The organism is Streptomyces sp. NPDC050546 (genome assembly GCF_044457425.1).
Lineage (GTDB): Bacteria > Actinomycetota > Actinomycetes > Streptomycetales > Streptomycetaceae > Streptomyces.
The window spans coordinates 112,073-227,415 of the sequence record NZ_JBITGX010000008.1 but is presented as its reverse complement, the minus strand read 5'-3'; the positions used below and the strand labels follow the sequence as shown (position 1 = coordinate 227,415).

Annotated in this window: 95 protein-coding genes (2 of these 95 running past the window's edge); 45 read left to right on the top strand and 50 right to left on the bottom strand. The window is 70.7% G+C overall.

Annotated features, from left to right (window positions below; all coding sequences use genetic code 11):
• The 3 genes from murC to ACIBK5_RS21490 form a co-directional block, all read right to left on the bottom strand.
• Positions 1-728, bottom strand: partial view of a UDP-N-acetylmuramate--L-alanine ligase gene (gene murC / locus ACIBK5_RS21500; protein WP_399021479.1) — the 5' portion only. The gene continues 664 nt to the left of window position 1, outside the view; only the first 728 of its 1,392 coding nucleotides appear in the window; the start codon lies at positions 726-728; its stop codon lies off the left edge, out of view.
• Between the two features lie 139 nt (positions 729-867).
• The gene (locus ACIBK5_RS21495) at positions 868-1,341 is read right to left on the bottom strand and encodes an indole-3-glycerol phosphate synthase (protein WP_399021478.1); all 474 of its coding nucleotides are present in this window, start codon (positions 1,339-1,341) and stop codon (positions 868-870) included.
• Positions 1,342-1,525: 184 nt separating this feature from the next.
• The gene (locus ACIBK5_RS21490; protein WP_399021477.1) at positions 1,526-2,332 is read right to left on the bottom strand and encodes a pyrimidine reductase family protein; all 807 of its coding nucleotides are present in this window, start codon (positions 2,330-2,332) and stop codon (positions 1,526-1,528) included.
• 37 nt (positions 2,333-2,369) lie between these two features.
• On the opposite strand from ACIBK5_RS21490, the gene zapE reads away from it, so the two are divergent.
• The 7 genes from zapE to ACIBK5_RS21455 all read left to right on the top strand — a co-directional run bounded on the left by zapE (position 2,370) and on the right by ACIBK5_RS21455 (position 9,842).
• Positions 2,370-3,470 (top strand): cell division protein ZapE, encoded by a 1,101-nt coding sequence (gene zapE / locus ACIBK5_RS21485; RefSeq protein WP_399021476.1) that lies wholly within the window; start codon positions 2,370-2,372, stop codon positions 3,468-3,470.
• Positions 3,471-3,669: 199 nt separating this feature from the next.
• Complete coding sequence (locus ACIBK5_RS21480; RefSeq protein WP_399021475.1) at positions 3,670-4,098, top strand: hypothetical protein; 429 nt, start codon at positions 3,670-3,672, stop codon at positions 4,096-4,098.
• An 82-nt stretch (positions 4,099-4,180) separates the two neighbouring features.
• On the top strand, positions 4,181-4,762 hold the full coding sequence (locus tag ACIBK5_RS21475; RefSeq protein WP_399021474.1) for a carbonic anhydrase: 582 nt from the start codon (positions 4,181-4,183) through the stop codon (positions 4,760-4,762).
• An 8-nt stretch (positions 4,763-4,770) separates the two neighbouring features.
• Positions 4,771-6,270: a SulP family inorganic anion transporter gene (locus ACIBK5_RS21470; RefSeq protein WP_399021473.1), complete on the top strand. Its 1,500-nt coding sequence runs from the start codon at positions 4,771-4,773 to the stop codon at positions 6,268-6,270.
• Positions 6,271-6,432: 162 nt separating this feature from the next.
• Positions 6,433-7,365, top strand: coding sequence for a slipin family protein (locus tag ACIBK5_RS21465; protein WP_399021472.1), 933 nt, complete (start codon positions 6,433-6,435; stop codon positions 7,363-7,365).
• Between the two features lie 90 nt (positions 7,366-7,455).
• Positions 7,456-8,841 carry a PhoX family protein gene (locus tag ACIBK5_RS21460; protein WP_399021471.1) on the top strand — a complete coding sequence of 462 codons (1,386 nt, stop codon included), beginning with the start codon at positions 7,456-7,458 and terminating at the stop codon, positions 8,839-8,841.
• Between the two features lie 125 nt (positions 8,842-8,966).
• The gene (locus ACIBK5_RS21455) at positions 8,967-9,842 is read left to right on the top strand and encodes a PPK2 family polyphosphate kinase (protein ID WP_399021742.1); all 876 of its coding nucleotides are present in this window, start codon (positions 8,967-8,969) and stop codon (positions 9,840-9,842) included.
• A 12-nt stretch (positions 9,843-9,854) separates the two neighbouring features.
• On the opposite strand, the gene ACIBK5_RS21450 is transcribed toward ACIBK5_RS21455, so the two are convergent.
• Both ACIBK5_RS21450 and ACIBK5_RS21445 read right to left on the bottom strand, forming a co-directional pair.
• Entirely contained in the window at positions 9,855-10,340 is a 486-nt protein-coding gene (locus tag ACIBK5_RS21450) for an SRPBCC domain-containing protein (protein WP_399021470.1), read from the bottom strand.
• Entirely contained in the window at positions 10,337-10,711 is a 375-nt protein-coding gene (locus ACIBK5_RS21445; protein WP_399021469.1) for an ArsR/SmtB family transcription factor, read from the bottom strand. The genes ACIBK5_RS21450 and ACIBK5_RS21445 overlap by 4 nt, the downstream gene beginning before the upstream one ends.
• Positions 10,712-10,797: 86 nt before the next feature.
• Between ACIBK5_RS21445 and ACIBK5_RS21440 the strand changes: the two genes are divergently transcribed.
• The 3 genes from ACIBK5_RS21440 to ACIBK5_RS21430 all read left to right on the top strand — a co-directional run bounded on the left by ACIBK5_RS21440 (position 10,798) and on the right by ACIBK5_RS21430 (position 13,409).
• Positions 10,798-12,315 (top strand): FAD-dependent oxidoreductase, encoded by a 1,518-nt coding sequence (locus ACIBK5_RS21440; RefSeq protein WP_399021468.1) that lies wholly within the window; start codon positions 10,798-10,800, stop codon positions 12,313-12,315.
• Between the two features lie 62 nt (positions 12,316-12,377).
• A complete protein-coding gene (locus ACIBK5_RS21435; RefSeq protein ID WP_399021467.1) occupies positions 12,378-13,211 on the top strand; it encodes a polysaccharide deacetylase family protein in 834 nt (277 codons plus the stop codon).
• An 18-nt stretch (positions 13,212-13,229) separates the two neighbouring features.
• Positions 13,230-13,409 (top strand): hypothetical protein, encoded by a 180-nt coding sequence (locus ACIBK5_RS21430; protein WP_399021466.1) that lies wholly within the window; start codon positions 13,230-13,232, stop codon positions 13,407-13,409.
• Here ACIBK5_RS21430 and ACIBK5_RS21425 read toward each other — a convergent pair.
• The gene (locus ACIBK5_RS21425) at positions 13,401-14,072 is read right to left on the bottom strand and encodes an ABC transporter (protein WP_399021465.1); all 672 of its coding nucleotides are present in this window, start codon (positions 14,070-14,072) and stop codon (positions 13,401-13,403) included. The two genes, ACIBK5_RS21430 and ACIBK5_RS21425, sit on opposite strands and share 9 nt — an antisense overlap.
• A complete protein-coding gene (locus ACIBK5_RS21420; RefSeq protein ID WP_399021464.1) occupies positions 14,069-14,935 on the bottom strand; it encodes an ATP-binding cassette domain-containing protein in 867 nt (288 codons plus the stop codon). The genes ACIBK5_RS21425 and ACIBK5_RS21420 overlap by 4 nt, the downstream gene beginning before the upstream one ends.
• Before the next feature lie 42 nt (positions 14,936-14,977).
• Between ACIBK5_RS21420 and ACIBK5_RS21415 the strand changes: the two genes are divergently transcribed.
• The gene (locus ACIBK5_RS21415) at positions 14,978-15,718 is read left to right on the top strand and encodes a peptidyl-tRNA hydrolase (RefSeq protein WP_399021463.1); all 741 of its coding nucleotides are present in this window, start codon (positions 14,978-14,980) and stop codon (positions 15,716-15,718) included.
• Between the two features lie 9 nt (positions 15,719-15,727).
• Here the strand turns inward: ACIBK5_RS21415 and ACIBK5_RS21410 are convergent, their stop codons facing one another.
• Positions 15,728-16,093, bottom strand: a complete 366-nt coding sequence (locus tag ACIBK5_RS21410; RefSeq protein ID WP_399021462.1) for a darcynin family protein — start codon at positions 16,091-16,093, stop codon at positions 15,728-15,730.
• Positions 16,094-16,124: 31 nt separating this feature from the next.
• Positions 16,125-17,018 (bottom strand): NAD(P)H-binding protein, encoded by an 894-nt coding sequence (locus ACIBK5_RS21405; protein ID WP_399021461.1) that lies wholly within the window; start codon positions 17,016-17,018, stop codon positions 16,125-16,127.
• A 105-nt stretch (positions 17,019-17,123) separates the two neighbouring features.
• Here ACIBK5_RS21405 and ACIBK5_RS21400 point away from each other — a divergent pair, with 105 nt between their 5' ends.
• Positions 17,124-18,071, top strand: coding sequence for a LysR family transcriptional regulator (locus tag ACIBK5_RS21400; protein WP_399021740.1), 948 nt, complete (start codon positions 17,124-17,126; stop codon positions 18,069-18,071).
• 105 nt (positions 18,072-18,176) lie between these two features.
• Complete coding sequence (locus ACIBK5_RS21395) at positions 18,177-18,620, top strand: hypothetical protein (protein WP_399021460.1); 444 nt, start codon at positions 18,177-18,179, stop codon at positions 18,618-18,620.
• Positions 18,621-18,632: 12 nt separating this feature from the next.
• On the opposite strand, the gene ACIBK5_RS21390 is transcribed toward ACIBK5_RS21395, so the two are convergent.
• Complete coding sequence (locus tag ACIBK5_RS21390) at positions 18,633-19,127, bottom strand: potassium channel family protein (RefSeq protein ID WP_399021738.1); 495 nt, start codon at positions 19,125-19,127, stop codon at positions 18,633-18,635.
• 240 nt (positions 19,128-19,367) lie between these two features.
• On the opposite strand from ACIBK5_RS21390, the gene ACIBK5_RS21385 reads away from it, so the two are divergent.
• Positions 19,368-20,870, top strand: a complete 1,503-nt coding sequence (locus ACIBK5_RS21385) for a DUF692 domain-containing protein (protein ID WP_399021459.1) — start codon at positions 19,368-19,370, stop codon at positions 20,868-20,870.
• A 27-nt stretch (positions 20,871-20,897) separates the two neighbouring features.
• Here the strand turns inward: ACIBK5_RS21385 and ACIBK5_RS21380 are convergent, their stop codons facing one another.
• From ACIBK5_RS21380 to ACIBK5_RS21370, 3 genes are all read right to left on the bottom strand, one after another.
• Positions 20,898-22,367, bottom strand: a complete 1,470-nt coding sequence (locus tag ACIBK5_RS21380; RefSeq protein ID WP_399021458.1) for an APC family permease — start codon at positions 22,365-22,367, stop codon at positions 20,898-20,900.
• Positions 22,364-23,935 (bottom strand): GMC family oxidoreductase, encoded by a 1,572-nt coding sequence (locus tag ACIBK5_RS21375; protein ID WP_399021457.1) that lies wholly within the window; start codon positions 23,933-23,935, stop codon positions 22,364-22,366. Before ACIBK5_RS21375 ends, ACIBK5_RS21380 begins: the two co-directional genes overlap by 4 nt.
• 93 nt (positions 23,936-24,028) lie before the next feature.
• Positions 24,029-25,495 (bottom strand): aldehyde dehydrogenase family protein, encoded by a 1,467-nt coding sequence (locus ACIBK5_RS21370; RefSeq protein ID WP_399021456.1) that lies wholly within the window; start codon positions 25,493-25,495, stop codon positions 24,029-24,031.
• 384 nt (positions 25,496-25,879) lie between these two features.
• Here ACIBK5_RS21370 and ACIBK5_RS21365 point away from each other — a divergent pair, with 384 nt between their 5' ends.
• The 3 genes from ACIBK5_RS21365 to ACIBK5_RS21355 all read left to right on the top strand — a co-directional run bounded on the left by ACIBK5_RS21365 (position 25,880) and on the right by ACIBK5_RS21355 (position 29,196).
• Complete coding sequence (locus ACIBK5_RS21365; protein ID WP_399021455.1) at positions 25,880-26,611, top strand: DUF4142 domain-containing protein; 732 nt, start codon at positions 25,880-25,882, stop codon at positions 26,609-26,611.
• A gap of 86 nt (positions 26,612-26,697) precedes the next feature.
• Positions 26,698-27,495 (top strand): TIGR04222 domain-containing membrane protein, encoded by a 798-nt coding sequence (locus ACIBK5_RS21360; protein ID WP_399021454.1) that lies wholly within the window; start codon positions 26,698-26,700, stop codon positions 27,493-27,495.
• A gap of 87 nt (positions 27,496-27,582) precedes the next feature.
• Positions 27,583-29,196, top strand: coding sequence for an alpha/beta hydrolase (locus tag ACIBK5_RS21355; protein ID WP_399021453.1), 1,614 nt, complete (start codon positions 27,583-27,585; stop codon positions 29,194-29,196).
• Here the strand turns inward: ACIBK5_RS21355 and hemQ are convergent, their stop codons facing one another.
• Together hemQ and hemG are read right to left on the bottom strand one after the other, a co-directional pair.
• Complete coding sequence (hemQ, locus tag ACIBK5_RS21350; RefSeq protein ID WP_399021452.1) at positions 29,197-29,928, bottom strand: hydrogen peroxide-dependent heme synthase; 732 nt, start codon at positions 29,926-29,928, stop codon at positions 29,197-29,199.
• A gap of 4 nt (positions 29,929-29,932) precedes the next feature.
• Positions 29,933-31,396, bottom strand: a complete 1,464-nt coding sequence (gene hemG, locus ACIBK5_RS21345; RefSeq protein ID WP_399021451.1) for a protoporphyrinogen oxidase — start codon at positions 31,394-31,396, stop codon at positions 29,933-29,935.
• A 158-nt stretch (positions 31,397-31,554) separates the two neighbouring features.
• Between hemG and ACIBK5_RS21340 the strand changes: the two genes are divergently transcribed.
• Both ACIBK5_RS21340 and ACIBK5_RS21335 read left to right on the top strand, forming a co-directional pair.
• On the top strand, positions 31,555-32,562 hold the full coding sequence (locus tag ACIBK5_RS21340; protein ID WP_399021450.1) for a DUF4349 domain-containing protein: 1,008 nt from the start codon (positions 31,555-31,557) through the stop codon (positions 32,560-32,562).
• A 27-nt stretch (positions 32,563-32,589) separates the two neighbouring features.
• Entirely contained in the window at positions 32,590-33,987 is a 1,398-nt protein-coding gene (locus ACIBK5_RS21335; protein ID WP_399021449.1) for an FAD-dependent oxidoreductase, read from the top strand.
• 111 nt (positions 33,988-34,098) lie between these two features.
• Here ACIBK5_RS21335 and ACIBK5_RS21330 read toward each other — a convergent pair whose 3' ends face one another.
• Both ACIBK5_RS21330 and ACIBK5_RS21325 read right to left on the bottom strand, forming a co-directional pair.
• Entirely contained in the window at positions 34,099-34,428 is a 330-nt protein-coding gene (locus ACIBK5_RS21330) for a hypothetical protein (RefSeq protein ID WP_184589326.1), read from the bottom strand.
• Between the two features lie 127 nt (positions 34,429-34,555).
• On the bottom strand, positions 34,556-35,332 hold the full coding sequence (locus ACIBK5_RS21325) for a helix-turn-helix domain-containing protein (RefSeq protein WP_399021448.1): 777 nt from the start codon (positions 35,330-35,332) through the stop codon (positions 34,556-34,558).
• A gap of 283 nt (positions 35,333-35,615) precedes the next feature.
• On the opposite strand from ACIBK5_RS21325, the gene ACIBK5_RS21320 reads away from it, so the two are divergent.
• The 4 genes from ACIBK5_RS21320 to ACIBK5_RS21305 all read left to right on the top strand — a co-directional run bounded on the left by ACIBK5_RS21320 (position 35,616) and on the right by ACIBK5_RS21305 (position 40,265).
• Entirely contained in the window at positions 35,616-36,983 is a 1,368-nt protein-coding gene (locus tag ACIBK5_RS21320) for a DegT/DnrJ/EryC1/StrS family aminotransferase (RefSeq protein WP_399021447.1), read from the top strand.
• Complete coding sequence (locus tag ACIBK5_RS21315) at positions 36,980-37,864, top strand: HAD-IIB family hydrolase (RefSeq protein ID WP_399021446.1); 885 nt, start codon at positions 36,980-36,982, stop codon at positions 37,862-37,864. The genes ACIBK5_RS21320 and ACIBK5_RS21315 overlap by 4 nt, the downstream gene beginning before the upstream one ends.
• Positions 37,865-37,921: 57 nt before the next feature.
• Positions 37,922-38,995 carry a Gfo/Idh/MocA family protein gene (locus ACIBK5_RS21310; RefSeq protein ID WP_399021445.1) on the top strand — a complete coding sequence of 358 codons (1,074 nt, stop codon included), beginning with the start codon at positions 37,922-37,924 and terminating at the stop codon, positions 38,993-38,995.
• Between the two features lie 67 nt (positions 38,996-39,062).
• Positions 39,063-40,265, top strand: coding sequence for an MFS transporter (locus tag ACIBK5_RS21305; RefSeq protein WP_399021444.1), 1,203 nt, complete (start codon positions 39,063-39,065; stop codon positions 40,263-40,265).
• An 81-nt stretch (positions 40,266-40,346) separates the two neighbouring features.
• Here ACIBK5_RS21305 and hemE read toward each other — a convergent pair whose 3' ends face one another.
• Complete coding sequence (hemE, locus tag ACIBK5_RS21300) at positions 40,347-41,414, bottom strand: uroporphyrinogen decarboxylase (protein WP_399021443.1); 1,068 nt, start codon at positions 41,412-41,414, stop codon at positions 40,347-40,349.
• Positions 41,415-41,516: 102 nt separating this feature from the next.
• Between hemE and ACIBK5_RS21295 the strand changes: the two genes are divergently transcribed.
• The 3 genes from ACIBK5_RS21295 (at position 41,517) to ACIBK5_RS21285 (ending at position 44,699) form a co-directional block, all read left to right on the top strand.
• On the top strand, positions 41,517-42,191 hold the full coding sequence (locus ACIBK5_RS21295) for a DUF3000 domain-containing protein (RefSeq protein WP_399021442.1): 675 nt from the start codon (positions 41,517-41,519) through the stop codon (positions 42,189-42,191).
• A 369-nt stretch (positions 42,192-42,560) separates the two neighbouring features.
• A complete protein-coding gene (locus ACIBK5_RS21290) occupies positions 42,561-43,223 on the top strand; it encodes a response regulator transcription factor (RefSeq protein ID WP_184589340.1) in 663 nt (220 codons plus the stop codon).
• 186 nt (positions 43,224-43,409) lie between these two features.
• A complete protein-coding gene (locus tag ACIBK5_RS21285; protein ID WP_399021441.1) occupies positions 43,410-44,699 on the top strand; it encodes a ribonuclease D in 1,290 nt (429 codons plus the stop codon).
• Positions 44,700-44,784: 85 nt separating this feature from the next.
• Here ACIBK5_RS21285 and ACIBK5_RS21280 read toward each other — a convergent pair whose 3' ends face one another.
• The 3 genes from ACIBK5_RS21280 to ACIBK5_RS21270 are packed head-to-tail and all read right to left on the bottom strand — an operon-like array spanning position 44,785 to position 47,803.
• Positions 44,785-45,615: a carbohydrate ABC transporter permease gene (locus ACIBK5_RS21280; RefSeq protein ID WP_399021440.1), complete on the bottom strand. Its 831-nt coding sequence runs from the start codon at positions 45,613-45,615 to the stop codon at positions 44,785-44,787.
• Positions 45,612-46,490 carry a carbohydrate ABC transporter permease gene (locus tag ACIBK5_RS21275; protein ID WP_399021439.1) on the bottom strand — a complete coding sequence of 293 codons (879 nt, stop codon included), beginning with the start codon at positions 46,488-46,490 and terminating at the stop codon, positions 45,612-45,614. The genes ACIBK5_RS21280 and ACIBK5_RS21275 overlap by 4 nt, the downstream gene beginning before the upstream one ends.
• Positions 46,490-47,803, bottom strand: coding sequence for an ABC transporter substrate-binding protein (locus ACIBK5_RS21270; RefSeq protein ID WP_399021438.1), 1,314 nt, complete (start codon positions 47,801-47,803; stop codon positions 46,490-46,492). Before ACIBK5_RS21270 ends, ACIBK5_RS21275 begins: the two co-directional genes overlap by 1 nt.
• Before the next feature lie 164 nt (positions 47,804-47,967).
• Here ACIBK5_RS21270 and ACIBK5_RS21265 point away from each other — a divergent pair, with 164 nt between their 5' ends.
• The 6 genes from ACIBK5_RS21265 to ACIBK5_RS21240 all read left to right on the top strand — a co-directional run bounded on the left by ACIBK5_RS21265 (position 47,968) and on the right by ACIBK5_RS21240 (position 58,054).
• The gene (locus ACIBK5_RS21265) at positions 47,968-50,373 is read left to right on the top strand and encodes a glycoside hydrolase family 2 protein (RefSeq protein WP_399021437.1); all 2,406 of its coding nucleotides are present in this window, start codon (positions 47,968-47,970) and stop codon (positions 50,371-50,373) included.
• Positions 50,370-51,404, top strand: coding sequence for a LacI family DNA-binding transcriptional regulator (locus ACIBK5_RS21260; RefSeq protein ID WP_399021436.1), 1,035 nt, complete (start codon positions 50,370-50,372; stop codon positions 51,402-51,404). Before ACIBK5_RS21265 ends, ACIBK5_RS21260 begins: the two co-directional genes overlap by 4 nt.
• A 209-nt stretch (positions 51,405-51,613) precedes the next feature.
• Positions 51,614-52,831 carry a thiolase family protein gene (locus tag ACIBK5_RS21255; protein WP_399021435.1) on the top strand — a complete coding sequence of 406 codons (1,218 nt, stop codon included), beginning with the start codon at positions 51,614-51,616 and terminating at the stop codon, positions 52,829-52,831.
• Positions 52,828-54,957: a 3-hydroxyacyl-CoA dehydrogenase NAD-binding domain-containing protein gene (locus ACIBK5_RS21250; protein ID WP_399021434.1), complete on the top strand. Its 2,130-nt coding sequence runs from the start codon at positions 52,828-52,830 to the stop codon at positions 54,955-54,957. The genes ACIBK5_RS21255 and ACIBK5_RS21250 overlap by 4 nt, the downstream gene beginning before the upstream one ends.
• Before the next feature lie 161 nt (positions 54,958-55,118).
• The gene (locus tag ACIBK5_RS21245) at positions 55,119-56,570 is read left to right on the top strand and encodes a cellulose binding domain-containing protein (RefSeq protein ID WP_399021433.1); all 1,452 of its coding nucleotides are present in this window, start codon (positions 55,119-55,121) and stop codon (positions 56,568-56,570) included.
• 59 nt (positions 56,571-56,629) lie between these two features.
• The gene (locus tag ACIBK5_RS21240) at positions 56,630-58,054 is read left to right on the top strand and encodes a polysaccharide deacetylase family protein (protein ID WP_399021432.1); all 1,425 of its coding nucleotides are present in this window, start codon (positions 56,630-56,632) and stop codon (positions 58,052-58,054) included.
• A gap of 62 nt (positions 58,055-58,116) precedes the next feature.
• Here ACIBK5_RS21240 and ACIBK5_RS21235 read toward each other — a convergent pair whose 3' ends face one another.
• The 3 genes from ACIBK5_RS21235 to ACIBK5_RS21225 all read right to left on the bottom strand — a co-directional run bounded on the left by ACIBK5_RS21235 (position 58,117) and on the right by ACIBK5_RS21225 (position 62,396).
• Positions 58,117-59,892, bottom strand: coding sequence for a glycosyltransferase (locus ACIBK5_RS21235; RefSeq protein ID WP_399021431.1), 1,776 nt, complete (start codon positions 59,890-59,892; stop codon positions 58,117-58,119).
• The gene (locus ACIBK5_RS21230) at positions 59,889-61,160 is read right to left on the bottom strand and encodes a nucleotide sugar dehydrogenase (RefSeq protein ID WP_399021430.1); all 1,272 of its coding nucleotides are present in this window, start codon (positions 61,158-61,160) and stop codon (positions 59,889-59,891) included. Before ACIBK5_RS21230 ends, ACIBK5_RS21235 begins: the two co-directional genes overlap by 4 nt.
• Before the next feature lie 219 nt (positions 61,161-61,379).
• The gene (locus ACIBK5_RS21225; protein ID WP_399021429.1) at positions 61,380-62,396 is read right to left on the bottom strand and encodes a hypothetical protein; all 1,017 of its coding nucleotides are present in this window, start codon (positions 62,394-62,396) and stop codon (positions 61,380-61,382) included.
• A gap of 82 nt (positions 62,397-62,478) precedes the next feature.
• On the opposite strand from ACIBK5_RS21225, the gene ACIBK5_RS21220 reads away from it, so the two are divergent.
• On the top strand, positions 62,479-62,853 hold the full coding sequence (locus ACIBK5_RS21220; protein ID WP_399021428.1) for an NTP pyrophosphohydrolase: 375 nt from the start codon (positions 62,479-62,481) through the stop codon (positions 62,851-62,853).
• Positions 62,854-63,007: 154 nt separating this feature from the next.
• On the opposite strand, the gene ACIBK5_RS21215 is transcribed toward ACIBK5_RS21220, so the two are convergent.
• The 10 genes from ACIBK5_RS21215 to ACIBK5_RS21170 all read right to left on the bottom strand — a co-directional run bounded on the left by ACIBK5_RS21215 (position 63,008) and on the right by ACIBK5_RS21170 (position 75,374).
• A complete protein-coding gene (locus tag ACIBK5_RS21215; RefSeq protein WP_399021427.1) occupies positions 63,008-64,507 on the bottom strand; it encodes an amino acid permease in 1,500 nt (499 codons plus the stop codon).
• Positions 64,508-64,668: 161 nt separating this feature from the next.
• Entirely contained in the window at positions 64,669-66,594 is a 1,926-nt protein-coding gene (gene dxs / locus ACIBK5_RS21210) for a 1-deoxy-D-xylulose-5-phosphate synthase (RefSeq protein WP_399021426.1), read from the bottom strand.
• Positions 66,595-66,850: 256 nt separating this feature from the next.
• Entirely contained in the window at positions 66,851-68,152 is a 1,302-nt protein-coding gene (locus ACIBK5_RS21205; protein WP_399021425.1) for a sugar ABC transporter permease, read from the bottom strand.
• A complete protein-coding gene (locus tag ACIBK5_RS21200) occupies positions 68,149-68,940 on the bottom strand; it encodes an ATP-binding cassette domain-containing protein (protein ID WP_399021424.1) in 792 nt (263 codons plus the stop codon). The genes ACIBK5_RS21205 and ACIBK5_RS21200 overlap by 4 nt, the downstream gene beginning before the upstream one ends.
• Positions 68,941-69,056: 116 nt before the next feature.
• Positions 69,057-70,163, bottom strand: a complete 1,107-nt coding sequence (locus ACIBK5_RS21195; RefSeq protein WP_399021736.1) for a sugar ABC transporter substrate-binding protein — start codon at positions 70,161-70,163, stop codon at positions 69,057-69,059.
• 133 nt (positions 70,164-70,296) lie between these two features.
• A complete protein-coding gene (locus ACIBK5_RS21190; RefSeq protein WP_399021423.1) occupies positions 70,297-71,508 on the bottom strand; it encodes an ROK family protein in 1,212 nt (403 codons plus the stop codon).
• Between the two features lie 227 nt (positions 71,509-71,735).
• Complete coding sequence (locus ACIBK5_RS21185; protein ID WP_399021422.1) at positions 71,736-72,659, bottom strand: carbohydrate ABC transporter permease; 924 nt, start codon at positions 72,657-72,659, stop codon at positions 71,736-71,738.
• A gap of 3 nt (positions 72,660-72,662) precedes the next feature.
• Positions 72,663-73,589 (bottom strand): carbohydrate ABC transporter permease, encoded by a 927-nt coding sequence (locus ACIBK5_RS21180; protein ID WP_193476557.1) that lies wholly within the window; start codon positions 73,587-73,589, stop codon positions 72,663-72,665.
• A 42-nt stretch (positions 73,590-73,631) separates the two neighbouring features.
• Positions 73,632-75,086: an N-acetylglucosamine/diacetylchitobiose ABC transporter substrate-binding protein gene (gene ngcE, locus ACIBK5_RS21175; protein WP_399021421.1), complete on the bottom strand. Its 1,455-nt coding sequence runs from the start codon at positions 75,084-75,086 to the stop codon at positions 73,632-73,634.
• 66 nt (positions 75,087-75,152) lie between these two features.
• Complete coding sequence (locus ACIBK5_RS21170) at positions 75,153-75,374, bottom strand: hypothetical protein (RefSeq protein ID WP_399021420.1); 222 nt, start codon at positions 75,372-75,374, stop codon at positions 75,153-75,155.
• A gap of 98 nt (positions 75,375-75,472) precedes the next feature.
• Here ACIBK5_RS21170 and ACIBK5_RS21165 point away from each other — a divergent pair, with 98 nt between their 5' ends.
• Both ACIBK5_RS21165 and ACIBK5_RS21160 read left to right on the top strand, forming a co-directional pair.
• Positions 75,473-79,276 (top strand): GH92 family glycosyl hydrolase, encoded by a 3,804-nt coding sequence (locus ACIBK5_RS21165; protein ID WP_399021419.1) that lies wholly within the window; start codon positions 75,473-75,475, stop codon positions 79,274-79,276.
• A gap of 20 nt (positions 79,277-79,296) precedes the next feature.
• Positions 79,297-81,273, top strand: coding sequence for an alpha-glucuronidase (locus ACIBK5_RS21160; protein WP_399021418.1), 1,977 nt, complete (start codon positions 79,297-79,299; stop codon positions 81,271-81,273).
• Positions 81,274-81,282: 9 nt separating this feature from the next.
• Here the strand turns inward: ACIBK5_RS21160 and ACIBK5_RS21155 are convergent, their stop codons facing one another.
• The 5 genes from ACIBK5_RS21155 to ACIBK5_RS21135 all read right to left on the bottom strand — a co-directional run bounded on the left by ACIBK5_RS21155 (position 81,283) and on the right by ACIBK5_RS21135 (position 87,635).
• Positions 81,283-83,289, bottom strand: a complete 2,007-nt coding sequence (locus ACIBK5_RS21155; RefSeq protein WP_399021417.1) for a beta-galactosidase — start codon at positions 83,287-83,289, stop codon at positions 81,283-81,285.
• The gene (locus ACIBK5_RS21150) at positions 83,286-83,969 is read right to left on the bottom strand and encodes a hypothetical protein (protein WP_399021416.1); all 684 of its coding nucleotides are present in this window, start codon (positions 83,967-83,969) and stop codon (positions 83,286-83,288) included. The genes ACIBK5_RS21155 and ACIBK5_RS21150 overlap by 4 nt, the downstream gene beginning before the upstream one ends.
• A 106-nt stretch (positions 83,970-84,075) precedes the next feature.
• Positions 84,076-85,731, bottom strand: a complete 1,656-nt coding sequence (locus ACIBK5_RS21145; RefSeq protein WP_399021415.1) for an extracellular solute-binding protein — start codon at positions 85,729-85,731, stop codon at positions 84,076-84,078.
• Positions 85,732-85,776: 45 nt separating this feature from the next.
• A complete protein-coding gene (locus tag ACIBK5_RS21140) occupies positions 85,777-86,649 on the bottom strand; it encodes a carbohydrate ABC transporter permease (protein WP_399021414.1) in 873 nt (290 codons plus the stop codon).
• Positions 86,643-87,635, bottom strand: coding sequence for an ABC transporter permease (locus ACIBK5_RS21135; protein ID WP_399021413.1), 993 nt, complete (start codon positions 87,633-87,635; stop codon positions 86,643-86,645). Before ACIBK5_RS21135 ends, ACIBK5_RS21140 begins: the two co-directional genes overlap by 7 nt.
• 232 nt (positions 87,636-87,867) lie before the next feature.
• Here ACIBK5_RS21135 and ACIBK5_RS21130 point away from each other — a divergent pair, with 232 nt between their 5' ends.
• Positions 87,868-88,866: an acetylxylan esterase gene (locus tag ACIBK5_RS21130; protein WP_399021412.1), complete on the top strand. Its 999-nt coding sequence runs from the start codon at positions 87,868-87,870 to the stop codon at positions 88,864-88,866.
• Between the two features lie 134 nt (positions 88,867-89,000).
• Here the strand turns inward: ACIBK5_RS21130 and infA are convergent, their stop codons facing one another.
• Both infA and ACIBK5_RS21120 read right to left on the bottom strand, forming a co-directional pair.
• The gene (gene infA / locus ACIBK5_RS21125; protein ID WP_031047878.1) at positions 89,001-89,225 is read right to left on the bottom strand and encodes a translation initiation factor IF-1; all 225 of its coding nucleotides are present in this window, start codon (positions 89,223-89,225) and stop codon (positions 89,001-89,003) included.
• Positions 89,222-90,013: a GNAT family N-acetyltransferase gene (locus ACIBK5_RS21120; protein ID WP_399021411.1), complete on the bottom strand. Its 792-nt coding sequence runs from the start codon at positions 90,011-90,013 to the stop codon at positions 89,222-89,224. The genes infA and ACIBK5_RS21120 overlap by 4 nt, the downstream gene beginning before the upstream one ends.
• Positions 90,014-90,316: 303 nt before the next feature.
• On the opposite strand from ACIBK5_RS21120, the gene ACIBK5_RS21115 reads away from it, so the two are divergent.
• A complete protein-coding gene (locus tag ACIBK5_RS21115; protein WP_399021410.1) occupies positions 90,317-91,237 on the top strand; it encodes a LysR family transcriptional regulator in 921 nt (306 codons plus the stop codon).
• A gap of 192 nt (positions 91,238-91,429) precedes the next feature.
• Complete coding sequence (locus tag ACIBK5_RS21110; RefSeq protein ID WP_399021409.1) at positions 91,430-92,521, top strand: lytic polysaccharide monooxygenase; 1,092 nt, start codon at positions 91,430-91,432, stop codon at positions 92,519-92,521.
• A gap of 118 nt (positions 92,522-92,639) precedes the next feature.
• Here ACIBK5_RS21110 and ACIBK5_RS21105 read toward each other — a convergent pair whose 3' ends face one another.
• Positions 92,640-93,560 (bottom strand): aminoglycoside phosphotransferase family protein, encoded by a 921-nt coding sequence (locus ACIBK5_RS21105; protein ID WP_399021408.1) that lies wholly within the window; start codon positions 93,558-93,560, stop codon positions 92,640-92,642.
• Positions 93,561-94,304: 744 nt separating this feature from the next.
• Between ACIBK5_RS21105 and ACIBK5_RS21100 the strand changes: the two genes are divergently transcribed.
• From ACIBK5_RS21100 to ACIBK5_RS21080, 5 genes are read left to right on the top strand one after another with little or no spacing between them, the layout of a single operon-like run.
• The gene (locus ACIBK5_RS21100; RefSeq protein WP_399021734.1) at positions 94,305-96,824 is read left to right on the top strand and encodes a SpoIIE family protein phosphatase; all 2,520 of its coding nucleotides are present in this window, start codon (positions 94,305-94,307) and stop codon (positions 96,822-96,824) included.
• The gene (locus ACIBK5_RS21095) at positions 96,821-97,903 is read left to right on the top strand and encodes a substrate-binding domain-containing protein (RefSeq protein ID WP_399021407.1); all 1,083 of its coding nucleotides are present in this window, start codon (positions 96,821-96,823) and stop codon (positions 97,901-97,903) included. The genes ACIBK5_RS21100 and ACIBK5_RS21095 overlap by 4 nt, the downstream gene beginning before the upstream one ends.
• 15 nt (positions 97,904-97,918) lie before the next feature.
• A complete protein-coding gene (locus ACIBK5_RS21090) occupies positions 97,919-98,698 on the top strand; it encodes an ATP-binding cassette domain-containing protein (RefSeq protein WP_399021406.1) in 780 nt (259 codons plus the stop codon).
• A complete protein-coding gene (locus ACIBK5_RS21085) occupies positions 98,689-99,981 on the top strand; it encodes a sugar ABC transporter permease (protein WP_399021405.1) in 1,293 nt (430 codons plus the stop codon). Before ACIBK5_RS21090 ends, ACIBK5_RS21085 begins: the two co-directional genes overlap by 10 nt.
• Positions 99,982-100,041: 60 nt before the next feature.
• On the top strand, positions 100,042-101,394 hold the full coding sequence (locus ACIBK5_RS21080; protein ID WP_399021404.1) for an ABC transporter substrate-binding protein: 1,353 nt from the start codon (positions 100,042-100,044) through the stop codon (positions 101,392-101,394).
• Positions 101,395-101,521: 127 nt separating this feature from the next.
• On the opposite strand, the gene ACIBK5_RS21075 is transcribed toward ACIBK5_RS21080, so the two are convergent.
• Positions 101,522-103,027 (bottom strand): sensor histidine kinase, encoded by a 1,506-nt coding sequence (locus ACIBK5_RS21075; protein WP_399021403.1) that lies wholly within the window; start codon positions 103,025-103,027, stop codon positions 101,522-101,524.
• Positions 103,028-103,171: 144 nt separating this feature from the next.
• Positions 103,172-105,889, bottom strand: a complete 2,718-nt coding sequence (gene acnA / locus ACIBK5_RS21070; RefSeq protein ID WP_399021402.1) for an aconitate hydratase AcnA — start codon at positions 105,887-105,889, stop codon at positions 103,172-103,174.
• 276 nt (positions 105,890-106,165) lie between these two features.
• On the opposite strand from acnA, the gene ACIBK5_RS21065 reads away from it, so the two are divergent.
• Together ACIBK5_RS21065 and ACIBK5_RS21060 are read left to right on the top strand one after the other, a co-directional pair.
• Positions 106,166-106,366 carry a DUF4236 domain-containing protein gene (locus tag ACIBK5_RS21065; RefSeq protein WP_033308449.1) on the top strand — a complete coding sequence of 67 codons (201 nt, stop codon included), beginning with the start codon at positions 106,166-106,168 and terminating at the stop codon, positions 106,364-106,366.
• Between the two features lie 96 nt (positions 106,367-106,462).
• The gene (locus tag ACIBK5_RS21060; RefSeq protein WP_399021401.1) at positions 106,463-107,992 is read left to right on the top strand and encodes a helix-turn-helix domain-containing protein; all 1,530 of its coding nucleotides are present in this window, start codon (positions 106,463-106,465) and stop codon (positions 107,990-107,992) included.
• A 54-nt stretch (positions 107,993-108,046) separates the two neighbouring features.
• On the opposite strand, the gene ACIBK5_RS21055 is transcribed toward ACIBK5_RS21060, so the two are convergent.
• The 6 genes from ACIBK5_RS21055 to ACIBK5_RS21030 all read right to left on the bottom strand — a co-directional run.
• Entirely contained in the window at positions 108,047-111,166 is a 3,120-nt protein-coding gene (locus tag ACIBK5_RS21055) for an SUMF1/EgtB/PvdO family nonheme iron enzyme (protein WP_399021400.1), read from the bottom strand.
• Entirely contained in the window at positions 111,157-112,353 is a 1,197-nt protein-coding gene (locus tag ACIBK5_RS21050; RefSeq protein ID WP_399021399.1) for a hypothetical protein, read from the bottom strand. Before ACIBK5_RS21050 ends, ACIBK5_RS21055 begins: the two co-directional genes overlap by 10 nt.
• A gap of 47 nt (positions 112,354-112,400) precedes the next feature.
• The gene (locus ACIBK5_RS21045; protein ID WP_399021398.1) at positions 112,401-113,555 is read right to left on the bottom strand and encodes a hypothetical protein; all 1,155 of its coding nucleotides are present in this window, start codon (positions 113,553-113,555) and stop codon (positions 112,401-112,403) included.
• A 6-nt stretch (positions 113,556-113,561) separates the two neighbouring features.
• Entirely contained in the window at positions 113,562-114,518 is a 957-nt protein-coding gene (locus ACIBK5_RS21040; protein WP_399021732.1) for a radical SAM protein, read from the bottom strand.
• 52 nt (positions 114,519-114,570) lie between these two features.
• The gene (locus tag ACIBK5_RS21035; RefSeq protein ID WP_399021397.1) at positions 114,571-114,984 is read right to left on the bottom strand and encodes an NUDIX domain-containing protein; all 414 of its coding nucleotides are present in this window, start codon (positions 114,982-114,984) and stop codon (positions 114,571-114,573) included.
• Between the two features lie 250 nt (positions 114,985-115,234).
• Positions 115,235-115,343, bottom strand: the 3' portion of a protein-coding gene (locus ACIBK5_RS21030) for a hypothetical protein (RefSeq protein WP_399021396.1). Its footprint extends 527 nt past the window's final position; only the last 109 of its 636 coding nucleotides appear in the window; its start codon lies off the right edge, out of view; its stop codon occupies positions 115,235-115,237.

Sequence of the window (115,343 nt, the reverse complement as noted above, 5' to 3'; positions counted from 1 at the left end):
TACGTCACCACCCGCACGCCACGCCCCGCGACCCGCCGGGTCAGCTCCCGGGAGCCCTCCTGGTCGGCCGCGACCACCAGCGTGCCGCCCTCGGTGATCCGGTCCACGAACGTCTCGAACGACGCGTAGATCTCGTCCATCGAGGCGTAGTTGGCGTGGTGGTCCAGCTCGACGTTGAGGACGATCGCGACCTCGGGCGCGTACTTGTGGAAGCTGCGGTCCGACTCGTCCGCCTCGGCGACGAAGATCTCGCCGTCGCCGTGCAGCGCGTTGGAGCCGGGCGCGTCCAGGTCCCCGCCGATCGCGTACGACGGCGTCAGGCCCAGCTCGCTCAGCGACACCGCGAGCATCGAGGTCGTGGTCGTCTTGCCGTGCGTACCGGCGACCGCGATCGGCCGCAGGCCCTCCATCAGGGCGGCGAGCGCGTCGGAGCGGTGCACGACGGGAATGCCGAGCGCGGCCGCGCGGGCCAGCTCCGGGTTGTCCTGCCGGATCGCCGACGACACGACCACACAGCTCGCGTCGTCGGCCAGGTGCTCCGCGGCATGCCCGATGTGCACCGTGACACCCAGCGCCCGCAGCGCCTCGGCCGTCGCCGACTCCTTCGCGTCACTGCCCGCCACGACGGCCCCGCGCTGGGCGAGGATCTTCGCGATACCCGACATCCCGGCCCCACCGATCCCGATGAAGTGCGGTCGGTCCATGGCGGTGGGAAGGCCGGGTGCCATGCGTGTCTCCAAGTTCGAGTGACGAGGGCTAGCGGCCCCAGCCTATTGCGTGCCCAGGGCTGCCACGCCCATCAGGGGCGCGGGGAACTGCGCGAGCAACCCCACACCACCCGCACCCGACAGGCGTCAGAAAGCCGCCCTACGCATCACTGTGCGAGAACAGCTTCAGCACCGGCACCCCCACCTTGTGCCGCGCCCGCGACGCCCAGTCCCGGTGGAAGAACTCCTCCACATAGTGGGGATCGGTCAGCACGATGACCTCGTCCGCGCCGACCTCCTCCACCAGGGACTTCAGCGCGTCCAGCGGATGATCCTCGATCAGCCGCCCCTCCGCCTCGCTCCCGGACGTCCGCAGCGCCGCGAGGGACACCTCCAGCGCCCGCTGCCCGACGCTCAGCGCCTCCGCGCCCTCCGGCGTCTCGCCCTCGCGGACGGCGTCGTCGAGTTCGCCGAGTGCGACGTCGTCGATGGCCCGCAGCAGCCGGTCCGCCTGCTCGCCGCGCGGCTGGAGCAGCACCTGGAAGGAGACGCCCTCCTCCCCGTGCAAGGTCGTGACGAACTCCACGTCAGCGGACGTCAGGGCCTTCTCGATCATCAATACGCTTGTGAACACCAGGCGCCCCTTCTGAACCTTGCGGAAACCATCCTGCCCCGTGTTCGCACGGGAACCGCCGCATCCAGTGTGCCCTCCGGAATCCAAACAGAACGGCATATTCCGAACGTACCGACCGGTCCGGCTCCCTGATCGCCGGCGTCTGTACCCCGTGCCGCTACCCCGTGCCGGGCGGTTCAGTACGTCAGGACCGCCCGTACCTCGTGAACAGGAAGCCGTCCTCCTCCAGCATCGACAGCAGCGAGAAGCGCCGCGGGACCGTGACGGCGGGCCCGCCGGCGATGCGCTGCGCGTCGCCGGACGTGAGCATCGGGGAGACGGTCAGACAGAGCTCGTCGAGCACACCGGCCGCCACCAGCTGCCCCAGCAGCCGCGGGCCGCCCTCGGTCAGCAACCGGGTGTGGCCGAGACCGGCGAGGGCCTGGACGGCACGGGCGGGGTCCACGCCGATGCCGTCCCCGGCGGTCACCACCCGCGCGCCCGCCTTCTCGGCGGTGGCGACGCGGTCCGGGGCGGCCGCGGCTCCCGTGAGGACCAGAGTGGGCACCAGGGGCGAGGTGAACAGCGGGAGCGAGAAGTCCAGGTCGAGGCTGGCGGTGACCACCGCGATCGCGGGGGCTGGGGCCTGCCCGGCCGCCTCCCGCGCCGCCGCGAACTCGGCACGCGCGCGGGCCGGCCGGTAGCCCTCCTGGCGCACCGTTTCCGCACCCACCACGACCACGTCCGCCAGCGCCCGCAGCGTGCCGAAGATCCGCATGTCGGTCGCGCTGGAGATGGGCTGCGAACGGCCGTCGTGCTGGGCGGCGCCGTCCAGCGTGGACACCATGTTGGCGCGCAGCCAGGGCAGCGGCCCTCCGGCTCCCGGCTCGGGATAGGCGTAGGCGGCCGCCAGCTCGGCCAGGCCCCACTCCCGCCCGGCCCCCTCCTCACCGGACCCGCCACCGGGGGCCGGAGCTGCTGTTTCATCGGTCACAGGGAACAGACGTCGCATGCCGTGCAGTGTTCCACGCGCCGTAGCATGGTGAACCGTGTCCTCCTCCCCCGCTCCCTCCGGTACCGGCCCGATAGCCGACGCGGCTCCGCTGTCCCTGTGCGCCCGTGAGCCGCATGTCCCCGCGGATCGGCTGGTCGCCGAGATGGTGCCGCCGCCGCGGTTCGACTCGGTGCGCTTCAGCACGTACATCCCTGACCCGAACCAGCCAAGCCAGACCGAGGCCGTCCAGGTCCTGGAGGGCTTCGCGGCAGGCCTCGGACAGGAAGCGGGCGGTTCCGGCAAGCGGCGGCTGTTCGGTTTCGGCAAGGCGCCGAAGAAGGCCCCGGCCGGCCCGCGCGGTGTCTACCTCGACGGTGGCTACGGCGTGGGCAAGACCCACCTGCTGGCCTCCCTGTGGCACGCCACCCCGGCCGAGCCCGAGCTCAAGGCGTTCGGCACCTTCGTGGAGCTGACCAACCTGGTCGGCGCCCTCGGGTTCCAGAAGACCGTCCAGACCCTGTCCGGCCACCGCCTGCTGTGCATCGACGAGTTCGAGCTGGACGACCCGGGTGACACCGTGCTGGTCTCCACCCTGCTCGGCAAGCTCGTCGACGCGGGCGTGGCGCTCGCCGCCACCTCCAACACGCTGCCCGGCAAGCTCGGTGAGGGCCGGTTCGCCTCGGCCGACTTCCTGCGGGAGATCCAGGGCCTGTCGGCCCACTTCCGCGCCCTGCGCATCGACGGCGAGGACTACCGCCACCGCGGTCTGCCCGAGGCGCCGCCGCCGTACTCCGACGAAGAGGTGACCCGGACGGCGCACGCCACCGAGGGCGCCTCCCTCGACGCGTTCTCGCCCCTCCTGGAGCACCTCGCCCGGGTCCATCCCAGCCGGTACGGCGCTCTGACCGACGGAATCGGGGCCGTGTGCCTCACCGGTGTGCGGCCGGTTCCCGACCAGTCGACGGCCCTCAGGCTCGTCGTCCTGGCGGACCGGCTGTACGACCGCGAGGTGCCCGTGATGGCCTCGGGTCTGCCCTTCGACCAGCTCTTCAGCGAGGAGATGCTGAACGGCGGCTACCGCAAGAAGTACTTCCGGGCCATCTCCCGGCTCACCGCCCTGGCCCGCGACGCGGGCAAGCTGGCGAACTCCCGGTAACCACAACCCCAATACCGCACCAACTGCCGTGAGGCCAAGGGGTTGTTCAAGCCAACCCACCCACGGTTTTCAGGCTCTCTTCAGCTTGAAACGTTAAGTTAACCCTGCAAATGACTTTGCAGGGTTAACGTGTTTCTTGACCAGCCATTGACCAAGTGTTGGTCAGCGCTAGACGTGTGAATCACCTGAAGGGGGGCGCATGTACCGAGGTACGACGGCACGGACCGTGGTTTCGATCCTCGCCGCCGTCCTGCTCGCCCTTCAGTTCTTCGCACCGACGGCGTCCTTCGCATCCGCGCACACACCCCGTAAAGCAGAGGCCAAGGCTCAGCCCGGAACTCAACCCTCCGGCCATGCCTCGCGCCCCGGAATCAAGTTCTCCGGGAAGGCACTGCGCGACGAGATCGCCACCTGCCGCGCCGGACACCACGGGGACCCGACCGGTCCCCTGCGGACCCGCGACCGGTTCCACCACGCCGACTCCGCGCCCTGCGCGCCGGAGCGGCCCCTGCTGCGGCACATCCAGCCGACAGCACCGGACCAGGTCAGAGCCGGCGCCGCACATCATCGCGCGTCGAGATCCTCGACGTCGCACACACCGGCAGCGCTTCAGGTCTTCCGCTGCTGAGGAACAGAGTCGTTCCGCCCCCCACCTCTGTCATGCCCGTCCGACGCGTCCCCATTGCGCGCCAGGAGGAGTCACCACGCTCATGCAACCCCTCATCGACAACGCCCGCACGCACGGACAGCGCCCTGAGGAGTTCGCCCGCCTCGCCGAGGGCCAGTCCCCCGACGTCCTGTTCATCACCTGCTCCGACTCCAGGGTCGTACCGGCCCTGATCACCGGCGCCCGGCCCGGCGAGCTCTTCGAGCTGCGCACCGCGGGCAACGTAGTTCCCCCCTACACCTTCGAGCACCCCACCTCGGAGGCGGCCACGATCGAGTACGCCGTGGAAGTCCTGGGCGTCAAGGAGATCGTGGTCTGCGGCCACTCGCACTGCGGCGCCGTCGGCGCGGTGGTGCGGGGCGACGACCTCACCGGCGTTCCCGCCGTGCGGGACTGGCTCGCGCACGCCTGCGACGAGCCCAAGTGCGCGGACCCGACCGACAAGACGGTCACCGAAGCCGTGCAGAACCACGTCCTGACCCAGGTGGAGCGGCTGCGCTCCTACCCGTGCGTGGAGAGCCGTCTGACGGACGGCCGGCTCCGGCTGCACGCCTGGTTCTACGAAGTGCACACCGGGACCGTGCGGGACCACCGCGCGGACACCGACTCCTTCGAGAAGCTGTGAGGGACTCCATGACCAAGTTCCCTTACCTGAGGCAGGACTTCACCGCCTCGCTCGTCGTGTTCCTGGTCGCGCTCCCGCTGTGCGTGGGCGTGGCCGTCGCCTCCGGCGTCCCGGCCGAACTCGGCCTGATCACCGGCATCGTGGGCGGCCTCGTCACCGGATTCCTGCCGGGCAGCAGCCTCCAGGTGTCCGGACCGGCCGCCGGTCTGACCGTGCTGGTCTACGAGGCGGTCGACACCTACGGGCTGCCCGCGCTCGGTGTGATCGTGCTGGCCGCCGGTCTGCTCCAGCTCATCATGGGCGCGCTGAAGCTCGGCCGCTGGTTCCGCGCGATATCCGTCTCGGTCGTCGAGGGCATGCTGGCCGGAATCGGTCTGGTGCTCATCGCCGGCCAGTTGTATGCGACGGCCGGACTGAAGGCGCCCGCCTCCGGCATCGACAAGATCCTGGGCCTGCCCGGTGCCGCGGCCGACGCGCTCGGCAGCACCAAGGCGCTCACCTCCCTCGCACTCGGCGCGGCCACCATCGCGGTGATGGTGCTGTGGAAGAAGCTCCCGAAGCAGGCGCAGGCCGTTCCGGGCGCGCTCGCCGCGGTGATCCTGGCGATCGTGGCCACCGCCGCGTTCAACCTGCCGGTCGCCACCGTCGAGGTGAAGGGGCTGCTGGACTCCATCCAGCCGCCCGGCCTCGACGCCTTCGGCAGCGTGGGAGTCGGCATCATCGGCACGATCATCGCCTTCACCCTGATCGCCTCCGCCGAGAGCCTCTTCAGCGCCGCCGCGGTGGACCGGCTGCACGACGGACCGCGCACCCAGTACGACAAGGAGCTCATGGCGCAGGGCGCGGGCAACACGCTCTGCGGCGTGCTCGGCGCGCTGCCGATGACCGCGGTCATCGTCCGCAGCTCGGCCAACGTCAGCGCGGGCGCCAAGACCAAGGCCTCCCGGGTGATGCACGGCGTGTGGCTGCTCCTCTTCGCGGCGCTCCTGCCGGCCACGCTGGCCCTGATCCCGCTGCCCGCGCTCGCCGGCATCCTGGTCCACGCGGGCTTCAAGCTCATCCCGTTCCGCAAGATCGTGCCGCTGTGGCGTGAGCACCGGGGTGAGGCGGTCATCCTGGCCGTCACCGCCGTGTCGATCGTCGCCGTGAACATGTTCGAGGGTGTCCTGATCGGTCTGGCCCTGTCGGTCGTCAAGACCGCCTGGGAGGCCTCGCACATCAAGCTCGAGGTCATCGACAAGGGCGCGGGTCCCATCCAGGCGTACCTGTCGGGCAACGCGACGTTCCTGCGGCTGCCGAAGATCCTGGACAACCTGGAGAGCCTGCCGCAGGACCGCCCGGTCGAGCTGGACCTCTCGGGTCTGCACCACCTCGACCACGCCTGCCGCACTGCCCTGGAGAACTGGGCCGAGCGCCACAGCGCGACGGGCACGGAGCCGGTGAAGGTCACGGAACCCGAGCTGGAGTCCGAGCAGTCGAAAGAGGGAGAGAAGGTGACGGTGGCCTAGCGGCCCACCGCGACACCGAATCCCCCGGCCCGGGACGCGCCCCCACGCGCGTCCCGGGCCTTCGTATGTCCGTCGTGGGCCAGTGGGCATGGCCCCGAACCCCGGTCCCGGCATATCGTTACAGAAGCATACGAAATCGGACCTCTGGACGGGGAGGTCGGCATGGTCGAAGAGCTGATGGGGGCGGTGGCGGCGGTCTGCGCCGGTGGCCTCGTGTATCTGGCCGCGGCGGCGCGGATCGTCAAGCAGTACGAGCGCGGGCTCGTCTTCCGGCTCGGGCGCGTGCACGGGGACGTGCGGCGGCCCGGGTTCACCATGATCATTCCCGCGGTGGACCGGATGCGGAAGGTCAATCTGCAGATCGTGACGATGCCCATCCCCGCCCAGGAGGGCATCTCCCGGGACAACGTCACCGTGCGGGTCGACGCGGTGGTGTACTTCAAGGTCGTGGACCCGGCGGCCGCGATCGTCAACGTCGAGGACTACCGCTTCGCCGTCTCCCAGATGGCACAGACCTCCCTGCGCTCGATCATCGGCAAGAGCGAGCTGGACGACCTGCTGTCCAACCGGGAGAAGCTCAACCAGGGTCTGGAGCTGATGATCGACAGCCCGGCCGTGGAGTGGGGCGTGACCATCGACCGGGTGGAGATCAAGGACGTGTCCCTGCCGGACACGATGAAGCGCTCCATGGCCCGCCAGGCCGAGGCCGACCGGGAGCGGCGGGCCCGTCTGATCAACGCGGACGCCGAGTACCAGGCCTCGAAGAAGCTGGCCCAGGCCGCGCACCAGATGGCCGACACGCCGTCCGCGCTCCAGCTCCGGCTGCTCCAGACCGTGATGGCCGTGGCGGCGGAGAAGAACTCCACGCTGGTGCTTCCCATCCCGGTGGAACTGCTGCGGTTCCTGGAACGAGGCCACGAAGAGGGCCGGCAGACCCAGCCCCAGGCGGAGGCAACGGCAGAGGCAGAGGCAGAGGCACCCGAACAGACACAAGCTTCCCTCGACCAGACACAGGCCTCCCTCGACGCGGCGGAACACCCTCTCGACAAGACAGAACAGGCCATGGAAGAGCTGCGACGGGCGGTGGAGCAGTGACCCGCGCTACGCGCGTGGTTCACGCCGTCCGCACCAGGTGATAGACACAGCGGGATCACAGTTCCTGTCCGCCAGCAGGAAGGTTCCGCCATGACCAATACCGGTCGTTTCACCACCACGCGTCGTCAGGTGCTCGCCGGAACGGGTGCCCTGGGCATCGGGATCGGATTCTCCGGTGCCCTGTCCGAACTCTTCACCGGCACCGCCGCCGCACAGGGCCTCGGCCATCACGGCTACGGCCCGCTCGTCCCCGATCCGAAAGGCCTGCTCGACCTCCCGGAAGGCTTCCGCTACCGGGTCCTCTCCCGCGAGGGAGACCGGCTCCGTTCGGGTGAGGGCAAGGTCCCCTCCAACCACGACGGCATGTCGGCCTTCGCCGGCAAGGGCGGCCGGGTCCATCTGGTCCGCAATCACGAGAACCGCGCCGACGGCAAGCTCCCGGTCCCCACGGTCCAGGGCCTCACCTACGACCCGGCGGGCAAGGGCGGCTGTACGGCCCTGACGCTGGACTCCCGCAACCACGTCCTGTCGGAGCGCGTCGCGATCGCCGGCACCGCCGTGAACTGCGCGGGCGGCCCCACCCCCTGGGGCACCTGGCTGACCTGCGAGGAGACCGAGGACAAGGCCGGTACCAACGGCTACACCAAGGACCACGGCTTCATCTTCGAGGTCGACCCGGTCGACCCGCGCCGCACCGGAGCCGTACCGCTGACCGCGATGGGCCGCTTCCAGCACGAGGCGATCGCCGTCGACCCCCGGCGGGGTGTGGTCTACGAGACCGAGGACGCCTTCGAGAAGCCCTTCGGCCTCTTCTACCGCTTTCTGCCGGAGAAGCCGCTGGGCGGCCGGGGTTCGCTGCGCGCGGGCGGCCGGCTCCAGGCCATGCGGGTGCCCGGCGTGCCCGACCTGTCCACGATCCAGGACATCGGCGCCGAGTTCGACGGCATCGAGTGGGTGGACGTACCGGACCCGCTGGCCGGGCAGACCGCGATCCGGTTCCAGGACTTCGGCCGCGGGGGCATCACGCACGCGCAGAAGCTGGAGGGCTGCTACTGGGGCGGCCGTTCGGTGTACTTCGTGTCGTCCTTCGCCCGCCGCTCGGACGGTTCGACGGCCGACCACTACGGGCAGATCTGGCGCTACGACCCCGAGCGCCGCCGGCTGACCCTGGTGATCGTCTTCGGCCCGGACACCGACATCCAGCTGCCGGGAGAGTCGCCGGACAACATCTGCCTGGCCCCCAGCGGCGGCCTCATGGTCTGCGAGGACGGCAACGGCGCCCAGCACGTCTACGGCGTGACCCGGCGCGGCGAGGTGTACGCGATGGCCCGCGGCAGGCAGAACATCGGAACCCCCGAGGAGCCCGAGTGGGGTGAGTTCGCCGGCGTGACCTTCTCCCCCGACGGCGACACGATGTACGTCAACTGCTACACCCCCGGCACCACGTTCGCGGTGACGGGCCCCTGGCGCCGGTAGCCGCGGCCGCGCTGCCGACCCGGGCGCCGGGTGCGGAACCCGGCGCCCGGGCGGACGATCGGGACACAGGACCGAAAGCCGAAGGGGGCCCGGTGGCGAAAAAGGACAGGGAGAAGGACTGGCAGATGGACAGGGCGAGGAAGGGCGAGAAGCCGGGCAGCGGAGCCTCGCTGCGGGAGCGGCTGCGCGTCCCCGGCGGCGAGCCGCTCGACCTGTCCCGTCACGACGCCGCCGCCACCCCCGGCGGCCCGGACGGCAAGGCGGCGGGCAAGGCCGCCACGGCCCGGATCGGTGAGCGCCTCACCGTCCTCCAGGAGCGGCTGTGGGCGGCGAGCACCGCGGGCGACCGGCGCCGCGTCCTGCTGGTCCTCCAGGGCATGGACACCAGCGGCAAGGGCGGCACGGTCAAGCATGTGATCGGGCTGCTCAACCCGTCCGGCTGCCGCATCACGCCGTTCAAGGCACCCACGGCCGAGGAGCGCTCCCACCCCTTCCTGTGGCGCGTGGAGAAGGCTCTCCCGCTCCCCGGCGAACTGGGCATCTTCGACCGCAGTCACTACGAGGACGTCCTGATCGCCCGCGTCCGGGACCTGGCGTCCGCCCCCGAGATCAACCGGCGCTACGAGCAGATCAACCGCTTCGAGAAGTCCCTCGCCGACACCGGCACGACTCTGATCAAGTGCTTCCTGCACCTCTCCTACGAGGAGCAGCGCCGCCGGCTGCTCAAGCGTCTCGACGAGCCGGAGAAGCGCTGGAAGTTCGCCGCCTCCGACATCCACGACCGCGCCCTGTGGCCCGCGTACCAGGATGCCTACGAGATCGCCATGGAGCGCTGCGGTACCTCGTACGCGCCCTGGTACCTGGTACCGGCCGACCGCAAGTGGTACCGCAACTGGGCGGTCAGCACCCTGCTCCTGGAACATCTGGAGGAGCTGGATCCGCGGTATCCGGAGGCGGACTTCGACGTGGCGGAGCTCCGGAAGCTGCTGCGGCGGTCCTGATCCGGCAGCGTGTCAGGCGGCCAGCAGGACGTCGATCTGGCCGACGGCCTCCTTCAGTCCTTCCTCCATGCCCATGGTGACCAGCTGCTCCATCTGCTCACGGGAGTCGAAGAGGGAGCGCATCTCCATCCGGGTGCCGCCGCCGCGCTCGGCGAGGGTGACCCGCACGGAGATGGTCGGCATGTCGTCCTTGGGCTTTCCGTCGTCGTCGGCGAAGCCGTCGGTGAACTCCAGGGCCGTCGGCGCGGTGACGGACGTGATCCGCCACCAGCCGCGGTGCCGGTCGCCCTCCGGGCCGGTCATGAAGTACGTGACCTCCCCGCCGGGGGTCAGATCGTGCTGCTCGACGGTCGCCGGGTAGGTCGGCGGCCCCCACCAGCGCTCCAGCTGCCGGGGGTCGGCCCACAGCCGCCACACCCGCTCGACGGGGGCGGCGAAGTCGGCGACCAGGGTGAGGGTGAGCTGGTCGAGGTCCTTGTCGACACTGGTGACACTCATCTCTCGGGTCCTTCCGTAGCGTCGTTCTCTTCGGTTCCGGGGTCCTCGGCGAGCAGCCGGGCCATCCGGTCCACGCGCCCGCGCCATGCCGACTCGAGCTCGTCGAGGGCCTGCCGTGCGCGGCCCACCGCTTCGGGGTCCGTGCACACGAGCTGCTCCCGTCCGCTGCGCTGCTTGGTGACGAGACCCGCGCGCTCCAGCACGGCGACGTGCTTCTGCACGGCCGCGAAGCTCATCGGGTAGGACTCGGCCAGCCGCGACACCGACAGCTCGCCGCGCAGGCAGCGGCGCAGTATGTCCCGGCGCGTGGTGTCGGCCAGGGCGTGGAACAGCCGGTCCACCGTCTCGTCGCCCAACTCATCTACAACCATTTGGTTGTACGTTAGCTCCGCCGGCCCCTCCTGTAAAGCGACACGCCCGCCCGCTGAAGCGGGCCCTCGGGGGTACTCGGCGACCCATGAGCGAGAAGGAGCAGGTCAGCGGCTCGTACTGGCTTCAGACGGCCCCGGACGGACGCCACCCGGCCCTGGCCGAGGACGTGGACGTCGACGTGGCGGTGATCGGCGCCGGGATCGCCGGGCTGTGCACGGCATGGGAGCTGACGCGGGCCGGAAGGAGCGTGGCGGTGCTGGAGGCCGGGCGGGTCGCGGCCGGCGTCACCGGGCACACCACCGCCAAGGTCACCGCCCTGCACACGCTGGTCTACGACAAACTACGGCGCACCCGCGGCCCCGAAGGCGCGCGGCTGTACGCCCGCTCCCAGTCCGAGGCGATCGAGCGCGCGGCCGGGATCGTGGAGGAACTCGGCATCGACTGCGAGTGGGAGAGCCGGAGCGCCTACACCTACGCGTGCGACGCGGGCCGGGTGGACGAACTGCGCGCCGAGGCACGGGCGGCCGCCGAGGCCGGGCTGCCCGCCTCGTTCGTGACGGAGACCGGGCTGCCCTTCCCGGTGGCGGGCGCGGTCCGGGTCACCGGGCAGGCCCAGTTCCACCCCCGCAAGTACCTGCTGGCCCTCGCCTCCGACCTGGCCGAACGCGGCGGGCACCTCTACGAGGACACCGCCGTCCTCGGCCTGGACGAGGGCGAGCCGTGCCGGCTGTCGACCACGACCGGGGCGACGGTCAGGGCCCGGGACGTCGTCGTCGCGACGCACTACCCGATCTTCGACCGGGCGCTGCTGTTCGCCCGGCTGTCGCCGCGCCGCGAGCTGGTCGTGGCCGGGACGATCCCCGCGGACCGGGACCCGGACGGCATGTTCATCACTCCCGACGAGGGCATCCGCTCGGTGCGCACGGCACCGCACGAGGGCGGTGGGCGGCTGCTCGTGGTCACCGGCGAGCACTTCACACCGGGCACCGGCGACCCGCGGGCCCGCTTCGAACACCTCACCGCCTGGGCCAGGGACCACTTCCCGGACCTGGACGTCACCCACCGCTGGGCCACTCAGGACATCGACCCCACCGACACCGTGCCGATGGTCGGCCCGCTGCACCCGGGCGCCCGGCACGCGTACGTGGCCACCGGCTTCGGCGGCTGGGGCATGAGCGGCGGCATGATGGCGGGCCGCCTCCTCACCGCGCGGATCACGGGCGAGGAGTGCGAGTGGGCCGGGCTGTACGACCCACGCCGACTGAGGCCCGCCGTGCGTGAGGCGCCGTCGTTCCTCAAGACGCAGGCCAAGGTCGCCGGGCACTTCGTGGGGGACCGGCTGCGGCCCGTGCCGCCCGTGGAGGCACTGCCGCCCGGCGAGGGCGCCGTGGTCCGCGCCGACGGCCACCGCCTCGCGGTCTACCGGGACGACGACGGCAGCCTGCACGCCGTCTCCGCCCGCTGCACCCACCTGGGCTGTCTGGTCGCCTTCAACGGCGCCGAGCGTGCCTGGGAGTGCCCCTGCCACGGCTCCCGCTTCGACACCGACGGCAAGGTGATCCAGGGCCCGGCGACCAAGCCGCTGGAGCAGCGGGACATCTGACGGCCGGGTGACACCCCTGACTGTCACGCATAAGGGAACGATTCCGCTCATATCTTCATACGGTGATCACCCTTCTCCGCCGTGTCACCGCCGCATGCGCCCTGAGCGCAGCCCTCACCGCCTGCGGCACCACCCACCCCCCGCAGGCGGACCCACCACCGGTGCCCGCACCACCGCCGAGGCCCCCGACCCTCGCCCCCGGTCCGGCCGGTCTCACCCCCGTCTTCGAGCACGGTCCCCGCACCCGCGGGCGGACCGTCGCGCTGACCTTCGACGCCGACATGACCGCCGGGCAGGGGGCGCGGGCGGCGGCGGGCGAGCGGTTCGACCATCCGCGGCTGATCTCGACGCTGCGCGCGCTGAAGGTGCGGGCCACCGTGTTCATGACCGGGCGGTGGGCCCTGGAGTACCCGGACCAGGCCCGCTCCATCGGCCGGGACCCGCTCTTCGAGGTCGCCAACCACTCCTACAGCCACTACGCCTACACACCGGACTGCTACGGCCTGCCGACCGTGCCCGAGGAGCGGAGACGGTCGGACGTGGAGCGGGCGTACGCCGCGCTCCGGAAGGCCGGCGTACGGGATCCGCTGCCGTACTTCCGCTTCCCCGGCGGCTGTTACGACCGCCGGGCCCTGAAGGCCCTGGCCCCGACCGGGGTGACCGCCGTGCAGTGGGACGTGGTCGGCGGTGACGCGTTCGAAACGGACCCGGACGTGGTCGCCCGGCAGGTGCTGGACGGGGTGCGGCCCGGCTCGGTGGTCGTCCTGCACTGCACCCGCAGCGCCGCCCCGGCGACCGAACGGGCCGTGCGGACGATCGTGCCGGAGCTGCGCCGCAGGGGCTTCCGGTTCGTGAAGGTCTCCGACCTGCTCGCGACCGTGGGCAGCCGCCCCTGACCGCCCTACGCTGGACGTATGAGCGAGGACGACTACTGCCTGATCGCCCCGGCCAGGCCACCCCGGGCGGAGGGCCCGCCGTACGCCGAGTGCGTCCTGTGCCGGAAGCCCACGGAGTACCCGGAGTCGTACAAGGGCATCACCCTCTGCCCGGTCTGCGAGTGGCAGGAGGCCCAGCGCACGGCCTGCTCAGGGTGATCTGCGGGAGGCGAGCGCACCGGCCAGGGCCAGTGCCGCGGCCGTGACCAGGGCTGCCGCTGCCAGGGGCAGCAGCGGGAGCGGGACCGTGCCCGACCGGGAGCCGGTGACCAGGCCCTGCACCGCGGCTTGGGCCGGGGAGCCGGTGGCGACCAGGGACAGCAGCGCCGCGAGCAGCAGGGCCAGGACGGCACGGCCACGCGAGCGCAGCAGCGGACGGCTCGTGAGCGCGCCGACGGCCGTGCCGAGCAGGGCGCAGGCCAGGGCGGCCAGCAGCCCGGCACCGCAGGCGGGGGCGAGTGGCACCCGGGTGCGGTGGTCCGAGGCGACCGGATCGCTGAGCAGCGTCACGAGAAGGGTCGTGACCGAGCCGAGCGCCGCCGCGCCGGCCAGCGCCACCAGCAGGGAGGCCACATGAGCCCGCCCGGGCCCGACGGCCGCCGCCACGCAGCCGCGAGCGGCCTCCGGCTCGCCCGTGACGCAGATCCGCGCCAGCCAGGCCGCGACGGGCAGCAGTGCGGCGGCGGAGTAGCCCAGCGAGTCGAGCACCGGCTGGCCGGCCTGGACGCTGACGGCGAGGAACGCGGCGTACAGCAGGAACGGCGGCAGCCAGCGCTGCGAGCGCAGCAGCAGGGCGGCGTGGTAGCGCAGGAGGGCGGTCATCGGCCGCTCCCGGGGGCGGCCGTCGGCGGAGCCACGCTCACCACGTGCCAGGGCGGGCGGGCCGTGAGCAGGGCGCGGAGCAGGACGTCGGACTGCGGGGCGGGGACGGTCAGGCGGTGGCAGCCCGGCCCTGTCTCCTCGGCGGAGGTGACGGTCCGCCGCACGTCGTCGGAAAGCCGCCCGTCCGGCGGGCCCTGCACCTCGACCGTCACCTGCGGTCCGGACGGAAACGGTCCCGCAGCCTCGCACGGGGCAAGGCTCCCGTCGCGCACGGCGTAGGTCGCGTCCGGCAGGCCCGCGAGGCGGCGCGGGTCGTGGTCGACGAACACCACGGAGCCACCGGCCCCCATGCGCTCGGCGACCGCCCGCTCCAACTCGGCCCGGGCATCGGTGTCCAGGCCGGTCCACGCCTCGTCGAGCACCAGCAACTCCGGCTCGGCCAGCAGGGCCTGGGCGACCGCGACCTTCTGGCTGCTGCCCTTCGACAGCCGCGCCATCGGCGTATCGGCGTAGGCGGCGGCCCCAAGGCGCTCCAGCCACTCGCCGGCGGTACGGGCGGCGGCCGTGCGGGGCAGGCCGTGCACGGCGGCGAGACGGGTGAGGTAACCGACGGCGGTGAAGGGCAGGGCCGGCGGGAACCGCTCGGGGACGTACGCCGTGCGCGGCCGGCCGGTGATCCTGCCTTCGCTCGGGGCGTCGATGCCGGCGAGCAGCCGCAGCAGGGTGGACTTGCCGGTGCCGTTGGCGCCCTCGACGCGGACGAGCCGGCCCGGGGGCACCGTCAGGTCGACACCACGCAACACCCAGGGGCCGCGCAGGCCATAGCGGCGGCCCGCGTTCTCCAGGCACAGGTCAGGTCGCATGGGCCCATCCTGCACGATCTTGCGGCTGGCACACTGGGCTTCGTGAGCGAAAACCCGACTCCCGTGAGCGACAGTCCCTTCCGGTCCGATCCCTCGGTGCGCGACGCGGCGCCGCAGTTCGTGCTGCCGCTGGTCGTGCGGATCGAGCGGACGGAGCCGCCGGTGCGTACGGACGCGCTGGAGACGGCCGCGCGGTCCGTGCTGACGATCCTGGGCGACGAGCGGTCGGCTGGTGACGGCGAGTGGGCACAGGCCATGCGGGACTGGCAGGACGCCCGGATCCGCAAGGTGGTGCGGCGGGCGCGCGGCGCCGAGTGGCGGCGGGCCGAGGCGCTGCCGGGTATCACGGTCACCGGCGATTCGGCCCAGGTGCGGGTCTTCCCGCCGGTCCCGCTGGACGGCTGGCCCAAGGACCTGGCCCGGCTCCAGGTCTCCGGTACCGAGCTGGACGACCCGGAGCCGCCGGTGGGCCCGGACCCGGCCGCCCCCGTGCTGTGGGTGAAGCCGAACCTCGGCATGACGGCCGGCAAGGCGATGGCCCAGGCCGGTCACGCCGCCCAACTGGCCTGGTGGGAGCTGACCGGCGAGGAGCGGGCCGCCTGGCGCGACGCGGGCTTCCCGCTCGCCGTACGGACGGCCGCCCCGGCCCGCTGGCCGGAACTGACGAACAGCGGGCTGCCGGTGGTCCGGGACGCGGGGTTCACGGAGATCGCCCCCGGCGAGACCTTCGCGGTGGAGGGGGTCGACCGTATCCGTGCCCTCGTGTGCGGGGAACGGCCGTAGGACGGCGTGTCAGGTCGTGATGGTGGTGACGGCGTCGACGCCGTAGGTGCGCGCGTAGCCGTTCTCGGTGCCGACGAGGAGGTCGACGACCTCGAACCAGCGGTCCCAGAAGGGGGTTTCCCGCAGGGCGTCGACGAGGAGCTGGTAGGCGTGATGGTCGTCCGCCTCCCAGACCCAGACGTCGGTGACGCGGGCGGAGTAGAACTCCGTGTCGTAGAAGCGTGACCGGACGCCTGTGGTCCTGGCCTTGACCACGGGGACGACCTCGGTGGCGAGGGCGTTCACTCGCTCCCCGGGGGTCATGGCGAGCCATTCGGGTGTGGTCTTGACGAGCATGAACGCCGTCACCGGCACGTCGGTCTCCTGGGTGGACATGGTGGCTCCTTCGGTTCGGGGTGGGGTGGGGTCAGTTCTGGACGACGGGCTTGAGCGTCTCGGCGCACCACTGCGCGAACGTGGTGGGGGTGGCGGTGTCCGGGGTGCGGGCGGCACCGGCGTCGAGGCCGTCGTCCTTGGCGCGCTTCATGTCGGTGACTCCCCGGACGAACGCCTCGTCGAGACCGTGGCCGGCGAGGGTGGCGCGCAGATCGTCGAGAGACTGGCGTTCGTAGCGGACGGGACGGCCGAGCTGCTCGCTCATGATGCGGGCGAGATCGTCGGGAGAGACGTCCTCGGGGCCGAGGACCGGGACGCTGTCGGTGCCGGTCCAGGAGCGGTCCAGCAGCAGACGGGCGGCGACGGCGGCGATGTCGGCGACCGCGACCAGGGGGGCCTTGCGGTCGGCGGCGACGGTGTCGGTGAAGACGCCCCTCTCGCGGATCGAGCCGGCTTCCTCCAGGAGGTTCTCGAAGAACGACGGGCAGGCGAGGGCCCGGTAGGCGACGCCGCTGCCCGCGATGAGGTCGTCCATGGCGAGGGACGCCGTGACGAGTCCGGCGCGGCCGGCGAGCGGGGTGCCGCGGCCGAGCGCGGAGACGCCGACGACATGGCCGACGCGGTGGCCGGCGAGTGCCTCCGCGGCGGGGAGGGTGAAGCCGGAGTAGGCGTCGTGCGGGGGCAGGGAGGAGTCCGGGGGCACGAGCCAGAAGACGGCGTCCGCGCCGTCGAAGGCCCGGCCGACGACCTCGGCGTCGCCGTGCGAGCCGGTGATCACCTCGACGCGGTCGCGCACGGTGCCGGGGAGCCGGGCGGGGTCGCGCACGACCACGCGCAGTTCCTCGCCCAGGGCTGGGGCGGAGTCCAGGAGCAGGGGCAGCAGGTGGCCGCCTATGTTCCCGGTCGGAGCAGTGATGACGATCATGGAGAGCCTCACGGATCGGGTGCCGGATCGGTGGTCCTCATCCTCCGGAGACCAACACCGTTGCCACAATGGGAACTTCAGCAAGGGATCATTGCCCGAAATGGAATTACTCTGGTGAACAGCCCGGATCCGGACCCCGTGATCGACGCGAATCTCGCCGTGGCGCTGCACGCCCTGCTCGCCGAGCAGAGCGTCACCCGCGCCGCCGCACGCCTGCACACCTCCCCCGCGGCCATGAGCCGCACCCTCGCCCGCCTCCGCCGTCTCCTCCAGGACCCCCTGCTGGTCCGGGCGGGGCAGGCCATGGTCCCCACCCCCCGTGCCCAGGCGCTGCGCGACGAGGCCGCCGCGGTGGTGCACCGCCTCGGGGCACTGCTAGGCCCCGGCTCCGAGGCCGACCCCGCCACTCTGCACGGCACCTTCGCCCTCCAGGCCGCCGACCTGGTCGCCGCGGCACTGGCCCCCGGGCTGCTGCGCCTGGCCCGGGAAGAGGCACCGGGCATCTCGTTGCGGCTGCGGGCCGAGGAGCTGGAGGCCGGGCCGGCCCTCCGCGACGGCCGGATCGACCTGGAGATCGGATCGATCGACCACGTCGATCCCGAGACCCAGGTCGAGGAACTGGTCACGCTGCGGATGGTGGCGGCGGTCCGGAACGGTCATCCCCTCACCCGGGAGACCCTGACCCCGGACCGGTTCGCCGCCGCCGAACACGTCGCGGTCAGCCGCCGCGGCCGGTTCACCGGGCCCCTCGACACCGCACTGGCCGAGCGGAACCTCCACCGGCGGGTCACCGCCGTCCTCCCCAGCCACCTGGCCGCACTGCACCTCGCCGCCCGCAGCGACGTCGTCTGCCTCGTCCCCGCCGCGCTGCCCGGCGCCCCGCCGTCGCCCCTGACCGAGGCCGCCACCGCACTCGGTCTCGGCCTGCTCGATGTCCCCGTGGCGCTGCCGCCCCTGGTCATCGGCATCGCCTGGCACCCCCGCCACGCCGCCGACGCAGCGCACCGCTGGCTCCGGGACGCGGTCCGCAGGACCCTCCGCCCGGGTCCCTGACGCAGCCGTGGCGTCGCGTCCACCCATTCGGCGCAGCCGTGGGCGCGCCGGTCGCGGCCGGGTGCTCCAGTGGGGTTACCAGTCGACCCGACCCAGGAGGCAGCCATGACCAGTGCAGCGCACCCTCCCCCCACTCCGCCCGCCCCCGAACGGACGCCCGGCAGCAGCGGCGATTCCTGGGCGGCCGGGGGTCTCACCCTCGGCGGCACGCTGATGGTCGTCTACGGCCTCTTCGCGGTGCTCCAGGGCATCGCCGCGATCGCGAACGACGAGGTGTACACGAGCTTCGGCGAGTACGTCTTCGCGTTCGACCTGACCGCGTGGGGCTGGATCCACCTGGTCGTCGGGGTGCTCGTGGTGCTGGCCGGGCTCGGCCTGTTCACCGGGGCCACCTGGGCGCGGGTCGCCGGCGCGTGCGTGGTCGGGCTGGCGCTGATCGCGAACTTCATCTGGCTGCCGTACCAGCCGTTCTGGTCGATCATCATGATCGTGACCGGTCTGTTCGTGCTGTGGTCGGTGTTCAACTACCGCGCCTCCAGCACGGCGTAGGCACCGGCCGGGTCAGTACGGCGGCGGACGCCGGTCCCGGTCGGCGACCACCGTGTGCAGCCGGCGGGTCAGCGCGGTGGCCGCCGCGGTGAGGAAGACGAACGTGTACAGGATCTGCAGGACGGTCACCATGCGGGCCTCCTGTCCGCTCGGCGTGATGTCGCCGTAGCCGACCGTCGCGAGCGTGACGACGGTGAAGTAGAGCGCGTCGACGCGGGTGCGCAGACCGACGAACTGGCCCGGCTGCTGGGCGAGGGCGTAGTAGCCGGACGAGAAGACCAGCACGGCCAGGCACATCAGCAGCGAGATCATGAGGCCCGACCGGGCCTGCGGCTTCTCCAGCACCACGTCGCGCACATGACGCAGCAGCAGCGAGGCCACGAGCGTCAGGCACAGCACGAACAGCGGCCAGCCCAGCCAGGGGCGGTCGGCGCCGAGCCCTTCGAGCGGCAACAGGAAATAGGCCGTGCCGCCCGCCACGAGCACGGCTCCGGCCCCGATCCGCAGCCGGCGGACACCGGCCGCCCCGGACCCCGGCTCCCGTTCACGCGCGGGGCGCTGCGGCTGCTCGCTGCCTTCGGGCACAGTTCCGGTCTACGACGTATCAGGGGGTGGCGCGAGCCCGGTGCCTCCGTCGGTGAACCTCAAATGTTCCTCTGAAGGCGTCCGTGGCAGGGTTCGGGGCCGGGCGGCTGGGCGATACCCCCCTCACGTTCGAGGATCGGGCCGTGCGGAGGAGGGGGACGAATGGAGCGACTGGGGACGGGCATCGGGTGGCGACCGGAGATCGCGGACGCCGTGGAGCGCATGCCGGGGATCGACTGGGTCGAGGCCGTGGCCGAGAACGTCTGCCCCGGGCATCTGCCCGAGTCGCTGGAGCGGCTGCGCGAGCGCGGCATCACGGTGGTGCCGCACGGCGTCTCGCTGGGCCTCGGGGGCGCGGACCGGCCCGACGAAGGCCGGCTGGCCGCGCTGGCCGAGCGGGTGGAGGCGCTCGGCTCGCCGCTGGTCACCGAGCACATCGCGTTCGTACGGGCGGGCGGTGCGCTGACGGCGTCCCCGCGCCTGGAGGCGGGCCATCTGCTGCCCGTTCCCCGGACCCGGGACGCCCTCGACGTCCTCTGCGAGAACGTCCGCATCGCGCAGGAGTCACTGCCGGTGCCGCTGGCCGTCGAGAACATCGCCGCGCTGATCTCCTGGCCGGGCGAGGAGATGACGGAGGGCCAGTTCCTGTACGAGCTGGCCGACCGTACGGGGGTCGGTCTCCTCATCGACGTGGCCAACCTGCACACCAACCATGTCAACCGCGGCGAGGACCCGGCCAAGGCCCTCGCCGAGCTGCCGTTGGAGGCCATCGCCTACGTCCATGTCGCGGGCGGCTTCGAACGCGACGGCGTCTGGCACGACAGCCACGCCCACCCCGTCCCCCGGCCGGTCCTCGACATCCTCACCGACCTCGCCTCCCGCGTCTGTCCCCCGGGCGTCCTCCTGGAACGCGACGAGAACTTCCCGGAACCGGCGGAACTGGAGCGGGAGCTGGGAGCGATCCGCCACGCACTGGAGACCGGCGCGGTCGAACGCGTGAAGACACAGCTCCTGGAGGCGGGCAGCGCGGCCACGCGCCGGGCGGAGGCAGCGGCGGTCGGGACCGGCGCCGGGCAGCGGGGCGAAGAGCCCCCGGAGGCCGGGGGCCGGACACTCGTGGCAGCCGGTGCCGGGCAGCCGGCCCACGAGGCCCAGGCGGCCCAAGGCCGGCTGCTCGCCGGCGCCGGGGAGCAGGGCGAAGAGACCGGGGCGGTCGGGGCGACACGGGGCGCCTTCGACCTGCCCCACCCCGGTGCGCGTGAGCGGGTGGGGCTCGCGCAGGCCGCGTTGCTGTCCGCGCTGGTAGCCGGAACGCCCGTGCCCGAGGGGTTCGACCGGGTACGGGTCGTCGTACAGGCGCGGGCGCTCGCGGCGAAGCGGGCGGATGTCGTGGGGAAGGTCGCGCCCGAGCTGCCGGTGATCCTCGGAGAGGACTACCGCCCCGCCTTCCTCGGCTACGCCCAGACCCACCCGATGACCGACGGCTACCGCCGCGACGCCCTCACCTTCGCCGAGCACCTGCTGTCCGCCGGGCGACCCGGGGACACGCAGGCGCGGCGGGAACTACGGGAGTGGTGGCTGGAGCGGTCGGGCCCGGCGCCGCGCTCCCGGCGCCCGGCCCAGCGGCTCGCTCGCGCCACACGCAGGGTCCTGCTGCGGCGTTGAGGGGAGCCCCACTCCGAAAAGGAACCCCTAAAGCTGCTTCTGCGGTACCGCGTCGCCCGCCGGCGCCTCACCCCGGCCGTAGTGGTGCGTCGTGAACATGTAGAGCAGGCCCGTCCCCAGCACCACGCCGCCGCACAGCAGGACGATCCAGTTCTCCCACCAGGACTTCTCCGGGCTGCGGGCCCAGCAGATGTTGATGATGGCGAGGATGCCGTAGACCAGCGCGGCGATGTTCACCGTGAGGCCCCAGCGGCCCAGGGTGAACTCCCCCGCCGGTCTCCAGCCCTTGAGCCGGGCGCGCAGTGCGGCCAGGACCACCATCTGGAACGAGCCGTAGATGCCGAGGATCGCGAACGAGACGATGTTGGTGAGGGCGTCCTCGGAGAGCAGTGAGGCGAAGGCGATGATCAGCGGCACCGCCGCGGACACGAACAGCGCCCAGCTCGGCACCGCACGGGCGTGGACGAACCGCCGCAGCAGCCGGTGCCCGACGATCATCTCGTCACGGGCGTAGGAGTAGATGAGCCGCCCGGCCGCGGCCTGGAGGCTGATCGTGCAGGACAGGAAGGAGATCAGCACCACGGCCATCACCATCCTGGCGCCGGTCTCGCCCATGGCGTCGAACAGCACGTCCACCACCGGGTCCGCCTGCTCGCCCGAGATGATCGCGTTGAAGTCCGAGACCGACAGCAGCAGCGACATACAGGTGAACGTGGCCGCCGCGCCGCCGATGTAGATGGTGCGGCGCATCGCGCGGGGGATGACCCGGCCCGGGTGGGCGACCTCCTCGGCGGTGTCTCCGCACGCCTCGAAGCCGTAGTACTGGTAGAGGCCGATGATGCCGGCTGCCAGGAACGCCGGCAGGTAGGAGCCGTCTCCCTCGACGCCGTAGGTGTCGAAGATGACGCCGAGGTTCTGGTGGCGGTGGGTGGACAGCAGGTAGACGCCGACGACGAGGGCGCCGATGAGCTCGCCGGCGAAACCGATGAGCGCCGCCGTCGACAGTGCCTTGGTGCCCATGTAGTTGATGAGGATGGCGACGACGATGAGCACGGCGGTGCACAGCACGGTGGTGTGCACGGTCGCTCTGAAGCCGAAGAGGATGGCGATGTAGGGGCCGGCGCCGTAGGCGACGGAGGTGATGGTCACCAGCAGCGCCCACATGTACACCCAGCCGGTCATCCACGCCCAGCGCTTGCCCCACAGCCGCCGGGCCCAGGGGTAGACGCCGCCCGCGATCGGGTACTGGGCGACGACCTCCCCGAAGATCAGCGCGACGAGGAACTGGCCGCAGCCGGCGACCAGGAACGCCCAGACCATCGGCGGTCCGCCGTCGGCGATCGCGATACCGAAGAGGGTGTAGGTGCCCACCACCGGGGAGAGGTAGGTGAAGCCGAGGGCGAAGTTGGCCCAGGGGCTCATGTCCTTGCGGAACTCCGAGCCGGGCTCCCCTCCCGGGGTGCCGGCGGCCGGTGCGGGAGGCTGTGCGGCGGTCACTGTCCCGCCCTCCGTTCCGCGGCCGGCGTGCGGCCGCCGATCAGGTCTGCGGCGCGTTCGGCGGTGAGCAGGACGGTCACCATGGGGTTGATCGTGGGCATGGTCGGGAAGATCGACGCGTCGACGATCCGCACGCCCTCGAAGCCGCGCAGTCTCAACTCGGGGTCGCAGACGGCCAGCGGATCGTCCGGGGCGCCCATGCGGCAGGTGCCCGCGGGGTGGTAGACGGTGTGTGCCACGCGGCGGCCGTACTCCGACAGGTCGGCGTCGGAGACGACGTCCGGGCCGGGCGCGACCTCGCGGACGAGCCAGTCGCGCAGCGGGGCGGTGGCGGCGACCTCGCGGGCGATCTTCAGACCGTCCACGATGGTGCGCTCGTCGTGCCCCTCCGGGTCGGTGAAGTACCGGAAGTCCAGGGCGGGATGCTCGGCGGGGTCGGCGCTGCGCAGCCACATGCGGCCGGTGGAGCGGGCACGCGGCACGTTCGGCGTCATGCACACCCCGTGCTGCGGCACGGGGTAGCCCAGGCGTTCGGTGTTGACGGTGAACGGCACCTGGTAGAAGTGGAACATCAGGTCGGGGCGCGGCCCGCTCTTGTCGCGGCGCAGGAACAGTCCGGCGTCGGAGTCCATCGCGGAGTTGGGCGGCAGCGGGCCGTCGGTCTCCCAGACGATCACGGACTCGGGGTGGTCCAGCAGGTTCTCGCCGACGCCGGGCAGGTCGGCCCGTACGTCGATGCCCAGCTTGCGCAGGTCGTCGGCCGGGCCGATGCCGGAGAGCATCAGCAGACGCGGAGTGTCGACGGCTCCGGCGCACAGCAGGAGTTCGCGTTCGGCGCGCACGGTGGCGGGTTCCCCGTCGGCGCCGCGGACGGCGACCCGGGTCAGCCGTCCCGACTCGTCGGGGAGCAGCCGGTGTGCCCAGGTCTCCAGGAGGAGCGTGAGGTTGGGCCGGTCCATGACCGGGTGCACGTAGGCGACGGAGGCGGAGGAGCGCAGATTGCCCTCCGGCTCGTAGGCCAGCGAGAAGAAGCCGGCGCCGTCGGCGAAGGGTTCGGCGTTGAAGTCGTCGACGACGGGGACGCCGAGGGCGCGGGTGGCCGCGGTGACGAAGTCCTTGGCGATGGGATTGCGGTCGGCCTCGGCCACCGGGACGATCTGGGTGCGCAGCCGGTCCCGGTAGGGGAGGATCGTCGCCGGGTCCCAGCCGGGGCAGCCCCGGGCCACCCAGTCGTCGAGGTCCTGCGGCAGCGGCAGGAAGCTGATCAGCGTGTTGTGGGAGGAGCAGCCGCCGAGCACGCGGGCCCGTGAGTGCAGGATGTGGGAGTTGCCGCGCGGCTGCTCGACGGTCTTGTAGCCGTAGTCGTACTCGGAGTCGAGCAGGTTGATCCAGTTGCGCAGGCGCAGGACGCGCTCGTCGCCGACATCGCTGGGGCCGCCCTCGATGACGCAGACCCGGCAGTCGGGGTCCTCGCTCAGCCGGGCGGCGAGCACGCAGCCGGCGGTGCCGCCGCCGACGATGACGTAGTCGTAGGCGGACTCGGCGCCGTGCGCGGTGGTGGGGGCCATGCGGTGCCTTTCTTCCTGGGCCGCCCCGCCACGGGCGTGCGGCCGGTCTTCGGTGGTCGTCGCGCCACGGGCGGGCGCCGTGCTGCCGGAAGGTCAGCCCTTGAACCAGCCGGAGGGGGCGGGGGCGAGGTTCTGGTAGATGTGCTTGGCCTCCTGGTACTCGCGCAGCCCGGTGGGGCCCAGCTCGCGGCCGACGCCGGAGCGGCCGAAGCCGCCCCACTCGGCCTGCGGCACATAGGGGTGGAAGTCGTTGATCCACACGGTGCCGTGCCGCAGCCGCTGCGCGACGCGCTGGGCGCGGCTCGCGTCGGAGGTCCACACGCCGCCTGCCAGGCCGTAGCGGGTGTCGTTGGCGAGTTCCACCGCCTCGTCCTCGGTGCGGAAGCGCTCGACGGTGACGACCGGGCCGAAGACCTCCTCCTGGACGATGCGCATGGACCGGTCGCAGTCGGCGAAGATCGTCGGCAGCAGGAAGAAGCCGTGGCTCAGGGCGGGGTCGTCGGGGCGGGTGCCGCCGGTGACGAGCCGGGCGCCCTCCTCCTTGCCGATGGCGATGTAGCCCTCGACCTTCTCGCGGTGCTCGGCGGAGCTGAGCGGGCCGCTCTCGGTGCCCTCCTCCAGGCCGTTGCCGAGCCGGATCGCCCGGGCGCGGTCGGCGTAGGCCTCGACGAACCTGTCGTGCAGGGAGTCCTGGACGAGCAGGCGCGAACCGGCCGAGCAGACCTGCCCGGAGTGCAGGAAGGCGGCGTCCAGCGCGTAGTCGACCGCGGCGTCGAAGTCGGCGTCCGCGAAGACGATGTTGGGGTTCTTGCCGCCCAGTTCCAGGGCGATGTTCCGCGGCCCCTCGGCGGCGCTGGCCATGATGGACCGTCCGGTGTTGAGGCCGCCGGTGAAGGACACCAGGTCCACGTCGGGGTGGCTGGTCAGGGCCGCGCCGACGGTCGCCCCGGAGCCCAGCACCAGGTTGGCGACGCCGGGCGGCGCGCCGGCCTCCTCGATGAGACGGACCATGGCGATCGTGGTGAGCGGTGTGGTCTCGCTGGGCTTGAGGACGAAGGTGTTGCCGGCGGCCAGGGCCGGGGCCACCTTCCAGGAGGCCTGGAGCAGCGGGTAGTTCCAGGGGGCGATGAGCGCGCACACGCCGATCGGCTGGTAGACGACGCGGCTGAGGACGTCCGGGCCGACGTCCACGACCCGGCCGCCGTCCTTGCCCGCGAGTTCGGCGAAGTAGCGGAAGGCGCCCGCCACGTCCTCCACGTCGATACGAGCCTCGGTCAGTGTCTTCCCGGTGTCGAGCGTCTCGGTGCGGGCGATGTCCTCCTGGTCGCGCAGCAGCAGGTCGTGGACGCGCATCAGCAGGTCGGCGCGGCGGCGGGAGGGGGCGTTCGCCCAGTCCTCCTCGGCGAAGGCGCGCCGGGCGGCGCGCACGGCGCGGTCCACGTCCGCGGCGTCGGCCTCGTCGACGGTGGTGACGACCGAGGCGTCGTAGGGGTTGACCACCTCCCGCCGTCCACCGGCCGTGGCCTGTGTCCACTCGCCGTCGATGTACAGCTCACCCACCGCGGGGCCTCCTTCGCATCCGGCCGGTGCCGATCGGCTCGACGGTCAGCAACATGGTCCATCGGGAGGTCGGCGGCCACGGGGCACACCGCCGCGACGGCGTCCGGGCGGCCCAGAGGACCCGGGTGGGCTAGTCGCCCGGCCCCACGCCTGCGCGCCCGAGTGTGCCGGGACTAACACCGGGGTCGTGTCCGCCGGGACCCAAGGGCAGGTATGCGCTCATTTGTACTGATAGGCCTCCCGACGCGGCTCATCCAATCGCCCCGTCCTGCCCCCGATGCAACCATTCGCCCGTGTACGGCAGTTGGCGTAGACCTCGCCGTATCATGGCGATTCCGCACCCGAGGCGCACTAGCGTGCGGTGCCGTACCTGGAGGCACCACCATGCGACCCCGACCCCCCGTCAAGGGCCGAGGCATCGTCAGCGGCACAGGGCTCATCGTCATGTGTCTCGCGGCGACGCTCGCCGCGCTCGTCTTCTCGCTCTGGCCGTACAGCGACCGGCCGGAGACGGCGCCGGGAGCGCCGGGGGCACTGAGCGCGCAGACGTTGCGGACGAGCTATGGCCCGCTGTCCGCCCTCGACCAGGAGTTCCTCGTCAAGGTCCGGCTGGCCGGGCTGTGGGAGCCGTCCGCGGGGCGGCAGGCGCGGACGAAGGGGACCACCCCGGCCGTGCGGGCGGCCGGCCGGCGCCTCGTCGAGGGGCACCGGTTCCTGGACGAGCGGGTCCGCGGCGCCGCCGCCCAGCTGAACGTCACCCTGCCGGACACGCCCGACGACCAGCAGAAGCGGTGGCTGACCACGCTGGACGAGGCGCGGGGCGCCGAGTACGACCGGCGGTTCGCCACCGTCCTGCGGCTGGCGCAGGGTCAGCTGTTCCCGGTCGCCGCCCAGGTCCGCGCGAGCACCCGCAACTCACTGGTGCGCGACCTCGCCGACGACGCCACCACGACCGTCCTCGACCACATCAAGGCCCTGGAAGCGACGGGCGACGTCGACTACGACGCCGTGGCCCGCGACCTGGCCACCGGCAGCACTCCCCCGGCCTCCGCCCCACCCCCGGCCCCCTCCCAGACGCTGCCGCCGCCCGCCTTCCGCCCACCACCGGGGCAGTGAAACGGAACGTCACATACCGACAACACTCCGTTCGAATTGTGTATGAGGCATGGTGTTCTCGGGACCGTGTCACATACAAACAACATATGCTCTGGGTTCTTTTCCTGCTGGCGGCCTGGGCCGTGGCGGGCACGGCGTGCACACGGCTGTGCCTGGCCGCCGTGCGCGCAGCGGCCGGCGGCACGGACACCGGCCAGGTCCATGAACTCACCCTGTACGAGGCCGCGTTCCTCTCCGGCGGACCCCGGCGGGTCGCCGACGTGACCCTCGTCGCCATGGCGCGTCAGCGGCGCCTGCTGCTGGCCCGCACCGGCTGGGCGACCGTCGTCGATCCGCGCGGCCGGGACGCGATGGAGCGGTCGGTGATAGGGGCCATCGGCCCCGAGGGCCAGTCCCGGATCGCCCCGGTGCGGGCCACCGCCGCCACGGCGGAGGCGGTGCGCGGGATCGCCGACGGGCTGGTGCGCGCGGGCCTCGCGGTGCCCGACAGCGCCCGGACGACGGTCGCGGCGGGGGTCCGGCAGGTGCGCGCGGCGGCGGTCGCCGTACTCGGGCTCGGTGTCGCCGCGCTACTGGCGCCCGCCCCGCCGGACCTGCCGCGCCATCTGATCGCCCTGTGGTTCGCACTGCCGCTCGCCCTGACCCTGAGCTGCCTCGCCGTCGCGCGCGTCGAGATCCACCCGTACTCGCGCTGGGCCTCCCCGGCGGGTCAGCGGCTGCTCGGCGCGCTGGCCCGGAACGCGGACGACTCCGCCGACGACCGTACGTACCTCACCTCCGTGGCCGTACGCGGGGTCAGCGCGATCGGCGAACCGGATCTGCGCGCCGCCTTCGCGCACCGCGAGGCACACGGCGGACGGCCCGGGGGCGCACGGGAGCATTGACGCCGACACCGGCGGACGGTGCTTGCCTTCCACAATCTCCGCACGAAACATCCCTTTTGTCGCCACCGTGCATCGAAGGGATATCCGATGAGAGCCGCCGCCCTCCTCTACTCGGCAGCGGGATCCTTGCTGTTGAGCGCCCTGACCGGGGCGCCGGACATCGAGGGCCGGCCCGCCGCGCCCGAGCTGTACGGCACCGCGGTGGCCGCCGCGCGCGCGAAGGCGGCCGGTGTCCGGTTCGGCCCGTGCGCCGACGCGCAGGACCTGCCGGGCGGCATGCGGTGCGGCACCGTGACCGTCCCGCTGGACTACGCCCGGCCGAACGGCCGGCAGATCCGGCTCGCCGTCAGCCGGACCCGGGCCACGCAGAAGGACCCGAACAACAGCAAGCGCAAGGTCCGCCGGCAGGGTGCCCTGGTCTACAACCCCGGCGGGCCCGGCGCCACCGGCCTGTACTTCCCGGTCGTCGGGCTGCTCCCCGAGTGGAAGCGGCTCGCGGCCGCCTACGACCTCGTCGGCTACGCCCCGCGCGGCGTCGGCACTTCCGCGCCGCTGTCCTGCCAGGACCCCGAGCGGTTCTTCAAGGCGCCCACCCAGGCGCAGACGTACCCCTCGGCGGCGTTCAAGAAGGAGCGCGTCGCCCAGGCGAAGGCGTACGCGCGCGGCTGCGCCGAGCGGGCCGGCAGCGCGCTGCGGCACTACCACTCGCTGAACAACGCACGCGACCTGGACGTACTGCGCGCCGCGCTCGGCGAGCCGCGGCTGACGTTCCTGGGCTCGTCGTACGGCACCTACCTCGGGGCCCTGTACGCGACGCTGTTCCCCGCGCACGTACGGCGGATGGTGTTCGACTCGGTGGTCGACCCCGACCCGGCGGAGATCTGGTACCGCAACAACCTCGCCCAGTCGGCGGCGTTCGAGGGCCGCTGGCGGGACTTCCGGAGGTGGGTCGCCCGGCACGACGGCGTGTACGGGCTGGGCAGGACCGCGCGCGAGGTACAGCGCCGCTACGAGCGGGCGAACGCGCGGCTGGCCGCCGAGCCGGCCGGCGGGACGGTCGGGCCGGGGCAGTTGCAGGAGGCGTTCCTTCAAGCCGGGTACTACGACGACCAGTGGCCGCTCCTCGCGCACGCCCTCTCGGCGTACCTCAAGGGCGATCCCAAGCCGCTGGTCGAGCAGGCGAGCCGGTACCCGGAGGCGGCCGCCGAGGCGGAGAACACCCGCGCGGTGTACCTGGCCGTCGAGTGCAACGACGCCCCCTGGCCGACGGACTGGAAGGTGTGGGACCGCGACAACACCCGGCTCGCCCGGACGGCGCCGTTCGAGACCTGGGACAACGTGTGGACGAACCTGCCCTGCGCCTACTGGCCGGGACCGCGGCAACGGCCGCTCGACGTCGGCACCGCGCCGGGCGGACTCCCGCCGACGCTGATCCTGGCCGCCGAGCGGGACGCCGCAACGCCCTACGACGGGGCCCTGGAACTCCGCCGCCGCCTCGCGGGCTCGGTCCTGGTGACGGAGCGCGACGCGGGCGCGCACGGCCTGGCGGGCGGTCCGAACGCCTGCGTCAACGGCCACCTGGAGGCGTATCTGCTGGAGGGCCGGCTGCCGGGACGGCGCGCGCAGTGCGCACCGCACGCCGAGCCCGAGCCGCGATCGACGGCCCCGGAGCAGCCCGGGGCCGAGCGACGGCTGCGCTGATCAGGCCAGACCGGCGACCAGTTCGGCGACGTCCTTGCGGCGGCCCGTGAAGAACGGGACCTCCTCGCGGACGTGCATACGGGCCTCCGAGGCACGCAGGTGACGCATGAGGTCGACGATGCGGTACAGCTCGTCGGCCTCGAAGGCCAGGAGCCACTCGTAGTCGCCGAGCGAGAACGACGCGACGGTGTTGGCGCGCACGTCCGGGTAGCCGCGGGCCATCTTGCCGTGGTCGGCGAGCATGCGGCGGCGGTCCTCGTCGGGCAGCAGGTACCAGTCGTAGGAGCGCACGAAGGGGTAGACGCTCACGTAGTTCCGGGGCGTCTCGTCGGCGAGGAACGCCGGGATGTGCGAGCGGTTGAACTCGGCGGGGCGGTGCAGCGCCATGTTCGACCACACCGGCGTGAGCGCCCGGCCCAGCTTTGTGCGGCGGAAGAGGTTGTACGCCTCCTGCAACGCGTCGCTGGTCTCCGCGTGCCACCAGATCATGACGTCGGCGTCGGCGCGCAGGCCCGAGACGTCGTACGTGCCGCGGATCGTCACGTCCTTCGCGGCGAGCTGGTCGAACAGCTCCTGGACCTCGTCGGCGTACCCGGCGCGGTCCTCGGGGAGCACGTCCTTCAGCTTGAAGACGGACCAGAGCGTGTAGCGGATGACCTCGTTGAGGTCCTTGGCCAGCTTGCCCTTGTTCGGGATCCTGCCGGTCTCGGGGGTGGAGTCGTCGTTGCTCATGTCCTCATTCTCCTGCTCCGCCGTGCAGGCTCTGCACCGGGTGGGCGGTGAGCTCCTCCACACCCCGCAGGTCACCCTGGATCTGGTCGACGGCTGCATGGGCGCTCGCGATGCAGGCCGGGATGCCGACGCCGTCGTACGGGGCGCCGCACACGGCGAGCCCGGGCAGTCCGGCGAGGTGCTCGCGGACGCGGGCCACGCGCGCGTGGTGGCCGACCGGGTACTGGGGCAGACCGTCGTCCCAGCGGGTGACGCGGGTGGCGACGGGTGTGGCGTCCAGGCCGGTCGCCGCCTTCAGGTCGCGCCGGGAGACGGCCACGAGGTCGGTGTCGTCGCGGTCGAGGATCTCCGTCTCGCCGTACCGCCCGACAGAGGTGCGCAGGACGAGCAGGTCGGGGTTCTCGTCGGCGATCCAGCCCCATTTCCGTGAGGCGAAGGTGGAGGCCTTGATGGTGCGTCCGTCGACCGGCGGCACCAGGAAGCCGCTGCCGTCGGGCAGGTCCGCCTCGGCACGGCGGTAGGCGAGGGTGATCAGGGCCATGGAGGCGTACTCGACGGCTCCGAGCTCGGCGGCGGCCTCGGGGCTGTCGGTACGCAGAAGGGCGGCGGCGGCCGGGGCAGGGACGGCGACGACCACCGCGTCCGCGTGCCACACGTGCACACCGGAGACGACCCGCCACCCGCCGTCCGTCGGGGTGCGGCGCAGCTCCGTCACCGGCGTCCCGGTCAGGATCTCGCCCCCGCGGGCCCGGACCGACTCCGCCACCGCGAGGGGCAGGGTGCCCACACCGCCCTCGAGGCCCATGAACACCGGGCCGGTCTGCTGGGCCGCGGCCGCCTTCGCCTGGATCTCGCGGACCCCCTCCGTCAGGGAGGCATGGCCGCGGGCGGCCTCGAAGAGCTGGGGTACGGCCGAGCGCATCGAGATGCGGTACGCGTCGCCCGCGTACACGCCGCCCAGCAGGGGCTCCACCAGGCGGTCCACGACCTCGCGGCCCAGACGCTCCGCCACGTACTCCCCGACCGCCACGTCGTCCCCGACCTCGGTGCGGGGCAGCTCGGCGTCGAGCTCGATGCGGGCGAGGCCCTCGTCGGACAGCAGCCCGGACAGGGCGGCGGCGGTGCCGGGGACGCCCATCACATGCCCCTTGGGCATCGGGCGCAGTGCGCCCCGGGTCCAGATCGAGGCCGTGGCGGTGGCCGGGGGCTGGAGGCGGTCGGCGAGGCCCACCTCACGCGCGAGCGCCACCGCCTCGGGGCGGCGGGCCAGCATCGACTCGGCGCCGAGGTCCACGCGCGCACCCGCGATCTCCCCGGGCAGCAGCTTGCCGCCGACCCGGTCGGAGGCCTCCAGCACGGTCACCCGCGCCCCGCGCTCCAGCAGCCGGTGTGCCGCGGCCAGGCCCGCGATGCCGGCCCCGATGACGATGACGTGTCCCGTGCCCGCACGGGCTTGACCTTCGCGCATGTGTCCAGCCTCTCAGACCCCACTGACAGCGCCGCCGGGCCCCGGTGTCCCGGACGAGTCCCGACCGTGACCGCATCGGAACCGGCCAGGACCAAACGTCCGGCGCCGCCCGGGCGTCGAAGGAGCGTCAGCGGAATCGAACCCCGGGGGAAGCCCTCATGCGCACACGACGACCCGCACGCCATCCCGCACCGACTCTGGCCGCCGTCCTGCTGGCCGCGGCCCTCGCGCTCACCGGATGCAGCGGCGCGGGCGAGGACTCCGCCGGCAGCTCCGCCGACCACGGAGTCGCCGCGCCGCAGGCCGACGAGAAGGCGGGCGACACGTCCGGCGTGCAGGAGGCCGCGCCCGGCGCCGCCGGAAGCGGAGCCCGGGCGACCGCGCCGCCGAAGCTCACCGCGAACCACATCATCCGCACCGCCTCGCTGACCGTGCGGGTCAAGGACGTCCCCAAGGCCCTGGACGAGGCCCGTACCGGCACCGAGAACGCGGGCGGCTACGTCGGCAACGAGACCACCACCCGGGACGAGGACGGCCACGAGCGGACCCGGGTCGTGCTGCGCGTGCCCGTCGAGAAGTACGACGAGGTCCTCGCGGAGCTGGAGGGCGCCGGAAAGCTCCTCGACCGCAGCGCCAAGGCCGAGGACGTCACCGACCAGGTCGTGGACGTGGAGAGCCGGATCAAGTCGCAGCGCGCGAGCGTGGCCCGGATCCGCGAGCTGATGGACCAGGCCACCAAGCTCAGTGACGTGGTGACCCTGGAGGGCGAGCTGAGCACCCGCCAGGCCGACCTGGAGGCGCTGCTCGCCCGCCAGACGTCCCTGAAGGACCGCACGAGCCTGGCCACCATCACCCTCTCGCTGTCCGAGACCCCGGCGAAGAAGAAGGAGGCGAAGGACGACGACCCGGGCTTCGTGGACGCGCTCGCGGGCGGCTGGAACGCGTTCGTGACGATGCTGCGCTGGCTCGCGGTGGCCCTCGGCGCGGTCCTGCCGTTCGCCGCGGTGGCGGCCCTGATCACGCTGCTGTGGCTGCGTGTCGTGCGCCCCCGCCTCCCGCGCCGCCCGCGGCCCGCGTCGCCCGCGATGAGCGCGCTGGGCCCGCTGCCGACGGCCCGCCCGGCCCCGGAGTCCGGGCAGCCGCGCACGCCCGGCGAGCAGGACTGAAATGCCCGGCTCCCGTAGCGTGTTCGCATGAGCATGAACCGTACGCGCGGTACACGGGAGCGACTGGTCGTGATCGGCGGCGACGCCGCGGGGATGTCCGCGGCGTCGCAGGCACGACGTCTGAACAAGCCCGACGAGCTGGAGATCGTGGCGTTCGAGCGCGGCAACTTCACGTCGTACTCGGCCTGCGGCATCCCCTACTGGGTGGGCGGCGACGTCCCCGACCGGGACCGGCTCATCGCCCGCACCCCCGAGGAACACCGCGCGCGGGACATCGATCTGCGGCTGCGCACCGAGGTCACCGAACTCGACCCCGACGGACAGCGGGTACGCGCGCGTGACGTCGGCTCCGGCGCCGAGGCCTGGACGTCGTACGACAAACTCGTGATCGCGACCGGCGCCCGGCCGATCCGGCCCGACCTGCCCGGGGTCGACGCGCCCGGGGTGCACGGGGTGCAGACGCTGGACGACGGCCAGGCTCTGCTCGACACGCTGGCACGCACGCGTGGCCGCCGGGCGGTGGTCGTGGGGGCCGGCTACATCGGCGTGGAGATGGCCGAGGCGCTCATCAACCGCGGCTACGAGGTGACGGTCGTCAACCGCGGCAGCGAGCCCATGTCGACCCTGGACCCCGACATGGGCCGCCTGGTGCACGAGGCCATGGAGGGCCTGGGCATCAGGATGGTGAACGACTCCGAGGTCACGGAGATCCTGACGGGGGAGGACGGCCGGGTACGCGCGGTGGCCACGAAGGACCGCGACTTCCCGGCGGACGTCGTCGTGCTCGGCATCGGGGTACGCCCCGAGACGACGCTCGCGAAGGCGGCCGGCCTCCCGCTCGGCACGCACCACGGTCTGCTCACCGACCGATCGATGCGGGTGCGCGGGTACGAGAACATCTGGGCCGGCGGCGACTGCGTCGAGGTCCTCGACCTGGTCTCCGGCCAGCAACGGCACATCCCGCTCGGCACCCACGCCAACAAGCACGGCCAGGTCATCGGCACCAACGCCGGCGGCGGCTACGCCACGTTCCCGGGCGTGGTCGGCACGGCGGTCAGCAAGGTCTGCGACCTGGAGATCGCGCGCACGGGACTGCGCGAGAAGGACGCCCAGCGCGTGGGCCTGCGCTTCGAGACGGTCACCATCGAGTCGACGAGCCGTGCCGGCTACTACCCGAACTCCTCCCCCATGACGGTCAAGATGCTCGCCGAACACCGCACGGGCCGCCTCCTCGGCGTCCAGATCGTGGGCAGGGAGGGCGCGGGCAAGCGCGTCGACATCGCGGCCGTCGCGCTCACGGCGGGCATGACGGCAGAACAGATGACGACCCTGGACCTCGGCTACGCCCCACCCTTCTCCCCCGTCTGGGACCCGGTCCTGGTAGCGGCCCGCAAGGCGGCGGCAAGGGTCCGCGAGACTTCATAGTCTTTTCAGGGGCGCGGGGAACTGCGCAAGTTTTTAGGGGCGCGGGGAACTGCGCGAGCAACCACAGCGCGCCCGCACCCGGCGACGCACCCGCACCCCTACGGCGAAGCCCTACGCGGTCCCGGCCGTCCCGTTGATCCGGTCAATGGCCTGCCGCGCCTGCTCCGCCGGCGGCCGAGACGGCAAGGACGACACCGACGCCGAAGCCGTCACCGCCGGCGGCTGCTCCCCCGCCGGCTTCGCGTGCGCTGCGGCCCGCGACGAACGCAGCCGATGGCTCACCGCCTCCTCCAGCGTCACGGGCCGCCGCATCTGGGACGCCAGCCGCCCGGCCTCCTGGCCGAGACGCGCCACGTCCTCCCACGGCAGCCGCACCACCAGCGTGAGCTCCGCCTCGCCGTCGGGCAGTGCGTGCATCGCGGGAGTAACTCGGTCGTTCATCGCCTGTTCCTCACGTCGGCCCCGCGACCCGCCTTCCCCGCGCCGCGGGCGGTTGCCGACACATACGCACGCCCCCGGGGCAGCGTTCACCGGGCTCGGCGATTGCCGCGTTCTCGGGTTCACGGGTTCACGGGTTCACGGGCAGCAGCAGCACATAGCGAAGTTCCTGCCGGTACGCGGGAAGCAGCACCTGCGAGGTGACGGTGAGGGTCTCCGGACAGACGTGGGGCAGGCGCAGTTCGTAGCGGTGGCCGTGCCGGTAGGCGAGCACCTTGGGGCTCTGGTCCCAGAGGTCGCGGCACACAGGGTCGTCGAGGACGGCGTCGCGCAGCGCGCCGAGGTCGGCGTCGTCGGGACGGGTCACCAGCGCGAAACGCAGCAGGGCGAGGTACTGCGCGGCGTGCGGGCGCCAGTCCACGATCTGCTCGCGGGCCTCGGCCGTGGTCAGTGCCCAGCGCATCAGATTGGCACCGGGCTCCCGGACCCAGGGGAACCAGCGGGCCATGGCCGCGTTGTGGTCGAGGAGGTTCCACGTCTGGTCGGTGAGGTAGGTGGGGAAGCCGGTCTGCGCCGAGGCGAGTTCGGCGAGGGCGTCGGGGACCTCGTCCGGGTCCTCGCCCCCGGCCGGCTGCCCGCCGGCACCGCCGAGGGCATGCCCGTACAGAGCCATGCGTTCGTCGGGGCCGAGCAGCAGGGCGCGGGAAAGGCGCTCGAGTATTTCGCCGGAAAGCGGGGCGTGCAGCCCGGTTTCTAGATTCCGATACCAGCGTTCGCTGACACCCATACGCTCTGCAACCTCTATTTGAGGTAAGGGTCTTCCTCTGTTCATTTTGTTTCCCGCGTCGACGCGCCAGGCGCGCAGCAGATCGGGCAGTGAAGAAACAGACTGGACATGACGTGACACCGCTCGGAAACACTCCCTCTGCGTATTGCCGGGGGAACACACCGTAACAAGGGCTGGGGTGGCATGCGAAGCTTCCGGCAAAAAGCTGCCGGTTGACGCATCTTGTCGACCGCTGACAGCATCGCCGACGTAGGGCACTCACGCATTCCCCACGGAATGCATCCGAGTGCTATTCGACCGTCAAACAATTCGCATTCCACACCCATGCGCACGCGTTCACGCCAGGATTTCCTCGCTGTCTGGCCGCGCTGTCTGAACGCCTATCCGAACGCAAGGAGTACGCATGACCGTCTCCACCGCCGAACCCGGCACGCTCACCGGTTCGCTCCTCCTCGGCGACAGCCGCAGCCTGCACCGCGTGGCCGAGGATCTCGCCCGGGGCATGAGGGTGGCCCAGCCTTTACGGGACACCCTCGCCAACCGGCAACTGGCGAAGACCCTTTCGTCGTGGAACTCCTCTCCGGGAGATCCCGACCTGTTCGTCGCCTCCCTCTTCCCCGAGCCGGGGCCGGTTTCGAACGTCCCCTTCCTGCCCAAGGAACGGCTCCTGTCACCGCGTGAGAAGAGCGCCGCCTCCGACGCCTTCGCACGGGTGCTGGAGAGCTGCGAGTTCACGAGCGGTTCCGCCGTCACGGCCTTCGAGGACGCCGTCGCCGGCCATGCCGGGCTGTCCTGCGCCGTCGCGACCGGCAGCGGGACGGACGCGCTCACCATCGCCCTGCGCGCCGTGGGCGTCGAGCCGGGCGACGAGGTGATCCTGCCGGCCAACAGCTTCGCCGCCACCGAGAACGCGGTGTTCGCCTGCGGTGCCGTACCCGTACTCGCCGATGTGACCACGCCGGACGGCAACCTGGACCCCGGGTCGGTGGCGGAGCAGATCACCCCGCGCACCGTGGCGCTGCTCCCGGTCCATCTGTACGGCAAGCTCGCCGACATGGCCGGACTGCGGGCCGTCGCCGACCGGCACGGGCTGCGGATCGTCGAGGACGCCTGCCAGGCGATCGGGGTGACCGGCGTCGGCCGGTACTCCGACGCGGCGGCCCTCAGCTTCAACCCGTACAAGAACGTCGGGCTGTGCGGGAAGGCCGGTGCCGTGGTCACCGGCTCGGCCGAGATCGCCGAGCGCTGCCGGGTGCTCGGCTACCACGGCTTCGCGCCGGGCCGGAAGAACGTCAAGTCCGAGGCGTTCGGGCTCAACTCGCGCATCGACAACACCATGGCCGCGATCGGCCTGGCCCTGCTGCCCTGGACCGGTCTGCGCGGGCTGCGGCGTACGTATCTGGCCCGGCGCTACGTCGAGGCGCTGCGGCCGCTGGCCGAGGAGGGTGTGATCGAGACGCCCGCCTTCGCTCCCGACCACTCCTGGCATCTGTTCCCCGTCCTCGTGCCCGGCGGTGCGGCGGCCCGGGACGCGCTGCTGGAGCGGCTGGCGCGGCCGGGCCGGGTGGAGACGGACGTCTACTACCCGGTCCTGACGCACCGGCAGGAGACACCGGTGCGCGAACGGTTCTTCGGGCAGGCGCATCTGCCGCGGACCGAGTGGCTGCACGACCGGGTGCTGCATCTGCCGCTGCACGCGGGGCTTTCCCTCGGCGAGCAGGACCGCGTGGTCGAGGCCCTGTACGCGGCGACGCGCCGGGCGGCGGCATGACCGGCACCCTGCCGTTCCAGGCCGACGGCGGCCCGGACCTCGGTCCGCCGCCCCGTCTGCGCCTGCCGGACCCGGTGGGCTGGGCCGCGTTCTCCGACTTCGACGAGACGTACCTGGCCCATGCCGCGACCCCCGCGCAACGCGCCCACCTGGCCGCGCTGGAGGAGTTCCTGCTGACCGAGGCAGTCGGGCACGGTCTGCTGTTCGGCTGGGTCACCGGCAGCTCGCTGTCCTCCGTGCGGGAGAAGATGGCGCGCTGCGGCGCCCGCGTCCTGCCGCACTTCGTGGCCGGTGCGCTCGGCACCGAGCTGACGTTCTTCCCCGACGGCGTCGCCCGTCCCGACCCCGAGTGGCGGCAGCTGCTGCGGGACAGCGGGTTCGACCGGGACCGGGTGGAGACGGCCGTGGAGCGGCTCGCCCGGCACGGGACCGAGCTGTTCCCGCAGCACGACCCGCACACCGGGAACCCCACCGAGTTCCTGGTCAACTACTACTTCCGCTCCCTCGGCGACCCGCGGCGCGACGAGCGGAGCCTGGACCTCGTGCGCGACGTCGCCCACGAGTACGGCCTCGGGCTCAACATCAGCCGCTGCAACCCGGCCACCGGGGACCCGGCCGACTGCTACGACGTCGACTTCCTCCCGCCGGTGTGCGGCAAGCGCAACGTCGTCCGGCATCTGTGCGCCCGCTACGGCGTCGCACCGGAGCGCACCCTCGCGTTCGGCGACAGCGGCAACGACCTGGAGATGCTGGGCGCCGTGCGCCACGGCTACCTCGTCGCCAACTGCACACCCGAGGCCAGGAGCCGCTTCACGCGGGTGTCGCCGCACCCCCACGCCCAGGCCCTCCTCACCGCCTTCCGTCACCACCTCGGCCACTGAACCGCTCCCCGGCCCGCTGCGTCCGGGCCGCTGGACCGTCCCTGAGAGAGGCAGAACATGCAGTTAGGAATCATCGGCGCCGGCGGCATCGCCCTCGCCCACCTGCGCGCCGCCGAGACCGTCCCCGGCGTCGTACCGGCCGGCGTGTACGACGTGCTGCCCGACAAGGCGACGGAGCTGGCCGAGCGCTTCGGCTGCCCCGTCTTCTCCTCGACGACCGAGCTGTACCGGCATGTCGGCGCGGTCGTCATCGCCTCGCCCAACCACACGCACGCCGACTACGCCGAGGAGGCCGTCCGGCACGGCAGGCACGTGCTGTGCGAGAAGCCGATGACGACGACGGTCGCGGAGGCCGAGCGCATCACCGCGCTGGCCGAGGAGAGCGGCCTGGTCTGCGCCATGGGCTTCAACTACCGCTATCTGGAGGCCATCGGCGAGATCAGGAACCTGGTGCGGAGCGGGGAGCTGGGCTCCATCCTCTTCGCGGAGGCCGCCTTCCGGCGCGGCAGCGCCCTGACCCGCTCCCGTTTCACCTGGCGGGACAGCGCGCTGGGCCGTTCCACCAGCGGCTCCCTCGGCGACCTGGGCGTGCATCTGGTCGACATGCTGGACCGGCTCTTCGACAGCCCGGTCGACAGCACGAGCTGCCGCACCAAGCTCCAGGTCAACGTGCCGCAGAAGGAGGGCCAGGACGTCCAGGTCGACGACTACGCCTTCGTCAGCGGCCGTCTGGAGAACGGCACCTTCTTCAACCTGGTCACCTCCAAGTCCTCGCTGCCGGAGGAACTCGGCTTCTCGCTGAAGATCATCGGCGATCGCAAGGAGCTGTACTACCACTCCAAGGACGACACGACGTACTTCCTGAAGTCCCGTGTCACCTGGGAGCAGGGCACGTTCGCCCGTGAGGAGACGCTCACCTCGCCGCCCGGTGAGGTGCCCGGATGGAGCGACACGTTCCGGCACCAGTTGCGGGAATGGCGCGACGCGGTCTCCGCGCAGGACACCGCCGGCGCGCGCGGCGCCGGCAGCGCGCTGGCCCGCTTCGGCGACGGGCTGCGCAGCCAGCGGGTGCTGGAGCGCCTGCTAGCCGGCGACGAGCAGGACGCGCTGGCCGCCGCGGTGCCCTCGTGACACCGCGCGACGCACAGGGCGGGGGCACCCGCCGGCTCGGGGGTATCGCGAGGAAGAGGAACGTCTCTTGACCGGGACCTCGACGCGGGCCGCGCCGCACGACACCGCTGTGGCGCGGCCCCTGTTCAGCCCGTTCGCCGTCGTCGCCTCGTGCGTGGGCTTCGCCCTGATCGGGGCCCTGCAGGCGCTGTACGGTCCGGCGATCCCCGCGTTCCGCACGGAGTTCGGCCTGTCGCCGGCCGCCGCCGGGCTGAGCCTGAGCGCTCACTTCGTCGGCGGTGTGGCCGGTGTGCTGCTGCTCAACCGGGTGCACGGGCGGCTGGGCAACAGAACGCTGCTGTCCGCCTCGTACGCGCTGATGGCGCTCGGTGGGGCCGGCTTCGCGCTGGCCTCCGCCTGGCCGTGGGCGCTGGCCTGCGCGCTGCTGACCGGGGTGGGCTTCGGCGGCATCGACTACGGACTCAACCAGCTGTTCTCGGTGGGGTTCGGCCGCCGCAGCCCGGCGATGCTCAACATCATCGGCGCGGCATACGGCCTGGGTGCCGTGGGCGGTCCCGCGCTCCTGGGGCTGCTGGGCCCGGGCGAGTACCCGGCGGTCTTCGCCGGGTTCGCCGCACTGTCCGCCGTACTGGTCCTGGCGCAGCGCGGCGTCCGCGAGGGCGGGGAGGCGCCCGCCCCGCCGCCCGCCGCGGACGCCGATGCCCCGGGGCCCGGGTTGCGGGCGTCGGCTGCCCTGGTCGTCTCGGTCTTCATCGCGCTGTACGTCCTGATGGTGGCGGTGGAGACCGGGGTCGGCGGCTGGGAGCCGACGCATCTGGAGTCCGTCGGGCACGACGCGGCGACCGCGGCCACGGCGACCTCGGCCTTCTGGCTGATGGTGACCGTGGGGCGGCTGCTGGTCGCACCGCTGACGCTGCGCTGGTCGGTTCAGACCATCATGGTGGTCAGTTCCGTCGGCATGGTGGTCTGCCTCCTGCTGGCCCTGATCCCGGCGGCAGCCCCCTACGCGTACGCCGGTGTCGGCCTGTTCCACGCGCCGATCTTCCCCACGGGGCTGCCGTGGCTGTCCCGGGCGGTGCCGCGGGCGCGGCGGGCGGGGGCCTACGTCATCGCCGCCTCGATGATCGGCGGGGTCGCGGCCGGGCCGGTGCTGGGCAAGGGCATCGAACTGGCCGGTGTGGACGCCGTACCGGTGCTGCTGGCCCTGCCCGCCGCGGGCTGCCTGGCGGCCACCTGGTGGCTGATCCGGGCGACCCGCGCGGGTACGTGAGGTCCGGGTCTGGCCGGCCCGCGCGGGTGGCTGAGGCCAGGCTCTGGCCGGCCCGCGCGGGTGGCTGAGGTCCGGGTCGGGTCAGCGCCCGGTGTGCGTGTGGACGTACTCCACGAGCCGCGTCAGCGCGTCCGGGTCGGTGGACGGCATGACGCCGTGGCCGAGGTTGAAGACATGGCCCTCCAGGCCCGCCGCCGCGTCCAGGACCTCCCGGGTCTTCGCCTCGACGGCCTCCGTCGGGGCGAACAGCACGGTCGGGTCGAGATTGCCCTGGAGCGCCTTGCCGGGGCCGACGCGGCGGACGGCCTCGTCCAGCGGGACGCGCCAGTCGACGCCGACGACGTCCGCGCCGGCCTCGCCCATGAGGCCCAGCAACTCGCCGGTGCCGACACCGAAGTGGATGCGCGGGACGCCGTAGCCGGCCACGGCCTCGAAGACCTTCGCCGAGGCGGGCAGCACCGAACGCCGGTAGTCGACGGGGGCCAGGGCGCCGGCCCAGGAGTCGAACAGCTGGACCGCGGAGGCGCCCGCCTCGATCTGCACCTTGAGGAAGGCGGTCGTGATGTCCGCGAGGCGGTCGAGCAGGTCGGCCCAGAGCTCGGGGTCGCCGTACATCATCGCCTTGGCGTTCTCGTACGTGCGGGACGGACCGCCCTCGACGAGGTAGCTGGCGAGGGTGAACGGGGCGCCGGCGAAGCCGATGAGGGGCGTGGCGCCGAGCTCGCGCGTCAGCAGGCCGATGGCCTCGGTGACGTAGGAGACGTCCTCGGGGGTCAGGTCGCGCAGCTGCGCGAGGTCCGCCCGGGTACGGATCGGGCGCTCGACGACCGGGCCGACGCCGGGCTTGATGTCGAGGTCGACGCCGATGGCCTTGAGCGGGACGACGATGTCGCTGAAGTAGATCGCCGCGTCCACGTCGTGCCGGCGCACCGGCTGGAGCGTGATCTCGGTGACCAGTTCCGGCCGCATGCAGGACTCGAGCATCGGAACGCCCTCGCGGACCTTGCGGTACTCCGGCAGTGAGCGCCCGGCCTGCCGCATGAACCACACCGGAGTGTGCGGCACGGGCTCGCGCCGGCAGGCCTTGAGGAAGGCTGAGTCGTACGTGGCGGACGGCTGCTGGGCCCGGGGGGCGTCGTTGGCACTCACGGGGCCAAGTTTCGCACGCCGTCAAGGAGCGCGATTCAGCCCCTGGAGCGGTGCGGGGTGTCTAGCCCGGCACCCGGGGCCCGGTCCCCGTAACCTTCCCGCATGGCTGCGGCTCAGGGACGACTGTCGGACGACGCTGGCGGAACGGACGAAGCGAAGGACACCGAGAACGACCGGAGGGAGGCGGACACCGCCCCGCTGCCCTTCCGGTCCGCCGTCGACGCGCTCAGGACGGCGCGGCTGCGGCCCCAGATCGAGATCGAGCCGACGCGCCCGCCGCAGCGGCTCGCCCCCTACACCTACGCGCTGGAGGCGGCGGTCGTCGACGGCGACCAGGACCTGGCCGACGGCCGGCTGGTGCTGCTGCACGACCCCGCGGGGCACGAGGCCTGGCGGGGCACGTTCCGGCTGGTGACGCTGGTGCGCGCGGAGCTGGAGCCGGAGATGGCGGCGGACCCGCTGCTGCCGGAGGTGTGCTGGTCCTGGCTGACCGGCGCGCTCCAGGCGCGCGGGCTGGCGTGCGGTGAGCCGAGCGGCACCGTCACGCGCGCGAGTTCGCACTACTTCGGCGGTCTGTCCGCGCGCCCGGCCGCCTCGCAGATCGAGATCCGCGCGTCGTGGACGCCGCGCGAGGGCATGGGCGGGGTTCCGGACACGGCCGGGCACCTGGCGGCCTGGTGCGATCTGCTCGCCCAGGTCGCGGGACTGCCGCCGGCCGGTCCTGGCGACGCGTCGGTGGTGACCCTGCCGCAGCGGCGGGGGCCCCAGTCCCGCTGACCCCGGGCCCGCTGACTCCAGGCCCCCCGTGGCCTCTGGCCCGCTGAACGACCCCTGACCGCCCCGCACTGATCGACCTTGTGCGGGGCGGTCAGCCATGTCCGGTCGACGATCACACCCGCGTCCCCCTCTTGGCCGAATCACTTTGTCGATACGGCCACTTTCGACCGCGTAACGACGCAGAGCGAAACCGTTCGACCTTCGAATGATCGACCGCGTGTCCGAATTGCACGGATTGTTATCACCGAATCGTGATCATTCTCTAAAGGCGGACGGGTTCGGTGCCGAAGACGACTGTGACCTTGAAAGCACGGTTCGTCCCGGCTTCATCCCCACGAGCCGGCCCCGTCCCGCACCCCAGGAGGCCTGGTGTCCGTTCTCCTCGAGCAGCCCGCAAGCCTGGTCGCCTACCGCCCGAACAAGCCGACCGCCATGGTGGTCGTGGCCGACCCGCGCGTCCGCTCCACCGTCACCCGCCATCTGTGGGCGCTCGGTGTGCGCGATGTCATCGAGGCCTCGTCCATCGCGGAGGCTCGTCCCCGCATCGGCAACCCCCGCGACATCTGCGTCGCCGACGTCCACCTGCCGGACGGCTCCGGCCTCACCCTGCTGTCGGAGACCCGCGCGGCGGGCTGGCCCAACGGCCTCGCCCTCTCCGCCGCCGACGACATCGCCGCCGTGCGCAACGCGCTCGCCGGCGGAGTGAAGGGTTACGTCGTCACCGGCACCCGTACCAACGTCGGGCTCCCCACCCGGCCGGGCGCCGCCCCCATCGGCGCCGCCGCCGCGCGGCTGCACCGCCGCCCCCCGGGTGCCCCGAGTCACCCGGGCGGCTACCGCGAACTGTCCGGCCGTGAGGTCGAGGTGCTGCGACTGGTCGCGGAGGGCCAGTCGAACAAGGCAATCGGCGTCTCGATGGGCCTGTCCGCACTGACCGTCAAGAGCCACCTCGCCCGCATCGCCCGCAAGCTCGGCACGGGCGACCGCGCCGGCATGGTGGCGGTGGCGCTGCGGACCGGGATCATCCACTGATCCACTCCACCATGACCCTTTGTGATCATTCACTCACGTGAACGGGATCGGCCGCCGGTCCCCTTCACCTCATGCGCGGCTCGCGAACCCCGTACTTCCCCGACGTGACTGGTTTGCGACCCTCGGGCGCCCGCCGACGGAACGTTCCGTCGGCGGGCGCTGTCCATACATGGATACCCTTGACATGTGACCGACGCCCACGACACCGCAGCAGACAGCTCACTGCGAACCACCGGAGGCGCCCCTCCGGACGACGGCGGATCTTCTGCTACGGAGGCGCCGACCCCCTTGCTCGAGCCGCGCGAGGGCATTCCGCCCGTGATCGCGGACGAGACCGCCCTGGCCCGGGTGATCGCCGCCTTCGAGGCGGGCACCGGCCCGGTCGCCGTCGACGCCGAGCGGGCGTCCGGCTACCGCTACGGCCAGCGCGCCTATCTGGTGCAGCTGCGCCGCGAGGGCGCCGGCTCGGCTCTGATCGACCCCGTGGCCTGCCCCGACCTGTCCGCCCTGGGCGACGCCCTCTCCGGCGTCGAGTGGGTGCTGCACGCCGCCACCCAGGACCTGCCCTGTCTGCGCGAGATAGGCATGGTGCCGACGCGGCTCTTCGACACCGAGCTGGCCGGGCGGCTCGCCGGCTTCCCCCGGGTCGGCCTCGGCGCGATGGTCGAGGGCGTGCTCGGTTTCGTCCTGGAGAAGGGACACTCCGCGGTCGACTGGTCCACCCGGCCGCTGCCCGAGCCCTGGCTGCGGTACGCGGCGCTGGACGTCGAGCTGCTCGTGGACCTGCGTGACGCGCTGGAGAAGGAGCTGGACCGGCAGGGCAAGCTGGAGTGGGCCCGCCAGGAGTTCGACGCGATCGCCTCGGCCCCGCCGCCGGAGCCGCGCAAGGACCCGTGGCGTCGTACGTCGGGCATGCACAAGGTGCGCCGGCGGCGGCAGCTGGCCGTCGTACGGGAGCTGTGGCAGACCCGGGACCGGATCGCGCAGCGGCGGGACGTCTCGCCCGGCAAGGTGCTCGGGGACGCGGCCATCGTGGAGGCCGCGCTGGCCCTTCCCGCCAACGTGCACGCGCTCGCCGCGCTGAACGGTTTCGGACACCGGACGGGCAAGCGGCAGCTGGAGCAGTGGCAGGCGGCCGTGGACCGGGCGAAGGCGCTGACCGAGGCGCAGTTGCCGCAGCCGGGGCAGCAGGTGGCGGGGCCGCCGCCGCCGCGGGCCTGGGCCGACAAGGATCCCGTCGCCGCGGCGCGGTTGTCGGCGGCCCGGGCCAAGATCTCGGCCCTGGCCGAGCAGGTCAACATGCCGCAGGAGAATCTGATCACGCCGGACACGGTGCGGCGGGTTTGCTGGGAGCCGCCGACGGTTGTGGATGCCGAGTCTGTGGAGGCGGCCCTCGCCGGGTACGGGGCGCGGCCGTGGCAGGTCGAGCAGGTGACTCCCGTGCTGGTGGAGGCGCTGGCCGTCAAGGAGGCCTAGCCGCCGTAGCGGTTTTCGTCGTACGGCGGCTGCGGGCCTGTTGTGGTTGTTCGCGCAGTTCCCCGCGCCCCTGAAAGAAGGGCGTCTACTTCGTTGCGCCTCGAGTGAAGCCGTTGTAGATGAACCTCTGCAGGAGCAGGAAGACGATCAGGGTGGGGGCGATGACCAGGATCGCGCCTGCCGAGATGGTCTCCCAGTGGGCGCCGAACGGGCCCTTGAAGCGGAACAGGGACGTCGAGATCACGCCAAGATCTTCGGAGGGCATATAGAGGAAGGGGATGTAGAAGTCGTTGTAGACGTTGATCCCCTTCACGATCACGACTGTCGCGATCGCCGGTTTCAGGAGCGGGAAGATGATCTTCCGGTAGATCGTGAAGGCGTTGGCGCCGTCCAGCCGGGCCGACTCGTCGAGCGAGACCGGGATCGATCGTACGAACTGCAGGAAGATGTAGATCGAGACGATGTCCGTGCCCATGTAGAGCGCGATCGGCGCCCAGAGGCTGTCGAACATGCCGAAGCTGTTGACGATCTGGAAGGTGGCCACCTGGGTGGTCACCCCGGGGACCAGCGCGGCGACCAGGAACAGGGCCAGGACCAGCTTGCGGAAGCGGAACCGGAAGCGGTCGATGGCGTACGCCGTCATCGAGCCGATCAGGATCGTGCCCCCGACGGCGACGACCAGGACGATCGCCGTGTTGGCGAACGCCGAGAGCATCCGGCCGTCCTGGAACGCCGTCACGTAGTTGGAGAAGTTGAGCGGGTCGTCGGGCAGCGTGAGCGCGCCGCTGTCGTCCGCCATCTCCCCGGAGGTCTTCAGCGAGGTCAGGAAGACCACGGCCAGCGGCAGGAACACGACCAGTGTCGCGAGGACCAGGGACAGGTACACCAGGGCCCGGGCCACCGTACGGCGCGTCATACGAGGTCCACCTTGTCGTCCGGGACGAGGCGCCGCTGCACCCAGGTCACCGCCAGGATGATCAGCAGCAGTACGACGGCCGCCGCCGAGGCGAGGCCCGTCTTGTTGAACTGGAAGGCCAGCTTCACGGTCTGGATCACAAAGGTCTCGGTGCCGGTCGCGCCGCCGGTCATGATGTACGGGATCTCGAAGACCGACAGCGACCCGGAGACGGAAAGGATCACCGAGAGGCTCAGCACGGGCCGGATGCCGGGCGCGATGATGTGGCGGAACTGCTGCCAGCGGTTCGCCCCGTCGATCTCGGCCGCCTCGTACAACTCCCCCGGGATGGACTGGATCGCCCCGAGGAACAGGACGAAGTTCAGGCCCATGTACCGCCAGACCGAGACGCCGGCGAGGGAGACGTTGGCCGAGGTGGGGGTGCCGAGCCAGGCGCGGTCGCCGTCGTAGCCGACGAGGCTCAGGATCGCGTCCAGGGTGCCGCCGTCCTGGAAGAAGTACAGGAACACGAAACCGATGGCGACGCCGTTGATCAGGTACGGGAAGAAGAGCACGCCCTTGAAGAAGTTGCGGAAGCGGACGTTGAAGCTCAGGACGGTCGCGAAGTAGAGGGCGGCGGCGATCTGCACCACGGACGCGGCGAGGTAGTACCCGCTGACGAAGAACACCTCGAACAGCTCGGAGCGGGTGAAGAGTTCGGCGTAGTTCTCGGCGCCCGTGTAACGCAGCTCGGGGCTGACGCCGTCCCAGTCGGTGAAGCTGTACGCGACCATGTTGACGATCGGCGCGTAGGTGAACGTGATCAGCAGGACGAGCGGGGCGAGGAGGAACAGCCAGGGCGTCACGCCCCGCCACCGCCGGGTGGACCGGGCCATCAGGACCCCAGGTTCCGCTGTGCCTCGGTCCACTTGTCGCCGAGTCCGGCGAGGAAGTCGTCCAGGCCGCCCTTGCGCGCACCGCGGGCGAGATCGACGAGGTCCTGGCGGTAGTCGGGCTTGTAGATGCCGACCTCGGACTGGTTGTCGATGGACTTGACCTCGGCGCCCTTGGTGTCGTCGATGTCGAGGAGCTTCACGCCGGCCTCCTCGTAGGGCTTCAGGACGTCGGGCAGCGGAGCGTCCTTGAGGGGCGACAGGGCGAGGTTGGCGTCCGCGTAGCCGGACTTGTCGGTGAACCAGTCGATCCAGGCGCGGGCGGCGGCCTTGTGGTCGGAGTTGACGTTGACGGCCTGCTGGTAGTCGGGGGACGTCACCGCGCAGAACGTGCCGTCCTTCTGTGCGGGGAAGGGCATGAAGCCGATGTCCGCCGGGTCGGTGCCGGCCTGCTTCGCCGCGGCCCGCATCTGCACGATCGCCCAGGAGCCGAGCCACATCGTGGCGATCTCGCCCTTGGCCAGCTTGGGCTTGGACGCCTCCCAGTTGGTGGTCGTCGGGTCCTTCTCGATCAGGTCCGACTTCACGATGTCGTGGAGCAGCGTGTCACCGACCCGCAGATCGGCGCCGTCGGCCCACGGGTCGCCCTCGGCCAGACGCGTGGTGGCCCCGGTGTCGCAGCCGACCGAGCCGTTGACGTTCGTCCACTGGGTCAGCGGCCACATGTCCTTGAAGTTGGTGTAGTACGGGACCGCCTCGGACTTGGCCTTGATCGCCTTGAGGCCGTCGAGGAACTGGGCCGGGGTGGTGGGCCAGTCGGTGACGCCGGCCGCGCTCCAGACCTTCTTGTTGTAGACGAAGCCGGGGACCACGCCGATCGGGCTCTGCCCGTAGACCTTGCCCTTGACGGAGGAGTAGTCGGTGAAGCGGTACTTCTTGCTCCGCTCTGCCTGGGTGCCCAGCGAGGCGAAGAACTTCGGGTAGTCCTTCTTCTCGATCACGGCCGGGATCATGAGGACGTCGCCGTAGTTCTCGGTGTTCATACGGATCTTGACCTCACCCTCGTAGTCGGTGAGGCCCTCGAACTCGACCTTCACCTTGGGATAGGTCCTGTTGAACTCGGCGGCGTACTTCTTCATCGTCCCGTCCTGCACGAGGTCGGTCCGGTGAGTGAGGACGGTGATGTTCCCGCTGACCTTGCCGGGATCGTCGGGCGCCTCGGCATCCGCGCCCTGGGAGGTGCCTCCGGTACCGGTGCAGCCCGAGGCGAGCAGGGCGGCGCCCACGGCGAGGGCGAGGACGGTACGGCGGTTCATGTGCATCAGCTCCGTTCGCGGAGGAGAACTCGGGACGGAAGAGCACGTGCGGTATGGCTGGTTCGGCACTCTGACAGCGCTTTCCTCAACCGGTAAAGTCCCATTCCCGCCAACGCTGCGAAACCTGGACTCGACTCTTCACTGGACCGGTTAAGGGAGTGCGCATGCTGGAGGCCACACCGCTCGGCGACGGATGGATCCTGCGGCACGAGTCGGACACACTGCCGGCCTCCGTGCCGGGCTGCGTGCACACCGACCTGATGGCGGCCGGGGTGATCCCGGATCCGTTCCTGGGCCAGGGCGAGTCCGAGGTGGCGTGGGTGGGGCGCCGGGACTGGACGTACGAGCGGAAGCTCGGGGTCTCGTCCGCCCCATCCGTGTCGTTCGCGCAGGAGCAGACCGACCTGGTCTTCGACGGGCTCGACACCGTCGCCGAGATCTCCCTGGACGGTCGGCCGCTGGGCACCGTGCGGAACATGCACCGCTCGTACCGCTTCGATGTGACGGGACTGTCCGGGCTGCTGTCGGTGCGGTTCGTCTCCGCCTACGCCGAGGCCGAGGCCGTGCGGGGACGTCTGGGCGAACGGCCCGCCGCGTACGCCGAGCCCTACCAGTACGTCCGCAAGATGGCCTGCTCCTTCGGCTGGGACTGGGGGCCGACCCTGGTCACGGCCGGGATCTGGCGGCCGGTGCGCCTGGAGCACTGGTCGACGGCCCGGATCGCCCGGGTGCGTCCGCTGGTCACCGTCGAGGAGGGCGTGGGGGTCGTCGAACTGGCCGTCGACGTCGAGCGGACCCGGGTGGAGGTGCCGCTGGCCGTGGAGGCGACGGTGGGCGGGGTGCGGGCCCGCGCGGAGCTGGACGGGGCACACGGGGTGGTACGGCTGCGGGTACCGGACGCGGAGCTGTGGTGGCCGCGCGGGTATGGCGAACAGCCGCTGTACGACGTCGAGTTGAGGTTGTTGGGCGAGGGCGGCGCCCTCGACGTGTGGCGGCGCAGGATCGGCTTCCGGACCGTCGAACTCGACCGGCGGCCCGACGCGCACGGCACCGGGTTCACCCTCGTCGTCAACGGGGAGCGGCTCTTCGCACGCGGCGTCAACTGGATCCCCGACGACGTCTTCCCGTCCCGCGTCACCCGCGAGCGCTACCGCGAGCGGCTGGAGCAGGCCGCCGGAGCGGGCGTGGACCTCGTAAGGATCTGGGGCGGCGGGCTCTACGAGAGCGAGGACTTCTACGACGCCTGCGACGAACTCGGGCTGCTGGTCTGGCAGGACTTCCCGTTCGCGTGCGCGGCCTACCCGGAGGAGCAGCCGCTGCGCGGCGAGGTGGAGGCCGAGGCGCGGGAGAACGTCGTACGGCTGATGCCGCATCCGTCGTTGGTGCTGTGGAACGGCAACAACGAGAACCTGTGGGGCTTCCGGGACTGGGAGTGGGAGCCGAGGCTGGCCGGGGACTCCTGGGGCGAGGGCTACTACCTGGGCGTGCTGCCGCGGGTGGTGGCCGAGTTGGACCCGACCCGGCCGTACACGGCGGGCAGTCCCTGGTCGGGGTCCTGGCGGCACCATCCGAACGACCCGGCGCACGGCACACATCACTCGTGGGAGGTGTGGAACCGGGAGGACTACGCCGACTACCGGCTGAGCGTGCCGCGGTTCGTCGCCGAGTTCGGCTGGCAGGCGCCGCCCGCGTACGCCACCCTGCGCCGGGCACTGCCCGGGGAAGCGCTCGCGCCGGACTCCCCCGGCATGCTGCACCACCAGAAGGCCGACGACGGCAACGGCAAGCTGGAGCGCGGACTGGCCCGGCATTTCGCCGTGCCGGAGGGGAATTTCGACCGCTGGCACTATCTGACGCAGGTCAACCAGGCGCGTGCCGTCGCCGCCGGGATCGAGCACTGGCGCTCGCACTGGCCGGTGTGCGCGGGCACGGTCGTCTGGCAGCTCAACGACTGCTGGCCGGTGACCTCGTGGGCGGCGATCGACGGCGACGGGCGTGAGAAGCCGCTGTACCACGAGCTGAAGCGGCTGTACGCGGACCGGTTGCTGACGCTCCGGGAAGGTGACGGCGGGCTGGTGCTGGCCGCCGTGAACCAGGGGGCGGAGGAGTGGAGGGGGACGCTGTCCCTGCGCCGGATGTCCGTCGAGGGCGAGGTGCTGGGGCAGGCGGATGTGGAACTGGCGGCCGGGAGGCGGGCCGTGAGCCGGGTCGGTGTCCCGCGCGAGCTGACGCCCGTCGGGCCGAAGGAGTTCCTGGTGGCGGACGCGGACGCGGACGGGGACGCGGACGGCCTGCGGGCGCTGCACTTCCCGGTACCGGACCGCGAAGTCCCTTACCCCGCACCGCGATTCGAGGTCGCGCTCGCCCCGGGCGGTATCACCGTGACCGCCCGCACCCTGGTCCGGGACCTGCTGCTCCAGGCCGACCGGCTGGATCCGGCGGCCCGGGCCGACCGGGGGCTGGTCACGCTGCTGCCGGGCGAAGAGGTGACCATCGGGGTACGCGGCTGGCAGACCCCGGACGCCCGGAGTGCTCGTTCGGCCCTGTACTGCGTGGAGCCCACCCGATGACGGCGACGCCCGCCCCCCGCGTCACCATCAAGGACGTCGCCGCGCGTGCCGGTGTGTCCAAGGGTGCCGTGTCGCTCGCCTTCAACCACAAGCCGGGCCTGTCGGAGGCGACCCGGGATCGGATCTTCCGGGCCGCGCGGGAGCTGGGCTGGACGCCGAACCTCACGGCGCGGACGCTGGCCGGTTCGCGGGTGGACGTGGTGGGTCTCGCAGTGTGCAGGCCGGCGCGGGTGCTGGGGCTCGAGCCCTGGTACATGGAGTTCGTCTCGGGTGTCGAGAGCGTGCTGGCCGAGCACTCCTGCTCCCTGCTGCTGCGGCTCGTACGGAACATGGACGAGGAGGTAGGGGTCCAGGAGGCGTGGTGGCGGGGGCGGCAGGTCGGCGGGTCGATCCTGGTCGACTTCCGCGCCGACGATCCCCGGGTGGGCCTGGTGGAGCGGCTCGGGCTGCCGGTGGTCGCGGTCGGGCATCCCTCGCTGACAGGGGGGCTCACCTCGGTGTGGACGGACGACGCCACGGCCGTGACGGAGGCGGTGCGCTATCTGGCGGCGCTCGGGCACCGGCGGATCGCCCGGGTCGGCGGGGCGGCGGCCCTCGGGCACACGGCCATCCGGACGGCGGCGTTCGACGAGGCGGCGGGGGCGCTGGCGCTGGCCGGGGCGTGGCAGGTCGCGACGGACTTCTCGGGGGACGCGGGGGCACGGGCGACCCGGTGCCTGCTGACGGCCGCGCCGCCGGACCGGCCGACGGCGATCGTGTACGACAACGACATCATGGCGGTGGCGGGGCTGTCGGTGGCGGCGGAGATGGGGCTGCGGGTGCCGGACGACGTGTCGCTGCTGGCGTGGGACGACTCGCAGCTGTGCCGGCTGACGCATCCGACGCTTTCGGCTATGAGCCATGACGTGCACGGTTTTGGAGCGGACGTGGCGAGGACACTGTTCTCGGTGATCACCGGGGGTGAGGGTGGGTCCCATCCTGTGCCGACACCGGTGCTGACGCCTCGGGGATCCACAGCGCCGCCTCGGTGAGCGCCGTACGGGGGTGCAGGCCGTGCCGGGTTGCTCGCGCAGTTCCCCGCGCCCCTGAAAGCAGGGCGCTGCCCTCATCGGGTGTGACCTTCGCCGCTCCGCCTGTCAGGACTGTGCAGGTACGTTACCCGTAAGTAGCATGGGCCTGAGCGCGCGCTCAGCGCATCTCGCAGCAGCAAGGCAGTTCCGGACCCTGGAGGAGAGCCATCGTGCCTCGTACCGTCAGGGACGTCGTCTTCGTCGACGGCGTCCGCACCCCGTTCGGCAAGGCGGGACCGAAGGGCATCTACCACGAGACCCGTGCCGACGACCTCGTCGTGAAGGCGATCCGGGAGCTGCTGCGCCGCAACCCCGGTCTCGACCCGAAGAAGATCGACGAGGTCGCCATCGCCGCGACCACGCAGATCGGTGACCAGGGCCTGACCATCGGCCGCACGGCCGGAATCCTGGCCGGTCTCCCGCAGTCCGTCCCGGGCTACTCCATCGACCGCATGTGCGCGGGCGCCCTGACCGCCGTCACCGCCGTGGCCGGTTCGGTGGCCTTCGGTGCGTACGACGTCGCCATCGCCGGCGGTGTCGAGCACATGGGCCGCCACCCCATGGGCGAGGGCGTCGACCCGAACCCGCGGTTCGTGAGCGAGAAGCTGGTCGACGAGTCGGCCCTGTTCATGGGCATGACCGCGGAGAACCTGCACGACCGCTACCCGCAGATCACCAAGCAGCGCGCCGACGAGTACGCCGTGCGCTCCCAGGAGAAGGCCGCCAAGGCGTACGCCGACGGCAAGATCCAGGCCGACCTGGTGCCGATCTCGGTACGCCGCACCTCCCCCGAGGCCGGTGAGACGGGCTGGGGCCTGGTCACCGCCGACGAGCCGATGCGCCCGGGCACGACCCTGGAGAACCTCTCCGGCCTCAAGACCCCGTTCCGTGTGCACGGCCGGGTCACCGCCGGTAACGCGGCCGGTCTGAACGACGGCGCCACCGCCTCGGTCATCGCCTCCGAGGAGTTCGCACGGGAGAACGACCTCCCCGTGAAGATGCGCCTGGTCTCCTACTCCTTCGTGGGCGTCGAGCCGGAGGTCATGGGCTACGGCCCGATCCCGGCCACGGAGAAGGCGCTGGCCCAGGCCGGCCTGTCGATCTCCGACATCGGCCTGTTCGAGATCAACGAGGCCTTCGCCGTCCAGGTCCTGGCCTTCCTGGACCACTACGGCATCGCCGACGACGACGCTCGCGTCAACCAGTACGGCGGCGCCATCGCCTTCGGCCACCCGCTGGCCTCCTCCGGCGTCCGTCTGATGACGCAGCTGGCCCGGCAGTTCGAGGAGCAGCCGCACGTCCGCTACGGCCTGACCACCATGTGCGTCGGCTTCGGCATGGGCGCGACGGTCATCTGGGAGAACCCGCACTTCGAGGGGGACAAGTGAGCACCACCGCCGAGCTTCTCAAGCAGGCTTCCGAGCTGTTCCCGGACGAGGTCGTCACGAGTGCGCACGTACGCCACTTCGACCTTCCCCTCGGTGCCGGGCGCTTCGCCCTGATCACCCTGGACAACGGCCACGACCACACCAAGCCGACTACCTTCGGCCCGGCCTCGCTGGCGAACCTGAACGCCGCGATCGACCAGGTCGAGAAGGAGGCGGCGGACGGCGAGATCGTCGGCGTCGGCCTCACCGGCAAGCCGTTCATCTTCGCGGTCGGCGCCGACCTCAAGGGCGTGGAGATCCTCAAGGAGTACGAGCACGCCCTCGCCATCGGCAAGGGCGGCCACGAGGTCTTCAAGCGGCTGTCCAAGCTGGCCGTGCCGACCTTCGCGTACTACAACGGCGCCGCGATGGGCGGCGGTGTCGAGGTCGGTCTGCACTGCACCTACCGCACCGTCTCCGCGGCCCTGCCGGCGTTCTCGCTGCCCGAGGTCTTCCTCGGTCTGGTCCCGGGCTGGGGCGGCTGCGCCCTGCTGCCGAACCTGATCGGCCCGGAGAAGGCCGTCTCGGTGATCATCGAGAACAGCCTCAACCAGAACAAGCAGCTCAAGGGCAAACAGGTCTTCGAGCTCGGGATCGCCGACGCGATCTTCGAGGGCGCGGACTTCCTGGAGCAGTCGCTGATCTGGACCGCTGCCGTCCTCAAGGGCGAGATCGAGATCGAGCGCCCGGTGATCGACCGCGGCGAGGCCTGGGACCAGGCCGTCGCCAAGGGCCGTTTCATCGCGGACTCCAAGGTGCACGGCGCCGCCCCGGCCGCCTACCGCGCGCTGGACATCATCGCCGCCGCCAAGAACGGCGACCTCCAGCAGGGCTACGACGCCGAGGACAAGGCGCTCGCCGACCTGATCATGGGCGGTGAACTGCGCTCCGGCATCTACGCCTTCAACCTGGTGCAGAAGCGCGGCAAGCGCCCGGCCGGCGCCCCGGACAAGAGCCTGGCCCGCCCGGTCACCAAGGTCGGCGTGGTCGGCGCGGGCCTGATGGCCAGCCAGCTCGCCCTCCTCTTCCTGCGCCGCCTGGAGGTGCCGGTCGTGCTGACCGACATCGACCAGGAGCGCGTCGACAAGGGTGTGGGCTACGTCCACGCCGAGATCGAGAAGCTGCTCGGCAAGGGCCGCATCAACCAGGACAAGGCCAACCGCCTCAAGGCGCTGGTGACCGGTGTCCTGGACAAGGCCGAGGGCTTCGCGGACGCGGACTTCATCATCGAGGCCGTGTTCGAGGAGATCGGCGTCAAGCAGCAGGTGTTCGCGGAGGTCGAGGCGGTCGCCCCGGCGCACGCCATCTTCGCGACGAACACCTCCTCCCTCTCCGTCTCGGAGATGGCGTCGAAGCTGAAGAACCCCGAGCGGGTCGTGGGCTTCCACTTCTTCAACCCGGTCGCGGTCCTCCCGCTCCTGGAGATCGTGCGCGGCGAGAAGACCGACGACGCCTCCCTGGCCACGGCGTTCGCCGTCGCCAAGAAGCTGAAGAAGACCGCGGTCCTCACCAAGGACGCCCCGGCGTTCGTCGTGAACCGCATCCTGACGCGCTTCATGGGCGAGATCCAGAACGTCATCGACGAGGGCACCCCGGTCGCGGTCGCCGAGAAGGCCGTCGAGCCGCTCGGTCTGCCGATGTCGCCGCTGGTCCTGCTGGAGCTGGTCGGCCCCGCGATCGGTCTGCACGTCTCGGAGACCCTCAACAGGGCGTTCCCCGACCGCTTCACGGTCTCCCCGAACCTCGCGGCCGTCGTCAAGGCGGGCAAGCGCGGCTTCTACGTCTACGACTCCGGCAAGCCGGAGCTGGACCCCGAGGTCGCCGCGCTGCTGAAGCAGGGCGACAGCGTCCTGACGGAGGAGCAGGTCCGCACCCGCGTGCTGGACGCGGTGGCGCAGGAGATCGGCATCATGCTGGACGAGGGCGTCGTCGCCGAGGCGCAGGACATCGACCTGTGCCTCATCACGGGCGCCGGCTGGCCGTTCCACCTGGGCGGCATCACGCCGTACCTGGACCGCGAGGGCGTCTCCGAGCGGGTCAACGGCAAGAGGTTCCTCGCGCAGGGCGTGGCGAGCATCCCCGCGTAACGCGTAACCCCTGAGGGGGGTGGGGCGTACGGTAACAATCCGTGCACCCGCCCCCCTTTTTGTATGCACACACAGATAGGATCCTCACACAATCCGACCATTGTTTACCCGGCTCTGACGGTCTCCACCAGAGACCACCGGATGCCTTAGAAGGAGTCTCCGTGGCGTCCTCCCGCCGCCGCCCAGCCGGACGCAGGGTTTGGCCCAAGATCAGACTCCTGCTCCTCGTGGCGGTGGTCGCCGCCGGCGGCACGGCGCTCTATCCGGTGTGGAAGGCGGCGAACCCGGATCCGCCCGAGCTGAAGGTCCGGTACCGGACCGACACCCAGGCGACGGCCCCGGTGGCCAAGCCGTCGCTGGAGGTCTTCAACGACACGGAGAAGGCACTGCCGTTGAGCGATGTGACGCTCCGGTACTACTTCACCGCCGACGACGCCCCGGGCGCCGCGCCGTACGCCTTCAACTGCGTCAACGCCGTCTTCGGCTGCTCGAACGTCGCCGGCCGGATCGTGGCGATGGACAAGGCCACCGAGACCGCCGACCACTACCTGGAGGTCAGGTTCGGAGAGGGCGCGGGCAGCCTGAAGCCCGGCGCCAACAGCAAGGGCATCGACCTCCAGCTCTTCCGCACCGACCACAAGAAGCTGAAGCAGTCCGACGACCGCTCCTTCGACGCCGAGATGACGAGCTACAAGGAGGCGGAGAACGTCACCGCGTACAAGCGGGGCGTCCTCGCCTGGGGCGAGGAGCCGGACGGCACCAAGGCGAGCGACGAGAAGAAGGCCTCGGCGAAGGCCGCCGCGCCCGACCCGGTGCCCGCTCCCCCGGCCGGGGTGCTCTTCGACGACTTCACCTACCAGGGCGCCAAGGACCCGGCCCTGTTCAAGCACGGCTGGCTGGTCCGCACCAGCAAGGGCGGCCCCGGTATCGAGAACACCTGGTCGGCCGACGGCGTCACCTTCCCCACCGCCAAGGGCTCCCTGGCGGACGGCCAGGTGCTCAACCTGCGGGCGAGCACGGACGGCACCAAGTCCGGGACCAAGCAGGCGAGCCTCGGCACGGCCGCCGGCAAGTTCCGCGACGGCACCTACGCGGCCCGGATCCACTTCAGCGACGAGCCGTCCTCCGGAGACGCCGGCGATCACGTCAACCAGACCTTCTACACCATCGGCGGCAAGGGCTCGAAGTACAGCGAGCTGGACAACGAGTACATGCCCAACGGCGGCTGGGGCCGGCCCGGTCCCAAGCTCGACACCGTGACCTGGTACGACCACAAGACGAACGACCGCGTCTACAAGACCACGAAGAAGAGCCTCGACGCCTGGCACACCGTGATGATCAGGGTGAAGGACGGCGTGGTCGCGTACTGGATGGACGGCGAGAAACTCTTCCTCAGCAATGGGAAGTACGCCCCGCGCGCCGACATGTCGGTGAACTTCAACCACTGGTTCATCGATCTGCCGTTCAAGGGCGACCGTGCGTGGGACATGAAGGTGGACTGGCTCTACTACAACGCGAACGAAACCCTGTCGGTGAACGAAGTCCAGTCCGCGGTCGAGGGCTTCACCGACAAGGGTATGAACTACTTCGACACGGTTCGGGAGTCCCGGTGAGGAAAAGGCGGTCCAACGCCCACAGGCACGCTGCGGCGGAGGCGGAGAAGAAGCCGGTGGTGAGCCGGCGTTCCGCACTGCTGATGGGCGGTACAGGAGGCGTCGCGATGGCCGGCGGCGGCGCGTGGCTGGGCCAGGTGGTGGCCCAGCCCGCCGCCGCACCGGCCGCCGAAGGCGCCATCGGAGGTCTCACCACGCCGCCCCTCTACGCCCCCTCCGGCCGCCGCCCCAAGTACCGCCGGGCCAGCTGGTCCCAGCAGTTCCAGGCCTCCCACGGCTGGACTCCCGGCGGCGCGGGCACCACGTCGGCCGAGGCGAACGACAAGTCCCAGTTCGTGCGCGGCACCCAGTCGGTCCGGGTCACCACCAACGGCACCGGCAAGCAGTCCTACGTCCGCAAGACCGGCCTGTCGGCGATGAGCCTGACCGGCAAGATGATCCGGCTCGTCTTCCGCGTCGACGACGTGACGAACCTGGCCAAGATGGTCTTCTACCTGGGCAGCGGCTCCCTCGCGAACCACTTCGCCTGGACGTTCCACGCCCACTCCAAGACGGGGGCCAACTACGTCCAGTCCGGCGAGTGGGTGACGGTCCACCTCCAGTGGGCGGACGTGAACGGGGCGGCCGGCACGTACTCCATCGGCGCCGACGGCAAGCCGTCCACGAAGACCGGCTTCACCGACATGTCGTTCGCGGTGTACGACAACGCGGGCGGCCCGGTCACCTACCGGCTCCAGGCCGTCGAGCTGATACCGGACACGGTCTCCGTCTTCCCCAAGGGCGTCGTCTCCATCACCTTCGACGACTCCCACAAGTCGATCCACGACCTGGCCCGGCCGGTCATGGACGGCTACGGCTTCCCCGGCACGGTCTACAACATCGCCGACGCCATCGGCACGGGCAGCTTCCTGACGCTGAACCAGATGAAGTCGATGCAGGACTTCTCCGGCTGGGAGATGGCGGGCCACTCCTACGCCAACGCCGTCCACACGGCCAGCTATCCCAAGCTCACCGCCGAGCAGGCCGACGACGACTTCCGGAAGCTGCGCGAGTGGCTGGTGTCCAACGGCTTCACCAGCGAGCACTTCGCCTACCCGCACGGCGCGTTCCAGAAGACCTCCGACGGCGTCCCCGTCGACCAGATCGCGAGCCGGCACTTCACCACGGCCCGGTCGATCATCTCCGAGACGATCGAGTCGTTCGCCCCGGCGATGCCGTACCGCCTCAAGGCAATGACCGGCATCAACGACGGCAACGGCATCGGCGGTACGGCGCTGTCGAAGCTGACCGCGGCGGGCGGCCGACTCGACCGGTGCGTGAACAGCGGTGACTGGCTGATCCTCTGTCTGCACAAGGTCACCGAGGGCCCTCCGGCGACGAGCACCGAGATCGGCAAGGCCGGTCTCGAGACCCTGATGAAGGCGATCGACGACCGGGACATCCCGGTGCTGACGGTCGAGGAGGCCATGGCCTCGTACACCTGAGGCCCGGACACGAGTGAGGGGCGGCCCCCCGGCCGCCCCTCACTCGTGTTCTCTCCCGGGGCCTACCAGCCGCCCTGGCCGTTCCCCTGCCGTCCTTGCTGCCCCTGCTGCTGCCAGGAGGGGTCCTGGTACGGGTACGCGCCCTGCTGCGGAGGGTGGCCGTGCCCCGGATACTGCTGCTGGTACGGGTCGGGGTACCCGTGCTGCCCTTCGTACTCGCCCTGCCACTGCTGCTGCCCGGCCGGGGCCGGTGCCCCCCAGCTCACACGCTGCTGCGGTACCGCCGCGTGCTGCTCCTCGTCGTAGCCCGGGATCGGCTGCGGCTGGGACGGAATGCCGCCCGTCGGGCGGGGCCGGGTGCGCAGGGCCACGCCCTCCAGACGCATCAACTGGAGCGTCTCGGTGACCTTCTTGTCGGAGTACGGGTCCTCTTCCTCGAAGATCTCCGTCACATCGTCCTCGTGATCACCGGCCACCGACACCTCGACGCCGCCCTGGCGGGTGCCCCAGCTCCCCTTGTGCAGGGTGAACAGGGCGTAGAAGCGCAGCGGGGTCAGCAGGGTCAGCTGGATCACGCCGTAGATCGGCGCGAGCAGGAACATGCCGAACCGCTTGACGAAGCCCATCCCGCGGCGCGGGAAGTCGAGGTAGCGCACATTGCGCAGATAGCCCATCAGCACCATGAAGATCAGGTAGTCGCCGATGTGGTGGACGAACTGCTGGGGCTTGATGATGGGCAGGATGACCATCGAGTAGAACATCGCCGAGCCGAAGACCAGCCACAGCGCGAGTTCCATGCAGGTCAGCCAGAAGGCCGGCCGGTACTTCTTCTGGTGCCGGAAGGCCCACAGGGACTCGCGGAAGAAGGACTTGTTCCAGCGGACCTGCTGGCGCAGGAAGTGCGGCAGCTTCTCGGGGACGGCGGTGTAGCCGACGGCCGTCTCCTGGAAGACGACCTGGCCCTCCATCAGGCAGTAGTTGGTCATGCGGCGGTCGTCGCCGAAGACGGCCGGCTTGCCCAGGAACTGCTGGTTGAGGAAGTCCGGCAGGTACTTGCGCACCAGCGTGCCGCGGTACGCGGACAGCGCGCCGCAGCAGCACAGCACCGACTTCAGACGCGAATACGCGGCCCGCTCGAAGAGGAACGAGTTGCCGTAGCGCAGGTCCTGGAGGCGGGTGAAGATGTTGCTGTCGTGGTTGAGCGCCAGCACCATGCCGGTGGAGGCCATGATCTTCTCGTCGGCCAGCGGCAGCAGCAGTTCGCGCACGGTGTCCCGGGACAGCACGGTGTCCGAGTCGACGCAGAGGAAGATGTCGGAGTACGGCGCGGCCTCGAAGCCCAGCGCCAGCGCCTCGCGCTTGCCCTTGTTCTCGGGCTGCACGCTGACGGTGTACTTGACGCCCTTGGCCTCGAACTCGCGGCGCAGCTTCTTCGCGGCCCTGATGCCGGAGTCGCTGGCGCTGGCGTCGTCGATGATGTGGATCTCGTTCGGCAGGCGGCTCTGCGCGAGGAGGCTGCGCATGCCCTGCTCGAACATCACCGGGTCCTCGTTGTAGATCGGGATGACCGCGGTGACCCAGGCGTTCTCCAGGTACTCCAGCTCCTCCCGCCCGGCCTTGGCCGGACGGTAGAAGAGCGCGCCGAACATCTTCAGGGTCAGCAGACCCATGGCACCCATGGAGTACAGGTGCAGGGAACCGGCGTCGAGCCGGGTGGCGATCAGCGCGGCCAGGCCCAGGAAGACGAAGTACGAGACCTTCAGGTGCCGCCGCTTCCGGTGCGCTCGACGCCCACCGGAGTCGACGGCCCCGGGTATGTACGTATCTTCGGAAGTCACAGCTTGACCACCCGCGGGTGGTCGGCGGATTTGCCCCGGGTGTCGAACAACGCCCGGGCACGGTCGGCGAGTTCACCGAGGTCGATCTCGCGGTGCGGCTGGAGCAGGATGGTCAGATCGGCGGTCTCGGCGGCGGCGAGATAGTCACCGGCCCGTTCGACGGGCACCCCGCCGACGCGCCAGTCCTCGACCCGGGGGTCGAAGTAGACGAGTTCGGCACCCCGCGCGAGGAGGTTCTCCGCCACGGCCAGCGCGGGGCTCTCCCGCTGGTCGGAGATGTCCTGCTTGTAGGTCACGCCGAGCAGCAGCACCCGGGAGCCGCGCACGGCCTTCCCCTGGTCGTTGAGCAGATCGGCCGCGCGGTTCACCACGTGCACGGGCATCCGCTGGTTGATCTCCTGCGCAAGCTCCACGAACCGGAACGGGATGCCCAGTGAACGCACCTTGTACGAAAGGTAGTTGGGGTCGATCGGAATGCAGTGCCCACCGACACCGGGTCCGGGATAGAAGGGCGCGAACCCGAACGGCTTCGTGGACGCGCACCGAATGGAATCCCACAGATCGACGCCGATCTCCCGGCAGAACATCGACATCTCGTTGACGAGCGCGATGTTGACGTGCCGGTAGGTGTTCTCCAGCAGCTTGGCCATCTCGGCCTCGCGGGTGCCCTTGGCCTCGACGACCCGGTTCACGAAACGCTCGTAGAGGGCGCGGGCCGCCTTGGTGCAGTCGGCCGTGATGCCGCCGACGACCTTGGGCGTGTTCTCCAGTCCGAAGGAAGGATTCCCCGGGTCGATGCGCTCCGGGGAGAAGGCGAGGTGGAAGTCGGCGCCGACCTTGAGGCCACCGGCCTCCAGGCGCGGGCGGACGACCTCGTCGGTGGTGCCGGGGTACGTCGTCGACTCCAGCACCACGAGCGTGCCGGCCCGCAGATGGGCGGCGATGTCGTCCACGGCGGCGTGCACCGCGCCGAGGTCGGGAGCGCCGTGGTCGGTGAGCGGCGTCGGCACGCACACCACGACGGCGGCGGCCTCGGCGATGACCTCGGCCCGGTCGACGGCCTCGAAGCCCTGCCCCAGCATGGCGCGCACTTCGGCGTCGCTGATGTCGTCCACATGTGAACAGCCGGCGTTCAGCCCGTCGACCACCCTGCGACTGCGGTCGAGGCCGACCACCTTCAGTCCCGCGGCGGCCGCGGACCTGGCCAACGGCAGCCCCACGTAACCGAGTCCGACAACGACAAGATCCACCGTGGAGGATCTGCTCACGACATCATTCCCCAACCCCGTTGCCACGGCCCCGGCCAGGCGCACAGCAACCGGCCCCCCGCGCAAAATCGAACAAGTGCGAAGAGGTTAACAAGACCTTCACTTTTTGACCACGTTCACCCGAGGTGCGCCTTGTCACGCACACATCCGTACAACCCTTGACACATCTGGTGTGTCTGGAGCGACGGGAGCCACAAAAGGAACGGTCCTGTCCGGGTGTCAGATCTCCCGCCAGGCCTCCAGCGCGAGCCCGGGTTCGTCCTTGCGGCGGGTGAGCAGCAGCGTCCCGGTCGAGGGTGCGAGGGAAGCCGCTACGACCTCGTCACGCTCGTCGAGCGCCACCGCCACCACGGCGTCGGAGGGCAGCTGAGGGCCTGACTCGGTCCACCAGGCACCGGCCGACTCCTGTTCGGTCGGATAGGCGGCGAAGGCGACCCGCCCGCTCGCCGACCGCTGGGCGAGGACGGTGCAGTCGTGCCCGTCGATGTCACAACGCACCGCGGACACCGGCCCGGGCCCGGCGGAGGCGATGAGCGTCACCGGCTTCTCGCCCGGCCGCCAGGCGCACACGTCGCCCGAGGTGTCCGTGAAGAAGAGGGTGGTGTGCTCGGCGGAGGTGGCGAGCGCCCGCAGCGTCCCCGGCCGGACGGGCACCTCGACGCCCTCCGTCCGCACCGGCGTCTTTCCCGGCTCCTCCTGCCGCCAGTGCAGCACCCCGCCGGGCACGGAGGCGTACACCTCCACCAGCCCCGACTCCCCCGTCACGGCGGCCGGCTCGCCCTCCACGTCGTGCCCTTCGAGGTTCTGCCAGGGCCCCCAGCCACCCTTCTCCTTCTGGTTGCGCAGGCTCACCCCGCCGCCCTTGTTGCGGACGAAGACATAGCCACGCCCCGCCGAGTCCACGGCCACGGCCGGCGGGCCCGTCCGGTCACCCTTCTTGTCCGGATGCCCGATCGAGACCCAGTCCAGGGGCGCGAGCCGGGGCCGGAAGTGCGTCGAGTGCACGAGCCCCGACTCGCCGGGCACGGTCGGCCGCCAGGCGGCCAGATGGGCGTAGCCGTCGGCACCCTGCCCGATCGCCGTGCCCGGGTGCAGCTTCTGGCCGCCACCGACGGTGCGGGCGGCGTCCCAGGGGCCCGCGGGCCCGCGTTCCGCACGGCACAGGACGGCGTCGCCGGAGGGGAGATAGACGGTGAGGCGGCCGTCGCGGCCGCGGATGAGCCAGTCGCCGTTCACCAGTTCACTTTATGCGGGCGGGAAGGCTCCGTGCGCCGCCCGCCCCCTGCCTGGCCGACAACCGCCGTGCGACCCTGGCCGCATGAACGACAACGCGCCTGTCCTCGTCGTCGTCGACGCCGCGAACGTCGTCGGATCGGTACCGGACGGCTGGTGGCGGGACCGGCGGGGTGCCGCGGAGCGGCTGCGGGACCGGCTGGCGTCGGACGGGGTGCCGGGGGTTTCCGAGCCGGTGGAGGTCCTGCTCGTGGTGGAGGGGGCTGCCCGGGGGGTGGAGTCGGTGCCGGGGGTGCGGGTGGAGTCGGCGGCGGGCAGCGGTGACGATCACATCGTCGAGGTGGTCGCGGGGGCGGCCGACGACCGGTCCGTGCTGGTGATCACGGCGGACCGGGAGCTGCGGCGGCGGGTCGGGGAGCTGGGGGCGGAGGTGGCGGGGCCGCGGACGGTACGTCCGTAGGTGCGGGGCGTTTTCGGCCGGGCCGGGGTGTTGCGCGGCTCGGCGCCATGAGGTGCGCGGGGTCGGTGCCGGGGCCGGGTGGGTCCGCAGCCCGGCGTGGCGGGGTGCCTCCCCCACTCTCGGCTTCGCTCGAGCGGGGGACCCCCACCGCGGACTAGGCCTGGTCCGAGGTCTTCGTTTCGTCTCCGGTCGCCAGGCGGCTGTGCGTGCGGCCGTAGAGGAAGTACACGAGGAACCCGGCGGCCATCCAGATCCCGAACCGGACCCATGTCTCGGCGGGCAGGTTGATCATCAGCCAGAGCGAGGCGCCCACCGACAGGATCGGGATGACTGGCACCCACGGAGTCCGGAAGGCCCGGGGCAGATCGGGGCGCGTCCTGCGGAGGATGATCACACCGATGGCGACGACCACGAACGCGAACAGCGTGCCGATGTTCACCAGCGCGGCGAGTTCGGTCAGCGGCGTGAAGCCCGCCAGCACCGCGATGATCACGCCGAGCAGGATCGTCGGCCGGTGCGGGGTCTTGAACCGCGGGTGGACGCGGGAGAAGAACCGCGGCAGCAGCCCGTCACGGCTCATCGCGAAGAACACCCGGGTCTGGCCGAGGAGCAGGATCATGCACACCGTCGTCAGACCGACCGCGGCCCCGAAGCTGATGAAGCCCGCGAACCATGGATGCCCGGTCGCCTTGAACGCGTCGGCGAGCGGCGCGTCGACCGACAGCTCGCTGTAGTGCTGCATACCGGTGACGACGATCGACACGAGGACGTACAGCGTCGTGCAGATCACCAGGGAGCCGAGGATGCCGCGCGGCATGTCGCGCTGCGGGTTCTTGGTCTCCTCCGCTGCCGTGGCCACGACGTCGAAGCCGATGAAGGCGAAGAACACGACGGAGGCGGCGGTGAAGATGCCCATCACGCCGAAGTTGGACGGCGCCCAGCCGAACATGAGCTGGATCAGTGGGGAATCCAGACTGGAACCGGCCTCGACCGGCTTCTCGTTCGGAATGAACGGGTCGTAGTTCTTGCCCTCGATGAGGAACGCGCCCGCGATGATCACCACGAGGACGACCGTCACCTTGATGGCGACGACGACCGACGTGATCCGCGCGGACAGCTTCATGCCGATCACCAGGATGCCGGTGAGGACGAGGACGAGCGCGGCGGCGAGGATGTCGAAGCCGAAGGCGTCGGCGCCCTCCCGGCTGCCCAGCGACGCGGGCATCGTCCAGCCCGCGTTCTCCATGAGCGACTGGATGTAGCCCGACCAGCCGACAGCCACCACCGCCGTCCCGAGCGCGAACTCCAGAACCAGGTCCCAGCCGATGATCCAGGCGGTCAGTTCACCGAGGGACGCGTACGAGAACGTGTAGGCGGATCCGGCGACCGGGACCGTGGACGCGAACTCGGCGTAACAGAGTGCGGCCAGGGCGCAGGCGACGCCGGCCGCGACGAACGCCAGGGCCGTCGCGGGCCCCGCGTTGTCCTTGGCGACAGTGCCGGTGAGTACGAAGATGCCGGTGCCGATGATCACGCCGACGCCGAAGACGGTCAGATCCAGCGCGGACAAGGACTTCTTGAGCGCGTGTTCTGGCTCCTCGGTGTCGAGGATGGACTGCTCGACCTTCTTCGTCCGGAAGAGGGTGCTGCTCACGGGGTACCTCCCACGCTTGTCGTCCTCGACATGATCGAGAGGTGGCACCATCCGTATGCCCCGGCACGGACGCATTCACGCCAATGGGCCGGTTACACCACCCTCATGGTGGGGAAACCGGCCCATCGGAACCCGTTCGGCCGTGTCAGCCGCGAGCCACGTCAGTCGCGAACCGACTCCACGGAGTCCACCGCGGCACCGTCCTCGTACCGCCCGTCCAGCTTGGCGACCAGCCCGGTCACCTGCCGGGCGATGTCCGGCGCGGTGAGGCCGATCTCGGCGAGGATCTCGGCACGCGTGGCGTGGTCGAGGAAGCGCGGCGGGATGCCGAAGTCACGCAGCGGCACATCCACGCCCGCGTCACGCAGTGCCTGCGCGATCGCCGATCCCACACCGCCGACCCGGCTGTTGTCCTCGACGGTGACGACCACGCGGTGCCGCTCGGCGAGCGGGGCCATGGCCTCGTCGACGGGCTTGACCCAGCGCGGGTCGACGACGGTGGCGGAGATGCCCTGCTTGTCGAGCAGCCCGGCGATCTCCAGGCACATCGGGGCGAGGGCGCCGACGGAGACCAGCAGGACGTCCGGCCGGTCGGTGCCGGGCTCGCGCAGCACGTCCATGCCGCCGACGCGGCCGACGGCGGGTACGGCGGGGCCGACGGCGCCCTTGGAGAAGCGGACCACGGTCGGCGCGTCGTCGACCGCGACGGCCTCGCGCAGCTGCGCGCGGACCTGGTCGGCGTCACGCGGCGCGGCCAGCCGCAGCCCCGGCACGACCTGGAGGATCGACATGTCCCACATGCCGTTGTGGGAGGCCCCGTCGGTGCCGGTGACACCGGCCCGGTCCAGCACGAAGGTGACACCGCACTTGTGCAGGGCCACATCCATCAGCACCTGGTCGAAGGCGCGGTTGAGGAAGGTGGCGTACACGGCGAACACGGGGTGCACTCCGCCCGTGGCCAGGCCGGCCGCCGAGACGGCGCCGTGCTGTTCGGCGATGCCGACGTCGTAGACCCGGTCGGGGAAGCGCTTGGCGAACTTCTCCAGGCCCACCGGCTGGAGCATGGCCGCCGTGATGGCGACGATGTCCTCGCGCTCCTTGCCGAGTTCGACCATCTCGTCGCCGAAGACGGAGGTCCAGTCGGCGCCGGAGCTCTTGATCGGCAGGCCCGTGTCGGGGTGGATCTTGCCGACGGCGTGGAAGCGGTCGGCCTCGTCCTGGAGCGCGGGCTGGTAGCCGCGGCCCTTCTCGGTGAGGCAGTGCACGATGACCGGGCCGCCGAACCGCTTGGCCTTGGCGAGTGCGGACTCCAGGGCCTCGAGGTCGTGCCCGTCGATCGGGCCGACGTATTTCAGGCCGAGGTCCTCGAACATGCCCTGCGGGGCGATGAAGTCCTTCAGGCCCTTCTTGGCGCCGTGCAGGGTGTCGTAGAGCGCCTGGCCGACGACGGGGGTGCGCTCCAGCACCTCCTTGGTGCGGGCGAGGAACCGCTCGTAGCCGTCCGTCGTCCGCAGCGTGGCGAGGTGGTTGGCGAGGCCGCCGATGGTCGGCGCGTAGGACCGCTCGTTGTCGTTGACGACGATGACGAGGGGCCGGTCCTTGGCGTCGGCGATGTTGTTCAGCGCCTCCCAGGCCATGCCGCCGGTCAGGGCGCCGTCACCGATCACGGCGACCACGTGGTCGTCGCGGTCCATGATCTGGTTGGCCTTGGCGATGCCGTCGGCCCAGCCGAGGACGGTCGAGGCATGCGAGTTCTCGATGACGTCGTGCTCGGACTCTCCTTGCGAGGGGTAGCCGGACAGGCCGCCCTTCATCTTGAGCTTGGAGAAGTCCTGACGGCCGGTGAGCAGCTTGTGGACGTAGGACTGGTGGCCGGTGTCCCAGAGCACCTTGTCCCTGGGCGAGTCGAAGACTCGGTGCAGGGCGATGGTGAGCTCCACCACGCCGAGATTGGGGCCGAGGTGACCGCCGGTCTTGGAGACCGCTTCGACGAGGAAGCTCCGGATCTCCTCCGCCAGCTGGTTCAGCTCCTCCAGGCTGAGCCGGTCCAGATCGCGCGGTCCCCTGATACGGGTCAGCAGCGGCACCCGTGCCTCCTTGCAGTAGAGCTGATCGAGCTGTTGCCGGGCGTGTCGAGTCTAATGTTCCGCTCCTGAGGACTGCGCCGAGGCCTTGGGGCATACATCACGCTTTCGGCTGTACCCAAGTTGTGCCACACCTACGACACAACTGTGCCCGGCACCTCACAGTGCCGGGCACAGATATGTACCTCAGGGGCGCGGGGAACTGCGCGACAAGCCACGACGCATCCGCGGCCGCCCGCCCGGCGCAGCGCCCACGGCGCTACGCGCGCCCAGCGGTCTTCTGCGTCTTGCGCGTCACCGCGTCGATCACGACCGTGGCCAACAGCACACCACCGGTGATCATGTACTGCACCGGAGAGGCGATGCCCTCCAGGGCGAGCCCGTACTGGATCGACACGATCACCAGCACACCGAGCAGCGCGTTCCACGTCCGCCCGCGTCCGCCGAACAGCGACGTACCGCCGATCACCGCGGCGGCGATCGCGTTCATCAGCAGGTCACCGCCGCCCGCGCCCTGGTTCGCCGCGGCGATCTTCGACGCGATGAACAGACCGCCGACCGCGGCGAAGGTCCCGGAGATCGCGAACACCGAGATCCGGACCAGCTCCACGTTGATACCGGCACGCCTCGACGCCTCGACGCTGCCGCCGAGCGCGAACACCTTCCGCCCGTACGCCGTACGGCGCAGCACGAAGTCCGTGACCAGGAGCACCACGATGAAGATCACCACGGCCAGCGGCAGGCCCTTGTACTGGTTGAAGACGATCGCTACGGCGAAGGCCAGGACGGCGAGCAGTACCGTCCGCACCACCGTCTCGCTCAGCGGCCGCGACGGCACGCCCGCGGCCTCACGCCGCCGGTTGCCGAGGAAGGAGCTGAGGAAGTACCCGGCGGTCACCACCGCGGCCAGACCGTAGGCGGCGGCCACGTCGGAGAAGTAGTAGCTGGTCAGCTGGGCCACGACCCCGTCCGGGTCGAGGTTGATCGTGCCGTTGTCGCCCAGGATCTGGAGCATGAAGCCGTTCCAGAACAGCAGGCCGGCCAGCGTGACGGCGAACGCGGGGACGCCGATCTTCGCGAAGAAGAAGCCGTGCAGCGCGCCGGCGACCGTGCCGGTGACGATGGCCAGCGCGAAGGCCAGCCACTCGTTCATGCCGTTGGTGACGTTGAGCACGGCGAAGCTCGCGCCCGCGACACCGCTGACCGAGCCGACCGACAGGTCGATCTCGCCGAGCAGCAGGACGAACACGATGCCGACGGCGATCATGCCGGTGCCGACCATGGCGACGGACATGTCGGACAGGTTGCCCGCGGTGAGGAAGTTGGAGTTCAGGCTCTGGAAGATGATCCAGATGATGGCCAGGCCGACGACCACCGGGATGGAGCCCAGGTCACCGGACTTCATCTTCCGCTTGAACTCGGTGACGTAGCCCGCGAAGCCCTGTTCGCGCACCAGGAGCCGTGGGTCGACGACCGTGACGGCGGCCTTGGCCGCCTCGGGGTTCGTCACGACGTGGTCTTCGGGGGCTCCCGGAGCCGCGGAGGTCTTGTCGATGCTCACTTGGAAACCTCCCCGTTCGTGCGCGCCGCACGGCGGGTCACGGCGTTGTCGGTGGCGCCGGTGATGGCGGAGATGATCTCTTCCTGCGAGGTCGACTTGACCTCGAAGATGCCGTTGTTGCGACCGAGGCGCAGCACGGCGACCTTGTCCGCGACGGCCTTGACGTCGGCCATGTTGTGGCTGATGAGGATGACGGCGTGGCCGCGCTCGCGCAGCCGCTCGACGAGGTCGAGGACCTGCGCGGTCTGCTCGACGCCGAGGGCGGCGGTGGGCTCGTCGAGGATGACCAGCTTCGGCTCGCCGAGCATGGACCGCGCGATGGCCACGGTCTGGCGCTGGCCGCCGGAGAGCGAGGCGATCGGGATGCGCACGCTGGGGATGCGGATCGACAGCGTGTCGAGCAGCTCGCGGGAGCGGCGCTCCATCTCCACCTCGTCCAGGACGCCGCGCTTGCGGATCTCCCGGCCCAGGTAGAGGTTGCCGACGACGTCGATGTTGTCGCACAGCGCGAGGTCCTGGTAGACGGTCGCGATGCCCAGGTTCTGGGCGTCGTGCGGCTTGCTGATCTGGACGGACCTGCCGTCCCATTCGATGACGCCCTCATCGATGGGGTGCACGCCGGCGATCGTCTTGACCAGCGTGGACTTTCCGGCGCCGTTGTCGCCGACCAGGGCGACCACCTCACCGGCGTGGACCTCAAGCTCTACGTCGGTGAGCGCCTGAACGGCACCGAACCGCTTGGAGACCCCGCGCAACGCCAGCACGGGCGTAGCGGACACGTGAACCATCTCCTTCGCCGCCTGACCGGCGGGAGGTTGTGCAGAAGTGTGGGAGGAGCGATCACTCCGGCGCCCCGCGTAGCTTGCGGGGCTGGTGTGCGGGGCGCCGGAGGAACTCGGGGTGCCTACTCGAGGCCGATCTTGTCGCACGCGGCCTTGTACTTGCCGGTGCAGATCTCGCTCACGGTGTAGATGCCGTCCTTGATGACGGTGTCCTTGATGTTGTCCTTCGTCAGCGAGACGACCGGGACGAGGACGGAGGGGACGGCCTTGGTGGTCGGGCTGTCGACCTTGTCCTTGGCGATGGAGTCGAGCGACTTGCCCTGGGCGAGCGCGACGGCCATCTCCGCGGCGACGTCGGCCTCCTGCGGGTAGGGCTTGTAGACGCTCATGTACTGCTCACCGGTCACGATGCGCTGCACACCCGCGAGTTCGGCGTCCTGGCCGGTGACCGGGACGTCGGCGATACCGGCGGCCTTCAGGGCCGTGATGATGCCGCCCGCCATGCCGTCGTTGGCGGAGTAGACGCCGACGATCTTGTCCTTGCCGAGGGCGGAGATGGCGCCCTCCATGTTGGCGTTGGCGTTCTCCGGCTTCCACTCCTTGGTGTCGTACTCGCGGCCGACCTTCACCTTGCCGTCGAGGACGGAGTGCGCGCCCTTCTTGAACATGGCGGCGTTGGGGTCGGTGGACGACCCGTTCATCATGACGATCTGGCCGTCCTTGGCCTTGCCGCCCAGGGCCTTCAGCAGGGCCTCGCCCTGGGTCTTGCCGACCGTGACGTTGTCGAACGAGGTGTAGGCGTCGATGGGGCCCTCGGCCAGGCGGTCGTAGGCGACGACGGGGATGTTCGCGTCCTTGGCCTTCTTCACCGAGCCGGCGATGGCCTTGGAGTCCACGGCGTCCACGATCAGCACGTCGACCTTGTTGGACACCATCGTGTCGACCTGCTGGTTCTGCTTGGCCGCGTCCTGGTTGGCGTTGGCGTAGACGACCTCGCCCTTGTTGCCGGTGAGCTCCTTGACCTTCTTCTCGATGAGCACCCGGTCGAACTTCTCGTAGCGGGCGGTCGCGTTCTCCGGAAGGAGCAGGCCGACCTTGATGTCGTCGCCCTTCTTGGCGGACCCGGACCCGGAGGAATCGGCGTTGTCGCCGGACTCCTTGGCGCTGCCACAGGCAGCAAGCGAAACGGCCATCGCACCGGCGGCAATCGCAACAGCGGCGCGACGCATACGCGTGTTCACTTCAGAAACCTCCCTGACGAGGCCGCGACATTGCGGCCGAGGTGGCTGGAAGTCAACTCGGCCACACGTGCGACGTCAAGAAGTAAATCCTTAACGAGATGGCAACGGTGCCATCCGTTCTCTAAGTGAAGGCGGGCGTCGCTGCCTGTAGCACCCCAGGGGCAGTTCCATCCAAAAGCGTCGAATCGCCCATCTCGCTGAGGGCGAGAGCGAGCGCTCCGAGGACCTCCGCACGGCCGCCGAGGGCACCCGGGAGGACGGACAACTGCCGGGCCGCGCTGGGGATCGCGTAGCGCCCCACGGACTCCCGGATCGGCCCGAGCACCAGCTCACCGGCCTCGGCGAGATCTCCGCCGAGGACCACGCGGCTCGGGTTGAGCAGATTGCAGAGGTTGGCCACTCCGCTGCCGATGTGGCGGCCGACGTCGGCGACCACCCGACGGCAGCCCGGGTCCCCGTCCCGTGCGAGCCGCACGACGCCTTCCATGGTCAAGTCGGTGCCGTGGCTGGACTGCAGGAGCGGGAGCACATAGCGCGCGGCGGCGAACGTCTCCAGGCAGCCGCGGTTTCCGCAGCGGCAGACCGGGCCGGACTCGTCGAGAGTGATGTGTCCGATCTCCCCGGCGGTGCCGCCCGGACCGCGGTAGATCTTGCCGTTGATCACCAGGCCCGCGCCGACACCGCTGGCGACCTTGATGTACGCCAGGTCGCGCACCCCGCGGCCGCTGCCCCAGACCATCTCGCCGAGGGCGCCGAGGTTGGCGTCGTTGTCCACGTGCACGGGGACGCCGAGGCGGCCGCGCAGTTCCTCGGCGGGCTTGGTGCCGGTCCAGCCGGGCAGGATGGCGGTCGAGCCGAGGGTGCCCGACTCGACGTCGATGGGGCCGGGCACGCCGAGGCCGACGCCGGCGATCTTGGAGCGGTCGACGCCGGTGGCCTCGATCAGGCGGGTGACCAGTTGTTCCGCCCGGTCGAAGCCCTGTGTCGAGGAGGCGTCCACGTCGAGTGGCTCGGACTCCTCGGCGAGCACCTGGTGGGCGAGGTTCCCTACCGCGACGCGCAGGTGGGTGTGCCCGAAGTCGACTCCTATGACGATCCCGGCGTCCCCGCTCAGCGACACGCTGCGGGCCCGGCGTCCGCCCGCGGAGGTGGGGGTGACCTCGACGGTTCCGCCGTCCTTCAACTCCCGGACGATGTTGGACACCGTCGCCGCGGACAGGCCTGTCGTCCGCGCGATCTCGGCCTGGGTGAGGGAGCCCGCCAGACGCACGGCTCGTACGACCCGCTCCAGGTTGGCTCGGTGCAGCGACGACTGCGACCCCGGAGTCTCCACGACGACCTCCTGCGCGCGGGGTCGCTTCGATGAGACCCCGTCCATGTCCAACTAGTGAACTCTAAGCTGAGCCGTTCGGGTCGCCTCCCGTCAAGAGGTTGAACCGATTCCGGGGTGTGTACGGGTCGTCGCGGAGTGCTATGTGGGGGTACGCGCTTGCTGTGGGTGGGGGGTCGGGGCCGCGCCGGGCTGCGCACCCACCCCGCCCCAGCGGTCGGAGGCCCGCGCTACTTCAGCGCCCCCGCCGTCAGCCCCTGCACCACCTGCCGCTGGAAGACGATGTACGCGGCCAGCACCGGCAGCATCGCCATCACCAGGCCCGCGAAGAGACCCGACCAGTCGCCCTTGTACCCCTGGCTGACCGCCAGCTGGACAAGGCCCTGGGTGAGGACGCGCTTGTCCGGGTCCGTGTTGAGGACCGTGGGCAGCATGTACTGGTTCCACTGGCCCAGGAAGTTGAAGATCCCGACGCTGACCAGGCCCGGCTTGGCCATGGGCAGCATGATCTGGAAGAACGTGCGGCTGTGGGAGGCGCCGTCGACGAAGGCCGCCTCCGCGATGGACGTCGGCAGGGTCCGGAAGAACGCGGTCAGGAAGAACACCGTGAACGGCAGCGAGTAGGCGATGTAGACCAGGATCAGCCCGTGGATGGTGTTCAGCAGGCCCATGTTGTTCACGACGTAGAACAGCGGGACCAGCGCGAGCATGATCGGGAAGCTCATGCCGCCGATGAAGAGGAAGTAGATGAAGCGGTTGCCCGGGAATTCGAAGCGGGCCAGGACGTAGGCCGCCATCGAACCCAGGACCAGGGTGCCGACGAGCGAACCGCCCACCACCAGGACGGTGTTGAGGAAGTAGTCGCTCATGTTGGCCTCGGTCCACGCCCGCGACCAGTTGTCGAAGTGCAGCGTGTCCGGCAGCGACCAGGGCGAGGAGAAGATGGACCGGTCGTCCTTGAAGGACGTCATCACGGCCCACAGCAGCGGCATCACCACCATGAACGCCCAGATGACCAGGACGCCGTGGGAGAAGACGTTGAGGACCGTGCCTTCCTTCTTCGCCTTCGGCGGCGGGCCCGCCGGGACGTCCTCCTTGGTGAGGGGCGCGCCGGACTCGGCCGGGAGAGGAGCGGGGGTTTCGGTCGTCTTCATTGATCAGTACTCCAGCCGCTCGCGACGGCCCAGCCGCATCACCACGGCGGCGAAGGCCAGCGTGACGACGAGCAGGGCTACACCGATGGTGGTGGCGTAGGCGGCCTGCCCGTCACGGAACGCCTTCTGGTACACGTACAGGACCATGACGGTGGTCGAGTAGTCGGGGCCGCCCGGCCCGGTCGTCATGATCTGCACGACCGCGAACGACTCGGCACCCAGGGCGAGGATGCCCATGTAGACCCAGCCGGACTGCACGGTGTCCCACAGCAGTGGCAGGGTGACGCGGAAGAAGGTCGTGGCGCGGCCCGCCCCGTCCAGCAGGGCCGCCTCGTACATCTCCGCCGGGATGGAGGCCATGCCGGCGGAGAAGAGGACAACGAAGAAGCCGACCGTGGACCAGACGAGCACGGCCATCACGGCCCAGAGGGCCAGGTCGGGGTCGCCCAGCCAGAGGGGCTGGACGTCGTCGAGGCCGATCCCTCGCAGGATCGAGTTGATCGCGCCGCTGTCCGGGTTGTACGCGAACGCGAACAGCAGCGCGACGATGGCGATCGAGAGCACCTGCGGGAAGAAGTAGACGATCTTGTAGAAGGAGGAGCCCCGGACGCCGGTGACGACCGGGCCGTTTCTCCGTTTTCTGCCGCCCACGTTGATCATGAAGGCGAAGAACAGGGCGAGGCTGATCGTCACCACCGGCAGCAGGAGGGCGAACAGCAGGCTGTGCTGCAACGATTTCCAGAAGATCTCGTCGTCGAGCATCCGGCTGTAGTTGTCGAACCCGACCATCTTGAATTCGGGGCTCAGGCCGGTCCAGTCCGTGAACGAGTAGTAGATGGACTGGATGAACGGCCAGACCACGAAAAGCGCGTACAGGCCGAGGGGCAACGCTAGGAACCCCACGATGAACCGGTACTTGCCGTGCTGCATCGCCACTCCGGTGCCGTTGCGGAAAATGAGTTTCCGGTGCTGTTACTGGTGCTTGTAGTGCTTGATGGAGTCGTCCTTGGCGGTCTCGTCGGCGAAGGCCTGGATCTTCTTGATGGCCTCGGCCGGGGTGAGGCGGCCGGCCATCATCTCGCCCAGGCCGGAGACCCCGATCTTCTCCTTCTGCAACTGCACATACCAGTCCTGCATACGGGGGTTCACCACGTTCTCGCCGGCCAGTTCCAGCGCCGCGACGCCCGACTTCAGACCGGGGGTGAGGGTGATGCCGTCGGTGCCGCCGTTGTACGCGGTCAGCGACTTCACCTTGCTGGTGAAGTTCTTCGAGGACGCCTCGCTGAGCATGATGCGCAGTTGCTCCATGCCGCCGGCGGCGTTCTTCGCCTTGGCCGGGACGATGAACGGCTCGCCTCCGGAGGCCCAGATGGTGCCGAAGGGCAGCTTGTCGGAGGAGTCCAGGCCGGTGGGCGCGGAGACGGACAGGCCGAAGTCCTTCGGGATGACACTGGCGGACTCGTTCTCCACCCAGGAGCCGTTCGGGATGAACAGCGCCTTGCCCTGGGCCCAGGCGGTCTGCGACTGGATGTGGTCGAGGCCCGGGGTGCCCTTGAGGACGTAGCCCTTCTTGTAGAGCTCGTAGTAGGCCTCGAAGCAGGCCTTGACGGCCGGGTGCTTCCAGGCGTTCGGCTCCAGGTTGTCGATGGCGTCGAGGACCTCGACACCGCCGACCTTGCCGATCATCGGGTAGAGGGAGAAGGGGAGGTAGTACGGGTACTTGCCCGCGTACGTCCAGCCCGCCATGCCCTTCTTCTTGGCCTTCGCGCAGACCGCGAGCATCTGGTCCCAGGTCTGCGGGTACTCCGCGTCGAGCGAGTCCAGGGCCTTCTGCGAGTACCAGACGCCGTAGACCGTGTAGGCGTAGTACATGATCCAGACCGGGTCGCCGTCCAGCTGGCCCATCTCCACGATGCCGGGGCGCAGGGTGTCCCGGACCTTCTTGTCGGGGTCGTCGTAGGAGGGCGCGTCCAGCAGCGGGGTGAGGTCGGTGAGCTGGTTCTTGCTGGAGAGGATGCCCATGTCCATCTGCTCGGCGCCGGAGTTGTCGACGAGGTCCGGCGGGGTGCCCTGGTTGAAGCGGGGCTGGAGCGTGGACTGGATCTTCTGGGTGGCGGAGAACTTCACCTGCACCTTGGGGAAGTTCTTCTCGTAGATCTTCACCGCGTCCTCGGCGTACTCCTTGCCGAAGCCGCCGTCGAACAGGACGAATTCCATGCCCGCGGTGTCATTGACGCCGAGCGGGTTCTTCGCGGTCTTCTTGCCTGCCTTGGCCTTGTCCCCGCTGTCGTCGCCGCCGCTGCTGGCGCAGGCGGACAGGAAGCTCATGGTGGGGACGGAGATCAGCCCGAGCGCGGCGGACCTTCTGATCAGATCACGGCGGCCGACACCCTTGGTGCCGTGGTTCTCGGCGGAGTTGGATCCCATGCTCAAGTCCTCGCCTTCTCCAGGACTCAGGCGGTGAACCGGATCCTCCCCGGCACCGCGATCGGGTCACGCTGGGTCGTGCAGGAAAGTGCGGGTGGTGCGGGTGACGCGGGTGGTGGTGTGCGGATGGTGTGAATCGCCCGACAGGTATAGTCCACTTCCCGCCAGCGGATCAAGATCGAACACAAGGTTGACCGTGGGTCTTATCCGAGTTGAGACCTCCCGGAATGCCGAGCGGTCCGTGTGCTCCTCGGTGGAAATATCCCGGTCGTCGCGTCCGACCGCCACAACCAACACCCTTGACACTCCCCACCACTTGGGCAACTACTGGTCCTTGCGCGTCGAAGTTGACAACGTTGTCCACTGCGCAGGGAGGGTACCCGTTGATGGAGCGTAAAGCTCGGCACAGATGGGGTTCAGCGGTCGTGTCGGCGACCGCCTTCGCCGTGGCCCTGGGTTCGCAGGGCGTTGCGGTCGCACTGCCCGAGACCCCCGAGAAACCCGATCGGGGGTTCGCCTCCTCCTTCGAGGCGGACGACCCGGTTCCGGACTGGTTGAACACCGTCGACACCGCGCCCGACGGAAGCAAGCGGGCCTCGGGTGTCGACGGCGGCTACAGCAGCGGCATACCGGGCAATGTCACCGACCATGTCACCGACGTCCGGGCCAGCGACGAGAACACGGGCGGCGGTGAGGTGAAGGAGAACCTCGTCGACGGCGAGCCGAGCACCAAGTGGCTTACCTTCGAGCCCACCGGCTGGGCCGAGTTCGACCTGGACAAACCGGTCAAACTGGTGCGATACGCACTGACGTCGGCCAACGACCACGCCGAACGCGACCCCAAGGACTGGACCCTGAAGGGCTCCGCCGACGGCAAGGACTGGAAGACCCTCGACTCCCGCTCCGGCGAGTCCTTCTCCGAGCGGTTCCAGACGAAGACGTACGACCTGGCGGAGCCCGCCTCGGCCGAGTACCGGCACTTCCGGCTCGACATCACCGGCAACAACGGCGGCGGCATCCTCCAGCTCGCCGACCTCCAGCTGTCCACGGGCGGCGGCGAAGGGCCCGTCCCGCAGGACATGCTCTCCCTCGTCGACCGCGGCCCGAGTGGCTCCCCCACCGCCAAGGCGGGCGCCGGGTTCACCGGGAAGCGGGCCCTGCGTTACGCCGGCCGGCACACCGCCGACGGGCGGGCCTACTCGTACAACAAGGTCTTCGACGTGAACGTGGCCGTCGGCCGGAACACCGAGCTGGGCTACCGGATCTTCCCGTCGATGGCGGACGGCGACCTCGACTACGACGCGACGAACGTCTCCGTCGACCTCGCCTTCACCGACGGCACCCAGCTGAGCGAGCTGCGCGCCACCGACCAGCACGGCTTCCCGCTGACGCCGCGGGGGCAGGGCGAGGCGAAGATCCTCTACGTCAACCAGTGGAACGATGTGGCCTCGCGGATCGGGTCGGTCGCGGCCGGGAAGACCGTGGACCGGATCCTGGTGGCGTACGACTCCCCGAAGGGCCCGGCGAAGTTCCGGGGGTGGCTGGACGATGTGAGTATCGCGTCCGTCGCTCCCGAGCGGCCGAAGGCGCATCTGTCCGACTACGCGGTGACGACCCGGGGCACGAACTCCAGCGGGGGCTTCTCGCGGGGCAACAACTTCCCGGCGACGGCGGTGCCGCACGGCTTCAACTTCTGGACGCCGGTGACCAACGCGGGCTCGCTGAGCTGGCTGTACGACTACGCGCGATCCAACAACTCCGACAACCTGCCGACGATCCAGGCGTTCAGCGCGAGTCATGAGCCCAGTCCCTGGATGGGTGACCGGCAGACCTTCCAGGTGATGCCGTCCGTCGAGGCCGGCACCCCTGACCTCGGCCGGGAGGCCCGGGAGCTGGCCTTCCGGCACGAGAACGAGACCGCGCGGCCCTACTACTACGGGGTGCGGTTCGAGAACGGGCTGAAGGCCGAGATGGCGCCGACGGATCATGCGGCGGCCCTGCGGTTCACCTACCCGGGCGACGACGCGAGCGTCCTCTTCGACAATGTGACGGACCAGGCGGGGCTCACCCTCGACAAGGAGAACGGGATCGTCACCGGCTACTCGGACGTGAAGTCCGGTCTTTCGACGGGGGCGACCCGCCTGTTCGTCTACGGCGCGTTCGACAAGCCGGTGACCGACGGCTCGTCGTCCGGCGTGAAGGGCCATCTGCGTTTCAAGGCCGACGACCGGACCGTCACCCTGCGCCTGGCGACCTCGCTGATCAGCGTCGACCAGGCGAAGGACAACCTCCGCCAGGAGATCCCCGAAGGCAGGTCCTTCGAGGCCGTGAAGAAGAGCGCCCAGCGGCAGTGGGACCGGCTGCTCGGCAAGGTCGAGGTCGAGGGCGCGACTCCGGACCAGCTGACGACGCTGTACTCCAGCCTCTACCGGCTGTACCTGTACCCGAACTCCGGATTCGAGAAGGTCGGCGGGAAGCACCAGTACGCCTCGCCCTTCTCCCCCATGCCGAACCCGGACACCCCGACCCACACCGGCGCGAAGATCGTCGACGGCGAGGTGTACGTCAACAACGGTTTCTGGGACACCTACCGGACGACCTGGCCCGCGTACTCGTTCCTGACTCCGTCGCGGGCCGGTGAGCTGGTCGACGGGTTCGTGCAGCAGTACAAGGACGGCGGCTGGACCTCGCGCTGGTCCTCCCCCGGCTACGCGGACCTCATGACGGGCACGTCCTCGGACGTGGCGTTCGCGGACGCCTTCGTCAAGGGCGTGGACTTCGACGCGAAGGCGGCGTACGACGCGGCCGTGAAGAACGCGACGGTCGTCCCACCGAACCCGGGCGTCGGCCGCAAGGGCATGACCACCTCCCCCTTCCTCGGCTACACCAGCACCGAGACGCACGAGGGCCTGTCGTGGGCGCTGGAGGGCTACCTCAACGACTACGGCATCTCCCGCATGGGCCAGAAGCTCTACGAGGAGACCGGCGAGCGGCGCTACAAGGAGGAGTCGGAGTACTTCCGGAACCGCGCTCAGGACTATGTGAACCTCTTCGACTCGAAGGCCGGCTTCTTCCAGGGCAAGGACGCCAAGGGCGACTGGCGGGTCGAGTCCTCGAAGTACGACCCGCGGGTCTGGGGCCACGACTACACCGAGACAAACGGGTACGGATACGCGTTTACCGCCCCACAGGACAGCCGGGGTCTGGCGAACCTGTACGGCGGCAGGAAGGGCCTCGCCGACAAGCTCGACGACTACTTCTCCACGCCGGAGACGGCCTCCCCGGAGTTCGTCGGCTCCTACGGCGGTGTCATCCACGAGATGACCGAGGCGCGGGACGTGCGGATGGGCATGTACGGGCACTCCAACCAGGTCGCCCACCACGCGATCTACATGTACGACGCGGCCGGGCAGCCCTGGAAGGCGCAGAAGAACGTCCGCGAGGTGCTGTCGCGCCTGTACACGGGCAGTGGGATCGGCCAGGGCTACCACGGCGACGAGGACAACGGCGAGCAGTCGGCCTGGTACCTGTTCTCCGCGCTCGGCTTCTACCCGCTGGTGATGGGCAGCGGCGAGTACGCGATCGGCTCACCGCTGTTCACGAAGGCGACCGTGCACCTGGAGAACGGGCGCGAGCTGGTGGTGAAGGCGCCGCGGAACAGCGCGAGGAACGTGTATGTGCAGGGGCTGAAGGTCAACGGCAGGACATGGTCCAAGACCTCCCTGCCGCACTCGGTGGTCGCCAAGGGCGGTGTCCTGGAGTTCGACATGGGCCCGCGGCCGTCGTCCTGGGGCACGGGCAAGCATGCCGCACCCGTGTCGATCACCCGGGACGATGATGTGCCGACACCGCGCGCGGACGTGCTGGAGGGCGAGGGTGCCCTGTTCGACGACACGTCGGCGACGGACGCGGCGGTGACGTCCGTGGACCTGCCGGTCCCGGAGGGCGCCGAAGCGGTCCAGTACACGCTGACGTCGTCGTCGGACCGGGCGAAGGCGCCGGCCGGCTGGACGCTCCAGGGCTCCTCCGACGGCACGACCTGGCGGACCCTGGACCGGCGCTCCGACGAGTCCTTCGCATGGGACAGGCAGACACGCGCGTTCACGGTGAGGTCACCGGGTACGTACGAGAAGTACCGCCTGGTCCTCGACGGCGAGGGCACCCTGGCGGAGGTCGAACTGCTCTCCTGAGCAATCGAGTTGGGGGTCTCATGCCGCGTCCCGTGCCCGTCCTGCCCGAGGGTGTCGACCCGGCCTGGCTGCCGCCCGCCGCCTTCCGCGCGGTCGGCGGCCGGCGGACGCTGATCCGTGGCTCGGGTCCCCTGGTGGAGACGGTGCACGGGGAGGTGGCGGAGGCCGGCCGGAAGTTCGGGGGCCTGGTCGTGCGTGACGCCGAGCCGGAGGGCGGCGCGTACGACCTGGTCCTCGACCTCGGCGTCCATGACCTCGGTGACGAGGACTACACGGTCGCCCGGGAGAGCGGCACGACGACCGTCACCGCCTCCGGGGGGCGCGGGCTGCTCTACGGCCTGTTCCATGTCGTACGGCTCGGGGAAGCGGCGTTCTCCGGAGAGCGGGCGCGGGAGACCCATCGCCCCGCTCTCGCCCTGCGCATGCTCGACCACTGGGACAACGTGGCCGTGCACCCGGTCATGGGCCAGGTGGAACGCGGCTACGCGGGCGGGTCGCTGTTCTGGGAGGACGGGCGGGCACGCGAGGACCTGGAACGGGTGCGGGCGTACGGCAGGCTGCTGGCGGCGTGCGGGATCAACGCGGTCGCCGTCAACAACGTCAATGTGCACGAGACCGAGGCGCGTCTGCTGACCGACCGGATCGGCGAGGTCGCCGCGATCGCCGATGTGCTGCGGCCCTATGGGGTCCGCACACACCTGTCGGTGTCCTTCGCCGCGCCGGTGATGCTGGGCGGGCTGCCCACGGCCGATCCGCTGGACGAGGCCGTGCGCGGCTGGTGGGCCGAGGCCACGGGAGCGGTGTACGAGACGATTCCCGACTTCGGCGGGTACGTGGTGAAGGCCGACTCGGAGGGCCAGCCGGGGCCGTTCGCCTACGGCCGCAGCCACGCCGACGGGGCGAACCTGCTGGCCGCCGCCCTGGAACCGTACGGCGGCACCGTGCACTGGAGGGCGTTCGTCTACGACCACTGCCAGGACTGGCGGGACCGGAAAACGGACCGGGCCCGGGCCGCCTACGACCACTTCGTGCCGCTGGACGGCGCGTTCGCCGCCAACGCCGTGCTCCAGGTGAAGCACGGGCCGGTCGACTTCCAGGTGCGCGAGCCGGTCTCGCCGCTGATCGGGGCGATGCCCGGCACCGGGCTGGCGGTGGAGCTCCAGGCCACCCAGGAGTACACCGGGCAGCAGCGGCACGTCTGCTGGCTGGGGCCGATGTGGAGCGAGGTGCTGCGGTTCCGGCACGGGCCGGAGTCGTCCGTGGGGGAACTGGCGCGGGGCGGGCTGATCGCCGTGTCCAACGCCGGCGACGACCCGTTCTGGACCGGGCATCCCCTCGCCCAGGCGAACCTCTACACCTTCGGTCGGCTGGCCTGGCGGCCGGACGCCGAGCCGGGCGAGGTACTCGACGAGTGGATCGGGCTCACCTTCGGGCCGGGTCCTGCGGAAGGGCTGCACGCCGTGCTCGACGGCTCGTGGCGGACGTACGAGAAGTACACCGCTCCCCTCGGCGTGGGCTTCATGGTGCAGCCGGGGCACCACTACGGGCCGAGCGTGGACGGCTACGAGTACAGCCCGTGGGGGACCTACCACTTCGCCGACCGGGACGGGATCGGCGTCGACCGCAGTGTGGCGACCGGCACGGGCTACGCCGGACAGTACGCCAAGCCGTGGGCCGAGCTGTACGAGTCGCCGGACACCTGCCCCGACGAGCTGCTGCTGTTCTTCCACCACGTGTCGTACGGGCACACCCTGCACAGCGGCAAGACGGTGATCCAGCACATCTACGACACACACTTCGAGGGCGTGGCGGAGGTCGAGGAGGCCCGGGAGGTGTGGGCCTCGCTGGCCGGGCTGGTGGATCCGGTGCGCCACGCGCGGGTGGCGGAGCGGTACGTGGAGCAGCTCCGTGGTGCCCGCGAGTGGCGCGACCAGATCAACAGCTACTTCCTGCGCAAGTCCGGGGTGCCGGACGAGCGGGGGCGGCGCATCTACTGAAGGGCGGACTCACTGGAGGATCGCCACGCCCAGGGGGTCGAGGACCAGGGGTTCGCCCTGGTCCACACGCTTGCCGGTGAGCAGGTCGGTGGCGGTGGTGTGGGCGGTGAGACGGGCGGGTTCGGGGGCGTGGTTGAGGAGGAAGAGCAGGCGGGTGCCGTCGGGCGCGACACGGGTCGCCGTCTCGACCTCCGGGTGGCCGGCGTAGGGGCCGAGCAGGTCGTGGCGGGCCAGGATCCGGCGGACGATCTCGTCGACGCCCGGCTGGTCGAGGGCGGTGGCGACGTACCAGCCCTCGCCGTCGCCGTAGGGGTGGCGGGTGACCGCGGGGGTGCCCGCGTAGAAGTCGGTGCCGTAGGTGGCGATCGGTTCGGCGCCGCGTGGCTGGACGATCTCGAAGACGAGTCGTGCCTCTGTCGCCAGCTCGGGGACGGTCTGGGTGAACTCCGGTGGCCGGGCGTCCCATTCGTCGACGCGGACGCCCATGAGGGGCGCGAGCGGGCCGGGCACGTCGGTGAGGAAGGCGCGGTCGTGTGTGTCGACGCGGCCGGAGAGGAAGGTGGTCAGGACCGTGCCGCCGCGTGCGGCCACGGCTTCGAGGCGGGTGGCGAGGTCGCCCTTGATCATGTACAGCGCGGGCGCGAGCACCACGTCGTAGGGCGTGAGGTCGGCGGTCCCCGGGATGACGTCCACGTCGGCGCCGGCCTCGCGGGCGGCCCGGTAGTAGGCGTGGACCACGTCCGGGTACTTGACCAGCCGGGACGGGCCGTCGGAGATCTCCAGCGCCCACCAGCTGTCCCAGTCGAAGAGGAGGGCGGTACGGGCCGGGGTGCGGGCGCCCAGGGTCCGGTCGCCCAGGCTCTCCAGCTCTCTTCCCAGTTCGGCGACTTCGCGGAAGACGCGGGTGTCGTCGCGGCCCGCGTGGCCGATGACCGCCCCGTGGTACTTCTCGCAGGCGCCCCGTGAGGCGCGCAACTGGAAGTAGAGGGCGGCGTCCGCGCCGTGGGCGATGGCCTGGAAGGTGGCGAGACGGAGCTCGCCGGGCCGCCGGAGCGGGTTGACGTCACGGCAGGCGGTGGTGGAGGGCGTCTGCTCCATCAGCCAGAAGGGGGCGCCGTCCTTCAGGCCCCGCATCAGGTCATGGGCGAGGGCGGGCCGGGTCGGCGGGGCGTCGAGGGGCGGGTAGCTGTCCCAGGAGGCGAAGTCGAGGTGGGGCGCCCAGCGGTGGTAGTCGAGGGGGCGAAAGGTGCCCATGAAGTTGGTGGTGACGGGCGTGTCGGGGTCATGGGCGCGAATCACCTCCTTCTCGGCCAGGAAGCAGCCGAGGAGGGCGTCCGTGGTGAAGCGGAAGTAGTCGAGGGTGATGCCCTGGAAGGCGGTGTGGTCGGGGCCGCGCCAGTGCTCGGTCAGGGCGTTGGGCGGCTCGATCTGGTCCCAGTCGGTGTAGCGGTGCGACCAGAAGGTGGTCCACCAGGCGTCGTTGAGGGCGTCGAGGGTGCCGTGCCGGTCCCGCAGCCACTCCCGGAACGCCTCGGCGCACAGGTCGCAGTAACAGGCGCCGCCGTACTCGTTGTTGATGTGCCAGGCGAGCAGGGCCGGGTGGTGCGCGTACCGCTCGGCGAGGCGGGAGGCGACCGCGGTGGAGTGCTCGCGGTACGCCGGTGAGCTGGGGCAGAAGTTGTGGCGCTGGCCGTAGCGGTGGCGGCGGCCCTCGAAGTCCGTGCGGTTGACCTCGGGGTGCCGCTTGGCGAGCCAGGGCGGGAGGGCGGCGGTGCCGGTCGCCAGGCAGATCTTCCGGCCCTCGGCGGCGGCCTGGTCCAGGATGCGGTCCAGGACCGTGAAGTCGTAGGTGCCCGGGGAGGGTTGGGTGAGGGACCAGGTGAAGACGCCGACGGTGAGGGTGTCGATGCCGGCCCGGGTGAAGAGGCGGTGGTCGTCGTCCCGGACGTCCTCGGGCCACTGCTCGGGGTTGTAGTCGCCGCCGTACGGGATCTTCGGGGTGCGGGGCGCGCTCATGCCGTGAACTCCTCCTGGGTCTCGGTGATCACCGTGCGGCTGCCGTGCAGCAGGGACAGCAGCAGCGGGGCGGCCAGCAGGGCGGGCAGGGCCTCGGTCAGCAGGGCGGTCAGCGCGGCCGTCAGGATCAGCAGGGAGGCGGCGGCGAGGGTGGCGCGACCGTGCCGGAACAGGAAGTAGCCGGCGAGACGGGCGGTGTCCCGGGCGCGGAAGGCGAAGAGCGAGGTGAGGACGAGGGCGTGCGCGCCCCAGAGCAGGGCGCCCGCTCCGATCGCCGCGAGCAGCAGCGCCCACCAGCCGGGCAGGCCGGTGGCGGAGAAGTGAGTGAGGGTGAAGGTGATGACCGTCAGCCAGGCCAGCAGGGGCGTCCACAGCTTCAGGGCCGGTACGGCGTTGAGCCGCCAGCCGCGCAGGAAGGCACGGGCCGGACGCAGTGCGGTGAGGTCCCGGCTGCGGTGGTGGAGGGCGTAGAGCGCGGCGGACAGGGCCGGGCCGAGGGGCAGCAGGCACAGGGCCGCGAGCGGGAGGTTGGCCGGGTCGGGGCCGAGCAGGAGCAGGCCCGCCAGGCCCGGGGAGGCGGTGAGGAGCAGCAGCGCCTCGACGGTCAGGACGGTGTGGATCAGGGCGGAGGCACGGGAGAGGGCGCCGGTGCCGAAGTCGGAGGTGCGGACGGTGCTCATGCCGTCGCCTCCCTGCCGAGCAGGCGCCGCTCGTCCCACCGGGCGGGATCTCCTGGACGACGGGCGTCGGTGAGCCGGCCGCTCGGCGCTTCGGGGACGCGGAGGATCACCCGTTCTCCTTCCTGAACCGCTCGTACGCCTTGTTGTGCAGGTCGACGAGCTGCTGCATGTTCTTCGACTTCAGCTCGGCGAGGTAGGCGTCCCACTGGGACATCGGGCGCTTGCCGAGGACGAACTGGAGGGTGTTCTGGATGACGGTGTCCTTGAGCGGGGTGTCCCAGAGGGTCGCCTGTTCCTGCTCGAAGGACTGGAGCGGGTGGGCCGGGTCGATGGGCAGTTGCTCGCGCTGGGCCATGGCGTCCTGGAACTTCTTCTCGTCCGGGCTGAACGAGGAGGAGACCAGGGCCCAGCTGCCGCCGTAGGTGAAGACGCCGTTGAAGAAGCCGTAGTCCTTCTGGAGGTCCTTCGGGGCGTCCGGGTCGGATCCCATGAGGGAGATGCCCGGCTTCAGCGTGTACTGGTCGCCGGACTCGGTGTAGGTGACGCCGTCGACGCCCCACTTGCAGAACTTCTGGCCCTCGTCCGAGTACCAGAGCCAGTCGAGGAACTGCATCATCGCGACGAAGCTGTCGCTCTTGAGGGCCTTGCTGGAGACCATGACGCCGTTCTCAAGTCGGCTGCCGCCCAGCACCACGGGACCGGCGGGCCCGAGGGGCACCGGGACCATCTCGATCTTCGCGCCCTTGACCTGCTTGCCCAGGTTGTAGCGGTAGTTCTGCACCAGTTCCTGGGGGTTGGCGCTCATCACGTAGGTCTTCTCGGCAAGGAGCTTCTGCACGGCCTGGTCGTCGGTCTGGCTGAAGCTCTCGGGGTCCATGAGCTTCTCGGCGACGAGCTTGCGCAGATACTCGACCATCTGGCGGTAGGAGTCCTGGGCGCCGGTGAAGACGTACTTCTGCGCCTTGTGGTCGAAGCTGATGTTGTCGTAGGTCCAGCCGGCTTTGACACCGAACGCCTGGCCGAGATACAGGAACAGCGCTCCGCAGGGGAACGGGGTGTTGGTGCTCCAGCGGTCGGAGAAGGGGTACTTGCCGGGGTACTCCTCCTTGAGCGCCTTGAGGACGTCGTACACCTCGTCCCAGCTGGTGGGCAGGGTCAGCCCGTGCTTGTCGAGGACGTCCGTGCGGAAGGACAGCGAGTAGCCGGACTTGGCCTTCTCGTGCAGGCCGGGCAGCAGGTAGTACTTGCCGTCGGACTGGCGGATCGAGTCGAGCTCGGGCTCCAGCTTCCACTTGCGCACCTTGTCGCGGAAGTTGGGCATCAGCTTCACGTAGTCGCTGACGGCGAGGATCGCGCCCGAGGAGACGAAGGCGATCTCCGAGGGGTGGTACGTCTTCGGGATCAGGAACGGGGCGTCCCCGGCCCCGATGAGGACACTGCGCTTCTTCTCGTAGTCGGCCAGCGGGACGTCGACCGGCTTGAGGGTGACCCCGGTGCGCTTGGTGAGCTCCTTCCAGAACAGCCAGCTGTCCTTCGTCGGGTAGACGGGGTTGTTGTTGTGCAGCATCGAGAAGGACAGCGGCTTGGCCGCCTTGAACTGCTGTCCGGCCCGGTAGTTCTTCATCGCGCCGTTCTGCTTCTTGGAAAGGTCCTTGGAGTCGCCTCCGTCCTCGCCGCCGCCGCAACCGGTGACCGTGGCGAGGCCTATGAAACCGGCGGCGGCGAGTATCTGGCGCCGCGAGAGCTGTCCTGCGTTGTTCACGGGAATCCCCTTGTTCCGTCGGTCAGTAGAGGAGAGGTGCGGCGGTCAGCCCTTGACCGCGCCGAGCATCACGCCCGAGACGAAGTAGCGCTGGACGAACGGGTACACGCAGAGGATCGGCAGGGCGGTGAGGACGATGGTCACCGACTGGATGTTCGCGGCGACCTGGCTGAGCTGCTCGGTGCCCGCGCCCGCGTTGCCGCCGCCCGTGGCGCCCTGGATCAGGTTGCGGAGGTAGACGGTGACCGGCATCAGATCGGTTCGGTCCATATAGAGGAACGCGCTGAACCAGGAGTTCCAGAAGGACACCGAGTAGAAGAGCACCATCGTCGCGACGACCGCCTTGGACAGCGGCAGGACGATCCTGAAGAGGGTGCCGTACGTGCTGAGGCCGTCGATCTGCGCGGCCTCCTCCAGCTCGGTCGGCAGATTCTCGAAGAAGGCCTTCATCACCAGCAGGTTGAAGACGCTGATCGCGTTCGGCAGGGCGATCGCCCAGACGCTGTTCTTCAGGCCGAGGCTGGTGACCAGGATGTAGTTCGGGATCAGGCCGCCGGTGAAGAACATGGTGAACACGGCGACACCGACGAGCACGCCGCGCCCCTTGAGGTTCTTCTTCGACAGCACATAGGCGTAACACGTCGTCAGCACCATGGCCACGGCCGTCGCGACGACCGTGTACAGCACGGTGTTGCCGTAGTTCCGCCAGAACATCTCGTCCCGGAACACGATCTTGTAGGTGGTGAGGTTGAACCCCTTGGGCAGCAGGGTCACCTCACCGGCCCGGATCTGCCGCTCCCCGCTGAAGGACCGCGCCAGGATGTTGGCGAAGGGATACAGCGTCACCAGCACGACCAGGGTGAGGACCACCCCGTTGACGCCCTGGAAGACCCGGTAGGAACGACTCGGCTTCACCACAGGCTCGTCCCCACTGTGCGACGCGAGAGCTGGTTGGCGGAGGTGATGAGGACCAGGCCGATGATCGCCTCGAACAGTCCGATGGCGGCGGCGTAACTGAAGCTGTTGGACTCCACACCGGCCCGGTAGACATACGTCGAGATCACGTCGGCGGTCGGATACGTCAGCGGGTTGTACAGCAGCAGCACCTTCTCGAAGCCGACCACCATGAACGTGCCGATGTTGAGGATCAGCAGCGTGACCATGGTGGGCCGGATGCCGGGCAGGGTGACGTGCCAGATCTGCTGCCAGCGGTTGGCACCGTCGATGCGCGCCGCCTCGTACAGGTCCTCGTCGATCGTGGTGAGCGCGGCGAGGTAGAGGATCGTGCCCCAGCCGGCGGTCTGCCAGATCTCCGAGCCGACATAGATGGTGCGGAACCACTCGGGTTCCTGGATGAAGCGGATCGGTTCGTGCCCGAACCAGCCGAGGGCGTGGTTGACGGGGCCGTCGCTGGCCAGCATCTGCATCGTGATGCCCGCGACGATCACGATCGACAGGAAGTGCGGAAGGTACGACACCGACTGCACGAACCGCTTCAGGGAGCGCCGGCGCACCTCGTTGAGCAGCAGCGCCAGCACGATAGGGACCGGGAAGCAGAACAGCAGCGTGAGCCCGCCGATCCACAGCGTGTTCCGGAACACCTGCCAGAAGGTGGGGTCGCTGAGGAACATCTCCACATAGCGCAGCCCCACCCAGTCCTCGCCGAAGATCGACCCTCCCGGCTCGAAGCGGCGGAAGGCGATCACATTGCCGATCATCGGCAGATAGCGGAAGACCAGGAAGAACAGCAGCGGCAGGATCGCCAGCGAGTACAACTGCCAGTCGCGGCGCAGCGCCCGCCGCCAGCCGGTCCGGGCGGAGACCCGGCTGCCGCGTCGGGGTGCGGCCCGTGCCGGAGGCGGGTCCTGGGTGCCCGGCGGGGCCGACGTGGTGGACGTGCTCATTGCTCGGGCCTCCCGTGGGCAAGGGACGGCGGAACCGAAACTTTCGAGCTCTTACCGGTAACTTCGCGGCAACCTAAGGCCACCAGAAAGCGCTGTCAATGGGTGCTGCGGCAGTCGGGCGGGACGTCTGTGCCGCGTTGGAATCCCGACGAACCTGGGTAGACCCCAGGGACTGCCGCCCGTTGTCCGTCGCAAGTTTCTGGATGACCACCGACTCCTGCGAGGTGCCGCCGTGCCCGCTTTCGACCTGCCGCTGCCGGAACTGGAGCGCCATCGCCCGGACGTGGAGGAGCCCGCCGACTTCGACGCGTTCTGGCTGAGCACGTTGAAGGAGGCAGGGCAGGCCGACCCCCTGGTGTCGGTGCGGCCGGTGGAGACGGGGCTTCGGCTGACACAGACCTGGGACGTGACGTTCCGGGGCTTCGCGGGCGATCCGGTGCGGGCGTGGTTCAGCCGTCCCGCCGGGGTCGGTGAACCCCTGCCCGCCGTGGTCGAGTTCGCCGGGTACGGGCGCGGACGCGGGCTTCCGCATGAGCGTCTGACGTGGGTCAACGCGGGGTACGCGCATCTGCTCATGGACAACCGCGGCCAGGGCGACCAGTACGGCTGCGGTGGCGACACCCCGGATCCGCACGCCGCGGCGCCGGGCGGGCCCGGGCCGGCCGTGCGCGGGCTGCTCACACCCGAGGACTATCACTACCGGCGCCTGATCACCGACGCGGTGCGGGCGGTCTCGGCGGTACGGGCGCTGCCCGGCGTGGACGCAGGGCGGACCGTCGCGGCCGGCAACAGCCAGGGGGGCGGGGTGGCGTTGGCTGTCGCGGGGCTCGTCCCCGACCTGGCGGCGTTGCTGGTCACTGCGCCCCTGCTGTGCGGGATCCGGCGAGCCCTGGACCTCACGGACGCGGGGCCGTACGGGGAGATCGCCGCGTATCTGTCCGTCCATCGGGGCGCCGAGCGCGAGGCCTATCGCACGCTGTCGTACGTGGAGGGCATCTCCTTCGCCCGACGCGCCTCGGCCGCCGCCCACTTCGGCGTGGGGCTGCGGGACACGGTGTGTCCGCCGAGTGGGGCGTACGGGGCGTTCAATGTCTATGGCGAGTTGGCGGGGGCGGACCCGGTGAAGGAGATCCATGCCTATCCGTTCAACGGGCACGAGGGTGGGGACGCGGTGCAGGTGCGGCGGCAACTGGGGTGGGTGGCGGGGGTGGTTGGGGGTGGCGCGTCTTAGGGTGCGGCTCGGGTCATAGCTGTTGGCGACGGCTGGAGCCCGCCGCGGCCGTACGAACCACCCTCGGGACCCCGGCCACGGAAACGCCGTGACCGGGCCCCAGGATCAGTTGCCGCGGAAGGTGCCGACCGCCGCTAGTTCCGGTAGCGGAACACGATCCGGCCGCGCGTCAGGTCGTAGGGCGGGAGCTCCACCAGCACCCGGTCCTCCAGCATGATCTTGATGTAGTTCTTGCGGATCTTCCCGCTGATGTGCGCGAGCACCTGATGGCCGTTCTCGAGCTCCACGGTGAACATGGCGCTGCGCAGGCACTCGACGACCCTGCCCTCGACTTCGATGACGTTCTTGTTCCTCGTCATCGCACCAGCTCCAGGTTGCTGCTCATCGGCCGGGCCCCGATGCCCTCGAACAGCGCCGAGGCCGCTCGGTTGGACTCGTGAACCTCGGTCCAGGCCTCGGCGAACCCCGAGCGGTGCAGCGTTCCCAGCGCGTGGGCCAGCAGCGCCCGCGCGATCCCTCGGCGCCGCTCGCCGGCCCGGACCGCGACCAGCCCGATGCGCGGCCGGATCGCCGTCACCACCCGGATCAGCCCCAGGTAGCGGTCCGCCGCCGCGGCCACCGCGTACTTCGACGGGTCGACGATGGTGTCGCCTTCGAGGTGGGGAATGACCTCCGCGGGCATCGACTGCCACCCGACGGTCGCCTCGACTTCGTCGCGGATCGCGCGGTCCACCGCCCGCAGCAGACTCTCGTCCGCCTGACCGGCGGGCACGAGCGTCACACCCGAGGGCGGCAGGACCGCTCCCAGCCCGGTGGCCCGCGGGTCGGTCGGCATGGCGTACTCCCACTCACGGCGCCGGATCGTGAAACCGGCCCGCCGCCAGGCGGTCGTCAGCTCGGCGTCGGCTTCGTCGACCACCGTGTACAGCGGCGCCGGCAGTTCCGCCAGCATCGCCTCGGCGAGCCGGTCGAAGGTGGCGTCGCGCCAGGCGTCGATACTGACGAACAAGCGTCCGTCGGGCCGGTGCCGCGCATGCCCGCGGCCGACCACCAGGTCGTCTTCCAGGGCATGCCAGTGCCCGTCCGCGACGCGCGTGATCACCACCGCGTCCTCGCCCGGGCCGGCTGTGAAAGGCTTTGTGTCCATCGGCTTCTCCTCCCAGGAGTGCCTCGATCTCAGGCGCTCCTGGCGACACCGAACGTCAGCCGCCGGACCGTGACGGGTTGAGGGAGCACCCACGGGTAACTGTGTTCACGGGGCTCACCTCCTTACGACGACTTCACGGTCCACCGCGAAAGTAGCAGCGGGCCGTCGCCTCGTTCCAACCATTTCCGCTGAGCTCCTGTCGCGCCCGTGCCGGCGACGAAGGGCTGGACATCCGGCCGCGGACCGTACTGATCCCGCTCTAGGCGTTGATAGCCTCGGCGACATGGCTGCACCAGGAGCGACGTGAGGTATCCGAGCATCCAGCAGTTGCAGCTGTTCCTGCTCCTCGCCGAGGAGTTGCACTTCGGGCGGGCGGCGCGGCGGGCGTTCATGGCGCAGCCGACGTTCTCACGGCACATCACCGCTCTGGAGGAGCGGTTGGGTGTCGCCGTGGTGGATCGGACGACGCGCAGGGTCGTGTTGAGCACGGCGGGTGAGGCGCTCGTGGGGCGGGCCCGGACCGTGGTGGAGGCGGCCGAGGAACTGCGCCGTGAGGCGGAGAGTCAGGCCAACGCGGCCGCGGGCCGGATCGTGATCGGCTCCTTCGAGGCCATCACCTCGATGGACCCGATCCCGGCCGTCCTGGAGGAACTGCGGGAAAACTTCCCGCAGGTGGAGGTCGACGTCGTACGCATGGGCTTCGACTCCGGCCCGGCGGTCCTGCGAGGCGAGGTCGACGCGGCGTTCCTGTTCCTGCCCGTTCCCGACGGCGTCCAGACCCTGGCGCTGGCAGGCGGACCGCGCTGTGTCGCGATGGCCGATGGTCACCCCCTTGCCTCCCGGGACGCGGTGACCCTCGCGGACCTCGCCGACGAGCCCCGCATCGGCTGGTCGGAGCAGGTCCCGAAGGTGTTCCGGGACTTCTGGTCCGCCGGCCCGCGACCGGACGGCACCCCTGTGCGGTTCAGCCCGCACGCCATCGTCGACTACGAGAGCGCCCTGCCGCTCATCGCCATGGGGCAGGGGATCCAGCTGCCGCCGGACACGACCCGCTGGCTCTATCCGCGCCGCGGTGTGTCGTACGTCGACGTCACCGACCTCGAACCCTGGACGGCAGCACTGGGCTGGCTGCCGAGCCGCCGGGACGAGCCGCTCGTCGCGGCCCTGCGGCAGGCGGCCCAGCGTGTTCTGCGCCGAGGCCGGCGGCCATCAGAAGGGCCCTGACCGGCAGTCCGGGTGCGACAACCGTTTACAACCGCGTCCCTCGGCGCTAACTTCCGCAACAAGCGGGGTGGGAGCGCTCCCATAACGGTGGACCGGAACCCGCCCTGAAGTCGCCCCCACCCCGCGCATCCGCACCCGCATCCCCACACACGCATCCGCAGGCCCGTATCCCAAGGAACGGATGATGCTGTCATGATCCTGACAAAAACACCGGGAAGGCTCCCGACGCGCCGATTAACGCTCCCCACCCGGGCCAGGGCCCTCTTCCTCGTCATGCTCTCCCTGCTCGTCACCGTCCCGGCCCTCGGTCTGGTCATGACGGCCGGGGGTGAGGCGGAGGCCCACGGCACGCCCATGAAGCCTGGCAGCCGTACCTTCCTGTGCTGGCAGGACGGTCTGACCGACACCGGTGAGATCAAACCGGTCAACCCGGCCTGCCGGTCCGCCCAGCAGACCAGCGGCACCACGCCGTTCTACAACTGGTTCTCGGTGCTCCGCTCGGACGGCGCCGGCCGCACCCGCGGCTTCGTGCCGGACGGCGAGCTGTGCAGCGGCGGCAACACCAACTTCACCGGCTTCAACACCCCCAGCAAGGACTGGCCGCTCACCCATCTCACCTCGGGCGCGACGGTCGACTTCTCGTACAACGCCTGGGCGGCGCACCCGGGTTGGTTCTACGTCTACATCACCAAGGACGGTTTCGACCCGGCCAAGACCCTCACCTGGAACGACATGGAGGCACAGCCGTTCCTGAGCGTCGACCACCCGCCGCTGAACGGCTCCCCGGGCACCGTCGAGGCCAACTACGCCTGGACGGGCAAGCTCCCGGCCAACAAGGACGGCCGCCACATCATCTACATGGTCTGGCAGCGCTCCGACAGCCAGGAGACCTTCTACTCCTGCTCCGACATCGTCTTCGACGGCGGCAACGGCGAGGTGACCGGCATCAAGGAGCCGGGCAACCCGTCCGAGCCGGTGCCCGGCACCTGCACGGCCACCCGCAGGACGACCGGCAGCTGGAACGGCGGCTACCAGTCCGAGGTGACCGTCACCAACACCGGCACCGTCCCGATGCTCGGCTGGATGGTCGACTGGAACCTCCCCGCCGGCCACAAGATCGAGAGCTTGTGGAGCGGCAACGCGACCTACAACGGCCAGTCGGTGATGGTCCACAACGCCGGCTGGAACGGCTCCCTGGCACCAGGCAGGAGCACGACGTTCGGCTACACGGCCACCGCGCCGGGCGGTGACAGTACGACGAGCCTGCCCTGCCGGGTGGGCTGAACCGTCACTTACGGGCGGGCCCGGTGACCGGCGAGCCCCGGTCGCCGGGCCCGCTGCCGGGTGACGGCATCCGGTGACGGCATCCGGTGACGGCGTCCTGTGACGGCGTCCACCCGGATCACATGTGGTCGGCCGTGGCCAGGAGGCGGTGCAGGGCGGCCCGGGCCGGTGGGCCCCAGGTGGACTTGCCGCCCGGGCGGCCGTGATCCCCGGCATCTCCGATGATCATGCAGACGAGGGCGCGCGCGACGGCCCAGCCCCGGGCGCGGCGCCGGGTCGCGGGGTCCGCGGCCGGGCGGTAGAGGTCGAAGAAGCGGTCGGCGGCACCGTCGGGCAACAGGTTCCAGGCGGCGGCGAGATCGCAGGCGGGGTCGCCGGCGCAGAGGTCGCCGAAGTCGATCACACCGCAGAAGGTGCCGTCGGCGGTGAGGACGTTGGCCGCGTGCAGGTCGGCGTGGAGCCAGACCGCGGGGCCCGTCCAGGCGGGCGCGGCGACGGCGTCGTCCAGGATCGCCCGGACCGCCTCCGGGTCCTCGACCAGGCCCAGCTCCATGGCCGTGGCGAGTTGGTGGGCGAACCCCTCGGCGTGCTCGGACAACGGCCCGCCGCGGTTCCGGCCCACGGGTGCGCCCTCGGGGGCGGGGCGGTGCAGAGCCGTCAGGAAGGCGGCCAGGGCCTCGGCCGATTCCGCGGCACGGGTGGCGGGGGCGCGGTCGGCGGGGGCGCCCTGCACCCAGGTGGTGACGATCCAGGCGTGCGGAAAGCGGTCGGAGGGCTCACCGAGGCGCTGCGGGACCGGAACCTCCAGAGGCAGCGTCGGGGCGAGTACGGGGAGCCAGGTGTGCTCCTTGCGCAGCAGCACGTCCACGGAACCCGTCGCCCAGGGCAGCCGCACGGCCAGGTCGTCACCGAGGCGCCAGAGCTGGTTGTCCCAGCCGCGCGCGCCGAGCCGCAGGGGGCGATCGGCCAGGTCGGGGTGCTGGTCGCGCAGCAGCTCGCGGATCAGTTCCGGCGTGATCTCGATCTCGGTGTGGGTCATGCGGGGCAACGGTAGCCGGGCGGCGGCACGGAGGGGCACGAGTGGCCGGAAAACGCGGGGTGTGCCGACCGAGTCGGACCCACCGCCCCATATGTCGCGAATATCCAGGTGTGCGATTCTGTTGTGTGGGTGCCCTGCCGCTCAGACGCGGCGTGGATCCGCCGTGTCGTCGTCGCCTGAGTTCCGGGGACTCCCACCTGCCGGTGGCTGCGGCATGGACGGGAGGTGGATGCGGACATGCCCCATTACGGCGATGCCCGGGCCGCGGTCCCCGGTCTTCGGGCGCCGGGGAACGGGAGCACCGGTCCGCCTGGTCCCGCGCCGGAGCTCGCCGCGCGGGAACGGGTCCTGGCGTTCGCCGGGGTGGCACTGGCGGCGGTGTACGTGCGGAGCGAGGACGGTACGGAACTCCGCTCGGTGGAATCGGCCGGCGCCGGGCCGGAGGGGTACGGGCTGCCGGGGCGTGTGCCGGTTTCGGAGGGGTCATCCGGGCCGGAGCCAAGCAGCACCCCACCCGTGTCACCCGGGCCAGAGCCAAGCAGCACCCCACCCACGCCCGAGGAGAGCAACACCCCACCCGAGCCCGAGCAGAACAGCACCCCACCCCGGCCCGAGGAAAGCGACGCCCCACCCCGACCGGAACCGAGCTCAGCCACCCCAGAACCCTCCGACTCACCCCCGACCCGACCTGACCCGTCCACCCCACGCCACTCCCCCGCGCCCGGCTCGGCATCGGCCCCGTCCCTGGCCGCCCCCGGAGTCCTGCCCGGGGCCGCTGACGGAGCGGGGGTCATCGCCAAGGCGTTTCGGACCGGGCGGGCCTTGTGGCTCGGGGGTGTGGTGTTCGCCGGTCGGGAGGAGGGCGGGGCCGCCGCCCCGCTCGGGGCGTTGCCGCTGGGGGCCGCGGGTGGGTGGCTGGGGTGCCTTGTCGTGGTGGGAGAGGCCGGGGACAGCTTCGGGGCCGAGCAGCGGGAGTTCCTGGAACGGTATGCCGAGGCGGTCGCGGGGCGGCTCCGGGGCGAGGCCGACCGGTGCGCCCCCTCACCGCTGCTGGATTCGGCGCTGCGCGCCATGGGCGTCGGTTCCTTCGCCCTGGCGCCGGGCACCGGCCTGGTCGAGACGGACCAGGCCTTGCTCGAACTCGTCGGCATCCCCGAGAACGGCTTCGACGGCAAGACCGACACCCTGCTCTCGTGCAGCGTCCCCGAGGACGTCCCCGCCCTGCTGTCGGTGATCGAACCGTCCGCGCAGACCCCCGGCCGCCGGGAACTGGAGTTCCGGATCCGCCGGCCCACCGGTGAACTGTGCTGGCTGCGCCTGAACTGCCGCGTGCGCAAGGGGCCCGACGGCGCTCCGGAGCGGGTGCTCGGCGTGGTGACCGCCGCCCCCGTGTTGCGCCGGAGCGCCAGCGATGTCGCCCGGATCCAGTGGCTGACGGCCGCGCTCGACGACGCCGTGACGGTCCGGGACGTCAGCCGTGTGGTGGTCGCCGCGCTGCGCGAGCCGCTGGACGCCGACCGGGTGGCGCTCGCCGAACTGCTGGAGGACCGGCTGGCGGTCACCGTGCTCGATCCGCCGGGTGCCGCCGCCTGGCCGGACCTGTGGCGGGCCGAGTGGCGCTCGGAGTGGCCCGACGCGCCGGTCGCCGCCCTGCCCACGCTCCAGGCGGCGCTGCGGGACGGGCGGATGAGCCTGTGGCCGGCGGGTGCGGTGCTGGAACCCGGGCTCGCGGGGATCGGCCCCGGCGGGCTCGCGGTCCTGCCGCTGCCGGCCAAGAGCAGGGTGACCGGGGTGTGTCTGGTCGGCTGGGACGCGCCGCACGAGTTCGCCCCCGAGGAGCGGGCCCTGCTGACGGCGACCGCGGGGCTGGTGGGGCAGGCCCTGAAGCGCGCGCACGCCTACGACGCCGAGCAGGAGCTCGCGACGATGTTGCAGCGCAGCCTGCTGCCGCGCCGGCTGCCCCGGCTGCCCGGGGGCACCGCCGTGGCCCGCTATCTGCCCGCCCGGCGCGGGCTCCAGGTGGGCGGCGACTGGTACGACGTGATCGCGCTGTCGGAGGGGAAGGTGGCCCTGGTCATCGGTGATGTGCAGGGGCACAGCGCCGGGGCCGCGACGATCATGGGCCAGATGCGTACGGCGGTCCGGGCCTACGCCGTGGAGGGCCATCCTCCGGACGTGGTCGTCGGACACGCCAACCGGCTGCTCGTCGGCATGGAGACCGATCTGTTCGCCACCTGCTGCTATGTCGAACTGGACATGGAGGAGGGCAACGCGCTGTTCGTGCGGGCCGGGCATCTGTCCCCGCTGGTGCGGTTTCCGGACGGCGGCACCGAGGAGATCGCGGTGGAGGGCGGGCTCCCGCTGGGCGTCCTCGCGGACGCGGAGTTCCCGCTGACGGCGCTGGCCCTGGCCCCGGGCTCGGTGCTCGCGCTGGTGACGGACGGCCTGGTCGAGTCGGCCGATCTGCAGGTGGACGAGGGCATGCGGCTGGTGCGCGAGGCACTCGCCGCGGCCGACCCTGCCGACCCGGGACGGATGGCCGACGAACTGCTGGGCGACGCCGGCCGCCGTGAGGACGACGTGGCGTTGCTGCTGCTGCGCTACGACGGGATGCGGGTCCGGCCGGTGCGGGCGGGCTGGGTGGTGTGGCGGCTGCCGGACGCGGTGATGCACGCCCGCCGGTTCAGCGCGCGCACGCTGCGCTCCTGGGACGTCGTGGCCGAGGCCGACACCGTCCTGCTGGTGGTGTCGGAACTGGTCACCAACGCGCTGGTGCACACACAGGGCGCGGTCCGGGTGGATCTGACCCTGGCCGCGGACCGGCTGCGGGTGACCGTGAGCGACTCCTCGCCGCGCGCGCCCGCGAAGCCGGTGGTGGTGGACTGGGAGTCGACGGGCGGCCGTGGGCTCTTCCTGGTCGAGGCGATGTCGGCGGCCTGGGGTTCGGTGCCGGTCGGCGGCGGCAAGCAGGTGTGGAGCGAGATCGTCGTGTCCCGGCCGGATCCGGAACGGGAACCGGAACCCGAGCAGGGGGCGGCACCGCCGCGGCTCGAGCCGGAGCGGGTGCCGGAGCCGGGCCGGACCTGGGACCGCGGCTGGGGCCTGGTCCGCGACCGCGGCTGGGGCATGGGCCGCAACCGCGACCGGAGCAAGGCCAGAAACCCGGCCCCGGACCCACCCCCGGCCCGCCGACTCCGCAACCGGAACAGGGACCGGACCCCCGGCCAGGGTCCGGCGCCGCCCGATGAAGGAGGTTCGCTGTGAGAGGGCGCAGATGGCGTGTCTTCGTCGTCCTGATGGCCGGTGTCCTGGCCACGTCCCTGGCCGGCTGTACCGGCAGCGGCGACGAGGGCGACGACAGCCTGACCCTCGGCCTGCTGCTGCCGAGCCGCGCGGTGCCCCGCTGGGAGCAGTCCGACAAGCCCCTGATCGAGAAGCGGGTGAAGGAACTGTGCCCCGAGTGCTCGGTGGTGTACGCCAACGCCGAGAACGACGCGGCACGCCAGCGGCAGCAAATGGACTCCATGATCACCAGGGGGGTCTCGGCCCTGATCCTGGACGTCGTGGATCCCAAGGCGCTGCGCTCCTCGGTCCGGGCGGCGGACCGCGAGGGCATCCCCGTGGTCGCCTACGACCGGCTGGCCGAGGGCCCGATCTCGGGTTTCGTCAGTTTCAACGGCGGCCAGGTCGGCAGACTCCAGGGCGAGCAACTCCTGAAGGGCATGGGAGCCAAGGCCGACGGTGGCGGCGTCGTCATGATGAACGGCGATCCCTCCAGCCCCAACGCCGCCTGGTACGAGGGCGGGTCCCGGTCCGTTCTGGAGGACAAGGTGCGGATCCTCAAGTCGTACAACACCCTGGGGTGGCGGACGGAGAACGCGAACGACCACATGTCCGCCGCGATCAACGGCCTCGGTCCGAACCAGATCGACGGGGTGCTGGCGGCCAACGACTCGATCGCGGCCGGTGTCGTCGCGGCGCTCAAGAGCGCCCGTATCTCGCCGCTGCCCCCGGTCACCGGCCAGGACGCCGATCTCGACGCCGTGCGGCGCATCGTCGAGGGCGAGCAGTACATGACCGTCTACAAGCCCTTCCGGCTGGAGACCGAGGCGGCCGCCGCGATGGCCGTCGCCCTGGCGCGCGGCAATGACCTCGACGCCCTTGTCACGCGGACCATGGACACTCCGACCGAGCAGGACGTCCCGGCGGTGCTGCTCACCCCGACCGCCGTGACGGCCGGGACCATCGGGCGGACGCTCGTCCGGGACGGCGTCTACACGATCGACCAGATCTGCACCCCGAAGCTCCGGCCGGCCTGTGCCCGGATCGGGCTCACTCGGTGAGGGACGTGATTCCCCGTGGCCCATCCCCCTGTTCTGGCGTTGCGCGGCATCTCCAAGCGGTTCGGCGGCGTGCAGGCGCTCGTGGACGTCGACCTTCAGGTCCGGGCCGGTGAGGTCGTGGCCCTGGCGGGCGACAACGGCGCCGGCAAGTCCACGCTGATCAAGGTGATCTCGGGGGTGAGCCCGGCCGACCGGGGCGTCGTCGAGTGGGAGGGGCGGCTCGTGCAGATCAAACGCCCGCACGACGCCCACGCCCTGGGCATCGCGACCGTCTACCAGGACCTCGCGATGTGCGACAACCTGGATGTCGTAGGCAATCTCTTCCTCGGCCGTGAGATCGACCGGGTCGGCGTCCTCGACGAGGTCGAGATGGAGCGCCGCTCCCGTGACCTGATGCGCGCCCTGTCGATCCGGATCCCCGATGTGCGGGTGCCGGTCGCGGCGCTCTCCGCCGGTCAGCGGCAGGCCGTCGCGATCTCCCGCTCGCTCATGGGAGCGCCCAAGGTCCTGCTGCTCGACGAGCCCACCGCCGCCCTGGGCGTGGAGCAGACCAGCCATCTGCTCGACCTCATCGAGGAGGTGCGCGACCGCGGGATGGCGATCATCCTCATCAGTCACAACATGGGCGACATCAAGGCCGTCGCGGATCGTGTCGCCGTGCTGCGGCTGGGCCGCAACAACGGCCTGTTCGACGTGAGCACCGTTACGCAGGAGCAGATCATCTCCGCCGTCACCGGTGCGGCGGACAACGCCGTGGCGCATCGCACGAGAGGCGACGAGGAGGCGTGGCCGTGAGCCGGGGCGGGCCGCACGGGGGCGGCGGGCCGGGCAGCGCCGGGCCGGTCGCGCCCGACCGTGGGGCAGGCACCCGGGGCTGGTCGGGCAACCTGCGCGACTACGCCCTGGAGGTGCGCGGCAGTGTGCGGGACGGTGAGCGCGGGCCGCTGCTGGTCATCGCCGGGCTGATCGTGATCTGGTGTGTCTTCCAGGGGCTCGACGACAAGTTCCTCTCGCCGCGCAATCTGTCCAACCTCGGTGTGGGCATCGTCGGGACCGGCCTGGTCGCCGTCGGCATCGTGTTCGTGCTGCTGATCCGGGAGATCGATCTGTCGGTCGGCTCCGTCAGCGGTCTGGCGGGGGCCTCGTTCGCCGTGCTGAACGTGAACCACGGGATGCCGGAGTGGCTCGCGGTGGTCGTGGCGGTGGCGGTGGGCATGGCCGTGGGCGCCTTCCACGGGTTCTTCTTCGCCTCGCTCGGTGTGCCCGCGTTCGTCGTGACGCTGGCCGGCCTGCTCATCTGGAACGGTCTGACGCTCTACCTGCTGGGCGCGAGCGGCACGATCAACATCGACGAGGAGGGACTGGTCGCGTCCCTGACCAGCCGCCACTTCGAGGACCCCGCGGCGGCCTACACGGTCGCGGCGCTCGGCACGGCCGGGTACTTCCTGGCCGCCCGCCGCAAGCGCGCCCGCCATCTGGCCGCCGGGATGCCGCACCGGCCGGCGGGTGACATCTGGCTGCGCACCGGTCTTCTCGCGGGGATCGTCTTCGCCGCGGCCTACACCCTCAACCGGTTCCAGGGGCTGCCGCTCGCGCTGCTGATCTTCCTGGTGGTCCTGGTCGTCTCGGACTACGTGCTGCGCCGCACCCGCCACGGCCGGCGGGTGTACGCGCTCGGCGGCGGGGTCGAGGCGGCGCGGCGGGCCGGCATCGGGGTGGCGCGGGTGCGCGTCGCGATGTTCATGGTGTCGGGGACGCTGGCCGCGTTCGGCGGGCTGTTCGTGGCCTCGGAGCTGACCTCGGCGAGCCCCACGACGGCCCGTGCCGCCGGTTCCGGGATGCTGCTGATCAACGCGATCGCGGCGGCCGTCATCGGCGGTACGAGTCTGTTCGGCGGGCGCGGCTCGCCCTGGTCAGTGCTGCTCGGGGTGCTGGTCATCCAGTCGATCGCCTCGGGCATGGGGCTGCTGGGGGTCGAGGACGCCGTGCAGTTCATGATCACCGGTGGCGTGCTGCTGGCCGCGGTGGCGGCCGACGCGCTCTCCAGACGCGGGGAGGCCCGACGGGGACGTCCGTAAACCATTCTTTCGCCCCTTTATGCCTAATAAATGGCAAAGGTGGGTACTAGGCGGCTTGTCATGAAACGCAGCCGCCTCGCGCAGATGGCCGTGGCCGCCACGGCCGCCGCGGGCCTCGTCCTCGCCGGATGCGGTGACACCGACCCGCGCGGCGGCGAGCAGGCCGATCTCCAAGTGCTCGCGATGGACGCGCCCCAGGTGCAGACCCTCAAGAAGCTCACCAAGGAGCACTTCACCGCGGAGACCGGTATCACGGTCGACTACACCCTGCTGCCCGAGAACGAGGCGCGGGAGCGGATGAACCGCGAGTTCGCGACCCAGGCCGGCAACTACGACGTGGCGAGCCTGAGCGCCTACGAGGTGCCGATCTACGCGAACAACGGCTGGCTCGCCCCGCTGGACTCCTATGTGAAGGCGGACGAGGAATTCGACCAGGACGACGTCTTCCCCAACCTGCTGGAGTCGCTGACCGGGCGGGACGGCAAGGTCTACGCCGAGCCCTTCTACGGCGAGGGCTCCTTCCTGATGTACCGCAAGGACCTCTTCCGCAAGGACGGGCTGGTCATGCCGCCGAACCCGACCTGGGAGCAGGTCGCCGGCCTGGCCGCCCGGATCGACGGCACCGACGGCACCAGCGGCATCTGCCTGCGCGGCCTGCCCGGCTGGGGCCAGAACCTCGCCCCGATCAACACGGTCGTCAACACCTTCGGCGGCGCCTGGTACGACATGGACTGGAACGCCCGCCTGAACTCGCCCGAGTTCAAGGAGGCCGTCGGGTTCTACGTCGACCTGGTGCGCTCGCACGGCCAGCCCGACGCCGACCGGATGGGCGTCCTGGAGATCCTGGACAGTTTCGTCGAGGGCGAGTGCGCCATGATGTACGACGCCACGTCGCTGGCCTCGTCGATCGAGGCCGACGGCTCCTCGGTCAAGGGCAAGGTGGGCTACGTCCCGGCCCCGCACGACAGAACCGACAAGGCCGGCTGGCTGTGGACCTGGGCGTGGGGCGTCCAGAAGGCTTCCGACGACAAGGACGCCGCGTGGGAGTTCATCTCCTGGGCCTCCTCCAAGGAGTACCAGGAGCAGGTCGGCCAGGAGCTGGGCTGGACCTCGGCGCCCGCCGGGAACCGCAAGTCGCTCTACGCCAATCCCGAGTACCAGCAGGCGGCCGGCGCCTGGTACCGGCAGGAGTACACGGCGGCGACGGATTCCGCCGACCCGAAGAGCCCCGGCGTCGGCCCCCGCCCGTACACCGGCATCGGCTTCCTGGGCATTCCCGAGTTCGCCGTGCTGGGTACGGCGGTCTCCCAGCAGATCGCCTCGGCCATCGCCGGGCAGCAGTCGGTGGACACGGCGCTGGACAAGGCGCAGGACCTCGCCCAGGCCGCGGCGGCGAAGTACCGGGGTGAGTGACCGGGCGGTCAGCGCCGCACGGAGCGCCCCGACACGTCGGCCGACGAGGGCCTCCCCCCTCCGCCTGACGGGGCGGGAGAGGGCTGCACGGTGAACTCGGCGTGCTCCCGCGCGCCGCACACCGCCGTCAGCACTGCTCGGAGAACTCCGGCACCTCCGCCGGCAACGGCGGCTCCCCGTCCGGGGCAGGCGGCAGCTCCACGGTGAACTCGGTGCGGCCCGGCGTGCTGCGCACCGCGGCGTGTCCGCCGTGCGCCGAGGCGATCGCCTGGACGACGGCCAGGCCGAGGCCGGAGCCGACATCGTCCGGTGCGCGGCGTGAGCGGGAGGTGTCGGCGCGGGTGAAGCGGTCGAAGACCGAGGCGAGGAGGTGCGGCGGGATGCCGGGGCCGTCGTCCCGGACCTGGAGGAGACGGCGCTCGGTGGTGGCCTCCACCGCGGCCACGACCGTGGTGCCGGGCGGGGTGTGGGCACGGGCGTTGGCGAGCAGGTTCGCCACGGCCTTGGCCAGCCCCGTCTCGTCGCCGATGACCAGCGCCGGCGCGTCGAGCCGCAGCGCCAGCCGCCAGGTGCGGTCCGGGTCCGCCGCCCGTGCTTTCTGGACGGCCTCGGCGACCAGGGCCACCAGGTCCACCTCGGTGGCCTGCGGGGGCCGGCCCTCGTCCAGCCGGGCCAGCAGCAGGAGGTCCTCGACCAGGCCTGTCATCCGCGCCGACTCGGCGGAGACCCGGCGCCAGGCCAGCGTCGGCTCGGCCGGTCCGGTGCCGCGGTTCATGAGCTCGGCGTATCCGGCGATCGACGCGAGCGGGGTACGGAGTTCATGGCCCGCGTCGGCGAGGAAGCGGCGCATGCGTTCCTCGCCGCGGCGGCGGGCCGCACGGTCGCTCTCGACCTGGTCGATCATGCGGTTGAGCGCGGCGCCGACCTGCCCCGCCTCGCTGCCGGGGTCGGTGTCCGCCTCGGCCACCCGGGGCAGGCCGGTGAGCCGGTCGTGGCCGAGCGGCGCCCGGGCGAGCCGGGCGGCCGTGGCGGCGACCCGGCCGAGGGGGCGCAGCTGACGCCGTACGACCGCGGCACAGACGCAGCCCGCGACGGCCAGTCCGGCGGCTCCGACGACCGCCTCGGCCACGACCAGGCGGTTCAGCACGTCCCGTACGTCGTCCATGGGGAGCCCGGCGAGGATCCGGACCCCGCTCGCGTCCAGCCCCGTGACCCGGTAGGTGCCGAGGCCGGGGACGGTCCGGGTGTGGGGCGTGCCGTCGGCGGCGATGCCGCGCAGAGCGGCGCGCTGCCCGGCAGTGAGGGCCCGGGGCGTGCTGTCCGGGCGGGTGACCGCCGCCGCGGTGACCGCTCCGTCCGCGTCGAGACGGGCCGCGAGGAGACGGGCCGCGAGGAGTCCGCCGGGGTGGCCGTTCCCGTCGAGGAACGTCAGGTCCCGGTCGTCGCCCGGCCGGAGCGAGGCCCCGGCCAGGCCGTGTTCGGCGGCGTCCATGACCCGGCCGTCGAGATGGTCCAGCAGCAGGGCCCGCTGGGCGAGGACGGCGGCGAGCGCCGTCGCGGCGCAGACGGCGACGAGGGCGGCGCCGATGCGGAGGAGGAGCCGGGTGCGCAGGGACTCGGGGGTGCCAGACATGTCCCGATCCTGTCCCGGTCCGCTGGGGGAAGCCTGTGTTCCGGCTGAGCACCGGCGATGTCCCCGTACGAACGGCGCGGGCCGCGCCCCCGGTCACCCGGGAACGCGGCCCTCGAACTGCCTCCGACTGCCTTGCCGGCCCGCTTACTTGCGGATCAGGCTGCGCAGCACGTACTGCATGATGCCGCCGTTGCGGTAGTAGTCCGCCTCGCCGGGGGTGTCGATGCGGACGACCGCGTCGAACTCGACGCCGGTGTCGGTGGTGACCTTCACCGTGCGCGGGGTGGTGCCGTTGTTGAGCTCCTCGACACCGGTGAAGGAGAAGGTCTCCTCGCCGGTCAGACCGAGGGACTGGGCCGAGGCGCCCTCGGGGAACTGGAGCGGCAGGACGCCCATGCCGATGAGGTTCGAGCGGTGGATGCGCTCGTACGACTCGGTGATGACGGCCTTGACGCCGAGGAGCGCGGTGCCCTTGGCGGCCCAGTCGCGGGACGAGCCCGAGCCGTACTCCTTGCCGCCCAGGATGACCAGCGGGATGCCCTGCTCGATGTAGTTGCGCGAGGCGTCGTAGATGAACGACACCGGCGCGTCCGGCTGCGTGAAGTCGCGGGTGTAGCCGCCCTCGGTGCCCGGCGCGAGCTGGTTGCGCAGGCGGATGTTGGCGAACGTGCCGCGGATCATGACCTCGTGGTTGCCTCGGCGCGAGCCGTAGCTGTTGAAGTCACGACGCTCCACACCGTGCTCGGTGAGGTACTTGCCGGCCGGGGTGTCGGCCTTGATGGCACCGGCGGGCGAGATGTGGTCCGTGGTCACCGAGTCGCCCAGCTTGGCGAGCACGCGGGCGCCGGTGATGTCGGAGACCGGGGTGGTCTCCATCGTCATGCCCTCGAAGTACGGGGGCTTGCGGACGTAGGTCGACTCGGCGTCCCACTCGAAGGTGTTGCCGGTCGGGATCGGCAGCGCCTGCCACTGGGCGTCGCCCGCGAAGACGTCCGAGTAGGACTTGGAGAACATGTCCTCGCCGATGGCGTTGGCGACGACGTCGTTCACCTCGGCCTCGGAGGGCCAGATGTCCGCGAGGAAGACCGGCTTGCCGTCCTGGTCGGTGCCCAGGGCCTCACGGGTGATGTCGACCTTCATGGAGCCGGCGATCGCGTAGGCCACGACCAGCGGCGGGGACGCCAGGTAGTTCATCTTGACGTCGGGGTTGATACGGCCCTCGAAGTTCCGGTTGCCGGAGAGGACCGAGGTGACCGCGAGGTCGTGGTCGTTGACGGCCTTGGAGACCTCGTCCGGCAGCGGGCCGGAGTTGCCGATGCAGGTGGTGCAGCCGTAGCCGACGAGGTTGAAGCCGACCTTGTCGAGGTACGGGGTCAGGCCCGACTTCTCGAAGTAGTCGGTGACGACCTTGGAGCCCGGGGCGAGGGTGGTCTTGACCCACGGCTTGCGGGTCAGGCCCTTCTCCACCGCCTTCTTGGCCACCAGGGCGGCGGCGACCATGACGTACGGGTTGGAGGTGTTGGTGCAGGAGGTGATGGCCGCGACCGTCACCGCACCGTGGTCGATCTCGTACGAGGTGCCGTCGGGGGCGGTCACGGTGACCGGGTTGGACGGGGCGCCGTTCGGGGCGACGGCCGGGGCGTCGGAGGCCGGGAAGGACTCCTTGCCGGACTCGTCGACGGTGTCGACGTAGTTGAGGACGTCCGTCTTGAACTGCTCGGCGGCGTTGGCCAGGACGATACGGTCCTGCGGGCGCTTCGGGCCGGCGATGGACGGGACGACCGTCGACAGGTCGAGCTCGAGCTTCTCGGAGAAGTCGGGCTCGGCGGCCGGGTCGAGCCAGAGGCCCTGCTCCTTGGCGTACGCCTCGACGAGCGCGACCTGCTGCTCGGAGCGGCCGGTGAGCTTGAGGTAGTTCAGGGTCTCACCGTCGATCGGGAAGATCGCGGCGGTGGAGCCGAACTCCGGCGACATGTTGCCGATGGTGGCGCGGTTGGCGAGCGAGGTGGCGGCGACGCCCTCGCCGTAGAACTCGACGAACTTGCCGACGACGCCGTGCTTGCGCAGCATCTCGGTGATCGTGAGGACCAGGTCGGTGGCGGTGGTGCCGGGCTTCAGCTCACCGGTCAGCTTGAAGCCGACGACGCGCGGGATGAGCATGGAGACCGGCTGGCCGAGCATGGCGGCCTCGGCCTCGATGCCGCCGACGCCCCAGCCGAGGACACCCAGGCCGTTGACCATGGTGGTGTGCGAGTCGGTGCCGACGAGGGTGTCGGGGTACGCCTGGCCGTTACGGACCATGACCGTGCGCGCCAGGTGCTCGATGTTCACCTGGTGGACGATGCCGGTGCCGGGCGGGACGACCTTGAAGTCGTCGAACGCGGTCTGGCCCCAGCGCAGGAACTGGTAGCGCTCCTTGTTGCGGCCGTACTCCAGCTCGACGTTCTGCTTGAAGGCGTCGTTCGTGCCGAACTTGTCGGCGATGACGGAGTGGTCGATGACCAGCTCGGCCGGGGAGAGCGGGTTGACCTTCGCGGGGTCGCCGCCGAGCTCCTTGACGGCCTCACGCATGGTCGCGAGGTCCACGACACAGGGCACGCCGGTGAAGTCCTGCATGATCACGCGGGCCGGCGTGAACTGGATCTCCTGGGAGGGCTGGGCCTGCGAGTCCCAGCCGCCAAGGGCGCGGATGTGGTCGGCGGTGATGTTCGCGCCGTCCTCGGTGCGGAGGAGGTTCTCCAGCAGCACCTTCAGGCTGTAGGGGAGGCGCGCGGCGCCTTCGACCTTGTCCAGCCGGAAGATCTCGTACGACTCGTCGCCCACCTGCAGCGTGCTGCGGGCGTCGAAGCTGTTCGCCGACACGACAGTCTCCTTCATTGATGTGCGCGTACCACCACGATCCTGCCGCCACGACTACTTGGCCGATCCGCTAAGGTAAGGCTAAGTTAGGTAGCCCTTACCGTCGGACCGGTGGCGCCGCGCGGCTGCGGTGCACCTCGGCAGATATCTCGATGTCGAGATAACTCTAATACACGAGGGCCGGATGGTCATGCCCCGGCACCCTTCATACGGTCATGTGCATCCCTTCCCGGGGTATCCGAACGAGGTATCCACGCCACGAACGGAAGGGAGACAGGCATGCCGCTCACGTTCCGCAAGAGTTTCCGGATCCTCCCGGGGGTGCGACTGAACATCAACAAGCGCTCCTGGTCCATCACCACCGGCGGCGGGAAGAACGGCCCCCGGTACACGCGCAGCAGCACGGGACGTCGTACGACATCGATGGATCTGCCCGGACCTTTCGGATGGCGGCGCACCACGAAGGCACGGCGGCACTGAGCCCGCCGGGCGGGAGGGGCGGCGGGATTGACGTCCCGTCACCCGAATGGACCCCCCAACCGAGCCCCATCTCATATCTGAGATAACCTCAACCTCATGGCAGACGACTACCTCGTACGCATCGGCAAGCTCATCCGTGACGCCCGGCAGCACCGGGGCTGGACACAGTCGCAGCTGGCCGAGGCGCTCGGAACCAGCCAGAGCGCCGTCAACCGGATCGAGCGCGGCAACCAGAACATCAGCCTTGAGATGATCGCGCGCATCGGGGAGGCCCTCGACAGCGAGATCGTGTCGCTCGGCTACGCCGGTCCGATGCATCTGCGGGTGGTCGGCGGGCGCCGGCTGTCCGGCGCCATCGACGTGAAGACGAGCAAGAACGCGTGCGTGGCACTGCTGTGCGCCTCACTGCTCAACCAGGGGCGCACGGTGCTGCGCCGCGTCGCCCGCATCGAGGAGGTCTACCGCCTCCTGGAGGTCCTGGGCTCCATCGGCGTCCGCACCCGGTGGATCAACGACGGCGTCGACCTGGAGATCGTGCCGCCGGCCGAGCTGGACCTGGCGGCGATCGACGCGGACGCGGCCCGCCGCACCCGCTCGATCATCATGTTCCTCGGCCCGCTGCTGCACCGCATGGACCACTTCAAGCTGCCGTACGCCGGCGGCTGCGACCTCGGCACGCGCACGGTCGAGCCGCACATGATCGCGCTGCGCCGGTTCGGTCTCGACATCGCCGCGACCGAGGGCCAGTACCACGGCATGGTGGACCGCTCGGTCCGCCCGGAGCGTCCGATCGTGCTGACCGAGCGGGGCGACACCGTCACCGAGAACGCGCTGCTCGCCGCCGCCCGGCACGACGGCACCACCGTCATCCGCAACGCCTCGTCCAACTACATGGTCCAGGACCTGTGCTTCTTCCTGGAGGCCCTCGGCGTCAAGGTCGACGGCATCGGCACGACCACGCTCACCGTGCACGGCGTGCCCACCATCGACGTGGACGTGGACTACTCCCCCTCCGAGGACCCGGTCGAGGCGATGAGCCTGGTCGCGGCCGCCGTCGTCACCGAGTCGCAGCTGACGGTGCGCCGGGTGCCGATCGAGTTCCTGGAGATCGAGCTGGCCGTGCTCGAGGAGATGGGCCTCGACCACGACCGCACGCCCGAGTACTTCGCCGACAACGGCCGCACCCGGCTGGTGGACCTCACCGTCCGGCCCTCCAAGCTGGAGGCGCCGATCGACAAGATCCACCCCATGCCGTTCCCCGGCCTGAACATCGACAACGTCCCGTTCTTCGCTGCCATCGCGGCCGTCGCCCAGGGCCAGACCCTCATCCACGACTGGGTCTACGACAACCGCGCGATCTACCTGACCGACCTGAACCGCCTCGGCGGCCGGCTCCAGCTCCTCGACCCCCACCGCGTCCTGGTCGAGGGCCCCACCCGCTGGCGCGCCGCCGAGATGATGTGCCCACCCGCCCTGCGCCCCGCCGTGGTCGTCCTCCTCGCGATGATGGCGGCCGAGGGCACGTCGGTGCTGCGCAACGTGTACGTCATCAACCGGGGTTACGAGGACCTGGCGGAGCGGCTGAACTCGATCGGGGCGCAGATCGAGACGTTCCGGGACATCTGACGCACCTCCGGATGGATGCCGCGGCATCCGTTTCGGCCATGGCGCCCTCCCCCCTCAGGGAAGCCGCTTGACCACCCGGAAGCCGACGTCCCATTCGCGGTCGACATCGCGGATGGTGACGTCGGTCCGGGTCTTGACGGAACACCAGTAGTGGGCGAACGACCCGCCCTTGATCGGCAGGTAGTCGTCCTGGGCCGGCTGTCCGCGCAGCCCGCGCAGCCATGGCGGGCGCCGGGTGTCGCGCTCGGGGGCACAGAGCTCCCAGACGTTTCCCCCGCAGTCGAAGAGGCCGAAGTGGCTCACCCCGGAGGCGAAGACGCCGACCGCGGTCGTGGTTCTGATCCCGGCTTGCCTGCTGTTGCTGCGGCCCGGTGAGAAGTCGCTCCCCCAGGGGTAGCCCTCGACTCCCTCGCGTGATCTGGCCGCCGCCATCCACTGCGCGACCGAGGGCAGCGCCACCTGTTCGCCCCCGAGGGCCCCCAGCCACCGGCAGAAGGCCAGGGCCTCGTGGTAGCTGATGCCGACGATCGGATGGTTGGGAAGGTCGAAGGGCGGCCCGTACGACTCGGGCGCACACCAGCCGAGCCGGTCGCGCAGGGCGGTTCCGCGCCTCGTCCAGTGACGGTCCTTCCCGTAGCCGCCGTCCCGCAGGAAGACCTCGTACTGCGCGTTGGTCACCGGGTACCTGCCGATGCGGAAGGCCGGGACGGTCACGGAGGAGGACTCCGAGACCGGGACCCGCTGTTCCGGAATGAACGCCCACTCGATGGCGGGCACGCTGCTCGTCATCAGATGACCGACCCCGACACCCGGACGGTCGTCTCCGACCATGCCGAGAGCACGGCCCAGCGCCGCGAGTTCCGCCGGCGGCAGGCTCGCGCTCTCGGCGAGCCGCTCCCTGACCACGGTGCGGATGCTCTGCCGCGCGGACTCTCCGGGCAGATTGCCGTTCTCGCCGATGCACAGCGCCGCCGCCTCCGGCTGCGCCTGTCCGAGCCAGGCGACCAGCGGCTCGAGGCTGCCCTGGAACCGGGGTACGAACCCCAGCGCGGCCCGCCACGGCGTCTCCACCCACCAGGCCCCCTGGTCCACGTACTCGTCGACGGACAGCCCGTCCGGGATGTGGCCGGCCAGCGCCGAGGCGGCGAAGTAGTCGCGGATCACACGGTGCCGGAAGGCGACACTCGTGCCGTCCTGCCCGACGATTCCGGCCAGCACCGCCGCTTCGAAGAGGCGAGGGGCGGGCGCCTCCCCCGGTCCCGTCGGCGAGGCGGTGACGGAGGCCAGGTCACAGCACTCCTGGCGGTCACGGATGAGCTTGACCGCGAAGGGCGCGAGACCGGAGAACAACTGGTCGAGCGTGATGTCGCGGTAGCCCACCTCGGCGTGCAGTCTGCCCCACAGCGCGGTCATCAGATGGTGCAGAATGTCCGGCTTCGAGAGGTCGAGGTACTCGCCTTCCCGCCGGATGGTCACCATGGCCCGCAGCAGGAAGGGAGTGCGGGCCAGTTGCAGGGCGGCGGGCGGGTCGCGCAGCAGCTTGAGGCGGAGCGCCGCCACATCACCCGGGAGCTTCCGGGGCACGGTGGCCGGGAGGGACCACAGCTGCTCACGCGTCCCGCCGGCCGCTCGCCACCCGTCCTGGACCTTCTCGTAGTCGCGCCCGGCGAGCTGCCGGAAGACCTCCTCCGCGACGCTCGTGCCGAGTTCGCATTCCAGGTGACGCAGGACCTCCGGCGGGTCAAGAGGGAGCAACTCGACCTCCACGCAGTTCGGCACCGACCAGTCGAGTCCCCGGGTGGTACGGGTCGACAGGATGACCGACGCGTTCGGATGGTCACGCATGAAGTCCAGGACGGCGGACTGCTGCCGTGACGTCATCTCGTCGAACGCGTCGCAGTAGAAGACACACGGGTGGAGAAGCTCGTCCTGCGCGGCGCCGCGCAGAAAGGGCACCGCGTGGCGCAGCATGTCCTCGGCCTGGACGAACTCCCGGCCCGTGCCGTCGTGGCCGGTCACCTCGACGGGTATCGCCGACCCGTCGCCCTGGTAGGCGCGGCACTGCGCCAGCGCCAGCAGGTCCAGCAGCACGCTCTTGCCCATCCCGGGGGCACCGCTGACGATCATCCGGCGCACCGCCGTGCGTCGTACGTACCCGACGACGTCCGGGACCAGAGTGTGCTCGGCACTGATGGACGTGGACCGGACCTGCGCCCTGGTCACCACGGACGAGCGTTCCAGCGAGTCGAAGGACGGCCCCATGCCGCTGAGCCTGACCTCGCCCACGAGCCGGCTCTCCAGCCTGCGCACCAGTCGCCGCACGTACTGCCGCGCGTCGGCCACCGGTTCGGTCGTGAGGGGCGTCGTCCAAGGGACCAGCTGGTCCGAGCGCACGCTGCCGTCGTAGCCGCGCGACGAGTAGAACACCGGTATCTGAGTGGTCTCGCCGAGGGCTCGCAGCCGCTCGAACTCGATCCGCACCTGCCGGGCGACGGCCTCCATGTCGGGCAGCCGTCCGGGCGTGACCGGCAGCTCGTCGAGCAGCACCGAGGACAGCCGTCCCGTCCCGGCGCCGGTGTCGTTGCCCGCCAGGTCGCCCTCCCGGGTGGCGCACAGGGTGAACTGGTCCGTCCGGCCCAGCTCGCCCCGGGGCAGGGACACGGTCGGCAGCCCCCGGCGCAGCTCGCGGTACGGGACGAAGCGCCGGCAGGCGTCGACGATCAGGATCTGGCGCCGCACCTCGGCGAACGTCGACGAGCGGAACGCCACCATGAGGTCGTCCAGGTCGACGTTGCGCAGCACGTCCTCGCGCGCGTCACAGGTGAACAGGCGCAGTCTGCCGTCGGGATCGGTGATGCCGTGCCCGCCCCAGAAGAGGAAGAGGACGTCGCACGGGTGCTCCCGGACCACGTCGAGCAGCGCGGCGTGTATGGCGTCGCACGCGGGCTCCGCGACACTGACGCCCGTCCGCTGCCGCCATGCGTCGAGGGCGTCCGGGGACGCGCTGTTGGCGAACAGACTGATGTGCGCTCCGGGCATGCCCATGTCCAGCAGCCAGTCCGTGAACCGGAACGCGTCGGCGGCGGGGCCCACCAGCTCCCAGTCCTCTCCGGCGTCGTAGGCCTCGACTCCCACCACCAGCGCGCGAGCGTTCAGGAACTCGTTCACGGGCACGCGCTGAGTATGGTCTCGCGGCACTGTTCGTTGAACCAGTAGGCGCCGTGGCAACCGGGGAAGGGCAGGTCGTTGTCGACGCGGACGTCGCGCACCCGCTCCCCGAAGACCGGGGCACCGACGTAGGCGAGGAAGTCCCGCTGGTCGTAGACATTGACCCACTCCGGGAAGCCGTCCGGCAGAGGAGCGCCCGCGCGCAGGCCCCACAGCGCGTCGAGCTCCCAGAACAGCGGTGCGGCGGTGCCCACCGTGACGAGGCGGACGTCGGACCGGCCGGTGGTGGCGAGGAGGTCGAGGCAGATGATGCCGCCGAGACTGTGCGCGATCACCGTCACCGGTGGTTCCAGCACGCTGATGCGGTCGGCGACGTACCGCCGGATCGCCGCGCCGTCGCGTTGGTAGAGCAGGATGTCGCCCGCGACGAGGGACGCGGAGCCCGTGAACGCTCCGCGCCGTCGGGACATGTAGGAGGTGGCCCTGTTCGCGAGGAAGGCTCCGACGCGTTGCTTCGCCCAGCCGCCGACGACCCCGCGGTACTCGTCGTCCGTGGCCTGGACGAGCTTCCGGACGAAAGCGTCCCGGTGTTCCCTGTCGTGGACGACCCTGAGGGCCGGCGCGTCTTCCCGCTCCGCTCTCCGAAGGGCCTCCGCGACCGTCGCGCGGACCACGGCCGGCCAGACGTCGACGGCCGCGACGCCGCTGTCCTCCAGGTCGCCGAACGCCTCCGACGCGGCGACGGTGCGACAGGCGTCGGCGAACTGTCCGGAGAGTCCGGCCTCGCCGAACAACCGCCCGACCTCTTCGGAGGTAGCGAACCGGTCGTGTCTGCTCCGCAGTGCCCGGCCGGCCGGTGCCCGGCCCGGGTGAAAGCCGCCGCCCCGCGGGTCCGGTGGGTCCGTCAGTGCCAGCAACCCGAGTTCGAAGAGCGCGTCGTCCTGGAGCCGCTCCCACAACAGCACGTCCAGGTCTTCCGGTACACCGGAAGGACCGGCACCCCGCGCTCCGTCGGCGACGGGTACGGATGCCCCCTTGGCGTACAGGGAGCTGCCGTACCGGCGGCCCCAGAAGCACCCGTGCACCGTGAGGTCCGGTCGTCGTTCGAGCAGCGACCGGGAGATCGTGTCGAGAGTGCTGTCGAAGGACGCCTTGCGCACCCCCGTGCCGTGCACGAACAGGACAGCCGTCACCGTGACCCCCTTGGTCGTGTGTTCCCTGATCCGAGCGGCGGCCGTGCTCAGGTCCTGGTCAGCCGTTGCTCGATGGTCCAGCGGACGGCCCGCCGGTGCCATGCGTGCGCGGTCTGCAGGGCCAGTGCCGTCGTGAACGTCAGGGCCTCACCGGTGCCCACGTACGGGACGGCCTTGACGTAACGGCCCTGCCTGGCGGTTCCGACCACCGGGAACTCCCAGCCGTCGGCCCGGCGGCTGGTGCGGAGGTACTGGAGCGGTCCGAGAACCAGCCGGTGGAAGGGGTCCACGTCGACCTGCAGCAGTGCGAGCGGTATGGCGGGCGTGTAGCCCTGCAGCGCGATCGCCTCACGCGAATCCGGAAGGGTTCCCGCAGCGATCTCCAGGCTGGCGGCGCACTGTCCGTTGCCGACGGCCTTGGACAGCGCGCGGACACCCGAGCGCACCAGCTCGCCGTCGTCGGCACTGCCGCAGCGCCGTACGGCCCACAGTGCCATCGCGCTGCTGGTCGGCTCCGGCTCCCCGGCTTCCGTGTGCCACAGGCCGCTCCGCCTGCGCCTGGCCCGCTTCAGGTATCCGACCGCGGAGTCGACCGCCGACCCGGCGGCGGACTTGTCGATCCCGTGCGCGGCCTCGTCGAGAAGGGCCGCGGTCAGGCGCAGCGTGTACGCGCACACCGCGGTGAGGAAGACGGACGGAGGGTTTTGGTCGTCCCTGCTGAAGCCCCACGCGCCGTGCTCGTCCTGCGCGTCGACGAGCCACCTCACCGCGGAGGCGTACCGTCCCTCGTGTCTGCCCCGGTAGCCGGTCGCGATGAGCGCCCAGAGCGACGTGGCCGTCGCCCAGACGTTGCGCGAGACCGAACTCCAGCACTCGGCCTCGGGGTACTTGGCGTCCTCACCGATGCCGACGGCGAGCGCGTAGTGGGTGGACCACAGGTACTCCTGCATCCGCTGCCGCATGGCGGTGCTGAGGAGATTCATGCGGTGCAGGGCCAGCAGGACCGTGGCGGTGGTCTCGGGGAGGGACTCCGACGGGGTGCCGATCTGCTTGGGGACGCCGAAGTCGGGATTGAACGAGCCCAGCAGCGGCTCGACGAGGTCGTAGAGCGGGCCGCCCCAGAACTGGTCCGAGTAGTGGAGGTCCCAGTGTCGTGCGCGCTCCTGTACGAAGGTCAGGTCCGTTTCGGTCCAGACGCTCATCGGCGTTCACTCGTCATCGACGACCTGCCCCCGGCTCAGCCGCGTCTTCTCCAGCACACAGGACATCTCCAGCCCGGTCTCCGCCACCGCGGTGTGCAGCTGCGGGTTCACATGACGGAGAGCCGGGCAGTGCACGGGGCTCGTGGACGAGCACAGCCCCGACTCGGTCCGGCTCCCCGGCCTGTCCACGAGCCCGCTCCCGGACCAGGTGTAGGAGTGTGCGTCCGGCACATCGATGAACATGGGGCACAGGAAGACCCGGCCGTCGGGCAGGAAGAGCAGGTTGTCACGGTTGCGCACGGCGCAGGACCTGCGGTGGCCCCGCGCCGGAACGAAGGTGCGCTCCAGACGGATGTCGATGGCGAGTTCGGCCGACTCCTCCTCGATCTCCTTGGTCAGCGCCCGCCATTCGGGGACGGACAGCACCATGTCGGGTGTGGCGAATCCGCGGTTGGAGACGTAGTGGACATTGACCCATTCGAAGCCGAGGTGCTCACAGAGCCGGAGGGTGTCGACGGCGTCGTGTGCGTTGGTCCCGCTCACCGACGTGATGCCGAACAGCCGGTAGCCGCGCTCCCTCGCGTGTGCCACGTTGGCGACCAGACGCTCGAAGGCCCGCCTGCCGCGGACGGCGTCATGGGTCTGAGGGCCGGAACCGTCGACGCTCACACCGACGACGGGTGGGTCCGGACCGTCGAACCGGTCGACGAATGCCCGGAAACCGTGCAGCCCGTTGGTGACGAGCCGCGCGCGCAGCCCCTGTTGCTGGACCATACGGACCGCGTCGGCGATCCGGGGGTAGAGGGTCGGTTCCCCGCCCAGAAACGTGATCTCCTCAGCGTGCCAGCTCCGCCGGGCTTCCGTGATCAGCCGCGTCAGTGACGCGTAGGAGAAACTCTGCGCCGTCGACAGGTTGTCCCCCACGAAGCAGTGTGTGCACCGCAGATTGCACCGGTAGGTCACATAGACATCGACAGATCGCACTCGCACGGAAGCCCCCCCGCCCCCCGGTTCGCTATTTCACTGTGCGGTACATCGGCGTTCCCCGGAATCCGGCCAGGAAGCCCATCGCGTCAAGGCTGTCGATTTCTTCCTTCGTCGCCCAGACGAACTGGTCGTGGTCAGCGGGGTCGAGTTGCACGTCGCCGCCGGCGTAACGGCAGAGAAACACCGTCTGGAATGTCTGACGTTTCGGCAGAGTGGCCAGATTCGTGTAGGCATACAGCAGCCGCTCGATATCGACCTTGATCTTTGTTTCCTCGAACACCTCGCGGACGAGCGCGTCCTCCAGAGTTTCCCCAGGGTCGACAGTTCCTCCTGGGAGATCCCACTTCAGTGGCATGTAGTCATCGACGGCGGACCTCCGGGTCACCAGGAAACGCCCGTCACGCTCGATGAGGGCATGCGCCGCTCCGTAGAACAAGGTCAACTCGAATTCACCTTCCGTGCGCGGTCGACGGTCATTCGCGCCGCGGTGGACACTGGCTGTCAGACCGGCAAGAGTAGCGTCAACTCGACCCGGCGCGAAGCTACTTGACGGAGCCCGTTTTAGGATCATCCTTTTCATGATCTGGCCATAACAATGACCGCTTGAATCACATCGGTTTTCGACGAGGGACCAGATGTGACAGGGCGGGCCGGTGACCGGCCCGCCCCGTGTGTTCGAGCGCCCGCGCCCGTCAGTACAGCTTGTTGACGGCCGTGACGGTGGTCGTCTTGAAGTCGGCCACCTGGGCGTGCTGGAAGTTGCCCATCTGGCCCCACAGGACGACCGTCACGGTCCGGCCG

What these genes read in the sequence shown, in the direction of transcription:
- ACIBK5_RS21360 (WP_399021454.1), top strand. Translation starts at nt 26,698, where the DNA reads ATGCTCTGGGTTCTTTTCCTGCTGGCGGCCTGGGCCGTGGCGGGCACG.
- ACIBK5_RS21180 (WP_193476557.1), bottom strand. Translation starts at nt 73,589, where the DNA reads ATGCAGCACGGCAAGTACCGGTTCATCGTGGGGTTCCTAGCGTTGCCC.
- ACIBK5_RS21355 (WP_399021453.1), top strand. Translation starts at nt 27,583, where the DNA reads ATGAGAGCCGCCGCCCTCCTCTACTCGGCAGCGGGATCCTTGCTGTTG.
- hemQ (WP_399021452.1), bottom strand. Translation starts at nt 29,928, where the DNA reads ATGAGCAACGACGACTCCACCCCCGAGACCGGCAGGATCCCGAACAAG.
- ACIBK5_RS21260 (WP_399021436.1), top strand. Translation starts at nt 50,370, where the DNA reads ATGACGGCGACGCCCGCCCCCCGCGTCACCATCAAGGACGTCGCCGCG.
- ACIBK5_RS21160 (WP_399021418.1), top strand. Translation starts at nt 79,297, where the DNA reads ATGCCGCGTCCCGTGCCCGTCCTGCCCGAGGGTGTCGACCCGGCCTGG.
- ACIBK5_RS21320 (WP_399021447.1), top strand. Translation starts at nt 35,616, where the DNA reads ATGACCGTCTCCACCGCCGAACCCGGCACGCTCACCGGTTCGCTCCTC.
- ACIBK5_RS21155 (WP_399021417.1), bottom strand. Translation starts at nt 83,289, where the DNA reads ATGAGCGCGCCCCGCACCCCGAAGATCCCGTACGGCGGCGACTACAAC.
- ACIBK5_RS21440 (WP_399021468.1), top strand. Translation starts at nt 10,798, where the DNA reads ATGAGCGAGAAGGAGCAGGTCAGCGGCTCGTACTGGCTTCAGACGGCC.
- ACIBK5_RS21220 (WP_399021428.1), top strand. Translation starts at nt 62,479, where the DNA reads ATGAACGACAACGCGCCTGTCCTCGTCGTCGTCGACGCCGCGAACGTC.
- ACIBK5_RS21295 (WP_399021442.1), top strand. Translation starts at nt 41,517, where the DNA reads ATGGCTGCGGCTCAGGGACGACTGTCGGACGACGCTGGCGGAACGGAC.
- ACIBK5_RS21420 (WP_399021464.1), bottom strand. Translation starts at nt 14,935, where the DNA reads ATGCGACCTGACCTGTGCCTGGAGAACGCGGGCCGCCGCTATGGCCTG.
- ACIBK5_RS21065 (WP_033308449.1), top strand. Translation starts at nt 106,166, where the DNA reads ATGCCGCTCACGTTCCGCAAGAGTTTCCGGATCCTCCCGGGGGTGCGA.
- ACIBK5_RS21425 (WP_399021465.1), bottom strand. Translation starts at nt 14,072, where the DNA reads ATGACCGCCCTCCTGCGCTACCACGCCGCCCTGCTGCTGCGCTCGCAG.
- ACIBK5_RS21450 (WP_399021470.1), bottom strand. Translation starts at nt 10,340, where the DNA reads ATGAGTGTCACCAGTGTCGACAAGGACCTCGACCAGCTCACCCTCACC.
- ACIBK5_RS21045 (WP_399021398.1), bottom strand. Translation starts at nt 113,555, where the DNA reads ATGAGCGTCTGGACCGAAACGGACCTGACCTTCGTACAGGAGCGCGCA.
- ACIBK5_RS21150 (WP_399021416.1), bottom strand. Translation starts at nt 83,969, where the DNA reads ATGAGCACCGTCCGCACCTCCGACTTCGGCACCGGCGCCCTCTCCCGT.
- ACIBK5_RS21490 (WP_399021477.1), bottom strand. Translation starts at nt 2,332, where the DNA reads ATGCGACGTCTGTTCCCTGTGACCGATGAAACAGCAGCTCCGGCCCCC.
- ACIBK5_RS21455 (WP_399021742.1), top strand. Translation starts at nt 8,967, where the DNA reads ATGGACAGGGCGAGGAAGGGCGAGAAGCCGGGCAGCGGAGCCTCGCTG.
- ACIBK5_RS21200 (WP_399021424.1), bottom strand. Translation starts at nt 68,940, where the DNA reads ATGGTTCACGTGTCCGCTACGCCCGTGCTGGCGTTGCGCGGGGTCTCC.
- ACIBK5_RS21430 (WP_399021466.1), top strand. Translation starts at nt 13,230, where the DNA reads ATGAGCGAGGACGACTACTGCCTGATCGCCCCGGCCAGGCCACCCCGG.
- ACIBK5_RS21340 (WP_399021450.1), top strand. Translation starts at nt 31,555, where the DNA reads ATGCGCACACGACGACCCGCACGCCATCCCGCACCGACTCTGGCCGCC.
- ACIBK5_RS21465 (WP_399021472.1), top strand. Translation starts at nt 6,433, where the DNA reads ATGGTCGAAGAGCTGATGGGGGCGGTGGCGGCGGTCTGCGCCGGTGGC.
- ACIBK5_RS21410 (WP_399021462.1), bottom strand. Translation starts at nt 16,093, where the DNA reads ATGTCCACCCAGGAGACCGACGTGCCGGTGACGGCGTTCATGCTCGTC.
- ACIBK5_RS21120 (WP_399021411.1), bottom strand. Translation starts at nt 90,013, where the DNA reads ATGGACACAAAGCCTTTCACAGCCGGCCCGGGCGAGGACGCGGTGGTG.
- ACIBK5_RS21460 (WP_399021471.1), top strand. Translation starts at nt 7,456, where the DNA reads ATGACCAATACCGGTCGTTTCACCACCACGCGTCGTCAGGTGCTCGCC.
- ACIBK5_RS21365 (WP_399021455.1), top strand. Translation starts at nt 25,880, where the DNA reads ATGCGACCCCGACCCCCCGTCAAGGGCCGAGGCATCGTCAGCGGCACA.
- ACIBK5_RS21335 (WP_399021449.1), top strand. Translation starts at nt 32,590, where the DNA reads ATGAGCATGAACCGTACGCGCGGTACACGGGAGCGACTGGTCGTGATC.
- ACIBK5_RS21110 (WP_399021409.1), top strand. Translation starts at nt 91,430, where the DNA reads ATGATCCTGACAAAAACACCGGGAAGGCTCCCGACGCGCCGATTAACG.
- ACIBK5_RS21165 (WP_399021419.1), top strand. Translation starts at nt 75,473, where the DNA reads ATGGAGCGTAAAGCTCGGCACAGATGGGGTTCAGCGGTCGTGTCGGCG.
- ACIBK5_RS21470 (WP_399021473.1), top strand. Translation starts at nt 4,771, where the DNA reads ATGACCAAGTTCCCTTACCTGAGGCAGGACTTCACCGCCTCGCTCGTC.
- ACIBK5_RS21330 (WP_184589326.1), bottom strand. Translation starts at nt 34,428, where the DNA reads ATGAACGACCGAGTTACTCCCGCGATGCACGCACTGCCCGACGGCGAG.
- ACIBK5_RS21135 (WP_399021413.1), bottom strand. Translation starts at nt 87,635, where the DNA reads ATGAGCACGTCCACCACGTCGGCCCCGCCGGGCACCCAGGACCCGCCT.
- ACIBK5_RS21185 (WP_399021422.1), bottom strand. Translation starts at nt 72,659, where the DNA reads ATGAAGACGACCGAAACCCCCGCTCCTCTCCCGGCCGAGTCCGGCGCG.
- ACIBK5_RS21195 (WP_399021736.1), bottom strand. Translation starts at nt 70,163, where the DNA reads ATGCGTCGCGCCGCTGTTGCGATTGCCGCCGGTGCGATGGCCGTTTCG.
- ACIBK5_RS21315 (WP_399021446.1), top strand. Translation starts at nt 36,980, where the DNA reads ATGACCGGCACCCTGCCGTTCCAGGCCGACGGCGGCCCGGACCTCGGT.
- ACIBK5_RS21270 (WP_399021438.1), bottom strand. Translation starts at nt 47,803, where the DNA reads ATGAACCGCCGTACCGTCCTCGCCCTCGCCGTGGGCGCCGCCCTGCTC.
- ACIBK5_RS21275 (WP_399021439.1), bottom strand. Translation starts at nt 46,490, where the DNA reads ATGGCCCGGTCCACCCGGCGGTGGCGGGGCGTGACGCCCTGGCTGTTC.
- infA (WP_031047878.1), bottom strand. Translation starts at nt 89,225, where the DNA reads ATGACGAGGAACAAGAACGTCATCGAAGTCGAGGGCAGGGTCGTCGAG.
- ACIBK5_RS21080 (WP_399021404.1), top strand. Translation starts at nt 100,042, where the DNA reads ATGAAACGCAGCCGCCTCGCGCAGATGGCCGTGGCCGCCACGGCCGCC.
- ACIBK5_RS21060 (WP_399021401.1), top strand. Translation starts at nt 106,463, where the DNA reads ATGGCAGACGACTACCTCGTACGCATCGGCAAGCTCATCCGTGACGCC.
- ACIBK5_RS21480 (WP_399021475.1), top strand. Translation starts at nt 3,670, where the DNA reads ATGTACCGAGGTACGACGGCACGGACCGTGGTTTCGATCCTCGCCGCC.
- ACIBK5_RS21375 (WP_399021457.1), bottom strand. Translation starts at nt 23,935, where the DNA reads ATGGCCCCCACCACCGCGCACGGCGCCGAGTCCGCCTACGACTACGTC.
- ACIBK5_RS21265 (WP_399021437.1), top strand. Translation starts at nt 47,968, where the DNA reads ATGCTGGAGGCCACACCGCTCGGCGACGGATGGATCCTGCGGCACGAG.
- ACIBK5_RS21075 (WP_399021403.1), bottom strand. Translation starts at nt 103,027, where the DNA reads ATGTCTGGCACCCCCGAGTCCCTGCGCACCCGGCTCCTCCTCCGCATC.
- ACIBK5_RS21385 (WP_399021459.1), top strand. Translation starts at nt 19,368, where the DNA reads ATGGAGCGACTGGGGACGGGCATCGGGTGGCGACCGGAGATCGCGGAC.
- ACIBK5_RS21310 (WP_399021445.1), top strand. Translation starts at nt 37,922, where the DNA reads ATGCAGTTAGGAATCATCGGCGCCGGCGGCATCGCCCTCGCCCACCTG.
- ACIBK5_RS21280 (WP_399021440.1), bottom strand. Translation starts at nt 45,615, where the DNA reads ATGACGCGCCGTACGGTGGCCCGGGCCCTGGTGTACCTGTCCCTGGTC.
- ACIBK5_RS21405 (WP_399021461.1), bottom strand. Translation starts at nt 17,018, where the DNA reads ATGATCGTCATCACTGCTCCGACCGGGAACATAGGCGGCCACCTGCTG.
- ngcE (WP_399021421.1), bottom strand. Translation starts at nt 75,086, where the DNA reads ATGGGATCCAACTCCGCCGAGAACCACGGCACCAAGGGTGTCGGCCGC.
- ACIBK5_RS21395 (WP_399021460.1), top strand. Translation starts at nt 18,177, where the DNA reads ATGACCAGTGCAGCGCACCCTCCCCCCACTCCGCCCGCCCCCGAACGG.
- hemG (WP_399021451.1), bottom strand. Translation starts at nt 31,396, where the DNA reads ATGCGCGAAGGTCAAGCCCGTGCGGGCACGGGACACGTCATCGTCATC.
- ACIBK5_RS21445 (WP_399021469.1), bottom strand. Translation starts at nt 10,711, where the DNA reads ATGGTTGTAGATGAGTTGGGCGACGAGACGGTGGACCGGCTGTTCCAC.
- ACIBK5_RS21105 (WP_399021408.1), bottom strand. Translation starts at nt 93,560, where the DNA reads ATGACCCACACCGAGATCGAGATCACGCCGGAACTGATCCGCGAGCTG.
- ACIBK5_RS21475 (WP_399021474.1), top strand. Translation starts at nt 4,181, where the DNA reads ATGCAACCCCTCATCGACAACGCCCGCACGCACGGACAGCGCCCTGAG.